This is a genomic window from Methylobacterium brachiatum, assembly GCF_900113845.1.
Lineage (GTDB): Bacteria > Pseudomonadota > Alphaproteobacteria > Rhizobiales > Beijerinckiaceae > Methylobacterium > Methylobacterium brachiatum.
Map to the genome: position 1 here is coordinate 281,716 of NZ_FOQW01000004.1, position 114,241 is coordinate 395,956.

101 protein-coding genes, 2 tRNA genes and 1 pseudogene (2 of these 104 running past the window's edge) are annotated in these 114,241 nt (G+C 70.0%); 39 read left to right on the forward strand and 65 right to left on the reverse strand.

Going from position 1 to position 114,241, the window contains the following annotated elements; genetic code table 11:
* The 7 genes from BMZ47_RS05605 to BMZ47_RS05635 form a co-directional block, all read left to right on the forward strand.
* Positions 1-296 carry the 3' portion of an aldose 1-epimerase family protein gene (locus BMZ47_RS05605; protein WP_091859543.1) on the forward strand. 580 nt of this gene lie to the left of the window's left edge, so the window shows 296 of its 876 coding nt (coding positions 581-876); its start codon lies beyond the left edge, outside the window; the stop codon is at positions 294-296.
* Between the two features lie 3 nt (positions 297-299).
* Entirely contained in the window at positions 300-1,019 is a 720-nt protein-coding gene (locus tag BMZ47_RS05610; protein ID WP_091859546.1) for a uroporphyrinogen-III synthase, read from the forward strand.
* A gap of 94 nt (positions 1,020-1,113) precedes the next feature.
* Entirely contained in the window at positions 1,114-3,186 is a 2,073-nt protein-coding gene (locus BMZ47_RS05615; RefSeq protein ID WP_244536735.1) for a translation initiation factor 2, read from the forward strand.
* A gap of 123 nt (positions 3,187-3,309) precedes the next feature.
* The gene (locus tag BMZ47_RS05620; RefSeq protein WP_091859552.1) at positions 3,310-4,812 is read left to right on the forward strand and encodes a heme biosynthesis protein HemY; all 1,503 of its coding nucleotides are present in this window, start codon (positions 3,310-3,312) and stop codon (positions 4,810-4,812) included.
* Positions 4,813-5,054: 242 nt separating this feature from the next.
* Complete coding sequence (locus BMZ47_RS05625; RefSeq protein ID WP_007560780.1) at positions 5,055-5,510, forward strand: NUDIX hydrolase; 456 nt, start codon at positions 5,055-5,057, stop codon at positions 5,508-5,510.
* A gap of 85 nt (positions 5,511-5,595) precedes the next feature.
* A tRNA-Thr gene (locus BMZ47_RS05630) sits at positions 5,596-5,670 on the forward strand.
* Between the two features lie 173 nt (positions 5,671-5,843).
* Entirely contained in the window at positions 5,844-6,125 is a 282-nt protein-coding gene (locus BMZ47_RS05635; RefSeq protein WP_007560782.1) for a hypothetical protein, read from the forward strand.
* A gap of 45 nt (positions 6,126-6,170) precedes the next feature.
* Here the strand turns inward: BMZ47_RS05635 and BMZ47_RS05640 are convergent, their stop codons facing one another.
* Positions 6,171-6,416 carry a hypothetical protein gene (locus BMZ47_RS05640; protein ID WP_007560783.1) on the reverse strand — a complete coding sequence of 82 codons (246 nt, stop codon included), beginning with the start codon at positions 6,414-6,416 and terminating at the stop codon, positions 6,171-6,173.
* A gap of 411 nt (positions 6,417-6,827) precedes the next feature.
* On the opposite strand from BMZ47_RS05640, the gene BMZ47_RS05645 reads away from it, so the two are divergent.
* Positions 6,828-7,208: an energy transducer TonB family protein gene (locus tag BMZ47_RS05645; RefSeq protein ID WP_039902476.1), complete on the forward strand. Its 381-nt coding sequence runs from the start codon at positions 6,828-6,830 to the stop codon at positions 7,206-7,208.
* 119 nt (positions 7,209-7,327) lie between these two features.
* Entirely contained in the window at positions 7,328-7,471 is a 144-nt protein-coding gene (locus BMZ47_RS28420) for a hypothetical protein (protein WP_167368999.1), read from the forward strand.
* Positions 7,472-7,477: 6 nt separating this feature from the next.
* Here the strand turns inward: BMZ47_RS28420 and BMZ47_RS05650 are convergent, their stop codons facing one another.
* The 3 genes from BMZ47_RS05650 to BMZ47_RS05660 form a co-directional block, all read right to left on the reverse strand.
* Entirely contained in the window at positions 7,478-7,711 is a 234-nt protein-coding gene (locus BMZ47_RS05650; RefSeq protein ID WP_244536736.1) for a hypothetical protein, read from the reverse strand.
* A gap of 118 nt (positions 7,712-7,829) precedes the next feature.
* On the reverse strand, positions 7,830-8,819 hold the full coding sequence (locus BMZ47_RS05655) for an inorganic phosphate transporter (RefSeq protein ID WP_007560791.1): 990 nt from the start codon (positions 8,817-8,819) through the stop codon (positions 7,830-7,832).
* Positions 8,820-8,828: 9 nt separating this feature from the next.
* Positions 8,829-9,470 carry a DUF47 domain-containing protein gene (locus tag BMZ47_RS05660; RefSeq protein ID WP_007560793.1) on the reverse strand — a complete coding sequence of 214 codons (642 nt, stop codon included), beginning with the start codon at positions 9,468-9,470 and terminating at the stop codon, positions 8,829-8,831.
* Between the two features lie 255 nt (positions 9,471-9,725).
* Here BMZ47_RS05660 and BMZ47_RS05665 point away from each other — a divergent pair, with 255 nt between their 5' ends.
* Positions 9,726-9,950: a hypothetical protein gene (locus BMZ47_RS05665; RefSeq protein ID WP_007560795.1), complete on the forward strand. Its 225-nt coding sequence runs from the start codon at positions 9,726-9,728 to the stop codon at positions 9,948-9,950.
* Positions 9,951-10,043: 93 nt separating this feature from the next.
* Here the strand turns inward: BMZ47_RS05665 and BMZ47_RS05670 are convergent, their stop codons facing one another.
* Entirely contained in the window at positions 10,044-10,739 is a 696-nt protein-coding gene (locus BMZ47_RS05670) for a Crp/Fnr family transcriptional regulator (protein ID WP_007560797.1), read from the reverse strand.
* A 261-nt stretch (positions 10,740-11,000) separates the two neighbouring features.
* Between BMZ47_RS05670 and BMZ47_RS05675 the strand changes: the two genes are divergently transcribed.
* Both BMZ47_RS05675 and BMZ47_RS28785 read left to right on the forward strand, forming a co-directional pair.
* Complete coding sequence (locus tag BMZ47_RS05675; protein WP_091859558.1) at positions 11,001-11,711, forward strand: Crp/Fnr family transcriptional regulator; 711 nt, start codon at positions 11,001-11,003, stop codon at positions 11,709-11,711.
* Positions 11,712-12,289: 578 nt separating this feature from the next.
* Entirely contained in the window at positions 12,290-14,557 is a 2,268-nt protein-coding gene (locus tag BMZ47_RS28785; protein ID WP_091859560.1) for a glycoside hydrolase family 16 protein, read from the forward strand.
* Positions 14,558-14,708: 151 nt separating this feature from the next.
* On the opposite strand, the gene BMZ47_RS05685 is transcribed toward BMZ47_RS28785, so the two are convergent.
* The 8 genes from BMZ47_RS05685 to BMZ47_RS05720 form a co-directional block, all read right to left on the reverse strand.
* Positions 14,709-16,667: a methyl-accepting chemotaxis protein gene (locus tag BMZ47_RS05685; protein WP_091859563.1), complete on the reverse strand. Its 1,959-nt coding sequence runs from the start codon at positions 16,665-16,667 to the stop codon at positions 14,709-14,711.
* Positions 16,668-16,820: 153 nt separating this feature from the next.
* Positions 16,821-18,446 carry a methyl-accepting chemotaxis protein gene (locus tag BMZ47_RS05690; protein ID WP_091859565.1) on the reverse strand — a complete coding sequence of 542 codons (1,626 nt, stop codon included), beginning with the start codon at positions 18,444-18,446 and terminating at the stop codon, positions 16,821-16,823.
* Between the two features lie 185 nt (positions 18,447-18,631).
* Positions 18,632-20,152, reverse strand: coding sequence for an aspartate ammonia-lyase (locus BMZ47_RS05695; RefSeq protein WP_091859775.1), 1,521 nt, complete (start codon positions 20,150-20,152; stop codon positions 18,632-18,634).
* 118 nt (positions 20,153-20,270) lie between these two features.
* Positions 20,271-21,041, reverse strand: a complete 771-nt coding sequence (locus BMZ47_RS05700) for an amino acid ABC transporter ATP-binding protein (protein ID WP_091859568.1) — start codon at positions 21,039-21,041, stop codon at positions 20,271-20,273.
* 11 nt (positions 21,042-21,052) lie between these two features.
* Positions 21,053-21,832, reverse strand: coding sequence for an IclR family transcriptional regulator (locus BMZ47_RS05705; RefSeq protein WP_091859571.1), 780 nt, complete (start codon positions 21,830-21,832; stop codon positions 21,053-21,055).
* A gap of 11 nt (positions 21,833-21,843) precedes the next feature.
* Positions 21,844-22,539, reverse strand: a complete 696-nt coding sequence (locus tag BMZ47_RS05710; protein WP_091859574.1) for an amino acid ABC transporter permease — start codon at positions 22,537-22,539, stop codon at positions 21,844-21,846.
* Positions 22,536-23,303: an amino acid ABC transporter permease gene (locus tag BMZ47_RS05715; protein WP_091859576.1), complete on the reverse strand. Its 768-nt coding sequence runs from the start codon at positions 23,301-23,303 to the stop codon at positions 22,536-22,538. Before BMZ47_RS05715 ends, BMZ47_RS05710 begins: the two co-directional genes overlap by 4 nt.
* A gap of 40 nt (positions 23,304-23,343) precedes the next feature.
* On the reverse strand, positions 23,344-24,240 hold the full coding sequence (locus tag BMZ47_RS05720) for an amino acid ABC transporter substrate-binding protein (protein WP_091859579.1): 897 nt from the start codon (positions 24,238-24,240) through the stop codon (positions 23,344-23,346).
* A gap of 839 nt (positions 24,241-25,079) precedes the next feature.
* On the opposite strand from BMZ47_RS05720, the gene BMZ47_RS05725 reads away from it, so the two are divergent.
* From BMZ47_RS05725 to BMZ47_RS05735, 3 genes are all read left to right on the forward strand, one after another.
* Positions 25,080-26,264 (forward strand): aminotransferase class V-fold PLP-dependent enzyme, encoded by a 1,185-nt coding sequence (locus tag BMZ47_RS05725; protein ID WP_091859581.1) that lies wholly within the window; start codon positions 25,080-25,082, stop codon positions 26,262-26,264.
* A gap of 130 nt (positions 26,265-26,394) precedes the next feature.
* Positions 26,395-27,696, forward strand: coding sequence for a dicarboxylate/amino acid:cation symporter (locus tag BMZ47_RS05730; RefSeq protein ID WP_007565509.1), 1,302 nt, complete (start codon positions 26,395-26,397; stop codon positions 27,694-27,696).
* A 299-nt stretch (positions 27,697-27,995) separates the two neighbouring features.
* Positions 27,996-29,360, forward strand: coding sequence for a D-serine ammonia-lyase (locus BMZ47_RS05735; protein ID WP_091859583.1), 1,365 nt, complete (start codon positions 27,996-27,998; stop codon positions 29,358-29,360).
* Between the two features lie 371 nt (positions 29,361-29,731).
* Here the strand turns inward: BMZ47_RS05735 and BMZ47_RS27870 are convergent, their stop codons facing one another.
* Positions 29,732-30,646, reverse strand: a complete 915-nt coding sequence (locus BMZ47_RS27870; protein WP_167369000.1) for a LysR substrate-binding domain-containing protein — start codon at positions 30,644-30,646, stop codon at positions 29,732-29,734.
* Positions 30,647-30,828: 182 nt separating this feature from the next.
* Between BMZ47_RS27870 and BMZ47_RS05750 the strand changes: the two genes are divergently transcribed.
* Positions 30,829-32,091 carry a serine hydroxymethyltransferase gene (locus BMZ47_RS05750; protein ID WP_091859586.1) on the forward strand — a complete coding sequence of 421 codons (1,263 nt, stop codon included), beginning with the start codon at positions 30,829-30,831 and terminating at the stop codon, positions 32,089-32,091.
* Positions 32,092-32,163: 72 nt separating this feature from the next.
* Here BMZ47_RS05750 and BMZ47_RS05755 read toward each other — a convergent pair whose 3' ends face one another.
* A complete protein-coding gene (locus tag BMZ47_RS05755) occupies positions 32,164-32,604 on the reverse strand; it encodes an Lrp/AsnC family transcriptional regulator (protein WP_091859589.1) in 441 nt (146 codons plus the stop codon).
* Positions 32,605-32,831: 227 nt separating this feature from the next.
* On the opposite strand from BMZ47_RS05755, the gene BMZ47_RS05760 reads away from it, so the two are divergent.
* The 9 genes and pseudogenes from BMZ47_RS05760 to BMZ47_RS29290 all read left to right on the forward strand — a co-directional run bounded on the left by BMZ47_RS05760 (position 32,832) and on the right by BMZ47_RS29290 (position 42,937).
* A complete protein-coding gene (locus tag BMZ47_RS05760) occupies positions 32,832-34,088 on the forward strand; it encodes a D-amino acid dehydrogenase (protein ID WP_091859592.1) in 1,257 nt (418 codons plus the stop codon).
* Positions 34,089-34,130: 42 nt separating this feature from the next.
* The gene (gene alr, locus BMZ47_RS05765; RefSeq protein WP_091859780.1) at positions 34,131-35,270 is read left to right on the forward strand and encodes an alanine racemase; all 1,140 of its coding nucleotides are present in this window, start codon (positions 34,131-34,133) and stop codon (positions 35,268-35,270) included.
* Between the two features lie 141 nt (positions 35,271-35,411).
* The gene (locus tag BMZ47_RS05770; protein WP_007567217.1) at positions 35,412-36,320 is read left to right on the forward strand and encodes a LysR family transcriptional regulator; all 909 of its coding nucleotides are present in this window, start codon (positions 35,412-35,414) and stop codon (positions 36,318-36,320) included.
* A gap of 93 nt (positions 36,321-36,413) precedes the next feature.
* Positions 36,414-37,298, forward strand: a complete 885-nt coding sequence (locus BMZ47_RS05775; protein WP_091859595.1) for an NAD(P)-dependent oxidoreductase — start codon at positions 36,414-36,416, stop codon at positions 37,296-37,298.
* Positions 37,298-38,836 (forward strand): aldehyde dehydrogenase family protein, encoded by a 1,539-nt coding sequence (locus tag BMZ47_RS05780; protein WP_091859598.1) that lies wholly within the window; start codon positions 37,298-37,300, stop codon positions 38,834-38,836. The genes BMZ47_RS05775 and BMZ47_RS05780 overlap by 1 nt, the downstream gene beginning before the upstream one ends.
* A 175-nt stretch (positions 38,837-39,011) precedes the next feature.
* A complete protein-coding gene (locus tag BMZ47_RS05785; RefSeq protein WP_091859601.1) occupies positions 39,012-40,373 on the forward strand; it encodes a DUF3100 domain-containing protein in 1,362 nt (453 codons plus the stop codon).
* Between the two features lie 66 nt (positions 40,374-40,439).
* Positions 40,440-41,603 (forward strand): M20 aminoacylase family protein, encoded by a 1,164-nt coding sequence (locus tag BMZ47_RS05790; protein WP_091859603.1) that lies wholly within the window; start codon positions 40,440-40,442, stop codon positions 41,601-41,603.
* 129 nt (positions 41,604-41,732) lie between these two features.
* A pseudogene (locus BMZ47_RS05795) lies at positions 41,733-42,653 on the forward strand (IS481 family transposase).
* Between the two features lie 218 nt (positions 42,654-42,871).
* Entirely contained in the window at positions 42,872-42,937 is a 66-nt protein-coding gene (locus tag BMZ47_RS29290; protein ID WP_425285054.1) for a hypothetical protein, read from the forward strand.
* Between the two features lie 31 nt (positions 42,938-42,968).
* Here the strand turns inward: BMZ47_RS29290 and BMZ47_RS05805 are convergent, their stop codons facing one another.
* The 8 genes from BMZ47_RS05805 to BMZ47_RS05840 form a co-directional block, all read right to left on the reverse strand.
* Positions 42,969-43,358, reverse strand: coding sequence for a hypothetical protein (locus tag BMZ47_RS05805; protein WP_091859605.1), 390 nt, complete (start codon positions 43,356-43,358; stop codon positions 42,969-42,971).
* A 49-nt stretch (positions 43,359-43,407) separates the two neighbouring features.
* Entirely contained in the window at positions 43,408-44,073 is a 666-nt protein-coding gene (locus BMZ47_RS05810) for an acyl-homoserine-lactone synthase (protein ID WP_091859609.1), read from the reverse strand.
* Between the two features lie 89 nt (positions 44,074-44,162).
* On the reverse strand, positions 44,163-44,900 hold the full coding sequence (locus BMZ47_RS05815) for a helix-turn-helix transcriptional regulator (protein ID WP_091859614.1): 738 nt from the start codon (positions 44,898-44,900) through the stop codon (positions 44,163-44,165).
* A gap of 615 nt (positions 44,901-45,515) precedes the next feature.
* Positions 45,516-45,734 (reverse strand): hypothetical protein, encoded by a 219-nt coding sequence (locus BMZ47_RS05820; RefSeq protein ID WP_244536737.1) that lies wholly within the window; start codon positions 45,732-45,734, stop codon positions 45,516-45,518.
* A gap of 307 nt (positions 45,735-46,041) precedes the next feature.
* Positions 46,042-46,116 (reverse strand) — tRNA-Gln (locus tag BMZ47_RS05825).
* 129 nt (positions 46,117-46,245) lie between these two features.
* Complete coding sequence (locus BMZ47_RS05830) at positions 46,246-47,823, reverse strand: aldehyde dehydrogenase (NADP(+)) (RefSeq protein WP_091859620.1); 1,578 nt, start codon at positions 47,821-47,823, stop codon at positions 46,246-46,248.
* A gap of 63 nt (positions 47,824-47,886) precedes the next feature.
* Positions 47,887-49,557, reverse strand: a complete 1,671-nt coding sequence (locus tag BMZ47_RS05835; protein ID WP_091859622.1) for a thiamine pyrophosphate-binding protein — start codon at positions 49,555-49,557, stop codon at positions 47,887-47,889.
* Between the two features lie 152 nt (positions 49,558-49,709).
* On the reverse strand, positions 49,710-50,402 hold the full coding sequence (locus BMZ47_RS05840) for a GntR family transcriptional regulator (RefSeq protein WP_091859625.1): 693 nt from the start codon (positions 50,400-50,402) through the stop codon (positions 49,710-49,712).
* Between the two features lie 186 nt (positions 50,403-50,588).
* Here BMZ47_RS05840 and BMZ47_RS05845 point away from each other — a divergent pair, with 186 nt between their 5' ends.
* The 4 genes from BMZ47_RS05845 (at position 50,589) to BMZ47_RS05860 (ending at position 55,584) form a co-directional block, all read left to right on the forward strand.
* Positions 50,589-51,308, forward strand: coding sequence for a ribonuclease activity regulator RraA (locus tag BMZ47_RS05845; protein ID WP_091859783.1), 720 nt, complete (start codon positions 50,589-50,591; stop codon positions 51,306-51,308).
* Positions 51,309-51,368: 60 nt separating this feature from the next.
* Positions 51,369-52,739: an MFS transporter gene (locus tag BMZ47_RS05850; RefSeq protein WP_091859628.1), complete on the forward strand. Its 1,371-nt coding sequence runs from the start codon at positions 51,369-51,371 to the stop codon at positions 52,737-52,739.
* On the forward strand, positions 52,739-54,469 hold the full coding sequence (gene araD / locus BMZ47_RS05855) for an L-arabinonate dehydratase (RefSeq protein ID WP_007560822.1): 1,731 nt from the start codon (positions 52,739-52,741) through the stop codon (positions 54,467-54,469). The genes BMZ47_RS05850 and araD overlap by 1 nt, the downstream gene beginning before the upstream one ends.
* Positions 54,470-54,579: 110 nt before the next feature.
* The gene (locus BMZ47_RS05860) at positions 54,580-55,584 is read left to right on the forward strand and encodes an SMP-30/gluconolactonase/LRE family protein (protein WP_244536738.1); all 1,005 of its coding nucleotides are present in this window, start codon (positions 54,580-54,582) and stop codon (positions 55,582-55,584) included.
* Positions 55,585-55,823: 239 nt separating this feature from the next.
* On the opposite strand, the gene metH is transcribed toward BMZ47_RS05860, so the two are convergent.
* From metH to BMZ47_RS05875, 3 genes are all read right to left on the reverse strand, one after another.
* A complete protein-coding gene (metH, locus tag BMZ47_RS05865) occupies positions 55,824-59,576 on the reverse strand; it encodes a methionine synthase (protein ID WP_091859631.1) in 3,753 nt (1,250 codons plus the stop codon).
* A 469-nt stretch (positions 59,577-60,045) separates the two neighbouring features.
* Positions 60,046-60,966 carry a methylenetetrahydrofolate reductase [NAD(P)H] gene (metF, locus tag BMZ47_RS05870; RefSeq protein ID WP_007560829.1) on the reverse strand — a complete coding sequence of 307 codons (921 nt, stop codon included), beginning with the start codon at positions 60,964-60,966 and terminating at the stop codon, positions 60,046-60,048.
* Positions 60,967-61,043: 77 nt separating this feature from the next.
* Positions 61,044-62,054, reverse strand: coding sequence for an ArsR/SmtB family transcription factor (locus tag BMZ47_RS05875; protein WP_091859634.1), 1,011 nt, complete (start codon positions 62,052-62,054; stop codon positions 61,044-61,046).
* Between the two features lie 124 nt (positions 62,055-62,178).
* On the opposite strand from BMZ47_RS05875, the gene BMZ47_RS05880 reads away from it, so the two are divergent.
* Positions 62,179-62,760, forward strand: a complete 582-nt coding sequence (locus tag BMZ47_RS05880; protein ID WP_091859638.1) for a histidine phosphatase family protein — start codon at positions 62,179-62,181, stop codon at positions 62,758-62,760.
* A gap of 8 nt (positions 62,761-62,768) precedes the next feature.
* Here BMZ47_RS05880 and BMZ47_RS05885 read toward each other — a convergent pair whose 3' ends face one another.
* The 7 genes from BMZ47_RS05885 to BMZ47_RS05915 all read right to left on the reverse strand — a co-directional run bounded on the left by BMZ47_RS05885 (position 62,769) and on the right by BMZ47_RS05915 (position 71,966).
* Positions 62,769-63,665 (reverse strand): bestrophin family protein, encoded by an 897-nt coding sequence (locus tag BMZ47_RS05885; RefSeq protein WP_091859641.1) that lies wholly within the window; start codon positions 63,663-63,665, stop codon positions 62,769-62,771.
* A 420-nt stretch (positions 63,666-64,085) separates the two neighbouring features.
* The gene (locus BMZ47_RS05890) at positions 64,086-65,798 is read right to left on the reverse strand and encodes an enoyl-CoA hydratase-related protein (protein ID WP_208601015.1); all 1,713 of its coding nucleotides are present in this window, start codon (positions 65,796-65,798) and stop codon (positions 64,086-64,088) included.
* 419 nt (positions 65,799-66,217) lie between these two features.
* Entirely contained in the window at positions 66,218-67,138 is a 921-nt protein-coding gene (locus BMZ47_RS05895) for an ROK family protein (protein ID WP_091859647.1), read from the reverse strand.
* On the reverse strand, positions 67,138-68,520 hold the full coding sequence (locus BMZ47_RS05900; RefSeq protein WP_091859789.1) for a dicarboxylate/amino acid:cation symporter: 1,383 nt from the start codon (positions 68,518-68,520) through the stop codon (positions 67,138-67,140). Before BMZ47_RS05900 ends, BMZ47_RS05895 begins: the two co-directional genes overlap by 1 nt.
* A gap of 387 nt (positions 68,521-68,907) precedes the next feature.
* On the reverse strand, positions 68,908-69,924 hold the full coding sequence (locus BMZ47_RS05905; RefSeq protein WP_091859650.1) for a CYTH domain-containing protein: 1,017 nt from the start codon (positions 69,922-69,924) through the stop codon (positions 68,908-68,910).
* A gap of 320 nt (positions 69,925-70,244) precedes the next feature.
* Entirely contained in the window at positions 70,245-70,655 is a 411-nt protein-coding gene (msrB, locus tag BMZ47_RS05910; protein WP_007562841.1) for a peptide-methionine (R)-S-oxide reductase MsrB, read from the reverse strand.
* A 117-nt stretch (positions 70,656-70,772) separates the two neighbouring features.
* Positions 70,773-71,966 (reverse strand): YihY/virulence factor BrkB family protein, encoded by a 1,194-nt coding sequence (locus tag BMZ47_RS05915; protein ID WP_091859652.1) that lies wholly within the window; start codon positions 71,964-71,966, stop codon positions 70,773-70,775.
* Positions 71,967-72,087: 121 nt separating this feature from the next.
* On the opposite strand from BMZ47_RS05915, the gene BMZ47_RS05920 reads away from it, so the two are divergent.
* The 3 genes from BMZ47_RS05920 to BMZ47_RS05930 all read left to right on the forward strand — a co-directional run bounded on the left by BMZ47_RS05920 (position 72,088) and on the right by BMZ47_RS05930 (position 74,144).
* Positions 72,088-73,161, forward strand: coding sequence for an apurinic/apyrimidinic endonuclease family protein (locus BMZ47_RS05920; protein WP_091859654.1), 1,074 nt, complete (start codon positions 72,088-72,090; stop codon positions 73,159-73,161).
* A gap of 109 nt (positions 73,162-73,270) precedes the next feature.
* Positions 73,271-73,822: an RBBP9/YdeN family alpha/beta hydrolase gene (locus tag BMZ47_RS05925; protein WP_091859657.1), complete on the forward strand. Its 552-nt coding sequence runs from the start codon at positions 73,271-73,273 to the stop codon at positions 73,820-73,822.
* A 94-nt stretch (positions 73,823-73,916) separates the two neighbouring features.
* The gene (locus BMZ47_RS05930; RefSeq protein WP_007562848.1) at positions 73,917-74,144 is read left to right on the forward strand and encodes a hypothetical protein; all 228 of its coding nucleotides are present in this window, start codon (positions 73,917-73,919) and stop codon (positions 74,142-74,144) included.
* Positions 74,145-74,154: 10 nt separating this feature from the next.
* Here BMZ47_RS05930 and BMZ47_RS05935 read toward each other — a convergent pair whose 3' ends face one another.
* The 10 genes from BMZ47_RS05935 to BMZ47_RS05980 all read right to left on the reverse strand — a co-directional run bounded on the left by BMZ47_RS05935 (position 74,155) and on the right by BMZ47_RS05980 (position 85,779).
* A complete protein-coding gene (locus BMZ47_RS05935) occupies positions 74,155-75,183 on the reverse strand; it encodes a YcjF family protein (protein WP_091859660.1) in 1,029 nt (342 codons plus the stop codon).
* A 367-nt stretch (positions 75,184-75,550) separates the two neighbouring features.
* A complete protein-coding gene (locus tag BMZ47_RS05940; protein ID WP_007562851.1) occupies positions 75,551-76,996 on the reverse strand; it encodes a YcjX family GTP-binding protein in 1,446 nt (481 codons plus the stop codon).
* Positions 76,997-77,185: 189 nt separating this feature from the next.
* Positions 77,186-78,310, reverse strand: a complete 1,125-nt coding sequence (locus BMZ47_RS05945; protein ID WP_091859662.1) for a hypothetical protein — start codon at positions 78,308-78,310, stop codon at positions 77,186-77,188.
* Positions 78,311-78,371: 61 nt separating this feature from the next.
* A complete protein-coding gene (gene hisN / locus BMZ47_RS05950; protein ID WP_091859665.1) occupies positions 78,372-79,160 on the reverse strand; it encodes a histidinol-phosphatase in 789 nt (262 codons plus the stop codon).
* A 95-nt stretch (positions 79,161-79,255) separates the two neighbouring features.
* Positions 79,256-81,301, reverse strand: coding sequence for an AI-2E family transporter (locus tag BMZ47_RS05955; RefSeq protein WP_091859668.1), 2,046 nt, complete (start codon positions 81,299-81,301; stop codon positions 79,256-79,258).
* A 158-nt stretch (positions 81,302-81,459) separates the two neighbouring features.
* Positions 81,460-81,957 carry a hypothetical protein gene (locus tag BMZ47_RS05960; protein ID WP_139220943.1) on the reverse strand — a complete coding sequence of 166 codons (498 nt, stop codon included), beginning with the start codon at positions 81,955-81,957 and terminating at the stop codon, positions 81,460-81,462.
* Positions 81,941-82,243, reverse strand: a complete 303-nt coding sequence (locus BMZ47_RS05965; RefSeq protein ID WP_091859673.1) for a hypothetical protein — start codon at positions 82,241-82,243, stop codon at positions 81,941-81,943. The genes BMZ47_RS05960 and BMZ47_RS05965 overlap by 17 nt, the downstream gene beginning before the upstream one ends.
* 54 nt (positions 82,244-82,297) lie before the next feature.
* Entirely contained in the window at positions 82,298-83,746 is a 1,449-nt protein-coding gene (locus BMZ47_RS05970) for an MmgE/PrpD family protein (RefSeq protein WP_091859676.1), read from the reverse strand.
* A 112-nt stretch (positions 83,747-83,858) separates the two neighbouring features.
* A complete protein-coding gene (gene pncB / locus BMZ47_RS05975) occupies positions 83,859-85,151 on the reverse strand; it encodes a nicotinate phosphoribosyltransferase (protein WP_091859680.1) in 1,293 nt (430 codons plus the stop codon).
* Between the two features lie 124 nt (positions 85,152-85,275).
* The gene (locus BMZ47_RS05980) at positions 85,276-85,779 is read right to left on the reverse strand and encodes a pyridoxamine 5'-phosphate oxidase family protein (RefSeq protein ID WP_007562869.1); all 504 of its coding nucleotides are present in this window, start codon (positions 85,777-85,779) and stop codon (positions 85,276-85,278) included.
* A gap of 127 nt (positions 85,780-85,906) precedes the next feature.
* Between BMZ47_RS05980 and BMZ47_RS05985 the strand changes: the two genes are divergently transcribed.
* The 3 genes from BMZ47_RS05985 (at position 85,907) to mobA (ending at position 88,136) form a co-directional block, all read left to right on the forward strand.
* Positions 85,907-86,206, forward strand: a complete 300-nt coding sequence (locus BMZ47_RS05985; RefSeq protein WP_244536739.1) for a hypothetical protein — start codon at positions 85,907-85,909, stop codon at positions 86,204-86,206.
* Between the two features lie 123 nt (positions 86,207-86,329).
* Positions 86,330-87,478 carry an iron-sulfur cluster carrier protein ApbC gene (apbC, locus tag BMZ47_RS05990; RefSeq protein ID WP_007562877.1) on the forward strand — a complete coding sequence of 383 codons (1,149 nt, stop codon included), beginning with the start codon at positions 86,330-86,332 and terminating at the stop codon, positions 87,476-87,478.
* A gap of 7 nt (positions 87,479-87,485) precedes the next feature.
* Positions 87,486-88,136 (forward strand): molybdenum cofactor guanylyltransferase MobA, encoded by a 651-nt coding sequence (gene mobA, locus BMZ47_RS05995; protein WP_091859683.1) that lies wholly within the window; start codon positions 87,486-87,488, stop codon positions 88,134-88,136.
* 198 nt (positions 88,137-88,334) lie between these two features.
* Here the strand turns inward: mobA and BMZ47_RS06000 are convergent, their stop codons facing one another.
* From BMZ47_RS06000 to BMZ47_RS06025, 6 genes are all read right to left on the reverse strand, one after another.
* Positions 88,335-88,796, reverse strand: a complete 462-nt coding sequence (locus BMZ47_RS06000) for a peptidylprolyl isomerase (RefSeq protein ID WP_007562886.1) — start codon at positions 88,794-88,796, stop codon at positions 88,335-88,337.
* Between the two features lie 67 nt (positions 88,797-88,863).
* Positions 88,864-89,364: a UCP034077 family protein gene (locus tag BMZ47_RS06005; protein ID WP_091859686.1), complete on the reverse strand. Its 501-nt coding sequence runs from the start codon at positions 89,362-89,364 to the stop codon at positions 88,864-88,866.
* A gap of 9 nt (positions 89,365-89,373) precedes the next feature.
* Positions 89,374-89,922: a peptidylprolyl isomerase gene (locus tag BMZ47_RS06010; protein ID WP_091859688.1), complete on the reverse strand. Its 549-nt coding sequence runs from the start codon at positions 89,920-89,922 to the stop codon at positions 89,374-89,376.
* Between the two features lie 27 nt (positions 89,923-89,949).
* A complete protein-coding gene (gene coaD / locus BMZ47_RS06015; RefSeq protein WP_007562892.1) occupies positions 89,950-90,453 on the reverse strand; it encodes a pantetheine-phosphate adenylyltransferase in 504 nt (167 codons plus the stop codon).
* 61 nt (positions 90,454-90,514) lie between these two features.
* Positions 90,515-93,265 (reverse strand): DNA gyrase subunit A, encoded by a 2,751-nt coding sequence (gyrA, locus tag BMZ47_RS06020; protein WP_091859690.1) that lies wholly within the window; start codon positions 93,263-93,265, stop codon positions 90,515-90,517.
* Positions 93,266-93,441: 176 nt separating this feature from the next.
* A complete protein-coding gene (locus BMZ47_RS06025; RefSeq protein ID WP_007562897.1) occupies positions 93,442-93,744 on the reverse strand; it encodes a hypothetical protein in 303 nt (100 codons plus the stop codon).
* 224 nt (positions 93,745-93,968) lie between these two features.
* Here BMZ47_RS06025 and BMZ47_RS06030 point away from each other — a divergent pair, with 224 nt between their 5' ends.
* Positions 93,969-94,820 (forward strand): S49 family peptidase, encoded by an 852-nt coding sequence (locus tag BMZ47_RS06030; RefSeq protein ID WP_091859693.1) that lies wholly within the window; start codon positions 93,969-93,971, stop codon positions 94,818-94,820.
* A gap of 32 nt (positions 94,821-94,852) precedes the next feature.
* Here BMZ47_RS06030 and BMZ47_RS06035 read toward each other — a convergent pair whose 3' ends face one another.
* Positions 94,853-96,571, reverse strand: coding sequence for a methyl-accepting chemotaxis protein (locus BMZ47_RS06035; RefSeq protein ID WP_091859696.1), 1,719 nt, complete (start codon positions 96,569-96,571; stop codon positions 94,853-94,855).
* Positions 96,572-96,670: 99 nt separating this feature from the next.
* Positions 96,671-97,540: an NAD(P)-dependent oxidoreductase gene (locus BMZ47_RS06040; protein WP_091859699.1), complete on the reverse strand. Its 870-nt coding sequence runs from the start codon at positions 97,538-97,540 to the stop codon at positions 96,671-96,673.
* A 100-nt stretch (positions 97,541-97,640) separates the two neighbouring features.
* Between BMZ47_RS06040 and BMZ47_RS06045 the strand changes: the two genes are divergently transcribed.
* Complete coding sequence (locus BMZ47_RS06045; protein WP_091859702.1) at positions 97,641-98,666, forward strand: P1 family peptidase; 1,026 nt, start codon at positions 97,641-97,643, stop codon at positions 98,664-98,666.
* A gap of 40 nt (positions 98,667-98,706) precedes the next feature.
* Here the strand turns inward: BMZ47_RS06045 and BMZ47_RS27875 are convergent, their stop codons facing one another.
* From BMZ47_RS27875 to BMZ47_RS28425, 11 genes are all read right to left on the reverse strand, one after another.
* On the reverse strand, positions 98,707-99,045 hold the full coding sequence (locus tag BMZ47_RS27875; protein WP_139220944.1) for a hypothetical protein: 339 nt from the start codon (positions 99,043-99,045) through the stop codon (positions 98,707-98,709).
* A 741-nt stretch (positions 99,046-99,786) separates the two neighbouring features.
* Entirely contained in the window at positions 99,787-100,068 is a 282-nt protein-coding gene (locus BMZ47_RS06050; RefSeq protein ID WP_091859705.1) for a hypothetical protein, read from the reverse strand.
* The gene (locus BMZ47_RS06055; protein WP_091859708.1) at positions 100,065-102,449 is read right to left on the reverse strand and encodes a response regulator; all 2,385 of its coding nucleotides are present in this window, start codon (positions 102,447-102,449) and stop codon (positions 100,065-100,067) included. Before BMZ47_RS06055 ends, BMZ47_RS06050 begins: the two co-directional genes overlap by 4 nt.
* Before the next feature lie 47 nt (positions 102,450-102,496).
* Positions 102,497-103,396 (reverse strand): EamA family transporter RarD, encoded by a 900-nt coding sequence (gene rarD, locus BMZ47_RS06060; protein ID WP_007562912.1) that lies wholly within the window; start codon positions 103,394-103,396, stop codon positions 102,497-102,499.
* A gap of 138 nt (positions 103,397-103,534) precedes the next feature.
* Positions 103,535-105,226: a methyl-accepting chemotaxis protein gene (locus BMZ47_RS06065; protein WP_091859711.1), complete on the reverse strand. Its 1,692-nt coding sequence runs from the start codon at positions 105,224-105,226 to the stop codon at positions 103,535-103,537.
* Between the two features lie 254 nt (positions 105,227-105,480).
* Complete coding sequence (locus BMZ47_RS06070; RefSeq protein ID WP_091859714.1) at positions 105,481-106,080, reverse strand: pyridoxamine 5'-phosphate oxidase family protein; 600 nt, start codon at positions 106,078-106,080, stop codon at positions 105,481-105,483.
* On the reverse strand, positions 106,077-106,412 hold the full coding sequence (locus BMZ47_RS06075) for a lipid-A-disaccharide synthase N-terminal domain-containing protein (protein WP_007562919.1): 336 nt from the start codon (positions 106,410-106,412) through the stop codon (positions 106,077-106,079). Before BMZ47_RS06075 ends, BMZ47_RS06070 begins: the two co-directional genes overlap by 4 nt.
* Positions 106,406-107,161, reverse strand: a complete 756-nt coding sequence (locus BMZ47_RS06080) for a glycosyltransferase (protein ID WP_091859717.1) — start codon at positions 107,159-107,161, stop codon at positions 106,406-106,408. The genes BMZ47_RS06075 and BMZ47_RS06080 overlap by 7 nt, the downstream gene beginning before the upstream one ends.
* Positions 107,158-108,879 carry an ArnT family glycosyltransferase gene (locus BMZ47_RS06085; RefSeq protein ID WP_091859720.1) on the reverse strand — a complete coding sequence of 574 codons (1,722 nt, stop codon included), beginning with the start codon at positions 108,877-108,879 and terminating at the stop codon, positions 107,158-107,160. The genes BMZ47_RS06080 and BMZ47_RS06085 overlap by 4 nt, the downstream gene beginning before the upstream one ends.
* An 83-nt stretch (positions 108,880-108,962) precedes the next feature.
* Positions 108,963-110,153, reverse strand: coding sequence for a cystathionine beta-lyase (metC, locus tag BMZ47_RS06090; RefSeq protein ID WP_091859723.1), 1,191 nt, complete (start codon positions 110,151-110,153; stop codon positions 108,963-108,965).
* Between the two features lie 264 nt (positions 110,154-110,417).
* Positions 110,418-110,591: a ribosome modulation factor gene (locus BMZ47_RS28425; protein ID WP_007562928.1), complete on the reverse strand. Its 174-nt coding sequence runs from the start codon at positions 110,589-110,591 to the stop codon at positions 110,418-110,420.
* Between the two features lie 107 nt (positions 110,592-110,698).
* Between BMZ47_RS28425 and BMZ47_RS06095 the strand changes: the two genes are divergently transcribed.
* The gene (locus BMZ47_RS06095; protein ID WP_039902856.1) at positions 110,699-110,968 is read left to right on the forward strand and encodes a hypothetical protein; all 270 of its coding nucleotides are present in this window, start codon (positions 110,699-110,701) and stop codon (positions 110,966-110,968) included.
* 120 nt (positions 110,969-111,088) lie between these two features.
* Here BMZ47_RS06095 and ntrC read toward each other — a convergent pair whose 3' ends face one another.
* The 3 genes in view from ntrC to dusB are tightly spaced (at most 49 nt apart) and all read right to left on the reverse strand, a layout consistent with a single transcriptional unit that may run on beyond the window.
* Entirely contained in the window at positions 111,089-112,549 is a 1,461-nt protein-coding gene (ntrC, locus tag BMZ47_RS06100; protein WP_050733537.1) for a nitrogen regulation protein NR(I), read from the reverse strand.
* Positions 112,550-112,598: 49 nt separating this feature from the next.
* Positions 112,599-113,756, reverse strand: coding sequence for a two-component system sensor histidine kinase NtrB (locus BMZ47_RS06105; RefSeq protein ID WP_007562935.1), 1,158 nt, complete (start codon positions 113,754-113,756; stop codon positions 112,599-112,601).
* A protein-coding gene (gene dusB / locus BMZ47_RS06110) for a tRNA dihydrouridine synthase DusB (protein WP_091859726.1) crosses the window boundary here: on the reverse strand, positions 113,753-114,241 show its 3' portion. 534 nt of this gene lie beyond the right edge of the window; the window shows 489 of its 1,023 coding nt (coding positions 535-1,023); its start codon lies off the right edge, out of view — the gene reads right to left on this strand; the stop codon is at positions 113,753-113,755. The genes BMZ47_RS06105 and dusB overlap by 4 nt, the downstream gene beginning before the upstream one ends.

Here is a 114,241-nt window from a genome sequence, read left to right on the forward strand (position 1 = left end):
GCAGCACGCTGCCGCTGGACCCGGAGATCTTCACCGAAGCCTTCGTGTTCCGGAACGCCAAGAGCCGCCGGATGCGCTTCACCGGGCCCGACAAGGCGATCCGGATGGAGATGGAGGAGTTCCCGCATCTCGCGGTCTGGACCAAGCCGACCGCGCCGTTCCTGTCGCTGGAATGCTGGACCGGCTACGCCGACTGGGCGGATTTCTCGGGCCCGCTGCAGGAGCGCGATTCGCAGCGCCTGCTCCCGCCGGGCGGGCAGGCGCGCCACGGCGTCCGCCTGACCCTGGAAGGCTAGCGGTTGCGCGTCTGGGTCGCCCGGCCCGAGCCGGGGGCCTCCCGGACCGGCGCGGCGCTGGCGGCGCGGGGGCATGCGCCCCTCGTCGCCCCCGTGCTGGCGGTGCGGCCGACCGGCGCGGCGCCGCCCGAGGGCCCCTTCGACGGCCTGCTGCTCACCAGCGCCAACGCCGTGCCGGCGCTCCGGGACGCCGCCGCCCTGCGGGGCCTGTCGGTCTTCGCGGTGGGGGCTCGCACCGCCGCCCTGGCGCGCGCGGCCGGGCTCGGGCCGGTGCGCGAGGGGCCGGGCGACGCGGCCGGGCTCGCCGCCCTGGTCGCCGAGAGCCTGCCGCCGGGCGCCCGGCTGCTCCACGCCACCGGGGCGGAGCGCAAGGCCGAGCCCGGTTCGAGCCTGGCGGCGGCCGGATTCGCGGTCGACCTCGTCGTCGCCTACGCGGCGGAGCCGCTGCCCGCCCTGCCCCAAGCCGTGAACGCCGCGCTGGCCGCCGGGGCGCTCGATGCCGCGCTGCATTATTCCCGCCGCAGCGCGGCCCTCGCCCTGGCGCTCGCAGACCAATCGGGACACGGCGGAGCTTTCCGCCGCCTGAGGCATTACTGCCTGTCGGCTGATGTCGCGTTTCCCCTGGAAGCAGCCGGCGTCGCGGTCCATTTCGTCGCGGGACGACCGCGGGAAACGGACCTGCTCGATGCCCTTGCGCCTCGCCTCGGTGACGGCGCGCGGTGACAGAGCGACAGAGCCGCCGTATCTCGCCCTCGCGCCCGGTGCCGCGGCGGTGCTACGGGGGCGCGGCGACGCCGAAGAGTTGGAGGACTTGCCCGTGACGCCACCACCCAGCGACGCCGACAAGCCCGGAACCGGCGGTCCGAAGCCGGACGAGGTCAAGTCTGGCGATGCCAAGCCCGGCGACGTGAAGCCCGGGGCGAAGTCGCCGGCGCCCGCAGTCGGCGGCGCCAAGCCCGCGCAGGCCGCCGCGAATCAGGCGCCGAGTGCCACGCCGCCCAAGCCGGCGACCGAGCCGGTCACGACCGCGAGGCCGGGCGGCCCCGGCGCGACAGAGGGCAAGCCCGAAGCCGGCAAACCAACCACGCCGGTGGGCGCCGCGGATCTCGCGAAGTCCGGCCCGGGGCCGTCCGGCCGTCCGGGTGACGGCAAGGCCCCGGCGTCGCAGCCCGGCGCCACCGGTCCCGCGACGGCGGGTGCGAAGGTCGAGCCCGGCAAAGCGGATCCCGGCAAGCCCGGTCAGCCCGGCGCGGCTGCGCAGGCGGGCGGTACGCCCCGCCCCGGCGCCACCGCGGCCGGTGCCGCGTCCGCCGCGGTGACGGCCGGCCCGATCCTCGATCTCAAGGCCAAGCGCATCCCCGATCCGCCGCCGCCCGGCAAGGAGACGCCGAAGGACGGAGAGAAGGACACGCCGAAGGATGCTGGCAAGGAGCCCCCGAAGGGACCGGTCCCGGGCGGGAAGGCCGTGACGGTCCCGAGCCCGCAGCCGGGGCGCGCCCGGGCCGGGTTCGGCTCGCTGGCGGCGGCCGGCCTGCTCGGCGGCCTGATCGGCGCGGGCGCGCTGTTCGGCGCCGAGCGCGCCGGAATCGGCGGCATGCTGCGCCCGAACGCCGTCGATCCGTCCCTGTCCGGCCAGGTCGCCTCGCTGGACAAGCGCGTGGACGGGCTCGCCCCCCGCGACGCCCTCACCGAGCTCGACAAGCGCGTCGCCGCCGCCGAGACCGCGGCCCGGCAGGCGCTGGAGAAGACCCCGGCGCCCGGCGGCACCACAAACGAGGGTCAGGCCCCCGGGGCGGCCCCGGCCGTGCCGGCCGATCTCGCGGCGCGGCTCGACAGCCTCGATCAGCGGGTCGCCGCACTCCAGGAGGAACCCGGCCGCGAGCCCGGTCGCGACCAGCAGGCCGATTCGAAGCTCGGCGCGGTCCAGGCCATCGATCCGAAGCAGGTGGCCGATCTCGATGCGCGGGTGAAGGCGCTCGAATCGGATCAGTCCGCCAAGGGTGAGGTCGCCGAGGCGTCGAAGAAGATCGCGGCCCTGCAGGGCGAGGTCGAGCAGCGGACCAAGGCCAATGCCGAGGCCGACGCAGCCCTCGGGCAGCGCCTCGACGCGCTGCAGCAGGCCCTCGATTCCCGCGTGAAGGCCGCCACCGAGGCGGTCCAGGCGGCGACGCAGGCGAGCCGCACCGCCGCCGAGGCCGGCCAGGCTCAGGCGGCCGAGGCCGCGAAGGCGGTCGATCGCCGCCTGCAGGAGCAGGCCGACAGGATCGCGGCCCTCGACAAGGGCCTGGCCCAGCGCGCCGAGGTCGCCACCGTCCAGGCGGCCCTGCGGGTCGTGGTGGCCGACCGGGTGGCGTCGGCGCTCGCCGCCGGCATGCCCTACGCGGAGCCGCTCGCGACCCTGCGCAAGCTCGATCCCGGGGCCGAATCCCAGGCGGCGGCGCTCGCGCCCTTCGCCGAATCCGGCGCGCCCACGACGGCGCAGCTCGCCAACGACTTCCGGCCCATCGCCGAGCAGATCGCGGCCAAGCGCCGGGCGCAGCGCGCCAAGAGCGCGGCCGAGGCCGGCGATTTCCGCACCAAGCTCCTGAGCATGGCCGACGGTCTCGTGCAGGTCCGCAAGGTCGATACGCCCTCCGCGACGCCGGAGGCGTCCGACGAGCCCGAGGCCAAGGTCCAGGTAGCCCTCGACCGCGGCGACCTCCCGGCGGCCTCCGCGGCCTTCGCGGCGCTGCCGGCCGAGGCGCGGGACCAGGCGGGGGATTTCGCCGCCAAGCTCAAGGCCAGGGCCGCCGCCGAGGAGGCCGTGCGGACGCTGCTCGCCGGCGCCTTCAAGGCCCTGCCGACGGATCCGGCCCCCGGTGCCGCTCCGGCGGCGTCATCCGGCCGCTAGGCGTGACGGCGCCGACCCGCGCGCTGCGCGGCTGCATCAAATCCGGGCGGGCCCCCAGCGGCCCCGCCCCTTCCGGACCCAGCGGCGGCCGCCCGGCGGCCATCGACAGGAGACACTGACCCCATGTGGCGCGCCCTCGCCTTCCTGGCCCTGCTCGCACTCGCCGCCTTCGGGGCGGTCTGGATCGCCGACCGGCCCGGCACCGTCACCATCGTCTGGAACGGCTACCAGATCGGCACCAGCCTCGCGGTCGCCCTGGTGGGCGTCATCGCGGCCGCGATCGTCCTCGGCCTGCTCTGGGCGATCGTGCGCGGCGTGATCGGCCTGCCGGAGGCGCTGGTCCGCGGCTCGGCCGAGCGCCGCCGCGCCAAGGGCCTGTCCGCCCTCTCGCGCGGGATGGTGGCGGTGGGCTCGGGCGATCCGCTCGCCGCCCGCCGCTATGCCGGGGATGCCGAGCGGCTGCTCGGGCCCGAGCCGCTGACCCTGCTGCTCAAGGCGCAGGCGGCCCAGATCTCGGGCGACCGCGACGCCGCCGAGAGCGCCTTCCAGCGCATGGTCGACGACCCCGAGACCCGGGTTCTCGGCCTGCGCGGCCTGTTCGTGGAGGCCCGCCGCCGCGAGGACGAGACCGCCGCCCGCGCCTACGCGGTGGAGGCCGCCCGCCTTGCCCCGAGCGTCACCTGGGCCAACGAGGCGATGCTCGAGGCGCAATCCGCCGACGGCGACTGGGCCTCGGCCCTGGAGACCATCGAGCGTCGCTCGTCGCTCGGACTGATCGACAAGCCGACCGCCCGACGCCAGCGCGCCGTGCTGCTGACGGCGATCGCCGGCGAGCGCGAGGCCGGCGCGCCCGAGCTCGCCGCGGAACGTGCGCTGCAGGCGGTCAAGCTCGCCCCCGACCTGGTCCCGGCGGCCTGCATCGCCGGCCGGCTCCTGTCCCGCCGGGGCGACCTGCGCAAGGCCGCCAAGGTCGTCGAGACGGCCTGGAAGGCCAATCCGCATCCCGACCTCGCCAAGGTCTATCTCGGCCTGCGCCCCGGCGATTCGGTCCGCGACCGCCTGGCCCGGGCCGAGACCTTGGCCAAGCTGTCCTCCTGGGATCCGGAATCCCGTCTCGCCGTGGCGCAGGCGGCGCTCGATGCCCGCGATTACGGCCGGGCCCGGGAGGCCTTGAAGCCGCTGCTCGCCGACCGCCCGACCGTGCGCTCCAGCCTGATGATGGCGGCGATCGAGGAGGCCGAGCACGGTGCCGCGTCCGGACAGGCCCGCGAATGGCTGGCCCGGGCGGCCCGGGCGCCGCGCGACCCGGTCTGGATCGCCGACGGGATCGCCTCCGACACCTGGGCGCCGGTCTCGCCGGTCACCGGCCGGCTCGACGCCTTCGTGTGGCGCGAGCCCCCGAACACGCTGGCCGCCGCCGCCCCCGCGATGGAGCCGGAGGAACCCGAGGAGACGCAGCCCGTTCTCGTCCCGGCACATCCGGCCCCGACGCCGGCCGCCCCGCTTCCGACCATCATGCCCGCGAGCAAGACCGCCCCTGCCCCGGCGGCGGATCCGGTCTCGGCCGGGATGGCGGCCGCCGCGGTCCCGGCCGCCGGCGAACATCCGGTCCGCCGGGCCGGATAGTGCGGCCACGGGCCTGACGTTAGTCGGATAACGAAAGAGCTGAGGTGGAATTATCAGTTTTGTGCTGAACTTCTCCTTGGCTCGCGCGGTTACGTTGACGGCTGTTGCTGATACAGCGTATTTTCTTGCTGCTTCAGGCAACCGCCGATCGAGGGCCCGACCATCCGTTCGCCGCTTCACCTTCCAGTCCCGCTGCCGACCCGGCGGGGCTCCATACGGGTTTCGTCCCGCCCGGTGCGGCCGTGACGGCCGCCGTCGAGGACGAGGCCGAGCCGCGCCGCCAGGTCGGCGTCCTGCCGTTCCAGCTGGGGAGCGACGGTGAGAACCGCATCCTGCTGGTGACCTCGCGGGAGAGCCGGCGCTGGGTGATCCCGAAGGGCTGGCCGATGAAGGGCCGCAAGCCGTTCGAGGCGGCGGCCCGCGAAGCCTACGAGGAGGCCGGCCTGCGCGGCGATGTCGGCAAGCGGCCGCTCGGCTATTATTTCTACCAGAAGCGCCTGAAGAACCTGGATGCCGTCCTGTGCCAGGTGAAGGTCTTCCCGCTCGAGGTGCGCAAGCAGCTCAAGAATTTCCCCGAGGTCCACCAGCGCGAGCTGCGCTGGTTCACCCCGGCGGAGGCGGCCGAGGCCGTGTCCGAGCCGGGCCTCGCGGCGATCATTCGCGCCGCCTGCCGCCAAGTTAAACCGACGGACGCGTAATCGACCGTTGCCAACGCCCCGTCGATCCTTTATGGCCCCTCTCAGCCGGACGGACACGCCCCCCAGCGGGGTCGCCACGGCGCTTGCTGCGGTAGCTCAGTGGTAGAGCACTTCATTGGTAATGAAGAGGTCGACAGTTCAATCCTGTCTCGCAGCACCAGATATCTCTCAGACATCCCCAGGTCAGCGTAATTGGTTCACGGTTCTCGCGAACCCTTGCGCGGCGCGTTGAACCCGCGCCGCGGATCGTACGAGAACCGACCGTGATCCGGTCACGCCTTCGTGCCGCGCAGGATTGCGGATCGATCCATCCGCGTGAGGGATGATGCGGACGTGAACACGACGGCCCTTTTCACCATGGTGGGCATCGTCCTCGGCTGGACCGTCCTGGCCGGGGCTGCGCTGTTGTCCGGCCGGTTCGCCACCTTCGCGTTCCTGGTCCTGACGGTGGTGGCGCTCTTCCTCTACGTTCCCTGGGTCAGGCTGCGCGCCAGCGGGATCGAGGGCTCCAGCCGGCCGGTCCGGTTCTGGACGAATGTCGCGATGCTCGGAGTCAGCCTCGCGGCCTGCCTGGCCCTGGTCGTGATGCTGGCCCGGCGGATCGGCTTTCTGTAGCCGGTTCCACCGGGCCTTCGCCGGGCCTGGACGCCGGAGTCGCCCTCAGTGCTTCATCAGGCTGTCGACGGTCTCGTTCTGCCCGACTGTGTCGGAGAACCGGGCGAGGCGGCTGAGGCTCGGCTCGTTGAGGCCGCCGGAGCTGGCGAAGGTCGCCAGCGCGATGCCGACCAGGAAGCTGGCTTCCTCCGCGGTGACGGCGCGGCCGCTCAGCGTGCTGGCCGCACCGCGCACCGCGAGCACGGCTTGCTGGAATGCGGGGTCGCTCTGCAGCTCCGCCAATCGGGTCATGTGGGCCTTCTCCTGGATCAAGGGTGAATGCGGAAGCCGCACCGGGGTTTCGGGCGTGTCCGGGCGGGGACTTGCCGGGCGCCGCCGCAGGTCCGCCCCGTGTCCGGGCGGATGTCCGCGGCGACCCCTTGGGTCGAAACCGGGGTTATCGCCGTTCATAAGCGCGAGGCTAGGCGGCTTTCACATCCTGGATCAAGTTTCCCCCGCGCACGTCCGATACGCCGTGCCGGCCCGGGTCGAGCCCAACGCGCAGGGAGGTACGGCCCACAAGCCGCGGCGTCGCGGCCGCGCGGCGTCCCGTATCACTGCGGGCAACGCGTCGCATCGGCTCGCCCGCAGGGTCACGACCGGTAAACCCTTCGGCGTGAGGATAGCCGGGCTACCAATCAGCCACAGGGTCGTTGTTCCAGCATGTCGTCACGTCTGCTGACTCACGGAACCGTCGTGCTCGGTCTCCTGCTGGTGCCCTGGCTGGCGGAGGCGCGGACGGGCGTCTCGCCCGCGGTGCGCCATTGGCTGTCGGCCCTCGTCACGCGGATCGACGCGGTCGATCGGGCGGACCGGCGCGGGAACACCCGCGGGGCGGCCGGCACGGTGGTGGTGCGCGTCGAGATCGCCGCCGACGGCGCGGTGCGCCAGGCCGAGATCGAGCGCAGCTCGGGCTCGCGCGGCCTCGACCAGCGGGCGCTCCGGGCGGTGCAGGGGGCGAGCCCGTTCAAGGCGCCCCCCGCCGAGCTGCTGGCCGAGACCGGGGTGGCCGACCTCAGCGTTCCGGTGCAATTCGGGCCCTGAGCCCCGAGCGACCCGAGGGCGCCCGTCCCGGCGCTCGCGGGCCGATGCGGCGGCAGCCTGAAACTTTCCCCGGATCCCTTCCGTTCGCGTCTGCAGCGCAGGTCGCGCACGGGAGGCTGATGGTGAAAGACGCATTCGCGAGACTGCGCCGCGAGTCGGGCGAGAGGCCGCCGCTACCAGTCGTCGTGACGTGGCTGACCGTGTCGATCGGGATCTGGGTGGTGATCTATCTCTATACGGGCCGGGTCGTCTGGACCTGGTGAGTGGGTTCACCGATCCCGGTGGAGGCCGGCGCCGATATAGGCCCCCACGAGGTAGCCGGATTGATGCGCGGCCAGGTAGGCGAGCAGCACCAGCAGCTTCTCGGCGTCGATCGTGGCGGTGAGCGCCCAGAGCGGCAGGCAGACGAGGGCGATGAGCATCGAGCTCGCCACCACCATCTGGGCCCGGTAGCGCCAGCCTTCCAGCACACCGACCACGAATAGGAGGGCCGCGATAAGCAACAACTGGACCCTGATTGAGGAATAGTAAAATTTACACCACAATCCTATACAATTTGCTATATCGGCGAGCTAAAATTTAGCGTTACCGGTGCAACAATCCTGCTCGCGCGCCGGCCGGTCACGGCAGCACGAAGCCCGCGACGCCGTAGACCAGGGCCGCCACCAGGGCCGCGGCCGGCATCGTGACCACCCAGGCGACCACGATGCCCTGGGCGACGTTCCAGCGCACCGCCGAGACGCGCTTGGCCGCGCCGACGCCGATGATCGCCCCGGTGATCGTGTGGGTGGTCGAGACCGGAATCCCGAACGCGGTGGCGGCGAACAGGGTCACGGCCCCGCCGGTCTCGGCGCAGAAGCCCTGCATCGGCGACAGCCGGGTGATCTTCGAGCCCATCGTGTGGACGATGCGCCAGCCGCCGAGCAGCGTGCCGAGCGCCATGGCGGTCTGGCAGGACAGCACCACCCAGAGCGGGACGTGGAACGCGCCGCCCGCCTCCCCGTGGGCGTAGAGCAGCACCGCGATGATCCCCATGGTCTTCTGCGCGTCGTTGCCGCCATGGCCGAGCGAGTAGAGCGAGGCCGAGACGAACTGCATCCCCCGGAACAGCCGGTCCACCGCGTGGGGCGTCGCGCGCACGAAGATCCACGACACCGCCAGCATCAGCAGCAGCCCGAGGCCAAAGCCCAGGGCCGGGGAGAGCACGATCGCGGCGCTGGTGGCGATCACCCCGGGCCAGACGATCGCGCTCAGGCCCGCCTTCGCGATGCCGGCCCCGAGCAACCCGCCGATCAGGGCGTGCGAGCTCGAGGACGGGATGCCGGCATACCAGGTGATCAGGTTCCAGCTGATCGCACCGCCGAGCGCGCCCAGGATCACCCGGTCGGTCACCATGGTGACGTCGACGATGCCGGATCCCACCGTGCTGGCCACATGCAGGCCGAAGATCAGGAACGCCACGAAGTTGAAGAACGCCGCCCAGATGACGGCGTAGCGGGGTGCGAGCACCCGGGTCGACACGATGGTGGCGATCGAATTGGCCGCGTCGTGCAGCCCGTTCAGGAAATCGAAGACCAGGGCGACGGCGATGAGGAGGATCAGGAGGGTCACGCGGTCGGCTCAGACATGCTCGACCACGATGCTGCTGATCTGGTTCGCGACATCCTCGAACCGATCCATCACCTTCTCCAGATGGTCGTAGAGCTCGGAGCCGACCACGAAGGCCATGGGATCCTGCCGGGAGGCCTTGAACAGCGCTTTCAGCCCGGCATTGTGCAGGTCGTCGGCCCGGCCTTCGAGCTGGATCACCCGCTCGGTCAGAGTGTTCAGGATCGTGGCGTTCTCGCCCAGGGCCCGCAGCTTCGGCAGCGCCTCGGCGGTGGCGGCGGCGGCCTCCTGGATCACCGCGCCCATCTCGCGCATCGACGGCTCGAAGGCGGTGACCTCGAACAGCTGCACCGTCTTGGCGGTCTTGAGCATCTGGTCGATGGCATCGTCCAGGGAGCCGACCAGGGCCTGGATGTCGCTCCGGTCGAACGGGGTGATGAAGGTTCGGCGCACCGCCAGCAGGGCCTCGCGGGTGATCGCGTCGGCCGCATCCTCGTGATCGGCGATCGCCTGGCAGGCCACCGGCACGTCCTGGGTGCCGTCGAGCAGGGCCCGGAGGGCGTCCGAGCCGGCGACCAGGGTGGCGGCATGACGCTCGAACAGGTCGAAGAACCGGTCTTCCCTCGGCATCAGCGCACGAAACCAGCCCAGCATGTGACGTCCCGGTTCGAGGATCAGTATCCGTGCAAGCTCGGCTGACCCGAGAGGCGTAGCATGGCGATCGGCGGACCGCACCCGTCGGTTGAAACCGGAGGTCTCGGCCGATGCCCCGCCCGCCCACGATGCCTGGCCATCATTGACGAGATCGATTTGAAGTATCGATCCGATCTGTTTGGATCATGACGCAGTGCAGCGTAGATATCGCCTCGACACCGGGCCCCTGACCCGGACAGCGAGAGGTATCCCACCATGACCCTGCGTTCCTTCATCGTCGCCGCCCTGGCCACCCTGCCGACGATCGGCTCCGCCGTCGCGGACGAGGCCATCGCCCTGACCCCGCCGCTCTACCGTGAGCAGGCCCGCGCGATCTCGGCCGCGCGTCCCGCCGCCGAGCTGGCGACCACGCCCCGTCTCGTCCCGGCCGCCCCGGTCGCGACCCGGGTCGTCACCGCGACCGCGCTGCCGACCCGTTGATGCGGGCCGGCCTGCCTCCGCGAGGCCGCATCCCGGAACCCGCCGGGATGCGGCCGACCGGCCGGCACCGACCGCGCCGCGCCCATGCGGCGGTCACTGGACCAGATAGGCCGGATCGAACTGCGCCAGATGCTTCAGGCGCGTGCGGTCGATGATCGTCAGCCGGCCGCCCTTCAGGTGGATGAGCCGTTCGGCGCGCAGGTTCATCAGCACGCGGTTGACGTGCACCGAGGTCAGGCCGAGCGCATCGGCGAGGTCGTGCTGGGTGATGCGCAATTCATAGCTGTCGTCCGTCGCCTGCCCGACCTCGGCGAGCCGCCAGCGCAATTCGCACAGCAGATGCGCCGTCCGCTCGATCCCGTCCCGGCGGCCGAGGCTGACGATCCACTCGCGGGCGATGGCTTCGTCGCGGCGCAGGCGCCGTTGCAGCGCCGCCGCCAGGACCGGATCGTGGGTCGATGCGAAGCGCGAGAGCGGGATCTCGCCGAGCGTGCAGCGGGTCAGCGTGCTCACGGCATAACTGGAGCGCCCGGCCAGGAGCGCCTCCAGGTCGCAGATGTCCCCCGGCACCAGGATGGCGGTGATCTGGCGTCGGCCATCCTGCAGCATGCGGTAGCGGCAGGTATGGCCGGCCAGCAGCAGATGGGCCACGTCCGGCGTGGCGCCGGGGACGAGAACCTCGTTCTGCTTCGGAACGAGGCGTTCCCGCACCGGAAAGTCGAAATCGGTCGTGAGGCTCTTGGGCGGGGTCGCGTAGGCCGCCATGTCGGCCGGGCGAGCAGTGAGCATCCGTGCGTTCCAGTCCATCTGTCATGCGTCAGCCGAGTATCCATTCGATAAAATTCGGCAGATTTATATATACAAATCGGCTCGATGGAATTGGACCAGATTTCGATCCTAATATATATATCGTTGGTCCGAAAGCGTACATTCGATCCCGCCCTATCTATTTGTGTGGAATAGTACTATAATATCGTCATTGTTCGCCGAAGTTTTCGGGCGCGAACGACTGAGAGACCGCGTGCTCTTGCCCTGATTGGGAGACGCACCGTGATCCAGCTTCGGCAATCCGACATTCGCAACCGCCTGCTCGGCGCCCTCGCCCCGGAGGACTTCGCGGGTCTGGCCCGGGCCCTGGAGCGCGTCCCGCTCCACCTCCAGGATACGCTGATCGGCGTCGATCAACCGCTGTCGCATGCCTATTTCGTCGAGACCGGCCTGGTCTCGCTCGTGGCGACCACCGAGGGCGGCCGGATCGAGATCGGCCTCGTCGGCGCCGAGGGTCTGGCCGGCGTGCCCCTCGTCCTGGGGACCGATCGCGGTCCCTTCCTGGGGATCGTGCAGGGTGGCGGCGAGGCGTTGCGCATCCGCGCGGCCGACTTGCGCGAGGCGTTGCAGGCGAGCCCGGGCCTGCGGGGCGTTCTGGGCCGCTACGTCCTGAGCCTGATGATCCAGACGGGCTACACGGTCTACGCAAGCGCCACGTTGAACGTCGAGGCGCGGCTCGCCCGCTGGATCCTGATGACCCATGATCGGCTCGACAGTGAAGAGATGCCGCTCACGCAGGATTTCATGGCGATGATGCTGGGCGTGCGCCGCACCGGCGTGACGGCGGCCCTCTATGTCCTGACCGGCGCCGGCATGGTCCGGGCGAGCGACGGGCGCATCACCGTGCTCGACCGCGACAGGCTCAGGGAACTGGCCGGCGACACCTACGGGCCCGCCGAGGCACAGTATGAGCGCCTGCTCGCCGAAGCTTGAGCGGATGGCGCGGCGGCGCCCTGCGGCGGCGTGCCGAGGCTTGCCGACCGCCCGTGATCGGCGGGCAGCCGGAGGGCTGCGCGCCCAAAATTGAGGCGCCAGCCGGGGGCTGCGGACGCTTTCCCCGCCCCGCGCGAGGGGGCGCCGCGCCGCGCCGAAGCCGGTCCCGACGACCCCAGCCCGTGCCGGTTGTCCGCCCGCCTAACCCACGACCGGCACACGCTTTCACAGCGAGGCCCCGGCTCCGCTGCGGCCGCTCTCAGCCTCGGACGCGACCGAGGCCGCCGAAGGTCTAGGCAAATAAACACAGGCGCGGCTGGGGCATGCCCGCCACTGTCAATCCCCAATAGGGTATCGGTTGGCGCTAATCTGCATAGATCGAAATCGTCTGCTTGAAATCTGCCGAAACACCAATCTTGACAGCCAAGCAACCACGTAAGTATTGTTTCCACAGCGTTAAAAATAGGAAAATACAGCTGGGCAGGTCGGCCGCTCGCGGCGTCCTGTAATCACGTAGGCAAGCTTTCTTGTGCTGCGATCGCAGAATCGCGCCTTGTCGAAAGTCTGGGGGAATAGTCATGGTCGATCTGACCGGTTACAAGCTGACCTTCGACGAAGAATTCAACACGCGCAGTATCTCGCAGACCGGCGCCGGCACGACCTGGGCCGATATTCGCGCGCAGGATCGCGGCGACGCCAACGCCGATGTCGGATTCGGCCATTCCTCCTTCGTGGACAAAGGCTCCGGCTACGACCCCTTCCAGGTCCAGAACGGTGCCCTGTCGATCACGGCGGTGCCGGACAGGACGACGTCGGGCGTGCCCGGCAGCTGGGAATCCGGCCTGCTGACCACGCAGGGCAATTTCTCCCAGACCTACGGGTATTTCGAGGTCCGGGCCGACTTCTCCGAGCAGGTCGGCGCCTGGGACGCGTTCTGGCTGCTGCCGAACCAGCAGAAGCCCGACCCGCACAATGCCGGGCAGCATCAGGAACTCGACGTCGTCGAGCGCTACGGCGACGGGCCCAGCACCGTCTACAGCACGATCCACACCACGGACCAGACGCCGAACATCCCCTGGCAGCAGAACCGCCAGGTCACCAGCGTGATGCCGAACCAGAACGGCTATCACACCTACGGCATGGACTGGCAGGCCGACCGGATCAGCTTCTACGTCGACGGACAGATGACCGGCTCGCAGGCCACCCCGTCGGACCTGCACAGCCCGATGTACCTGCTGGTCGATCTGGCCACGCAGGGCGGCGGCAGCAACAACGCCGACATCGCCCGCACGGCGATCACCTCGAAGATCGACTACGTCCGCGCCTACTCGAAGGATTCGTCCGCCGTCGCCGTGAGGCAGGACGCGGTGTCGAGCCCGGACGGCAAGGATCCGGGCCTGTACGGCGCCACCTCGGCGGCCGCATCGACACCCGCGACCGCCGCCAATCCGACGCCGAGCGCGACGACGAGTGCAGCCCCGTCGAGCAGCGCGGCCGGCGCGGCGAGCACGACGCCCTCCCCCGCATCGTCTTCGGGCGCGAGCAGCCCGACCACCGCCTCGGCCCCGACCGCCGGCGCGACAGCGACCAAGCCGGCGACCGGCTCGACGACCGGCACCGCGACGGCCAACACCGCCGGATCGACGACGGGATCCGGCAGCACGAAGGACGCGACCCCGAGTTCCCCCGTCTCGACCGCCCCGGCCAGCGCCGCGCCGAGCGCGACGGGCTCGAGCACCGGCAGCGCAGCGCCTCAGGCCACAGCCCCGTCGACCAGCCCGGCCAAGAGCGAGACCGTCGCGCCGGCTCCGGCCAGCGCCGCCCCGAACCCGGTCAGCGCGACAAGTTCGGCGACCGGCAGCACGCACCCGGTGACCGCCGGCGCAGCGCCGCAGACCACAACCGTGACGCCCAATGGGGCAGCGGCGCCGAGCCCGGCCGCGAGCGGCGCCGCCGCACCTGCCGCCCAGACGGGCTCGGCCAGCACGGCGAGCCCCGGCACGAATGTGGGGACGCACGCGACCCCCGCCGCCGCGACACCGGCCCCATCTGCAATCCCGGCACCGAGTTCCGCGGGCAGCACGACCCCGACCGCGAGCGCCACCACGCCGACCGCACAGGCCAGCGTCCCCGCGAATCCGGCCGCGCCCGCCAGTGCGACGTCTTCCGCCCCCGGCGCGACGACCCCGGTCGCCTCGCAGCCCGCCAATGGCATGGCCAACACCGCGCCCGCTGGATCGAACACCGCCGGGTCCGCCGGCACGACGGCCTCGGATTCCGCATCGGCGGGGATCTCCCCCGTCACGACCGCGCCCGTCACCGCAGCCCCATCCGCTGCACCTGGCCCGACGAGCCCGTCTTCGACGGCCACGACGCCCGCGAGCGGCCTCGCCACCACCCCGGCCGCGAGCCCCGCGCCGACAAGCCCGGTGCAGCCGACCACCGTCGTCCCGACCAGCCCGACGGCTAGTCCGACCAACGTCACGGCCAATACGGCGCAGCCCGCCCTCGCCAGCGCCGCGGGTGCGAGCCGCTCACCGGCACCGAGCCTGCAAGCCCCAAGCAGCGCCTCATCCGCCTCGGCGCCGACCGCCACGAGCCCGACCAACCCGATCAGCGCGACGAGCGCGCCCGCGCCGACGAGCGCAAGCGGTGCCGGCGCCCAGGTCTCCGCCGGAGCCCCTGCAGCTGCCAAGACCGCCACTTATCAGACGTTCTCCATCTCCGAGAGCCAGCGAAAAGCCGCCCTCTCCATGATGCAGAAGCTCAGCCACGCCGAGCCCCACCAAACGCCGTCGACCAACTGGTTCAGCAAGCTTTCCAATATCCTGATGCATCTCTGGTAGGTCGAGGCCGCCTTCGCTCGAACGCTTGGGCAGCGCCGGACCGAGAGGCGATCGGGCGTCGTGTGTCGCCGCTTCTCGGGCTTTCAGAAGGGCTGCTTACCAGCAGTCCAGCCCAGCAGTCTGGGCGGCCCTGCACCTCGGTGACGCGGGTTCAGGCCGCCCGCACGGTCGCGAGGAAGCGTCCGACTTCGGTCGCGAGATGCTCGGACTGGCGCGACAGCTCCGACGCCGCGCCCAGAACCTGGCTCGCGGCCGCTCCGGTTTCTTCGGCCGCTCCGGCGACGCCCGCGATGTTGCTGGTCACCTCGCCGGCCCCCGTGGCGGCCTGGCCGACATTTCTCACGATCTCCTGGGTGGCCGCACCCTGTTCCTCGGTCGCCGCCGCAATCGAGGTCGTGACGCCGCTGATCTCCCGGATCCGCCCGGTGATCTCGGCGATCGAGGTGACGGCCTGGCCTGTCGATGCCTGGATCCGCGCGATCTGCTCGGAGATCTCGCTGGTCGCCTTCCCGGTCTGCTCGGCCAGGGCCTTCACCTCGGAGGCTACCACGGCGAAGCCCCGCCCGGCCGCGCCGGCGCGCGCCGCCTCGATCGTGGCGTTGAGCGCCAGCAAATTGGTCTGGCCGGCGATGCTCGAGATCAGGCCGACGACGTCACCGATCCGGGACACGGACGCGCTCAATTCCTGCACCAGCGTACCGGTCTGGTCGGCCTCGTGCACCGCGCGTTGCGCCAGCTCGGCCGAGCCGGCGACCTGCCGACCGATCTCCTGCACCGACGATCCGAGCTCCTCGGCCGCCGCCGCCACGGTGTTCACGTTGGCGGCGGCCTCCTCGGCGGCGGCGGCAACGGTTGTCGATTGGCTCGCCGTCTCGGCAGCCGTCGCCGTCATCGTCTGAGCGGTGGCCTGCAACTCGGTTGCAGACGACGACACCATGCCGATGATGCCGCCGACCGCTGCCTCGAAGCCGTCGGCCAGGGCGACCATCGTGCGACGGCGCTCGGCCGCCGCGGCCTCGTCGGCGACCCGCCGCACCTCGGCCTCCTCCATCGCCTTCCGCGCCACCATCGCCTTGATGCCCTCGACGGCCCGGCCGACCGCGCCGATCTCGTCGTTGCGGCGGGCCTCGACGATCTCTGCGTCGATCTCGCCCTGGGCCATGCGCTGCAGGACCCCGACCAGGCGGTTCAGCGGCGTGGCCACGGTCACGGCCATCAAGCGGCTGACGACGATCGCGAGCAGGAGCAGGCTCACCAGCGTCGAGACCGCCATGATCTGCCAGAGACGCTCCACGGGCGCGAAGGCCTTGGCGCTGTCGACCGACAGGGCGATGTACCAGTCGAGCGAGGGCGGCAGGTTCGGGACGCGGGCGAAGACCGTCAGGGTGGAGCGCCCGCCCTCCGACACGTCCTGGGGCACGGCTTCCATCCGCGGCAGCTGGCCGGTGACGAGATCCGACAGCGGCTTGCCGTTCAGCGCGGCGCGGGGATGGATCAGGATCTTGCCCGCCCCGGACACGAGATACGCGTAGCCATGGCCGCCCATGTCGACCTCGTTGATCATGTGCGAGAGCGCGCCCAGCGCGAAGTCGCCGCCGACGACGCCCACCAGGGCGCCCTGCTCGTCGCGCACCGGGGAGGAGGCCGTGATCGTCAGCTGCCCCGTGCTGGCCGCCACGTAGGGCTCGGTCAGGAACGGGCCGTTTCCGGCGGCTGCCCCCTTGTACCACGGCCTCTGGGTCGGGTCGTAGCCGGGCGCCATCTCCCCCTTGGGCATCTTGGTGTAGAAGCCGTCCTTGCGCCCGAGGATATTGATCTCGAAGGTCTCGCGGGCCCGCGGCGAGCCCAGCACCGTATCGGCGGCGGGCCCGACCCCGACCCGGGCGACCTCCTGCGCGATGAACTCGCTGAGGTCGAGCTTGCCCCGGAGCCAGTTCGCGACGCCGCGGGCGGCCGTTCCGCTCAAGGTCGTCATGTTCGCGCTGATATCGGTCCTGATCGCCGCCGACTGCGACGCATAGACGAAGTACGAGCAGCCGATGAAGGACAGGCATACGATCGCCAGGATCAATACTGTCGCACGGGCCGATACGCCGAAGGATTTAGGCATCGTTGGTTCGCCTGCTCGAATCAAGGGTCATGATACGACGGACCGTGGACGTGTCCGTCGGCATCGATCGGGACGCCCCGTCGGGGACGTCGGTCGTTTCGGGCACCGCGCCGCGCCTATCGCCCGGCGAGGTCCTGCGGCTCTGTCCGGGCCTCATGCCGCGACATCTCGGAGGAAGCGTTCCACGCCGGCCCCGAGCGCGCGGGACTGGTGTTCCAGCGCGTCCCGGGATGCCAGAAGGTCCTTGGCCGAGCGGCCCGTCGCCTCCGCGGCCCGCGCCACGTCGGCGATGTTGTGGGTGACGCCCTCGGCACCCTCGGCGGCCTGCCCGACATTGCGGACGATCTCCTGGGTCGCCGCGCCCTGCTCCTCCACCGCCGCCGCGATGGAGGCGATCACGCCGTCGATGTCCCGCAGCCGGGCCGACACGTCGGCGATGGCGGTCGAGGCCGAGCCGGTCGAGGCCTGGATGCGGGCGGTCTGATCCGCGATCCTTCGGGTCGCCTCCGCGGTCTGTCCCGCAAGGTCCTTGACCTCGCCCGCGACCACGGCGAAGCCGCGACCCGCCTCGCCGGCCCGGGCGGCCTCGATGGTCGCGTTCAGCGCCAGCAAATTGGTCTGGCCGGCAATCGCCGAGATCAGCGTGACGGCGGTGCCGATGTCCTCCGAGGCCGCGGACAGCTCCGCCATCAGGGTCACGGCCCCCTCGACATTTGCCACCGCGCCCTGCGCGAGGTCGGACGAGCGCAGGGCCTGACGGCCGATCTCGCCGATGGAGGCGCCCATCTGCTCGGTTGCCGCCACCACCGCCACGACGTTGGCGGATGTCTGGCCGGCCGCCTCGGAGACCGCTCGGGAGCGCCGCCCGGCATCGGCCGCGGTGTCGGACAGCGTGCTCGCCGTCCCGTCCAGCGTCGCGAGCGCGCCGTCGACGCGGGCCAGCAAGTCGCCGACTTCCGCGCGGAACCTCTCGATCCGCGCCTGCTGCCGGCGCGATCGCTCCAGCCGCGCCTCCGCCTCGAAGGCCTGGGCCTGCCGCAGGCCGCTCCCGTCGAGCAGCGCGTGCCGGAAGGTCTCGATCGCTCTGGCGATCGCGCCGATCTCGTCGCGACGCGTGTGATGGGGAACGGCGGCCTGCAGGTCACCCGCTTCCAGGCGCCCGATGGCGGCGGTCAGCCCGGCGAGCGGGCCGCGGATCGTGCTCAGCAGCCAGAGGGAGGTGAGGAACACCACCCCGCCCGACGCCGCCAGCCCGATCCATGCGGTCCAGTCCATCGACGACGCCGCATCGGCCTTCCGCGCCTGGGCGTCGCGGATGACATCCATCACGCGGGCCGACAGCTTCTCCGAGGCGGCCGAGAGCTGGGCGTATGCCGCCTGGGTCGGCTCCTGGCGGGTCATCACCATCAGATCGACCTCGGCCGCCTTGCGCCATTCCTGCAGCGCCGCCTCCAGCTGGGCCAGGAAGGCGGGCGGGATCAGATCGCCGCTCCGTTGGCGGAGCGTCTTCAGTGCCGCGTCGACCCGCTGCGCACCCGTGCCGGTGTAGCGATCCTTGAGCTTGGCATCGGCCGAGACCGAATACGCGTCGAGGGTTGCGGCCTGATCGGTCACCGCCGAGCCGAAATCCTGGACGGCGCCGAGCAGCGTGAGCGCGCGGGTGACTTCCGCGTCGTCGCTCCGGAAGCGCGACAGGGCTGCGAGGTTGAGGGCCGTCACGGCGACCACGACGGCCAGCACCAGGAGGCCATTGATCGAAAGGCGTGCGAGAAGTTTCATGCCTGCGGCTCTGGATCGGCGATCACGCGCAGATCATGCCGATGAAAAGCTAATAAAGAACTCTATAATGCTTCCATGAATGCACGCGATAATGTTTCAAATTGCGAGACACCGTGGTTCATTGCTGGGCGGGGGCGTCGAGGCGCGCGTTATCCAGGCGGATCTGTTGTCTCGCAATTCGGACATCAGGATAGCGCGCCGCCCGACTTCCTCCGCGTCGGGTGGGTCATGGCTTCGAGTTCGAGGAGCTGGTCGAGCTGCGCCCGCGTCAGCAAGCCTTCCTCCAGCACGAGGTCGGCCACCGGGCGGTTCTCCTTGAGCGCGCGCTGCGCCACCCGCGAGCTCGCCTCGTAACCGAGCGTCGGCGCGAGCGCCGTGACGAGGCCGATGGAGCCCTGGACGAGGGTGCGGCAGCGCTCCCGGTCCGCCTCGATACCCTCGATGCAGCGCTTGGTCAGCGTGTCGATGGCGGCCGTCAGCATCCGCAGGGAGGACAGGACGCAGTAGCCGATGGTCGGCTCGAAGGCATTGAGCTGGAGCTGGCCGCCCTCGGCGCACAGCGTCACGGTCAGGTCCTGGCCGATCACCATGTAGGCGACCTGGTTGACGACCTCCGGGATCACCGGGTTGACCTTGCCGGGCATGATCGAGGAGCCCGCCTGCACCGCCGGCAGCCGGATCTCGCCGAGGCCGGTGCGGGGGCCCGACGAGAGCAGCCGAAGGTCGTTGCAGATCTTGGAGAGCTTCACCGCCACGCGCTTGAGCACCCCGGAGAACAGCACGAAGGCGCCGAGGTCCGAGGTCGCCTCGATGAGGTTCGAGGCCAGCACCATCGGCTGCCCGGAGACGCGCGACAGCTCCTCGACGGCGAGCGCCGCGTAGCGCGGATCGGCGTTGATGCCGGTCCCGATCGCGGTCGCGCCGAGATTGACCTCGCGGAACAGCGCCGCCGCCTCGCCGAGCCGGGCCACGTCCTCCTTGATGGTCGCGTGGAAGCCGTCGAATTCCTGGCCGAGCGTCATCGGCACGGCATCCATAAGCTGCGTCCGGCCCATCTTCAGCACGTCCGCGAACTCCACCGCCTTGCCCTTGAAGGCGTAGGCGAGGTCGTCGAGCGCTCGGATCAGCGGCTGTGTCGCGAGGATCACCGCCAGCCGCAGCGCCGTCGGGTAGGCGTCGTTGGTCGACTGCGCCATGTTGACGTCGTCGTTGGGGTGCAGGGCGTCGTAGGATCCGGGCTTGCGCCCCATCAGGCCCAGCGCGACGTTGGCGATGACCTCGTTGGCGTTCATGTTGGTCGAGGTGCCGGCGCCGCCCTGGATGGCGTCGACCACGAACGATTCGGCGTATTTGGAGTCGGTTGCGACGAGCGCGCAGGCGCGATCGATGGCGTCCGCCTTGGCAGGGTCGAGATAGCCGAGGCGCCGGTTGGCCCGGGCGGCGGCCTGCTTGACCAGAGCGAGGCTGCGGACGAATTCGGGGAAATGGCCGACCGGGACGCCGGTGATCGGGAAGTTCGTCACCGCCCGCTTGTTGTGGATGCCCCAGAGCGCCTCGGCCGGGACCTCGTCGTCGCCGAGAAGGTCGTGCTCCCGGCGGGTGCGCGTGCCCTCCATCGGGACGGTGCGGACTGTAGCGAGCGCGAGGTCGTCGGCCGTCGTCGAATCCTGGACGGGGGTCTCGGGCGGGAGGCTGGTCTGCGCCATATCGGTGCTCACGCTGTCCATCCGTTCGCTGGTGCCGATGGAGGCTCGCCGCCCGTGACGGCGACGCTTCGCGCCATGCGGTGGGGCGGCGGCCTTCGTCACGCTGGTCCCGCCGGGATCAGTGAATGATCTGCGCGAGGAAGTTCCGCGCGCGCTCGGTCTTCGGCGCCTGGAAGAACGCCTCGGGGGAAGCCACCTCGACGATCTGCCCCTGGTCCATGAACACAACCCGGTCGGCGACCTTTCGGGCGAAACCCATCTCGTGGGTGACGCAGATCATGGTCATGCCCTCGAGCGCCAGCGCGACCATGGTGTCGAGCACCTCGTTGACCATCTCGGGGTCGAGCGCGGAGGTGGGCTCGTCGAACAGCATCACCTTCGGCTTCATGCACAGCGCCCGCGCGATGGCGACGCGCTGCTGCTGGCCGCCCGAGAGCATCCCGGGGTACTTCTTCGCCTGATCGGCGATGCGCACCTTCTGCAGGAAGTGCATCGCCAGATCCCGCGCCTCCTTGGCTGCCATGCCGAGCGACTTGACCGGGGCGAGCGTGCAATTGTCGAGCACGCTGAGATGCGGGAACAGGTTGAAGCTCTGAAACACCATGCCGACGTCGCGCCGGACGTGGTCGATGTTGCGGGTCTCGGCGGTCAGCTCGGTGCCGTTGACGATGATCCGGCCGCCGTCATGCGTCTCGATGCGGTTGATGCACCGGATGAGGGTCGACTTGCCCGAGCCGGACGGTCCGCAGACGACGATCTTCTCCCCGGGGGCGACGTTGAGCCGGATGTCGGTGAGCGCCTGATACGAGCCGTACCACTTGGTCACGTCGATCATCGTCACCGCCTCGGCGCCCGCGGGGGGCCCCGCCATCGATTGGGTCGCGGCCATGGTCGGTCTCCTCACAGGGATCGGGCGATGCGCGCCGCCGCGCTCTTCAGCGCGGGAATGAAGGTCTTCAGCTTATCGAGCGGCATGCGGCTCTTCGGGGCCGAGACGGTCAGGGCCGCGAGGACCCGGTCCTCGGTGTTGCGGACGGGGACCGCGGCCCCGACCACGCCGACGATGAACTCGGAATCGTTGAGGGCGTAGCCCTGTTCACGGATGACCTTCAGCTCCTCGCGCAGCTTGCGCGGATCGGTGAGGGTCTGGGGCGTGACCGGCTGCCAAGGGCCGGAAGCCAGGAAGGTCTCCAGCCGTTCGTCGGACAGGTTGGCCAGGAAGATCCGGCCGCTCGACGTGCAGTGGATCGGCGTCTTCTGCCCGGCCTGGAACTGCAGCGTCAGCGGCGAGCCGCCGAACGCGCTGGCGATGTACTCGACGTCGCCACCCGACAGCATCGCCAGGCTGCACGTCTCGCCGATGCGCGCGGCGAGTTCCGTGAGCGTGGTGTTGAGCGCCGAATAGACCACCGTCGAGGCCATGATGTCGGAGGCGAGCGAGACCAGCTTCGGGGCCGGACCGTAGCCCGTGCGCCCGGGCAGCTTCTGCAGGTAGCCGACGGCTTCCAGCATCGCGACCATCCGGTGGGCCGTCGGTCGCGGGATGCCGAGCGTCTCCACGACCTGCGCCACCGAGATCGTCCCGGTCACGGCGACCAGCTCGACGATCGCGAGCATCCGTCCGATGGGGGCGGGCACGTCGGGAGAGACGGTTACGCCGGGGCGTCGCGCCGGGGGCATGGACGGTCTCCCTATCGTGTCCGCACGGTGCGCATCTGGCGCTCGCGCAGCATGGCCACGGCCTGCGAGGCGGTGGAGCAGATCGCGAGGTAGACGAGGGCGACGACGAGATACATCTCGACGAGCTTCCCGTTCAGCTGGGCGATCTTGACCGCGGCGCCGGTGAGATCGACCACCGACAGGACGTAGACCAGGGAGGTGTCCTGGAAGAGGATGATGGTCTGCGTCAGCAGGATCGGGCTCACCACGCGGATCACCTGCGGGATGATGACGTAGCGGTAGGTCTTGAAGGTCGAGAGCGAGAGGGCCGCCGCCGCCTCGAACTGGCCCTTGTTGAGCGAGCGCAGGCCCGTGCGGATGATCTCGGCATAGTAGGCCGCCTCGAACAGGCTGAAGGTGACGAAGGCCGTGGGGCCGGCGCCGACCGGGATCGGCCGCCCGTCCACCGAGAACGGGGTCAGCAGGATCGGCACCAGGAAGAAGAACCAGAACAGGACGAGGATCAGCGGGATCGAGCGGATCAGCGTGATGTAGCCGACCACGAGCTGCGCCAGCACCGGCACCTTCAGGTGCCGCACGAGCGCCAGCACGATGCCGAGCCCCAGGCCGGTGAGGAAGGCGAAGACCGTGAGCTGGAGGGAGAAGGCGAGCCCGTGCAGCAGATAGGGCAGCGCCTGCCAGACGATGGAGAAGTCGAGACTGTTCACGGCTTCGGCTCCTGGGCGAGAGCGAGCTTGCGCGGCAGCTTCCGGCCCGTCACCGGTTCCTGGCCGGGGATGCGGACCGCGTATTCGACCGCGGTCATGATCAGGAACGTGACCAGGGCGAGGGCGAGGTAGATCAGGGTCGCGCTGGCGAAGGCCCCGAAGGTCTGGAACGTCGCCTCGCTGATCTGCCGCGCCTGCGCCGTGAGTTCGAGCAGGCCGATGGTCAGGGCGACCGAGGTGTTCTTGTAGATGCCCATGACCTCCGAGGTCAGGCTCGGCACGATCAGCCGGAGCGCCTGCGGGATCAGGACGTGGCGGTAGGTCTTCCAGGTCGAGAGCGACAGGGCGTTGGCGGCTTCGCGCTGTCCCTTGGGCAGCGCCTCGATCCCGGCCCGGACCTGCTCCGAGACGCGGGCCGAGGTGTAGAGGCTCAGGCAGACGAGGGCCGGCCAGAAGGCCCCCCAGGGCGGCGGCATCTGCTTGATCGCGTCGCCGAGCCCGAAGGGCAGGAACTCCGGCACCACGAAGTACCAGAGGAACATCTGGATCAGCACCGGGATGTTGCGGAAGAACTCCGTGTAGAGCCGGCACGGGATCGCGATGGCCCGGCTCGGCGAGGTGCGGCCCGCCCCGACCGCGACCCCGATCACGAAGGCGATGCACCAACCGAAGAAGGCGAGCGTCACGGTCCATTGGAGGCCCGAGATCAGCCAGTCGATGTAACGCTGGCCGTCAGGGGCCTCCTCGAAGAGCACGGAGAACATCGGCGTCGCCTTCGTGACGGTGCGCGGCGGGCGGGAGCGATCAGAAGTCGAGGGCGTCGCTCGGATGCGCGACCCGCTCCTTCAGGGCGTCGCTCATCGGGAAGTTGAGATTCTCGCCGTTCGGCGGGATCGGGCTCTCGAACCACTTCGCGTAGAGCTTGGTGAAGGCGCCCGAGGCCATCAGGCCCTTGAGCACGCCGTCCGCGAGGGCCTTGAACTCCGGATCGTCCTTCGGGAGCATCAGGCCGTACGGCACCTTCTCGTAGGTCTCGGGCAGGAACGCGAAGGCCGCCGGGTCCGGGGCACGCGCCCGGAGGCTGGCGAGCAGGATGTCGTCCTCCATGAAAGCGGCCGCCCGCCCGCTCTGGAGCATCAGCATCGATTCGGCGTGGTCCTTGGCCTGGACGATCGCGAAGGTCGCGCCCTTGGCCTTGATTCCCTGCGCGAAGCCGACGGCGTTCGAGCCCTGCGTGACCACGATGGTCTTGCCGTCGAGCCCCTTCACGTCCTGGATCCCGGACGATGCCTTCGTCATCCACCGGGCCGAGCTGACGAAGGTCGCGACCGTGAACGCGACCTGCTTCAGCCGAGCCGCGTTGCTGGAGGTGCCGCCGCATTCGATGTCGACGGTCCCGTTCTGCATGAGCGGGATGCGGTTGGACGAATTCACCGATTGCAGGGTGACGGCAAGCTTATCGAGCTTGATGTCCTCTTTGATCTTGTCGACGACTTGCGCGCACAGGTCGAGCGAGAACCCGACCGGCTTCTGATCCGCCCCCAGATACGAGAACGGGATCGAAGATTCGCGATAGCCCAGCGTGACGGTCCCGGTGCGCTTGATCTTGGCCAGCGTCGGACTTTCCGCCTGCGCGGCAGTCGTCAACAGACCAAAAGCTATCGCGCACGACAGCTTAACGAATTGGTTACGGGCGTACATGCGCATCTCCGAATTTCAACAGCAATCCAAGAGATTCGGACCCACCCTCGGATCGCTGACGGGCTTTCGATCTCTGGACGAGAATAATTCCAAGCGTTCGCGACCGGAACGAGTCGTGAATTACTGCGGCGGGACCAAGTAGCACCTCGACGCAGTTATGGCGAAAGAGCTATTGTGCCGTCAATATGGTCTCGGAAAATGATATTTTTTGTCTCATGCACTGCGGACCGGCAGCGCGAGTTTTAGAGCCGTCACGTCCTCAAGCCTCTGATCGAGCGAGATAAAATCTGTCCGTATTTTGAGACTGTCTCGCGGTGAGGCTCGGCGCGCGACCGAGCCCTTTGCCCAGCCGGCAACCATTCGGCGGTGAATTAATTCGCAGGTGCACAGGCGAGAACCATTTGAATGCTACGATGCGAAACCTTGAAATCTGCGCCATCGACGGAGCGGCTTCAATGCGCCCTGTCTCGAAATCCGATTGGAATCTCATAAATTGATACAGCGCTGAAGATAGTCGAAAGAAAGACTTTGCAGGTCGGCGGCGGTGATATTAGGGCTTGCCGGCATGGAGGCTGGTCCCGCTGAAGGATCAGCCCAGTTATCAGCCCACGTCATTCTTCGATCGCAGACGTCGTCATCGACCGCTCGGCATTTGGCGACCCATGCGCGTCCACCGATTCCCCCCCCCCGGGAGCGGAGCGAGAACGATCAGGAATTCGCGCGCCTCGACCGTCCCGGCTCGCGGCTGCGATCCCGCGCCCAGGGACAGCGCCGGGGCATGCCCGACCGGCTCGCGTGCCGTCAGCCGACCTTCATCGACTTCATGCAGGAGTGTAGACATGACGCAGCATTACGACGTGGCCGCCGTCCGGAAGGAGTTTCCCGCCGCCGACTCGATCGTCTACCTCGACTCGGGCTTCCAGACGCCGCTCGCGCGCCCCGTGAAGGAGGCCTACGAGCGCTTCCTGCGCGAGGGCTATGAGACCGCCGGCCCCAAGCAGGTCTGGCTCAACCGCCTGGAGGAGACCCGCGCCAAGCTCGCCCGCTTCATCGGGGCGCGGCCCGAGGAGGTCGCCTTCACCAAGAACACCTCCGAGAGCATGAACATCGCCGCCAACGCGCTGCCGCTGCGCCCGGGCGACAAGGTCCTGCTGATCGACGGCGACCATCCCAACAACGCCTACGCCTTCCTCAACCTGAAGAAGAAGAAGGGCGTCACGGTCGCGTTCATCCCGATGACCGAGGTCATCGATGCCGAGAGCTTCCGCCCGCATATCGACGCAAACACCCGCGTCATCTCCATGTCGCAGGTGACCTTCCATGCCGGGCATCGCTTCGACGTCGAGAGCGTCGGCCGGCTGTGCAAGGAGAAGGGCCTCTACTTCGTGGTCGACGTCATGCAGGGCATCGGCGTCGTCCCGCTCGACGTGAAGGCGCTCAACGCCACCTTCGTCGGCTCGGGCACGCATAAGGGGCTGCTCACGCCCCAGGGGCTCGGCCTGCTCTGGTGGGACGCGAGCCGGACCGAGCTGGAGCCGGCCTACATGGCGGCGATCAGCCTGGCCGAGCCGCCGGCGGACTTCATCGCCCGGCCGGACAACATGGCGCTGGCCGCCTCCGCCGGGCGGTTCGAGCTCGGCAACTTCAACCTGCCGGCGATCCAGGGTCTCGGGGCGGCCCTCGACCTGATCGGCTCCGTCGGCGTCGAGAAGATCCAGGCGCATTGCTTCGCACTGGGCGACTACCTGATCGAGCAACTCGACCGGGAGGGTATCCGGCTGGTCGGCCCGCGGGAGCGGCAGCACCGGGCGCCGCACATCTACGTCATCGCCCTGCCGGCCGATCACTGGCTGGACTACCTCACCCAGAGCGGCATCCGCGTCTCGCCCGAGCGCGACGGCATCCGCGTGTCCCTCGGCATGTTCAACACGCCCGCGGACATCGACCGGCTGATCGAGGCGATCCGCCACCGGGAGAACCCCGCCGCCTCGGAAGCGCGAACGAGCGCCCTGGCCAAGCTCTGAGCGGATCGCTCCCGCGCGCTCCGGGCGGGAGCCATCCCCAGGAGATTCGGCGGCCCCGGCTCGGTCACCCGTGCCGGGATGTAGAAGCATCGCGATGAAGACGATGCACACAGAACCGAGGAACAGGCCCATGCAGGTCGATGCCCGCCCGGATCGGGATCCGAACCGGCTCACCCTGTACATCATGGTCGGCTTGGTCCTCGGGATCATCTGCGGCTATGCCTGCCATGCCCTGGCTCCCGATGCCGCCGCGGCAAAGACGATCGCGGGTTACTTCTCGGTCCTGTCCGACGTCTTCCTCCGGCTCATCAAGATGGTGATCGCGCCGCTCGTCTTCGCGACCATCGTGTCCGGCATCACCAGCCTCGGCGCCTCCGGGGGAGCCGTCGGGCGGATCGCCGCGAAGGCGCTGGGCTGGTTCATCTCCGCCTCGCTCGTCTCCCTGTTCGTCGGCCTCGTCATCGCGCATGTCGTGCAGCCGGGCCACGGTCTCGGCCTCGCGGTACCGGAGGTGGGCACCAACCCGAACATCCAGGCCACCGGCCTGACGCTCAAGGGCTTCGCCTCGCATCTCGTGCCGAGCAGCATCGTCGAGGCGATGGCCACGAACGAGGTGCTGCAGATCCTGGTCTTCTCGACGTTCTTCGGCTTCTCCCTCGCCGGCCTGAAGGGGACGGTGGCCGGCACCATCGCGACCGCGATCGACGAGCTGGTCCCGGTGATGCTGCGATTCACCGATTACGTGATGCGGTTCGCCCCGATCGGCGTCTTCGCCGCGATGGCCTCCGTCATCACCACGCAGGGTCTCGGCGTCCTGATCACCTACGGCAAGTTCATCGGGGCGTTCTACCTGGGGCTCGCGTTGCTCTGGGCGGTCATCATCGCGGCCGGGAGCGTCGTGCTGGGCAAGTCGATCGGCCGGCTCCTGCGCCTGTTGCGCCAGCCGATGATGATCGCCTTCTCGACCTCCAGCAGCGAGGCCGCATTCCCGAAGATGATCGAGCAGCTGATGCGGTTCGGCGTGTCCGAGCGCATCACCGGCTTCGTCCTGCCGCTGGGCTACTCGTTCAACCTCGACGGCTCGATGATGTACCAGACCTTCGCGGCCCTGTTCGTCGCCCAGGCCTACGGCATCGACATGCCGCTCTCGACCCAGATCACCATGCTGCTGGTGCTGATGGTGTCGAGCAAGGGGGTGGCCGGCGTGCCGCGGGCATCCCTGGTCGTCGCCGCCGCAACCCTGCCGATGTTCGATCTGCCGACCGCCGGCCTCGCGCTCCTGATCGGCATCGACCAGTTCCTCGACATGGGGCGGACCATGACGAACGTCATCGGCAACGGCGTGGCCACGGCGGCGGTGGCGAAATGGGAGGGCGAGCTCTCCGAGGGACCGGTCATGCCGGAGGCGCGCGAGCCCGCCGTCGCTGCCTGAAGCCGGTCGCATCCCCCAACAGCAGTCGGAGGCTTTCACCGAGCGACGCCGGGCGTGCGGGTCACCCTCGAGGCGGGACTCTGTGCTGCCCGGGACAGGACGAACACCATCGGGTCGGCGGCGCTCGGGCCGTCTGACTTCGGAGCCGCGAGCATCAGGCCGGTGTGCAGGCCGCACCGATCAACGGGAAGGTGTGCGCTCGCGGCGTCCCGGTTTATGACACGGCCTGACCCGCCGGCTGCGGCTCGGCGGCCGCGGAGGTCGCCGGGCCGGAGCGCCGACCAGCCAGGACCCTCACGATGACCCGGCAAGCCCCCGCGATCCAAGGACGGCCCCTCGACGCGTGGCTCGCCACCCATCCCCTGATCGGCGACCTGATCGCCGGCCGGGAGACCGCGTGGTTCAACCCCGGCATCGCGCCCGCCGCGACCGGGCTCGCCGATGCCAGGCTCACGATGTCCGATGTCGAGGATGCGAGCGCGCGATTGGCGCGCTTCGCGCCGCTGCTCGTTCGGTTCTTCCCGGACCTCGCCGCGACCGCGGGGATCATCGAATCGGACCTCGTCGAGGTGCCGGCCTTCGCGGAGGCCCTCCGTCGGCGCTACGGCTATGCGGGCGGGGGCCGGCTTCTGCTGAAGAAGGACAGCCACCTGCCGGTCTCGGGCTCGATCAAGGCGCGCGGCGGCATTTACGAGGTGCTCAAGCGGGCCGAGACCCTGGCCCTCGGGGCCGGGCTGATCGCGGTCGGCGACGATTACGCGGCGCTCGGCGAGGACAGCGTGCGCGCCTTCTTCGGGGATTACAGCGTCGCGGTCGGCTCGACGGGCAATCTCGGCCTGTCGATCGGCATCATGAGCGCCAAGATCGGCTTCCGGACCACGGTCCACATGTCGGCGGATGCCCGGCATTGGAAGAAGGATCGCCTGCGCGCCTCCGGGGTCACGGTGGTCGAGCATATCGGCGATTACGGAGCGGCCGTCGCCCAGGGGCGTGCCGAGGCCGAGGCCGATCCGAACTGCCATTTCGTCGATGACGAGCACTCCAAGGACCTGTTCCTGGGCTACGCGGTCGCGGGCTTGCGGCTGAAGCCGCAGCTCGCAGCCCTCGGCGTGCCGGTCGATGCGCAGCATCCGCTCTTCGTTCACCTGCCCTGCGGGGTCGGCGGCGGTCCGGGCGGGGTCGCCTTCGGGCTCAAGCTGGTGTTCGGCGATGCGGTTCGCTGCCTCTTCGCAGAGCCCACGCCCTCGCCCTGCATGCTGCTCGGCGTCTATACGGGCTTGCACGACGAGATCTCGGTCCAGGATTTCGGGATCTCCAACGCGACCGTCGCGGACGGGCTGGCGGTGGGGCGGCCGTCGGGCTTCGTCGGTCGGGCCATGCAGCGCCTCGTGGATGGCTATCTGACGGTCACCGACCAGGAATTGCTCGACCTCCTGGCCCTGCTCAAGGCCAGCGAGGACCTGATGCTGGAGCCCTCCGCCGTAGCGGGCGCACCCGGCCCCTCCCGGATCGTGGCCGACGCCGCCTATCGCGCCCGCATGAACCTCGACCGCGACCGCTTGGACGCCGCCACGCACATCATCTGGGCGACGGGCGGCAGCATGGTTCCCCCGGAAGAGGCGCGCAAATACCTGCGGGGCGCCGGCGAGGCGGCAGCACGCTAGGGGTGTCCCGGTTCATCGTGGGTGATCGGCGAGCAGGCGGCACGCCGTTCGGAGCGGAGAACGCCGCCATCGACCGGTCGAGGTGGGTTCTGACGGTCCGCCGGCGGGCGCACGCAGACGACGGATGGCGGGGATGATCCGGTCGGCAGGGGCGATAGCTCCGCACGTATCCCCGGATGAGCGCTCGTATCCCTCCGCTAACCGTCGGTGACGTGCCGAGCCGGCTGGGGCGCGTGGTTCCGGGATCCGCGCCAGGATCGTGCCGCCCGGATCGCACCCGGCCGTGCTCGGAGCGTCGCGGCGGCGGTCCGAGGAATGCGCGATCGCTGAGGCCGGACCTGGTCCGGCCGGCGATCGGATTCCGCCGACGCTCATCGCCCCGCGGGCGCCGGGGCCGTCTCACGCAGCCATGCGACCACGGCTTCCGTCCCGGCATCGCGCCTGCGCCCCTCGGGCAGGATCAGCGAGAGCGGCGGACCGCGCAGGGCAGCCCCATCGATCGGTGCCAGCAGACGCCCGTCCCCGAGGGGCGCCTGCAGGAGGCTGCTATGGCCGATCAGGATTCCAGCCTCCTCGATCGCCGCCTCCACGGCCATGCTGTAGAGCGAGAAGGTCGATCCGCGGCGGGCGTCGACCTGCCTGCCGCCGGCATGCCTCAGCCATCGTGCCCAGTCGTTGCGCCATCGCGCATCGTGCAGCAGCGTCATGTCGGCCAGGCCCGCCAGATCCAGGCTGCCCTCGCGGTCGGCCAGGAGTTGGGGCGCGCAGACCGGAAACAGCTCGTCCTCCACCAGCGTCTGGGTGCTGCAGTGGGGAACATCCGCGTCCGCGAAGAACAGGCCGAAGTCGAAAGGGTCCCGCGCGAAATCGGGGGGATCCTCCAGCGCGACCACCGAGAATGCGAGGTTCGGGAACGCCTTGCGCATCGCCCCGAGACGGGGCGAGAGCCACAGCTGCGCCACGCACGGGAGGGCCGCGATCTGGACCTCCTGGCGATCGGCATGCCGACGGAGCCCGTGCGCCGCGCCGGCCAGGGCATCGAACGCCGCGACCAGGCGCGGCAGCATCGCCCGGGCCTCGCTCGTGAGCTGCAGGCCCCGCGCCTTCCTGTGAAACAGCGGCTTGCCGACCCAGTCCTCCAGCGCGCGGACCTGCTGCGCGATCGCGGCCGCGGTGACGCAGAGTTCGTCCGCCGCGCCGACGAAGCCCTCGTGGCGGGCGGCCGCCTCGAAAGCGCGCAGCGCGTTGAGCGACGGGAGGGACGGCCGCGGCGGCGAGAGGGACATTGAAGGCCTAGCTGAGCTTGGTCTCGCCCGCAGGATATTTCGTTTGCGGGCCCTCGGCAAAACCCCCATCCCGGGGGCGATCACGGATCGCGGAACGGCGGTCGCCGGCACGCCCTCGGGGCGCCGCGACGGATCGCCGACCCGCATCCTCCCCTGTTCCCGCGCAGCATGGGCCTGGCGACATGACATACCTCCACAAGGGCTACTTCACGGAAGGGCTCGACGCCGATCCCGAGCTCGCCGCCTCCATCCGCGGGGAGCTGCGCCGCCAGCAGGAGGGGATCGAGCTGATCGCGTCCGAGAACATCGTGTCCCGCCTCGTGCTCGAGGCGCAGGGCTCGGTCCTCACCAACAAGACCGTCGAGGGCTTCGCCTTCGCCCGCTATTACGGCGGCGCGGAATTCGCCGACGCGGTGGAAGACCTTGCCCTCCGGCGTGCCAAGAAACTCTTCGGCGCGCGCTTCGCGAACGTGCAGTCGCATTCCGGATCGAACGCCAACGGCGGCGTCTTCCTCGGGCTGCTGAAGCTCGGCGACACCATCCTGTCGATGAACACCGCCGCCGGCGGCCATATCAGCCACGGCCACCCCGCGACCTTGACCGGGCGGGACTACAACATCGTCCGGTACGGCGTGAACCGCGAGACCGAGCTCGTCGACCTCGATGAGCTGCGCAGCCTCGCCCGTGAGCACAAGCCCCGGATGATCATCGCGGGCGGGTCCGCCTACGCCCGGGTCCTGGACTTCGCCGGATTGCGCGCGATCGCCGACGAGGTCGGCGCCTACCTGGTCGTCGACATGGCCCATTTCGCCGGGCTGGTGGCCTCCGGGATCTATCCCGATCCGCTGCCGCACGCGCACGTCGTGACCTCGACCACCTACAAGTCCCTGCGCGGTGCGCGCGGCGGCCTGGTGCTGTGGAACGACGCGGCGCTGAGCGACAAGATCAATTACGGCATCTTCCCGGGCGTCCAGGGCTCGGTGATGCTGCACATCGTGGCCGCCAAAGCGGCCTGCTTCGGCGAAGCCCTCCGGCCGGAATTCAAGGGCTACAACCAGGCGGTGCTCGACAACGCCCGTATGCTCGCCGCCACCCTGTCGGAAGCCGGCATCCGCCTGGTCGCCGGCGGCACGGATTGCGGGCTGATGCTCGTCGATCTCGTCAACCAGGGCATCACCGGCGACATCGCCGCGAAGGCGCTGGAGCATGCGGGGCTGGCGGTGAACAAGAACCAGATCCCGTTCGACGAGCGCCCCCCGGAGGCACCCTCGGGCCTGCGCCTGTCCAGCAACGCCGGCACCGCACGCGGCTTCGGGACCGAGGAGTTTCGTGCGATCGGCACCTGGATCGCCCAGATCGTCAAGGCTCCGTCCGACGAAGCCCTCATCCGCTCGATCCACGGGCAGGTCTCGGATCTCTGCGCCCGCTTCCCGATCTACGCGTGATCGACCCGGCGCCCCGCGGCTCGCGCAGCCGGGGGCGCCGATCAGGGCCAGCGGTTGCTTCACGATGCAAGGTCAGCGCCCGACGACGCTCCGGATCGTGAAGCTGGATTGGATCCGGGACACGCCCGGCAGCTTCGACAGCACGGATCGGTGGAGCCGCTCGTATTCCCCGGCATCGGCCACCCGGATCTTCAGCAGGTAATCCGAACTGCCGGTCATGAGGTAGCAATCCTGGATGTCCGGGCAGCGGCGGACGGCGGCCTCGAACCGGTTCAGGTAATCCTCCGTCTGCCGCTCCAGCTCGATCTGGGTCATCACGACGAGGCCCGAGGCGGCCGATGCGTCGAGCAGGACGGTGTAACCCCGGATCGTCCCGTCCCGCTCCAGCGTCCGCAGCCTGCGCAGGCAGGCGGAGGCGGATAGGCCGACGCGCTTGGCCAGGGCCGCGTTGGGCATCCGGGCATCCTCGCGCAGGGCGTGGATGATGGCGGTATCGATCGCATCCTGTGGCATGGCGCAACGATCTGTCGCCCGGTCGCAAATCCTGTTGTTGCATGGCATCGCTTTCGCAGACCATGCAACATGTTCGCAGCATCGTGCGCGGGTTTCGATGTTCGATACACCTCGGCCCGGGACCGCGCGACGCGGGTCCCGCGGACCCCGCCGAGCATTCCGCGATCGCGGCGCTCGGGCGGCGGGTGAGCGCCGAATGCGGATGTTCGGCGCCGTGGAGAGCGGACATGCGGGTCTTGGTCCTGGGAAGCGGCGTGGTCGGCGTGTCCTCCGCCTATTATCTGGCCAAGGCCGGCCATGAGGTCACGGTGATCGACCGGCAGCCCGCCTCGGGCCTGGAGACCAGCTTCGCCAATGCCGGGCAGGTCTCGCCCGGCTATTCCGCCCCCTGGGCCGCGCCGGGCATTCCGGTCAAGGCGATGAAGTGGCTGATGATGCGCCACCGCCCCCTGGTCCTGTGGCCCTCCGTCGAGCCCCGCCTCTACGGCTGGCTCGCCCGCATGCTGGCGAACTGCACGGAGGAGGCCTACACCCGCAACAAGGGGCGGATGGTGAGGCTCGCGGAATACAGCCGCGACGTCCTGCGCGACCTGCGCGTCGAGACCGGCATCGCCTACGACCACCGCGAACGCGGCACGCTGCAGCTGTTCCGCACCCGCAAGCAGCTCGATCACGTCGGCGACGACACCAAGGTCCTGGACGCCTACGGCGTCGCCTATCAGGTCCTGGACCCGGCGGGCTGCGTCGCCGCCGAGCCGGCGCTCGGCCGGGTGAAGGACAAGATCGTGGGCGGGCTGCGTCTCACCGGGGACGAGACCGGGGATGCCCACCTGTTCACGCAGAGGCTCGCCGCCATCTGCGAGGAGCTCGGCGTCACGTTCCGCTACACCGTGACGGTGACGGGGCTCCAGGCTTCGGGCGGCCGCGTGACCGGCGTCGCCTGCGGGTCCGAGGTGCTGCACGCCGACGCCTATGTGGCCGCGATGGGCAGCTTCACCCCGGCGCTCCTGCGACCGCTTGGGCTGAACCTGCCGATCTACCCGGTCAAGGGCTATTCCCTGACGCTCCCCGTGACGGATCCGGAGGCGGCTCCCGTGTCCACGGTGATGGACGAGACCTTCAAGGTCGGCCTGACCCGGCTCGGCGACCGCATACGGGTCGGCGGCACCGCCGAGCTCGCCGGCTTCAGCCAGGCCCTGCGCCCGCCCCGTCGCGCGACCCTGGAGCGCTGCGTCCACGACCTGTTTCCGGCCGGGGGCGACCTCAGCCGGGCGACCTTCTGGACCGGCCTGCGCCCGATGACGCCGGACGGGACCCCCATCGTCGGCGCGACCCGGTACGACAACCTGTATACCAATACCGGCCACGGCACCCTCGGCTGGACCATGGCCTGCGGGTCGGGCCGGCTCCTCGCGGACCTGATGTCCGGCCGGGCGCCCGACATCGCCCACGACGACCTCGCCGTCAGCCGTTACGCGGCCTGAGGCCCGGTGGACGCGCGCGTGCGGGATCGGGAGACGACGGGGGTGCAGGCGTTCGACAAGGGCGGGAATCCGCATGCGGGGGCGATTCTGACGGTCGACCTCGACGCCATCGCGGCCAATTACCGGCTCCTGTCCCGGCGCCTCGGGACGGCGGAATGCGCGGCGGTGCTGAAGGCGGACGCGTATGGCCTGGGCGCCGCGCGCGTCGCCCCCGTCCTGTCCGCGGCCGGCTGCCGAACCTTCTTCGTGGCCCATCTCGACGAAGGGATCGCGCTGCGGCGGCACGTGCCCCGGGAGGCCGCCGTGTGGGTCCTGCACGGTGCCCCGCGCGACGCTGAGGCCGAATGCCTGGCGCACGGGCTGGTCCCGGTCATCAACACGCCGGGCCAGCTCGCGCGCTGGGCCGCGTTGGCCCGGGCGCGCGCCTGCAAGCTACCGGGGCTGTTGCAGGTCGATTCCGGCATGAGCCGCTTCGGCCTGTCTCCCGCCGAAATCGCGGCCGTCGCGGATCGGGCGGGCGAGCCCGATGCCGTGGACTGGCGTCTGGTCATGAGCCACTTGGCCTGCGCGGACGCCCCCGACAGCGACGCGAACCCGGCGCAACGGACCCGGTTCGAGGATGCGCGGCGGCGGCTCCCGCCCATGCGCGCCAGCCTCGCCGCCTCCTCCGGGATCTTCCTGGGGGCGGATTACCATTACGATGTGGCGCGGCCGGGCGCGGCCCTGTTCGGGGTGGCGCCCGTTGCGGGGCGTCCCAACCCGCTGAAGCCCGTGGTCAAGCTGGAGGCCCGCGTCCTGCAGGTGCGCGACGTGCCGGCCGGCACGGCGGTCGGATACGGCTACACCGCACGGACCGCGACCGCGTCGCGCCTCGCGACCGTGGCAATCGGCTATGCGGACGGGTTCCTGAGGAGCGCCAGCGGGCGGGGCGCGGCCTGGGCGGGCGGGGTCGCGCTGCCCATTCTCGGCCGGGTGTCGATGGACAGCATCGTGGTGGACGCCTCGGCGCTCCCGGCCGGGGCGCTGGCCGAGGACGACGCGGTCGAGATCATCGGCCCGCACCGCTCCCTGGACGCGGTCGCGGCCGATGCCGGCACCATCGGCTACGAGGTGCTGACCGGCCTGGGCGATCGGTTCGACCGCCGATACCTCCACGGGGCGGACGCCGCCGCCCCGACGTGAGGGACGGGCGGCGGGCCTCGACCATAGGCCACCGGCCGCGCCGGACAGGCGAAGGTCGTTGGGCAGAAGCCGTGGTTCGGGCCTGCCGATGCCTGCGCATGCCTTGATATGCGGGGGACCAAAGCGCACGCTTGCCCGGCGATGAACGATCGAGCGCTGCGATACTTCCTGGCCGTCGTCCGGACCGGCTCCGTCCGAGGCGCCGCGGAAGCGCTCAACGTCGCGGCCTCCGCGGTCAGCCGCCACATCAGCGAGATGGAGGCCGAGTGCGGCGAGAATCTCCTAGAGCGGCTGCCGCGCGGCGTCGTGCCGACGGAGGCCGGGCGCATCGTCGCCCAGCACGCCCAGCGCCAGGCCGACGAGGCCGCCCTCCTTGAGGACAACCTCAAACGGCTGCGCGGCGTCCAGCAGGGAACGATCCGGCTGACCTGCGGCGCAGGCTTCCTGGTCGACCTGCTCGATAACGGCCTGGCCAACTTCGTCACCGCCTATCCCGGAATCTCGTTCCAGGTCTCCCTCGGGACCACGGACAGCGTGCTGTCAGCGGTCGCCCAGGGCGATACGGATATCGGTCTCGCCTACAACCCGCCGGCCCATCCGGACGTGCGCGGCGTCGTGTCGGCGCGGCAGCCGCTGCTGGCCGTCCTCCCGAAGGACCATCCCCTCGCCGGCTCCTCGACCCCCGTGGGCCTGCGCACCTTCGCCTCCGAGCCGGTCGTCCTGCTTCCCTCCGACCACGGCGTGCGCCAGCTCCTGGGACGCGTCGAGGCCGATGGCGGCTTCCGGCTCGTCGCGCGCCTGGAGACCGCGTCGTTCGAGATGCACAGGCGCTTCGTGACGGCGGGATTGGGCGTCGCGTTCCTGCCGCGTTTCGCCGTCGCGGCCGAATTGCAGACCGACGCCGTCACCGTCCTCCCGTTGCTCGACCCGGTCCTCTCCGAGGCGAGCGCGCACCTCGTCGTGCGCTCGGGACGGCGGCTGCCGGAAGCGATGGGCCGGCTGCTGGGCTGGCTCACCGAACACCTCGTCGCCTTCCAGCCGCAGCGCTGAGTGTTGCTTTAACAAGAACGATTTGTTCGAAAAGCAATTCTTGTAGCGACCGCATCGGCGATCGATACCATTTCCTAAACGGGAGGTATCGCGATGAATATTGAGACGGTCGGCGTCGTCGGGCTCGGCAATATGGGCCTCGGCATGGCGGCGACCTTGGCCCGGAAGGGCTTCAAGGTCATCGGCTACGACATCAGCGACGCCCGGCGTGCCGCCATCGAGGCGGCCGGCGTCTCATTCGTCCCGGACCTGACCGACGTCCTGCGTCGCGCGGATGCCCTGGTCTTCTCGCTGCCCCTGGCCCGCGATGTCGAGGCCGTGGTGACGGCGGAGGGCGGGTTGCTGTCCCGGACCGACCGGAAGGTCGTCGTCGTCGATACCTCCACCTCGGATCCCGGCACCACCCGGCGGCTGGCCGCCCGCCTCGAACAGGCCGGTCATGCCCTGCTCGACGCGCCGGTCAGCGGAGGCCCCTCGGGGGCCGCCGAAGGCACGTTGACGATGATGGTCGGCGGCTCGGAGGCCGACTACGCCCTGGCCGAGCCGGTCCTGTCGGCGATGTCGGCCCGCGCCCCGCATGTCGGGCCGTCCGGCGCCGGCAACATCGTCAAGCTCGTGAACAACCTCCTCGTCGCCGCCCACCTCGTGACCACGGGCGAGGCGATGCGCCTGTCGGAGGCGGCCGGCCTGTCGGCCGAGGAGGCGATCAAGGTCGTCAACACCGCCACGGGGCGCAGCGCGATCAGCGAGGTGATGTTTCCCCGCTGGATCCTGTCGAACAGCTTCGACAGCGGCTTTGCCGCGGGACTGATGCGCAAGGACGTGCGCCTCGCCATGGAGCTGGCCGCCGAGAGCGGCGCCGACCTGCCGCTGTCCGCCCATGTCGCGCAGATCTGGGCGACCACCCGCGAGGCCATCCCGGACGCCGCGGACTTCACCCGCATGGCCGATTACCGCACCACGAACGGAGCGAAGTGATGTCGACCACCGTGCCAGGCGATGCGGCGCAGCGCATCTCGGAACTCCTGTCCGCCCTGTCCCTCGGCGGCCCCATCGGCAGCGTCGTGTCCGGCGAGGTCCATGCGGGAACGGGTGAAACCCTCGATCTCGTGAACCCGGCGGACGGCCGGGTGGTGGCGCGCTTCGCGGATGCCGGCGCGTCAGTCGTGGATGCCGCCATGGCGGCGGCCCGGCCCGCCCAGCGGACCTGGTGGGGCATGACGGCGGCGGCCCGCTGCCGGGCGATGTGGGCGGTGGCCGCCCTGATCCGGCAGAACGCCGAGGCGCTGGCCGAGCTGGAGACCCTGTCGGCCGGCAAGCCGATCCGCGACACGCGCGGCGAGGTCGGCAAGGTCGCGGAGATGTTCGAATACTATGCCGGCTGGTGCGACAAGCTGCACGGCGAGGTCATCCCGGTCCCGACCTCGCACCTGAACTACACCCGCGCCGAACCGTTCGGCACCGTGGTGCAGATCACGCCGTGGAACGCCCCGATCTTCACCGCCGGCTGGCAGATCGCCCCGGCCATCTGCGCCGGCAACGCGGTCGTCCTGAAGCCCTCCGAGCTGACGCCGCTGACCTCCCTGGCCCTCGGGATGCTGTGCGACCGGGCCGAGGGGATCCCGCGCGGCCTCGTCTCGGTGCTGGCGGGCGCGGGCCCGACCACCGGGGCGGCGGCCGTGGCCCATCCCGACACGCGCCTCGTGGTGTTCGTCGGCTCGGCGGAGGCCGGGGCGCAGATCGCGGCGGCCGCCGCCCGCAACATCGTGCCGAGCGTGCTCGAGCTCGGCGGCAAGTCGGCCAACATCGTGTTCGCGGATGCCGATCTCGACCGGGCCCTGGTGGGCGCGCAGGCGGCGATCTTCGGCGGTGCCGGGCAGAGCTGCGTCGCCGGCTCGCGCCTCCTCGTCCACCGGTCGGTGCACGCGGATTTCGTCGAGCGGCTGTCCTACGCCGCGGGCCGCATCCCGGTGGGCGCGCCCACCGACCCGACGACCCAGATCGGGCCGATCAACAACCGCCGGCAATGGGACAAGATCGCCGCGATGGTGGGCCAGGCCGCGGATGCCGGCGCCCGCATCGCCGCGGGCGGCGCCTGCCCGGCCGACCTGCGGGACACCGGCGGCTTCTACTTCGGTCCGACCGTGGTCGACGGCGTGGCGCCCGATGCGGCGATCGCCCGGGACGAGGTGTTCGGCCCGGTGCTGACCGTCCTGCCGTTCGAGACCGAGGAGGAGGCGGTCGCGATCGCCAACGCCACGCCGTTCGGCCTCGCCGGCGCGGTCTGGACGAACGATGTCGGCCGCGCCCACCGGGTCGCCGCCGCCGTCCGGGCCGGGACGTTCTGGGTCAACGGCTACAAGACGATCAACGTCGCCTCGCCCTTCGGCGGCTTCGGCCGCTCCGGCTTCGGCCGGTCCTCCGGGCGCGAGGCGCTGATGGCCTACACCCAGACCAAGAGCGTGTGGGTCGAGACCGCGGCCCAGCCCGGCGTGGCCTTCGGCTACGTCGGCTGACGCCGAAAGGGGCCGCCAAGACGCTGCCGCCGCATCGACGCTTCCGTCCCCCCGCGGGCCCCTCACGAGGTCCGCGGGAGCCGACGGCGGCGCAAGAACAACGAACAAGAACAACAATCAAGAACAACAATCAAAACCAGACGCGCCGCGACCCGTCGCAGGGAGGACAACAGCCATGGCACAGGAAGCAATCCATCGCGGGCCGATCCCATTCGAGGCCGCCCCGACCGAGAGACCGAGCCGCGCCCGGCTGTTCCTCATTGCGCTGGTCATCGTCGTCATCGCCGAGGCCATCGGCAACATCAACATCCCCGTCGGGACCGGAAAGATCGTCCTGCTGCCCCTGCTCTGGGCCCTCCTGCTCGGCGGAGCCCTCGGCCTGGCGAGCCCCCGGCTTCCGGCCCTCCTGCGCCTCAGGTCCTCGACGCAATCGGCCGCGGCCGCTTTCCTGCAGCCGGCCCTCCTCATCTTCATCGCGAAGCTCGGCCTGCTGGTCGGCGGCTCGCTGCCGAAGATCTTCGCGTCGGGATGGTCGCTCGTGTTCCAGGAGTTCGGCCACTTCTTCGGCACCATGGTGTTCGGCCTTCCGGTCGCGCTCCTGCTCGGCATCAAGCGGGAGGCCATCGGCGCGACCTTCTCGGTCGGCCGGGAGCCGAGCCTGGCCATCATCGGCGAGCGCTACGGGATGGATTCTCCCGAAGGGCGCGGCGTGCTCGCGGAATACCTCACCGGTACGGTGTTCGGGGCGGTCTTCATCGCCGTCCTCGCCGGTCTCGTCGCCAGCCTGAACATCTTCAATCCGCTCGCCCTCGCCATGGGGGCGGGCGTCGGGTCCGGCAGCATGATGGCCGCCGCGTCGGGGGCCATCGCGGCGCAGCAGACGCCCGAGGTGGCCAAGGACGTCGCCACCTTCGCGGCGGCGAGCAACCTGATCACCACGACGATCGGAACCTACTTCACGCTGTTCCTGTCACTGCCCTTCACGATCTGGGCCTACGGCAAGCTCGAACCGATCCTCGGGCGCAACCGGCGCGACACCGTCCGGGAACCATCGGCCGCCGCATTGGCCCCGGCGCATGAGGAAACAGCGATCGGGTTCGCCGAGATGCTGGTGGCGTGGGTGCTGATCGGCGCCTACGGGCTCATCGGCAACTATCTGACCTACGGCGTGATCCCCGACGCCGCGGTCGTGGGCGGGATGGCGATCATCATCGGGGTCGTGATCCTCGGCTGGGGCCTCTACGTGCTCTCGGCGCGGAAGCTTCCCGCGGTGATCTGGGTCTCCCTGATCGGCATGGCGCTGACCTATCCGGCGATGCCCTACGCGGCCGAGATCGCCGCCATGACCGGCAAGATCAACTTCCTCGCCCTGGCCACCCCGATCCTGACATTCGCCGGCCTGTCCATAGCCAAGGACATCCCCGCCTTCCGGCAATTGGGCTGGCGCATCGTCGTGGTCTCGTTCATGGCGAATGCCGGTACATTCCTGGGCGCGACCCTGATCGCGCAGTTCTGGATGCACGTCCCGGTGACGTGAGACGCGGATCGACCGACGCGCAGGGATGGCCGGGATCGGACCTGTGACGGCCAGGGAGCGGACGGCATGAGCATAGACGCGGACATCCTCGGCCGCATGGTCGCCTGGCGGCAGGACCTGCACGCCCATCCGGAGCTGGCCTTCGCGGAGGTGCGCACCGGGGATCTGGTCGCGCGCGAGCTCGCCGCCTGCGGCTTCGAGGTCCATCGGGGCCTGGGCCGGACGGGCGTCGTCGGGACGCTGCGCCGGGGCGAGGGCCCGGCCGTCGGCCTGCGCGCCGACATGGACGCGCTGCCCATCCAAGAGGCGACCGGCCTGCCCCACGCCTCCAGGACCCCGGGCGTGATGCATGCCTGCGGACACGACGGGCATGTCGCGATGCTGCTCGGCGCCGCCAGCCAGCTCGCGCGCGCCGAGACCCTGCGCGGCACGATCCACGTCATCTTTCAGCCGGCCGAGGAATGCGAGGGCGGCGGCCGGGCGATGGTGGAGGACGGCCTGTTCCGGCTGTTCCCCTGCGACACGGTCTGGGGCCTGCATAACTGGCCGGGCTTGCCGCTCGGGGCCTTCGCGACCTGCCCGGGCCCGATCATGGCCTCGCTCGACACGTTCGAGATCCGCGTGCGCGGCTCGGGCACGCATGCCGCCATGCCGGAGCGGGGCATCGACACGCTGGTGATCGCCTCCGAGACGGTCCTGGCCCTGCAGACCATCGTCAGCCGCCGGCTCGCCCCGCTCGATCCCGCGGTGGTGAGCATCACCCAGATCCACGGCGGCGACGCCTGGAACGTGATCCCGGACCTCGCCACGATCCGGGGGACCGTCCGCTGCCTGTCCGAGAGCGTCCGCGGCACGGTCGCGGCTCTGATCACGGAGATCGCCACGGGCATCGCCCGTACGCATGGCGGCGACGCCGAAATCGACTACCACACCGGATACCCCGCCACGGTCAACGACCCGGACGCCGTCCCGCTCGCCCTCGCCGCCGCGGCGCGCGTGCCGACCATCCCGGCCCGGCACGGAACCGTCGCGCCGTCGATGGCCTCGGAGGACTTCGCCTACATGCTGCAAGCCTGCCGCGGGGCGTATGTCTGGCTGGGCACTGACGGTGCTCAGCCCGGCCGCCCGCTTCACAATCCCGGCTACGACTTCAACGACGACGCCCTGCCCATCGGCGCCGCGTACTGGGTCGCCTTGGCGACCAGCATTCTCGAAGCGAAGCGGGCGTAGGGCTGCCGAGCCCTCAGCTCTAAACGCCCGCTCCGGCGAGGTTGCCATGCGGGTTCGGATGCCTGGGTTGGGCGGATGTTTGGTCGCGCTGTGTGGTGGTACGAATGATGCCGCCTGGAGGGACGCGCTATGGGACAGGTTCTCCAAGGCAGCGCAACGACTGTGCAGAAGTGGCGCGCAGTCCAACCAGCACGGATGTGCGGATGGGACCGAAGGAGCCCCGCTCCCGCGTGCTCAGCCTGGAGGACGAGGCGGTGATCGTCGCCGGACCGGTGGCATACCCTGTTGCCGCTCGACGACTGCCTCTACGCCCTGCAGCCGAGCCTGCCGCATCGGACCCGTTCGTCGCTGCATCGCTGCCTGCAGCGTCACGGCATCAGCCGCCTGCCGGATGTTGACGGCGACAAGCCCAAGCGCTCGCGCTTCAAGGCCCACCCAATCGGCTACTTCCACATCGACATCGTGCAGGTCAGCACCCAACAGGGCAAGCTGCACCTGTTCGTAGCCATCGACCGCACGAGCAAGTTTGCCTTCGTTCAACGGCATGAGACGGCAACACAGCGGATCGCGGCAGCCTTTCTCCACGATCTGGTCGCTGCCGTGCCGTACACGATCCACACGGTGCTGACGGATAATGGCATCCCGTTCGCCGACAATCATCCGGTGGACGAGGAGGCCGAGGCCAAGGCGGTTGCCTACTGGGCGCCCCAGGATCGGCCGCGCATCTACCGCTGGCACTCGTTCGATTGGGCCTGCGAGCAGACCAAGATCGAGCATCGCCTGACCAAGCCGCGCTGCCCGTGGACGAATGGTCAAGTCGAGCGGATGAACCGAACCATCAAGGACGCCACGGTCAAGCGCTACCATTACGCCAGCCATGACGAGCTCCGGCAGCACCTGCAGCTGTTCGTGGATGCCTACAACTGCGGCCGCCGGCTCAAGACCCTGCGCGGCCTCACGCCCTACGAGCATATCCTGCAGGTCTGAACGAAAGGGCCCGAACGCTTCAGGCTCGATCCGCCACATCAGACCGTGGGATCAAACACCTAGAGATAACGTCGCTGCCTGCTTACCTTGATGTAGGTCTCATCCATACGTAGGAATCCACCATACGGCTTGGCGGCTTACGAGACCTACGCAGCCGCTGATCGGGCAGATGGACCGCACGCGATCAGGACCACTGATGGCGGCCCTGGACGCTTGCAATGCTCGTGGTGCCGGCTCGGGCCAGGCTCGTCGCTCGGCGCGAGTGGGGTGCGAAATTCGAGATGCGTATCCCCCGCTACACGACGCAGGTCAGCGAGTTGCCGACGGCCTACGCTCGGCCAGGATGAGCCACGGCGATGGCCGTCGTAGCCTAGTTGGCTAACGCGCGCGCCGTGCTGCCTCCCCCGCAATCGGCAGATCGTGGGTCATAAGGAGGGCGATCCTGATTGCCTGCTGGACGGTCTCATTCGTCAGCGCGGGGATCGCTTGCCCTCTGACCGGCGACCGGATCAGGCGTTCCTCTTTCGCCAGTCTGATCAATATAGCCTCGATCTGTGCCTCGATGGTCGAATCAGCCTCGACCTCTAGGTCGAGGATGCCCCGTCGCTTCAACGTGGTATTCACCTGCTCGGCCAGCCTGATGAACGCCTGCCCGATATCCTCCAGCGTGGTCGCCAGTTGGAAGGGCAGATGCGGAGAACCGCAGAGTTCCGTGATGAGTGCCTCGTAGAGCGGAAAGGCGACCTCTTTATAGGCTCGGAAGAACAAGACGCTCCGCGCAGCTGATGATGGCATCGGATGAGCCCCTTCTACAGAATCAATTCTGTTGAGCGGCATAAGCGGGCCTGTCGGATACCGAGCGGAGGCGGAGATCGCTCGGCACATCGAGGTGCGCGCCGGGTAAAGCTGCCAAAGCTGCTTGCGCCGCTTTCAGGGTTTGTGATGTCAGGCGCGCGTAGACGGAGACAAGTAGCGCTCCCGCATAGATTGTCGGCAATGCGAGGGGCTCTACTTCCCAGCCCGTCTCGATCAGGCGCGCGACTAGGGCTGGATGCGTCTGGACGAGCAACCCCTCTAGATCCAGCGCCTCTGCTGCCTGGGCGACGGCGCCCATGAACGCGTTCGAGAATGTGTTGCCGTCCGCAAACTCCCGCCGCTTGGGGACAACGGACTGGCGCGTCCATTCGTAGATCCGTGGGCCGGCTGGTGCCTTCACGCCCTGCATGATCTCGGGGTAGAGATCCGAGAGCAGATGGGCGCGGCTGGTCGGCAGGAGGCGGGCATACGCCACGATCTCCCCGTGCTCCTCTCCGAGCACATGGAATGTATCCGAGGCATCGAACTGATCGCGCTCGCGATGATCAGGCTTTCGGCACGCTTCCCATCCGAGCCGTTCGACAAAGTATGAATGCCGAAATTTGTATATCCGATCAGATAGCTGCAGATCGGTGAGGTCGATGTGTCCAGGAACAAGTCTAAACATTGCACATACCTATCAAGGGAGTGCAATAGATCTCCTGCTGGCTGTGGTCTGGGTATGGGTAAAATTACCCTAACGAAATTACGGGCGAATTATGTTATGATGCCGCGTCGTATAGCTTCAGCAACGCATTGAACGCGACTGACCGCTTGCAATTTATTACTGGCGCTTTCCAAGTGATGCTCGACAGTCCTGCGGGAGATTGAGAGAATTACTGATATGTCCCATGCTGTCTTGCCAGCAGCCGACCATTTCAGGCATTCGATTTCCCGAGCTGTCAGTGGGCCTTTCGGTTCTTCATTCGCAATGTGGCCTGCATGGCAATGGACGATCTTGCGCGCCGCCGACAGGGCGTAGATGGCCACGAGGTGCAGTGCCGCGCGCTCATCCGGCGAGAGTTCCAGTCGTTCTCCGCCGAAGCTGATACAGGCCTCGCCGCCGTCATAATGATGAAGCGGAACACAGAAACCTTTGCTCAGACGGAAGGCGCGCGCTTCGTCGAACACGATTTGGCCGCTGGCCATCTCGGGCGCTTCCGCAACTTCCTGCCAGAGGAATGGATCAATCACATCTCTCATGTGACGGAGGACGGGATCGATGTGGATATAGCCCTTTGCCTGGTAACGACGCTCCCACTCGGTGGGCCACCCTGAGACCATCACGCAATCTTGCAAGGTCTGGTGCTGTGATCTCGGGAGATAGCCAGCAACAAAGGCGTCGTAGCCGAAAACTCCTCCGCTCCTTTTTAGTATATTTGAGATATCGGCAACGCACTTGGAGTTTCTGAAGCCTGCTATAATATCAAAACATATTTCTCGAGCGGACAACATCTGCTGATGGCTTCTATGATAAGGAAAGACGTGCGTTAATGTCGTGTGACCGCAGAATTCCTATGATACTCTGAGCTTAATGACAAATTAATTAATATTCCATTGATCATGGTTTGAATATCGGAGATTTTTGATGCGTCAGGATCGCAAAACATGGGAATTGCTGCAGGAAATCGCAGAAATCACCGGAACTGATGCAAATACATTCTTTGCCAGAAGGGATCGTCCCGCGCCGGATGATAGGTCAAGATTTTCACAGGTGGTTCGAAGGGCTGTAATGCTACCCCGACTCTTAAGAGCATTCCTGGCTTTGCCTTGCACCGAGAATTGCCTTTCGACCCTTCGGATGATGGAGGCGATGGGGGCACGTGCGAGTGTTATAAATGGCAAAAACGCTCTTCAGGCCAAGTCTTTACGTTGATTCGTGTGGGGGCTGACTCTTCCTCCAAGCCTGTGAGGTGCCAGCAGATCGGGGTGTGACACCGGGGCGGGCCGAGGCGCTGGCGGGCGTAGGTTGCAACTATGGCCAGCGGTCGAGCCGCCCCTGGCTTGGCGAGGCAGACGTTGAATTGAGTGGCCGGTAAGCCGGCGAGACCACAATCGAATTCGGTCGAGCTACTGCAAGCGAACGGGCCCCTCCATCAGGCCCAGACGCAGGGCCAGCGTCATTAGATCGCCGCTGGTGATCCACTTACCGTCGACTTGCCATCGCTCGAACTTGACATCGGGCTCGATGATACAGTCACTGGACCGCAACGCCTCGACGGCTTCGACGACCGGATCGTGGCTTTCAGGCATTTTTGCACCGGCCGTGTCAGCGGATTCGCGGTGCATATCATACCGCGTCTTCGGGTCGACATGATGCCTTTGGCGTTCTGGCGTCCGTTCAAATCCTCTGGGCGAAATGAAGCAGCCTGCTACGCGTTCTTGCGGCGAGGCCTCGTTCGTGAAGGCGGCAGGTGTTGCGTCAGCAGCGGCGTCGATCCCAGCGTCCGAATTTTGGCAGCTGTACGAGGTTCGGAACTGGCCTGTTGGCCGTCCCTCAGAAACTGTGCCGACTCTTGTGCGCCGGAAAAACACGTTCTGTTCCGGGGTGTCCGTTATGTCCCGGACCTGAGGGCTTTGATATCCTTCAGGAATTTGGCTGGGGCGCCAGGATTCGAACCTGGGAATGGCGGTACCAAAAACCGCTGCCTTACCACTTGGCGACGCCCCACCGTGGGCTGGGGCTGTCTAGACGGGGAGTCTCGGCGTTGCAAGCGCTCGATCGGGCGCAAACTGCGCCGTTCGAGATTGGGGCGCGCGGGGATGGACGGGCCGGCCCGTCCCCGTGCGCCCGGTCGCGTCAGCGGCGCTCGAGAACGCCGTCGATCCGGCGCGGCAGGCCGAGGGGGTTGGCTTGTTTCAGGGCCGCGGGGAGCAGCGCGTCGGGGAGGTCCTGGTAGCTCACCGGCCGCAGGAACCGGTCGATCGCGAGGCTGCCCACCGAGGTCGTGCGCCCGTCGGAGGTCGCCGGATACGGGCCGCCATGGACCATGGCGTGGGCCACCTCCACCCCGGTGCCGAAGCCGTCGACCAGGATGCGGCCGACCCGGCGCTCCAGCAGCGGCAGCAGGTCCCGCACGGCCGCATGGTCCTCGGGCGTGATGTGCAGGGAGGCGGTGAGCTGGCCTTCGAGATGCTCCAGGACCTTCCGCATCGCGGCGAGGTCGGGGCAGCGCACCACCAGGGCCGCGGCGCCGAACATCTCCTCCTGCAGCTCGGGCTCCGCCAGGAAGGCGCTCGAATCGGTGGCGAACAGGGCCGCCCGGCCCTGGGTCGCGGTGCCTTCCGGTCCTTCGGCGAGGCGCGTGACCGCGGCGTGGCCGGCGAGCCGCGCGACGCCCTCGCAATAGGCCTTGTGGATGCCCGGGGTCAGCATGGTCGCGGCGGGCGTCTCCCGCAGGGCGGCCGTGGCCGAGGCCAGGAAGGCGTCGAGGCCCGGGCCCGGCACCGCCAGGATCAGGCCCGGATTGGTGCAGAACTGGCCGGCGCCGAGCGTCAGGGAGGCTGCGAAGGCCCGGCCGATCGCCTCGCCCCGGGCCGCCAGGGCGCCCGGGAACAGCAGGACCGGGTTGATGCTGCTCATCTCGGCATAGACCGGGATCGGGCGCGGGCGCTTGGCCGCGATCTCCATCAGGGCGGTGCCGCCCCGGCGCGATCCGGTGAAGCCCACCGCGGCGATGCGGGGATCGGCCACCAGCCCCTGCCCGATCGACTGGCCGGCATCGAACAGCAGCGCGAACACCCCTTCGGGCAAGCCGCTCGCGGCCACCGCCTTCTGGATCGCCCGGCCGACCAGCTCCGAGGTGCCGGGATGGGCCGGATGGGCCTTGACGATCACCGGGCAGCCGGCCGCCAGCGCCGAGGCCGTGTCGCCCCCGGCCACCGAGAAGGCGAGCGGGAAGTTGCTGGCGCCGAACACCGCCACCGGTCCGAGCGCGACCTTGCGCAGGCGCAGGTCCGGCCGCGGCAGCGGCTTGCGGTCCGGCAGGGCCGGGTCGATGCGGATCTCGAAGGCGCTGCCCTCGCGCAGGACGCCGGCGAACAGGCGCAGCTGGCCGACGGTGCGGCCGCGCTCGCCCTCGATCCGCGGCCGGGGCAGCCCGGTCTCCTGCATGCAGCGGGTGACGAGGTCGTCACCGATATCGAGGATGTTGGCGGCGATCGTCTCGAGGAAGGCCGCCCGGGTTTCCGGATCGGTCTCGCGGTAGGTGTCGAAGGCGGCCTCCGCCAGGGCGCAGGCCCGGTCGAGATCCTGGAGGCTCGCGCCGGGGAACTCGGGCTCCAGGGCCTGGCCGGTGGCCGCCTCTACGGCCCGGAATGCCGCCTGCGTGCCTCGCTGGGCCTGGGCGCCGATCAGGTTTTCGCCACGCACGGTCATCGTCGACTCCTGTTCGTAGGGGTACGGAGGATCCGCACCGGGTCGGTGTTCAGGGAAGGCCTCTCAGCCCTCGCGTGCCGCCAGGGCCTTCGCGCGGATCGCCGCGAGGGTCATGGTCGGTGTCAGCGCCTCCGGATCGACGAGGCAGTGGATCATCGCCGGCAGGCCGGCGGCGAGGCTGCGCTCGAAGGCCGGGGCGAACTCTTCGGTCCGCTCGACGCGCTCGCCGTGGCCGCCGCAGGAGCGGGCCAGGGCGGCGAAATCGGGATTGCGCAGCTCGGTCGCCGAGACGCGCCCGGGATACTCGCGCTCCTGGTGCATCCGGATCGTGCCGTACATGCCGTTGTCGAGGACCACGACGATGATGGCGACGCCGTACTGCACGGCGGTGGCGAATTCCTGCACGGTCATCATCACGTCGCCGTCGCCGGCGAGCGTCACGACGATCCGCTCGGGGAGGCTGCGCTTGGCCATCACGGCGGCGGGCAGGCCGTAGCCCATCGAGCCCGAGGTCGGGGCGAGCTGCGTGCCGAAGGCGCGGAACCGGTAGTAGCGGTGCACCCAGGTGGCGAAGTTGCCGGCGCCGTTGCAGATCACCGCGTCCGGCGGCAGCCGCTCGCGCAGCCAGGCGATCGCCGCGCCGTACTGGAATGAGCCGGGCTTCGGCTCCGGGGTTTCCGACCAGGCGCGGTAGGAGGCGTGAGCCTCGGCGGCGCGACCGGTCCGGGGGGCATCATAGGCCGGCAGGGCCGCGCAGAACGCCTCCGGGGTGGCCTGGATCGCCAGCGCCGGCTGGTAGACCCTTCCGAGTTCCGCCGGGTCCGGGTGGACATGGACCAGCGGCAGGCCGGGATTGGGGATGCCGAGGAGGCCGTAGGATTGGGCCGGCATCTCGGACAGCCGCCCGCCGACCATGAGCAGCAGGTCGGATTCCTTGATCCGGGCCAGGAGGGCCGGGTTCGGCCCGATCCCGAGCTCGCCGGCGAAATTCGGGTGGTCGGCGGCGAACAGGTTGGCGCGCCGGAACGACACCGCCACCGGCACGTCGTGGCGCTCCGCCCATGCGGCCAGGGCCGTGCGGGCCGATTCGGTCCAGCGCGAGCCGCCGAGCAGCACCATCGGCTGCCGCGCCGCGGCGAGCAGCGCGCCCAGCCGCTCCACATCGCCCGGCGCCGGCGCCGGCTCGGCCGGGACGACCCGCGGGGCGTCGGCCACCGCCGCGACATCGTCGAGCATGTCCTCCGGCAGGGCGATCACCACCGGGCCCGGCCGGCCCTGGAGCGCGACCCGGAAGGCCCGGGCGAGGATCTCCGGGATGCGGGCCGCGTCGTCGATCTCCACCGCCCATTTGGCCAGGCCGCCGAACATCTGCCGGTAATCGACCTCCTGGAATGCTTCCCGGTCCCGCATCGCCCGGGCGATCTGGCCGACGAACAGGATCATCGGGGTCGAATCCTGGCGCGCGATATGGACGCCCGCCGAGGCGTTGGTGGCCCCGGGCCCGCGGGTGACGAAGCAGATGCCGGGGCGGCCCGTGAGCTTGCCGGCGGCCTCGGCCATGATCGCGGCGCCGCCTTCCTGGCGGCAGACGAGCACGTCGATGCCGCTGTCGCGCAGCGCATCGAGCACGGCCAGGTAGCTCTCGCCGGGGACGCAGGTGACCCGCTCCACGCCCTGGGCGATCAGCTGATCGACGAGCACCTGCGCGCCGGTGCGTTGGGGCAATCCGCTCAAGTCGTTTCTCCCTGGCGTTGACGGCGCCCCGGAGCATGTCCCCAGGAGCAGCCGGCCGGCCTGTCGCGGCCTTGGCCTGACCGATGCCGTTTCCTGGGATGCGACTGATATCTCAGTCCCAAGATAGGGCTGCGGGCGGCGTGGTCAACCTGTCAGACCAGGGGCTGGCGGTCGAGGGCCCGGCGCGTCATCCGGTCGAGGAGGTCGAACAGCCTGCCGATTTCGGCAAGCGCCCGCTCGATGTTGCGAGCGGCGATCCCGGCCACGATCGCCGCGTGGATGCCGGCGCAGTCGAGGAAGCTGGCGGTGGGTTCGTGGGCGTACCAGAAGCGCCGCGACTGGGCGTGGAGCGGGCCCATCGTGCCGGTCAGGGTCGTGTTGTACGCCGCCGCGACCATCGCCTCGTGCAGGGCGCGCTTCAGCCGGAAATAGACCTCGCGGTCCCGGGCCGCGGCGGCCGCGAGCAGGCCCTCGGTGCGCGCCTGCAAGGTCGCCATGTCGTCGTCCGAGGCGCGGGCGATCACGCAGCGGGCGACCAATTCGTCGAGCGGGCGCCGGACTTCCAGCAGCTCGAGGTGCTTGATGATGTCCACCTGCGTGACCAGCACGCCGCGGCGCGGATGGACTTCGACGAAGCCGATCGCCTTGAGGCGCGCCAGGGCCTCGCGGACCGGGGTGCGCCCGAGGGCCAGTTCCGCACCGAGCTCCCCCTCCGACACCATCGCGCCCGGCGCGAGGCGCCGGCTGATGATCATCTGCTCGATCGCGTCGTAGGCGGTCTCGGACAGGGAACGCGGCCGCCTGGCATCGACCTGTATTCCGAACGCGTCGGCGCCCGCCGACAAAATCCGCTCCCCGGCCAAGCTGTCCCCCGTCTGTCCCGAAGCCCCCGCCTGCTCCGGTTGACAATGGCTCCGGTGGGCGTCCTACTCAAGCCCTGAGATATCACTGGTCGCCCAGGGCGCATCCGCGCCGGCCGGATCCTCGATGATCCGGGTTCGACGGCGACCGCTTTTAGGGGGATGATGCGGATGCCCGGGCTATCCACCGCGACGCGTGACAAGCTCAAGACCGTCAGCACGGCGACGCTGATGACCGCCTTGTTCAAGCGCGGCCTGCGCAACCAGATGATCCAGGGCGTGCGCCCGCTCAAAGCCGGCGGCGCTACGATGGTCGGCGAGGCCTTCACCCTGCGCTACATCCCGGCCCGCGAGGACCTGAACCCGATCACGGTGTTCCGGGACCGGGCGCATCCGCAGCGCAAGGCGGTGGAGGAATGCCCGCCCGGCGCGGTGTTCGTGATCGACAGCCGCAAGGATGCGCGCGCGGCCTCGGCCGGCTCGATCCTGGCGACCCGGCTGATGGTGCGCGGCTGCGCCGGTCTCGTCACCGACGGCGGCTTTCGCGACGCCGACGAGATCGCCCGACTCGACATGCCGAGCTACCATGTGCGTCCCTCGGCGCCGACCAACCTCACCCATCATCAGGCGATCGACATCAACGTGCCGATCGGCTGCGGCGACGCCCCGGTCTTCCCGGGCGACGTGATCGTGGGTGACGGCGACGGCGTGGCGGTGATTCCCGCCCACCTCGCCGACGAGATCGCCGACGAGGCCGTCGAGATGACCGCCTACGAGGATTTCGTCACCGAGGAGGTCCGCAAGGGCCGCTCCATCCTGGGCCTCTATCCCGCCACCGACGAGCAGAGTCTCGCCGACTTCGCCGCGTGGCGGAAGCAGAACGGGCGCTGACGGCGCCCGATACCGATCGGCGGGAAGCCGGCATCGAAAACGCAAGATTGGGAGGGGGCTATGTCGGGGGGCATGCCTGCGGTCTCGGCGCTGCCGGAGATCGAGCGGCGCACGGTCGCGAAGGTTTCGTGGCGGCTGCTGCCGCTCATCGTGTTGATCTACTTCATCGCCTACATGGACCGCACGAATGTGGGCTTCGCCTCGTTCGGGCTGAACCGGGAGTTCGGCTTCTCGGCGACCATTTACGGCTGGGGCGCGGGGATCTTCTTCCTCGGCTACGTCATCTTCGAGATACCGAGCAACCTCCTCCTGGAGCGCAACGGCGCCCGGCTCTGGATCGCCCGGATCATGGTCACCTGGGGCCTGGTCGCGGGCGCCATGGCCTTCATCACCGGGCCGGTGAGCTTCCTGACGATGCGCTTCCTGCTCGGGGTGGCCGAGGCCGGCTTCTTCCCGGGCATGATCCTGTACTTCACCTACTGGTTTCCCCGGCGCTACCGGGCCCGGGTGGTGGCGGCCCTGTTCCTGGCGGTGCCGGGCTCGAACGCCCTCACGGCGGTGATCTCCGGCGCGCTGCTCCAGCTCGACGGCGTGCTCGGCCTGTACGGCTGGCAGTGGCTGTTCATCCTGGAGGCGGTGCCCTCGATCCTGCTGGCCTTCGTCGTGCTCGCCTTGATGACCGACCGCCCCGCCAAGGCTGCCTGGCTCGCGCCGGAGGAGCGAGCCTGGCTTGAGGACACGTTGGAGGCCGAGCGCCGGAACACGGTCCAGGCGCACGGGCATTTCACGCTCAAGCAGGCGCTGACCGACCGCCGGGTGCTGGCGCTCGCGGCGATCTACTTCTTCATCGGCACGGCGACCTACGGCATCACCTTCTTCCTGCCGCCGATCCTCAAGAGCCTGAAGCTCACGGACTGGGAGACCGGCCTGGCCACCGCGGTGCCCTACGTCGTCGGCACGGTGGGTATGGTCGCCTGGAGCTGGTCGTCGGACCGGAACGACGAGCGGCGCTGGCACTTCGTGGTCGCCGGGGTGATCGCCATGCTCGGGCTGATCGCCGCGGGGCCGATGCTGGGCAGCCTCTGGTCGCTCACGGCGATGTCCGTGGCCGCGGTCGGGCTCTACGGCACCAAGCCCGCCTTCTGGGCGATGCCCGGCGAGTTCCTGTCAGGACCGGCCGCGGCCGGGGGCATTGCGCTGATCAATGCGATCGGCAATCTCGGCGGCTTCGTCGGCCCCTACGTCCTGGGCTGGCTGAAGGACGCCACCGGCACCTATGAGGCCGGCCTGTATTTCCTCGCCGCCTGCGCGCTCGCCTCCGCGACGATTACCTTCCTGGCGGTCCGGCCGGGCGCGACGGGGGCGGGCCGGGGCGGCACGGCGGGCCGACCGGCCGCCGCGACCGAGCGCGTGAGACCGGAGACCGTCTGATGAACGCACACAAGAAGACCCTTGGCGATCTGCGCAGCCAGCGCTGGTTCGGCGCCACCGACCTGCGCAGCTTCGGTCACCGCTCGCGCATGCTCCAGATGGGCTACGAGCGCGCCGACTTCACCGGCAAGCCGATCGTCGGGATCATCAACACCTGGAGCGACATCAACCCCTGCCACCTCCACTTCCGCGAGCGGGTGGAGCAGGTGAAGCGCGGGGTCTGGCAGGCGGGCGGCTTCCCGATCGAGCTGCCGGCGCTCTCGCTCTCGGAGAACTTCGTCAAGCCGACCACGATGCTCTACCGCAACCTCCTGGCCATGGAGGTGGAGGAGTTGCTGCGCCAGCACCCGGTGGACGGGGCGGTGCTGATGGGCGGTTGCGACAAGACCACGCCGGGCACGGTGATGGGCGGCATCTCCATGAACCTGCCGATGATCTTCCTGCCGGCCGGGCCGATGATGCGCGGGCATTCCGGCGGCAAGATCCTCGGCTCGGGCTCCGACGTGTGGAAATACTGGGCCGAGAAGGAAGCCGGCACCATCACCACGCAGCAGTGGAACGACATGGAGGCGGGCATCGCCCGCACCTTCGGCACCTGCATGACCATGGGCACCGCCTCGACCATGACCTCGATCGCCGAGGCGCTCGGCCTGTCGCTGCCGGGCGCGGCCTCGATCCCGGCGGCCGATGCCGACCATCCCCGCATGGCCAGCGCCTGCGGCCGGCGCATCGTCGAGATGATCTGGGAGGACCTGAAACCGTCCGACATCCTCGACCGGCGCTCGGTGGAGAACGCCCTCGTGGTCCACAACGCCCTGGCCGGCTCGACCAACGCGATGATCCATCTGGTGGCGATGGCGGGCCGGGCCGGGATCCCGATCAAGCTGTCCGAGTTCGACGATTTCGCCCAGAAGGTGCCGGTGATCGCCAACCTGCGGCCCTCGGGCGCTTGGCTGATGGAGGATTTCCATATCGCCGGCGGCATCCGGGCGCTGATGGTGCGGCTGTCCCCCCTCCTCCACCTCGACGCCCGCTCGGTCACCGGCGGCACGATCGGCGACGGGCTCGCCGGCATGAGCGTCTACAACGACGACGTCATCCGCCCCCTGGACAAGCCGATCGTCGAATCCGGCGGCACCGCGATCCTGTACGGCAACCTCGCGCCGCATGGCTGCGTGATCAAGCCGCCGGCCGCCGATCCGCGCTTCCTCAAGCATACCGGGCCGGCCCTGGTGTTCGACGACTACGACGCCATGAGCGCGGCGGTGAACGACCTCGACCTCGACGTCACCCCGGACCACATCATGGTCCTGCGCAATGCCGGACCGATCGGCGGCCCGGGCATGCCGGAATGGGGCATGCTGCCGATCCCGAAGGTCCTGCTCCGGCAGGGCGTGCGCGACATGCTGCGGATCTCGGACGCGCGCATGAGCGGCACCAGCTACGGCGCCTGCATCCTGCACGTCTCGCCGGAATCGGCGGCCGGCGGGCCGCTGGCGGCCGTACGCAACGGTGACCTGATCACCGTCGACGTGTCCGAGCGGCGCATCCACCTGCATCTGGACGAGGCCGAGATCGCCGCGCGCGTCGCTTCGTTCGTGCCGCCGGACCGGGCCTATCCCCGGGGCTACAACCGCCTGTTCGCCCAGCACGTGCGGCAGGCGCATGAGGGTTGCGACTTCGACTTCCTCGAGGGCGCCGGAGGCATTCCCGAGCCGGAAATTCACTGACCCGCGCGCTCCCCGCGGACCGACGTCTCAGCCCGGGGCAAGGCAGCACGGCCAAACAATGATCCACGAATCGTGGACGAAGCCGGCGGCTGACCGGACAGGGAGGATACATGGCGACGATCGCACGCAGAGGCCTGCTCGCGGGCGCGGCCCTGCTCGGGGCGGCTCGGGCGGCCGGAGCCGGGTGGGAGCCGTCGCAGCGCGTGCCCGATCCCGCCGTCGAGGTGCTCGACCCGGCTTTCGCCAAGTACCGCATCCCCTCCGCCACCGTGGAACGTGTCGCCACCGGCCTGCGCTGGGCCGAGGGGCCGGTCTGGTTCGGCGATATGGGCGCGCTGCTATTCAGCGACGTGGTCAACGACCGGATCATGCGCTGGGACGAGGCCTCCGGCGCACTCACGGTGTTCCGCAAGCCGTCCGCCTACGCCAACGGCAACACCCGGGACCGGCAGGGGCGCCTCGTCACCTGCCAGCACAAGTCCCGCAGCGTCAGCCGGACCGAGCATGACGGCTCGATCACCACGCTGCTCGACCGGTTCGACGGCAAGCCGCTCAATTCACCCAACGACGTCGTGTGCCATTCCGACGGCGCAATCTGGTTCACCGATCCGGCCTTCGGACCCAACCCGCACGAGTCGATGGCGGCGCCGGAGCTCCCGGGCAATGTCTACCGGATCGACCCGGCGACCGGGCAGGCGAGCGTGGTGGTGGCCGGTCTCGCGGGACCGAACGGGCTGGCCTTCTCGCCGGACGAGTCGAAGCTCTACGTCATCGAGGCGCGCGCCAAGCCGAACCGCCTGATCCGCGTCTACGACGTGGTCGAGACCGGCACCAGGACCGCCAACGGACGGGTGTTCTACGACGCCGGCACCGGCACGCCGGACGGCTTCCGGATCGATGTCGACGGCAACCTCTGGTGCGGCTGGGGCATGAGCGAGGCCGAGGACGGCGTGCTCATCCTCTCGCCCCAGGCCAAGCCGATCGGCCGGATCCGTTTGCCCGAGCGCTGCGCCAACCTCTGCTTCGGCGGCCTCAACCGCAACCTGCTGCTGATGACCGCCTCGCACTCGGTCTACGCGCTCTACGTCAATACGCGCGGCGCCGGGACCTGCTGACGCGGGTCGCTCGGAGTTCCTTCGAAAGAGCCGAAACGCGTCGTCATTCCGGGGCCGCACAGCGGAGCCCGGAATCCAGAGCCGCCGAGCTTGCCGGCTTTGAGCAACCCGCGTCGCATCGTTCGGGCTCGCCTGTGGTTCTGGATTCCGGGCTCTCGCCTGCGGCGAGCCCCGGAATGACGACGCAGGTGTTCAGGCGCCGCAAGGCGTCCCTCACAACCGATGCTTGCCGAGTCCCCCTACTCCGCCGCTTCGGCCAAGTACCGCGTCGGGTCGTAGTTCAGGATCGGCCCGAGCCAGCGCTCGACCTCGCGGATATCCATGCCCTTGCGCAGGGCGTAGTCTTCGACCTGGTCCCGCTCGACCTTGGCGACGCCGAAATAGTGCGCCTGCGGATGCGCCAGGTAGAGCCCCGAGACCGAGGAGCCCGGCCACATGGCGTAGGACTCGGTGAGCTTCACCCCGATCCGCCGCTCGGCCTTCAGCAGGTCGAACAGCTGCGTCTTCTCGGTGTGGTCGGGCTGGGACGGGTAGCCCGGCGCCGGACGGATCCCGTCATAGGGCTCGCTCGCCAGCTCGGCGGGCGAATAATGCTCGTCCGGCGCGTAGCCCCAGAATTCCCGGCGGACGCGCTCGTGCATGCGCTCGGCGAAGGCCTCGGCGATCCGGTCGGCGAGCGCCTTCACAAGGATCGCCCGGTAATCGTCGTTGGCCCGCTCGAATCGCTCGGCGATCCGCACCTCCTCCAGGCCGGCCGTGACCACGAAGCCGCCGACGTAATCGGCGATGCCGGTCTCCGCGGGGGCCACGAAATCCGACAGGCAGGTGTTGGGCCGCCCGTCGCGCTTCGAGAGCTGCTGGCGCAGGCCGTGGAAGGTCGCGAGCCGGTCGCTGCGGCTCTCGCCTTTGTAGAGCACGATGTCGTCGCCGACGCTGTTGGCCGGCCAGAAGCCGATCACGCCCTTCGGGTTGAACCAGCGCTCGGCCACGATCTGCTTGAGCATCTCCTGCGCGTCCTCGTAGAGGGCGCGGGCGGCCGGACCCTGGTCCGGATCGTCGAGGATCGCCGGGAAGCGGCCCTTGAACTCGTAGGTCTGCAGGAACGGCGTCCAGTCGATATACGGCACGAGGTCGGCGACCTCGTAGGAGCCGAATACCCGGGCATCCGTGAAGGCCGGCTTCTTCGGGGCATAGCCCGACCAGTCGATCTTGAAGGCGTTGGCCCGGGCCTTGGCCAGGGGCAGCCGCTGCTTGTCGAGCTCCGAGCGGGCATGGGCGGCCGAGACCTTGGCGTATTCGGCGCGCACGGTCTCGATCGTCGAGTCGCGGGTCTCCTTGGACAGCAGGCTCGACACGACGCCGACGGCGCGGCTCGCATCGGTGACGTAGACCGCCTGACCCTTGGCATAGGCCGGGTGGATCTTCACCGCCGTGTGCACCCGGCTGGTGGTGGCGCCGCCGATCAGCAGCGGCACGGAGAAGCCCTCGCGCTCCATCTCGCCCGCGACATGGACCATCTCGTCGAGCGACGGGGTGATCAGGCCGGACAGGCCGACGATGTCGACATTCTCCTTGCGCGCCACGTCGAGGATCTTGGCGGCCGGGACCATCACGCCGAGATCGATGATCTCGTAGTTGTTGCAGGCCAGCACGACGCCGACGATGTTCTTGCCGATATCGTGGACGTCGCCCTTCACGGTGGCCATCAGCACCTTGCCGGCGGCCTGGCGCTTGCCGTCGCCGCCATTGGCGCGCTTCTCCTCCTCCATGAACGGCTCGAGATAGGCCACCGCCTGCTTCATCACCCGGGCGGACTTCACCACCTGGGGCAGGAACATCTTGCCGGCGCCGAACAGGTCGCCGACGACGTTCATGCCGGCCATCAACGGGCCCTCGATGACGTGGAGCGGACGCTCGACGCCGGCCCGCGCCTCCTCGGTGTCGGCGATGATGTACTCGGTGATGCCGTTGACCAGCGCGTGCTCGATGCGCTTGGCCACCGGGGCCTCGCGCCAGGTCAGGTCGGCGGTCTTGGCCTGGGCCGAGGCGCCGGTCTTGAAGCGCTCGGCCGATTCCAGCAGCCGCTCGGTGGAATCGTCGCGGCGGTTGAGGACCACATCCTCGCACAGCTCGCGCAGCTCCGCCGGGATCTCGTCGTAGACGGCGAGCTGGCCGGCATTGACGATGCCCATATCCATCCCGGCCTGGATGCAGTGGTACAGGAACACCGCGTGCATCGCCTCGCGCACCGGCTCGTTGCCGCGGAACGCGAAGCTCAGGTTCGAGACGCCGCCCGAGATATGGGCGTGCGGCAGGGTCTCGCGGATCGTCCGGGTCGCCTCGATGAAGGCGACGCCGTAGCCGTTATGCTCCTCGATGCCGGTGGCGACCGCGAAGATGTTCGGATCGAAGATGATGTCTTCCGGCGGGTAGCCGACCTGCTCGGTCAGGATCCGGTAGGCCTTGGTGCAGATCTCGACCTTGCGCTCGTAGGTATCCGCCTGGCCCTGCTCGTCGAAGGCCATCACCACCACGGCGGCCCCGTAGGAGCGGCAGACCCGGGCCGCCTCGATGAACTTCTCCTCGCCCTCCTTCATGGAGATCGAGTTCACGATCGCCTTGCCCTGGATGCATTTCAGGCCAGCCTCGATCACCTCGAACTTCGAGGAATCGACCATCACCGGCACCCGGGCGATGTCGGGCTCGGCGGCGACGAGGTTGAGGAACTCGACCATCGCCTTCTGCGAGTCGAGCAGGCCCTCGTCCATGTTGACGTCGATCACCTGGGCGCCGGCGGCGACCTGATCCCGGGCGACGTCCAGGGCGGCGGCGTAGTCACCGTTGGTGATGAGCTTCCTGAACTTGGCCGACCCGGTGACGTTGGTGCGCTCACCGACGTTCACGAACGGGATTTCCTTGGTCAGGACGAAGGGCTCCAGCCCCGAGAGCCGCATCAGGCGCGGGATCTCGGGGATCTGCCGGGGCGTCTTGCCGGCGACCGATTCGCTGATCGCCCGGATATGGTCCGGCGTCGTGCCGCAGCAGCCGCCGACCATGTTGACGAGGCCGGCTTCGGCGAACTCGCCGACCAGCTTGCCCATGGCCTCGGGGCTCTCGTCGTAGAGGCCGAACTCGTTGGGCAGGCCGGCATTCGGGTAGGCGCAGACCAGGGTGTCGCAGATCCGCGACAGCTCGGCGATGTGGCCGCGCATCTCGCGGGCGCCCAGCGCGCAGTTGAGGCCGAAGGTCAGCGGATCGGAGTGGCGCAGGGCGTTCCAGAACGCCGCCGGGGTCTGGCCCGAGAGGGTCCGGCCCGACAGGTCGGTGATCGTGCCGGAGATCTGGATCGGCAGGCGGATCCCGGTCTCCTCGAACACCGCCCAGGCCGCGGCCACCGCCGCCTTGGCGTTGAGCGTGTCGAAGATCGTCTCGATGAGGATCAGCTCGGCCCCGCCGGCGATGAGGCCGCGGACCTGCTCCATATAGGCGGTCTTGACCTGGTCGAAGGTCACGGCGCGGTAGCCGGGATTGTTCACGTCCGGCGAGATCGACAGGGTGCGGTTCGTAGGGCCGATGGCGCCGGCGACGAAGCGGCGGCGGCCGTCCTGCTTCTCGGCGAGCTGCGCGGCCTCGCGGGCGAGGCGCGCGCCCTCCCGGTTCAAGTCGTGGATGATCGATTCAAGGCCATAATCGGCTTGCGCGATCGTGGTGCCCGAGAAGGTGTTGGTCTCGCAGACGTCGGCGCCGGCGAGGAAGTAATCCAGGTGGATCTGCCGGATCGCGTCCGGCTGGGTCAGGATCAGGAGGTCGTTGTTGCCCTTCTGATCGTTCGGGTGATCCTTGAAGCGGTCGCCGCGGAAATCCGCCTCGGTCAGCCCGAGGCGCTGGATCACCGTGCCCATCGCCCCGTCGAGGACGAGGATCTTCTCCGACGCGCGGGTCCGCAGCGCGGATGCGATCTCGGTGCCGTCGACGGGGGGAAAGTCAGTCATGATCGGTCCCAACAGACCACCTCAGCCGAGGTGCCGTAGCGAAGCGGGGGCCTCGGAGGAGGCCCCCAGATGTCGTGTCGATCCCTGGAGCCCTCCTTCGAGGCCCGCTGGCGCGGGCACCTCAGGATGAGCCGGAGGGTGAGAGTTTTTGTTTCGAACCAGCCCGGGAATGGTCCGCGTCAGTCCGTCTTTTCCAGGATGACGAGCCGCCTCTCGATCCCGTCGAGACGCTTCCCGACCCCCGCGGCCGCGCAGCGACCGAGCATCGAGTCGCCCGTCATGGCTTTACGGAGATCGTCGCACTGGCGCTCCAACCTGCCGAGCGCGCATCGACCGCAACGAATTGCCGGCAAACATCGGAGAAGCCCGTCTGCAACTCGGTCCGCATCTCCCGAAGAAGCGGAAGAATCATATCCTGCGGTTCGGCCATCGTCCTGCCCCCTGCTGCGCCGTGTGGGTGCAGCTGAATCTAGGCCGCCGCCTTTTCCGCTGCCAGCTTCGGCGCCTGCGCGCGCAGGCCCAGCAGGTGGCAGATCGCGTAGACGAGGTCGGAGCGGTTCATCGAGTAGAAGTGGAAGTCCTGCACGCCTTCGTCCACCAGGTCGAGCACCTGCTCGGCCGCCACGGCGGCGGCGACGAGCCGGCGGGTCTCCACGTCGTTGTCCAGACCCTCGAACCGGGCCGCCAGCCAGTAGGGCACGGAGGCGCCGGTGCGGCGGGCGAAGTTCGCCGCCTGCTTGAAGTTCTGCACGGTGAGGATGCCCGGGATGATCGGGATCGTGATCCCGGCGGCCCGCACCTTCTCGAGGTAGCGCAGGTAGACCTCGTTCTCGAAGAAGAACTGGGTGATCGCCTGGTCGGCGCCGGCATCGACCTTGGCCTTCAGCGCATCGATGTCCGCCTCCAGGGTGGCGGCCTCCGGGTGCTTCTCGGGATAGGCCGAGACCGAGACCTTGAAGTCGCCGATGCGCTTGATCCCCTCGACGAGCTCCGCGGTCGTGGCGTAGCCCTCGGGATGCGGCTTGTAGGCGTGGCCGACGCCGTCGGCCGGGTCGCCGCGCAGGGCCACGATGTGGCGCACGCCGACATCCCAGTAGGCCTGCACCACCGCGTCGATCTCCTCACGGCTGGCATCCACGCAAGTGAGGTGCGCGGCCGGCTTGAGGGTGGTCTCGCGGATCATCCGGGCGACGGTGTTGTGGGTGCGCTCCCGGGTCGAGCCGCCGGCCCCGTAGGTCACGGAGACGAATTTCGGCTGGAGCGGGGCCAGCCGCTCGATCGAGGACCACAGGATCTTCTCCATCTCGTCGGTCTTCGGCGGGAAGAACTCGATCGAGACGCGGATCGGGTGGTAGCCGTCGCGGCTGGCGCGGTGGGTGGAACGGCGCATCGGGTCTCGTCCTCTATGTCGATCGGTTCAGACGATATGGGTGAACAGGGTTGCGTGGAGGTCGTCCGGCCCGGAGGTCAGGCGACCGCGCGCTGAAGCGGTTCCGCCTCGCGGCCGACGCCCATGTCCTGGGCGAGCCAGAGCGTGACGGTGAGCTGCCCGGCCTCCCGGGGCACCAGATCGCGGGTCGCGACCGTGGCGAGCCCGGCTTCGGCCAGCCAGTGGGAAACCTGGTCCGCGGAGAAGCCGAGGCGGCGGTGGGCCTGGCTGCTGCGCAGGAATTCGAGATCGTGCGGCGCGAAATCAACCACCAGGAGCCGGCCCCCGGGTGCGACGAGGCGCGCGGCACCCCGCAAGGCGCGCGCCGGATCGTCCAGATAGTGGAGCACCTGATGCACCACCACTAGGTCGAAGCTCGCCCGGGCGAAGGGCGGCGCGTGGATGTCGCCCTGGCGCAGGTCGACCCGCGACAGGCCCTGACGCTCCAGGTTGGCTCGGGCGACCGACAGCATGGCGTGGCTCGAATCGAGCCCGGTCGCGCGGCCGGCCCGCGGCGCGAGCAGGCCGAGCATCCTGCCCGTGCCGGTGCCCAGATCGATCAGGCTGCCGAGCGGGCGCTCGCCGAGCGCGTCGAGCACCGCCGCCTCGACGGTGGCCTCGGGGACGTGCAGAGAGCGCAGCTCGTCCCATTTCGGCGCCAGCCGGGCGAAGAAGGTCTGGGCCGCCTCGGCCCTCTGGGTACGCACCGCATCGAGCCGGGCGCGATCCTCCGAGAGCGGCGGCGTGGTCCGGTCGAGCCCGGACAGGAGCGGGTCGGCTAGGCCGGCCCGCGCCTCGGACAGCCGGAAGAACGCCCAGGCGCCCTCGCGATGGCGCTCGACGAGGCCCGCCTCGACCAGCAGCTTGAGGTGGCGCGAGATGCGCGGCTGCGACTGGCCGAGAATGTCGGTGAGGTCGGAGACCGACAGCTCACCTTCCGTCAGCAGCGCCAGGATGCGCAGGCGCGTCTCCTCGGCCGCCGCGCGCAGAACGCCCAGGGCTTCCGGAAAGGGGATCGATCCCGCCGCGCGACTCTCAGCGTTAGACATAAAGATATGTTTATGTCCGTTTATCCAGCCGCGCAAGGGCGATGTTGGGGCTGCGGTGCGGCGATTGGGCCGCGTGGTGCCGGATCGGCCCGGATGCGTTGAACATGGGCAGCCGGAGGCGTGCATGTCCGAGACCCAGCTCCCGCAGATCACCCTGGTCCGCCACGGCGAGACCGCCTGGAGCCGGTCCGGCCAGCATACCGGGCGCAGCGACATCCCGTTGACGCCGGCCGGCGAGGACGCGGCCCGCACCCTGGCGCCACGCTTGGCGGAACGGACCTATGCGGCGGTCTGGTCGAGCCCGTCGAGTCGGGCGGTCACCACCTGTGCCCTTGCCGGTTTCGGAGCGGGTCGCGTGATCGAGCCGGACCTGGCCGAATGGGATTACGGCGCCTACGAAGGACGGACCACCAAGGACATTCTCACCGAGCGCCCAGGCTGGCGCCTGTTCCGGGACGGCTGCCCCGGCGGCGAGGATGCTGCCGATGTCGGCGCCCGGGCGGACCGGGTCATCGCCCGGCTCCGCGCCCTGGACGCGGACCTGATCCTGTTCTCCAGCGCGCATGTCCTGCGCGTGCTCGCCGCCCGCTGGATCGGCCTGCCACCGGAGGGCGGCGCGCTGCTGGTGCTCGGCACCGCGAGCGTCAGCGTGCTGGGCTACGAGCATGACCGGAGCGAGCCGGTCCTGCGCGGCTGGAACGGCTGACCCCTGCCCTACCGCAGCCAGTACCCGTCCGGCGCCAGCGGTGCCGGCATCGGCTCGCCGAGGGCGTGTTGGACGATGCGGTCGACGGCACGGACCATCGCGTCGAGGGGCAGGTCGTTCGGCTCGGTGCCGAACGGCTCCTCCAGCTCGTCACCCAGGGCATCGAGGCCGAAGAAGGTGTAGCCGACCAGTGCCACGACCACGGGCGTCGCCCAGCCGAGCGAGCCGGTGAGCCCCACCGGCAGGAGCAGGCAGTAGAGCCAGGCGGTGCGGTAGACGAGCAGCGTGTAGGCGAAGGGCAGCGGCGTGTTGGCGATCCGCTCGCAGGCGGTGTGAACGCCGGACAGCGCCTCGATCCGCGCCTCGATAAGGCCGAACTGGATATCGGTGAGGCGCCCGCTGCGCATCAGCCCGGCGAGATCGCGGGTCAGGGCGGCCAGGACCGAATCGGTGGGATTGGGACCACAGAGATCCGCCCCGGGGGCCTTCCCGTCCACCGCCAGGGCCTCGTCGAGGCCGCGCAGGCGCGCGTGCAGGCCGTGCGCGAAGGCCGACAGCCTGCGCAGCTGCGGCGCCGCCTCGGCGGGCGGCAGCAGGGCCGGCAGGAGGCGGGCCAGGTTGCGCACCTCGCCGATCAGGCTGCCCCAAACCTTCCGGGCCTCCCACCAGCGCTCGTAGCAGGCATTGTTGCGGAAGCTCAGGAAGATCGACAGGGCGAGGCCGACCAGCGTGAACGGCGCGACCCCCGCGGTCACCGGGAAGACGGCCGGCCAGCGCGCCTCCGCCCAGACCACCAGGCAGGCGACCGCGACGATGCCGACGAGCTTCCAGGCCACGCGCGGCAGGATCGAGCCCTGCATGGTGAACAGCAGGGTGAACAGGTTGGGCCGGGTGCGGACGATCATCGGGCCATCGGATCTGGGACGGGCCCTCCCTGCCCTGCCCCTCGCGCCTCGACAAGGGTGGACCCGGACACGTGACCGTGCGGGTGCCGCGTCATGTGCCGGAGCCTGTGCGACGGCAGCCCGTTCGCCAGCGACGACAGCTTATCGGTGTCGGATTGTAGTTCTTGTGACCGCGTATCGAGTTCGCGATGCGATAGCGGCCGGAGAAGCCACGGCGTGACTCCGATGAACCGCAGGCGCGGTCGAATCCGGAGGGGGCAACGCAGAGCCGCCGAGAGTGCAGGACCCTGATCCCGCTGCGGTTGCGGATTCCGGGCTCCGCTGCTCCGGAATCACGGGGCGCAGGCGGTTGTCCTGTAAGAGGCGAGAAGAACCCCGCCCCCATCCGTCTTCCAATGCGCTCTGCCGGGCGGCAGCCTCCTAAGCCGCAGCGTTCCGGATGACCTCCGGCGTGGCGCTCGTCTCGAGCCGCTTCAGCTCCGTCAGCATGCGGACCGAGAGCGGCGACCAGCAGGCCGGACGCTTGTGCACGAAGGCGCTGCGGGCGCGGTGATAGGGCGCGTCCGGCTGGTGGAAGTTCCGGTACATCTGCGTCAGCTCGTGCCGGCGATAGGCATCGAGCGGCCGGCGGTCCTCGTCCTCCTGGCGCTGCAGGCGCTTGCGGTCGGTGAGCGCGGCATGCCGCTCCGCCTGCGCGGCGGCGAAGGCCTGGACGGCCCGGGCGAACTGATCGGCATCGCCCGAGATGGCCTCGTCGGCCAGCCCGATCTCGGCGGCCCGCCGGCCGCTGATCGGCAGGCACGCCTCGGTCAACTGGACGGCGCGCTCCCAGCCGACCCGGCGGGGCAGCAGGTAGGTCCAGTATTCCGAGCCGTAGAGCCAGCCCATGTTGCGGTAATGCGGGTTGAGCACCACGCTCTGCCGGACCAGCACGAAGTCGGCGGCCAGCGGCAGGATCGCGCCGCCGGCGCCGGCATTGCGCGCGAGCGCGGCGACGACGACCGTGCCGGTCGCGGTGATGATCTCGCGCACCAGATCGTCCATGGCGACGATGTTGGCCCAGGATTCCGCCGCCGGGTCGGCGCTGGCCTCGATCTCGTTGAGATGGATGCCGTTCGAGAACAGGTCGTCACCGCCCTCCAGCACGATGACCTTGGCGGAGCTCTCCGCGGCCTGGCGGAACGCCGCCTGGAGCCGACGGCACTGCACCGTGCTCATCGCGCCGTTGTGGAAGTCGAAGTGGAGGTGGACGATGTCGCCCCTGCGCTCCAGCCTCACCTCCTCGACCGGATTGGGATGCGCGAGGCCCGCCGGGACGGCGACGGGCAGGTCGGCCGGGATCCGGTCGCCCAGCGTGTCCAGGGCGCTGCGCTTGATACCGCCGCCGCCCTCCAGCTTCGGCTTCAGGCGGCCGATCCAGACCGCGCCGTCGACCGTCGCGCGGCAGATCGCGCCGCTCTCCGACCGGGCGATCACCGCGCCCGGGGCGCCGCGCAGTTCGGGCTCCGCGCAGGCGGCATGGAGATAGACCGGCAGGCCGTAGACCTCGTCGAGCACGCCGGGCACGCCGTCGGCCGCGTGGATCCGGGCGAGGATGTCGGCCGTCTCGCACCGGCTCCAGTCGATCCGGCGATCCGCCTGCTTCATCGACGGCCGCAGGCGCCCGAGGGCGGTCGGGGCCGCGTAGTCGAGCGGCCGGGGCCGGAAGCCCGGCGTCTGAAAATTGGCGAGGGCCTCCCACAGGCAGGAGATTGCGGCGTCGATCGCCTCACGCCGATAGACGCTGCTCTTGGGCGCCTGGCGCAGCGGGAAGTTGCGCGTCGCCCAGATCGGGCCGGCATCCATCTCGGCTTCCGCCTGCAGCAGGGTCACGCCCCACTGGGCCCATTTCTCCTGGATCGCCCAATCGAGGGCGGAGGCGCCGCGATCGCCCTCGATGCCCGGATGCACGATCAGCGTCAGATGCTCGCGCCAGATCCGCTCGGGGATCGCGCGGGTCAGGAACGGGGCGATCGTCAGGTCCGGGCGGAACGCGGCGAACGCATCTTCGAGGCGCTGCTCGTCGCCGCCGTAGATCTCGACCGCGACCTCGTATCCGGCATCGGACAATTCGACGAAAAATCGCTGCGTCATGCTGTTGAACGCAGACGAAACCAGGAGGACGCGCATTACGGGTATCCAAGACGTCGAAGGCTGATTCGAGTCCCGTCTCGGATTTCTTCCCTGTATACGTCCAATTTTAAGACGAATATCTTATCTGTTTTCTGTTATTTATAGTCTCAATCCGCAGATAAGTGACCAAATATTACTATCTGTTCCAAGTAAAATTGAGTCGTTTATCTTCGGCGCGGCAATCTTATGCTTGGGATGGATTGGAGGCAAGCCGCAAATCCGGCGCTGCTGCCAGTGGACCCGCATCCCTGCGCATCCGGCATGGGACCGGAGTGCCGACGCCTGCTTACGGTCGTTGGGGCTTGTGCCCGCGCGGCGCGAAACTCTTCGGCTCGTGCGCGATCGGGGCCGCGTCGTCGGTCGATGCGCCGATCGGACGCTCAGTCCGCGTCCCAGAGCCAGGCTGCCCCGCGCACGCCCGAGGCATCGCCGTGCAGGCTCGCGCTAACCGGCGTGTCGAAGGCGTCGGAGAAGACATGGGGGGCGATCGCTGCGGGCAGGCCGGCGATCAGCTCGGGGATCCGCGACAGGCCGCCGCCGATCACGATCACGTCCGGATCGAGCAGGTTGACGACCTGGGCGGCTGCGCGGCCGAGGCGGTCGAGATGGGTCGCGAGCGTATCGCGCGCCTGCGCGTCGCCGTCACGCGCGGCCGCCACGATGGCCTCGGCGGTGAGGGCGCCGCCGTGCCGCCTGGCGTGGTCGGCCGCCAGGCCCGGGCCGGACAGCCAGGTCTCGACGCAGCCCCGGCGGCCGCAATAGCATGCGGGCCCGGGCTGCTCGTCGGCCCGGGGCGCGGCCAGGGGGCCGTGGCCCCATTCCCCCGCGATCGCATTGCGGCCGGTCAGCACGCGGCCGTCGATGGCGATGCCGGATCCGACGCCGGTGCCCAGGATCACCGCCCAGACGACGCGCGCGCCGGCGCCGGCGCCGTCGACCGCTTCCGAGACCGCCAGGCAATTGGCGTCGTTCTCGATCCGCACCGGCCGGTCGAGCCGCTGCGCGAGGTCGATCCCGAAGGGGTGGCCGTTGAGCCAGTGAGAATTGGCGTTGCGCACGAGGCCCGTGGCGGGCGACAGGCTGCCCGGCATGCCGATGCCGACGCTGCACGGCGCGCCGGCCTCGGATTCCAGGCGGGCCACCAGGGTGGCCAGGGCCTCGATGGTGTCGCGATAGGCGCCGCGCGGCGCCGGGATCCGGGCCTCGGCCAGGGTCGCGCCCCGTGAATCCAGCACGATCCCGGCGATCTTGGTGCCGCCGAGATCGATGCCCAGGCGTGCCCGCCCGGTGGGCGCAGGCATCACTCCGCCGCGGCGACCTTGGTGACCTTGCCGTCGGTCCCCATCGGCTGCGGCGCGTGGTCGGCGATGTCGGTGCCGATAGAGACCGGATGGGCCATGACCTCGTTGAGCTTGACCATGTCGAGCTCGCCCTCCCAGCGGCTGACCACCACGCAGGCGACGCCGTTGCCGACGAGGTTGGTGAGCGCGCGGCACTCGGACATGAACTTGTCGATGCCGAGCACCAGGGTCATGGCCGCGACCGGGACCGGGCTGTTCGGGATCGCCGAGAGCGTGGCCGCCAGGGTGATGAAGCCGGCGCCGGTGACGCCCGAGGCGCCCTTCGAGGTCAGCATCGCCACCAGGATGATCGTCGCGTATTGCGCGAAGGTCAGGTCCGCCCCCACGGCCTGGGCCAGGAACAGCGTGGCCAGGGTCATGTAGATGTTGGTACCGTCGAGGTTGAACGAGTAGCCGGTCGGGACCACGAGGCCGACCACCGAATCCGAGGCGCCGAGCCGGCGCATCTTGGTCATCAGCTGCGGCAGCACCGTCTCGGAGGACGACGTGCCGACCACGATCAGCAGCTCGTCCTTGATGTAGGCGAGGAAGCGCAGGATCGAGAAGCCCGCGACCTTGGCGATGCTCCCGAGCACCACCAGCACGAACAGGATCGCGGTGACGTAGAAGGTGCCGACCAGCCAGGCGAGGTCGTAGACCTTCTGGATGCCGTACTCGCCGATCGTGAACGCCATCGCCCCGAAAGCGCCGACGGGGGCGAGCTTCACCACGATGCCGATGATCTTGAAGAAGATCTGCCCGGCGGTGTCGATCGCGCTGTTCACCGCGGCGGCGCGCTCGCCCAGGCTCGTCACGACGACGCCGGTGAGGATCGAGATCAGCAGCACCTGCAGCAGGTCGCCGGTGGCGAAGGGATCGAAGAAGCTCTTCGGGATGATCGCCAGGATGTGGGCGACGGTGGAATCGGCCGCCGCCTTGTTGGCGTAGGTCGCGACCTTGCTGGCGTCGAGCTTCGACGGGTCGGCGTTGAAGCCGGCGCCGGGCTTGATCACCTCGCCGACCAGCACGCCGATCAGCAGCGCCAGCGTGGAGACCACCTCGAAATAGACCAGCGCCTTCACGCCGACGCGCCCGACCTTCTTGAGGTCGCCGACCGACGCGATGCCGTGCACGATGGTGCAGAAGATGATCGGCGCGATCATCATCTTGATCAGGCCGATGAAGGCATCGCCGAGCCACTTCATCGCCTTGCCGGTGGCCGGGTCGTACCAGCCGAGCAGCACACCGAGCACGATGGCGATCAGGACCTGGATATAGAGGACCTTGTACCAGGGCTCGCGGGGGGCGCCGGGCGCGGTCGTCGCGTGGGTTGCTTGTGCCATATCCATCCCGTGCACGGTTGCCGTGCATCCTCCCAATGTGCCGGCACGCTAGCGATAATCGCCTTCCGCCTCAACGGCGGCCCGGTCATCACCGGCGAACCAAGTGTGACAAAAGCCTGTCGATCCCCGGCTGAAAGTCTTCTCGCCGTGGTTATTTGTCGGCGTTGCGTTCGGTGCGCCTTGGGCAGCTAAAAGCCGGAATTTGGGTCCGCTCTCATCGGACATGGGCCATCAGGGCCCCACCCACCTATGGCCCCCTGAATGACACGGCGGTTTGTATCGCCGCTGTCGAACCGCATCCCAGAACGGATGACGCGAATGGGGAGCGCGCAGCAAAAAGGCCGCGGTGGCGCCCTGCCCCCGCGGCCTTCCCGGACATTCGGCGGATCAGGTCTGCTGCTGCGTCCGGCGGGGACGGACGGTCCAGCGCTCGAACACGCCCGCGGCCTCGTCCGACTTCGCGTCCTTGGCCTCGGTGGTGGCGTGTTCCGGCTGCTGGTGGATCGCGGCGCCGAGCGCCTGGGACAGGCTCTCGATCACGTCGTCGATGCGGGCATCGCTGTGGATGGTCTCTTGCGGCGCGGCCTGGGTCGGGGCGGCGCTGGGCTCCTGGGCGACCGGCGCAGCGTGATGCACGGGCTCCGGGGCGGGGGCCGGCTCGGGCTCCGGATGATGCTCGGTCTCCGGATGAGCCTCGGCGACGGGGGCCGCCGGGGGCGGCTCGACGGCTTCGGGGGCCGGAGCCGGGGCCGGCGGGGCGGGCGGTGCCGCGACGGGGGCTGCCGCGGCGGCCGGGGTCACGATCCGGCGCATGGCGTTCATCGCGCCGTCTTCCGACGGCTCGCTGGCGCGCGCGGTGCTGCCGTACCGGCCGAAGCCGAAGCGCGGCTCGATCAGGTCGAGGACCGCGTCGAGGGCCGCGTTGCTCAGGGGCACCTCTTCGGCCGCCGGCACGCCCTGGATGGCGAGCGCCTGGCGCTCGAAGGCCGGCTCGCTGCTGACCTCGCGGCCGAACCAGGTCGGCGCCTGGAAGGCGGAGGCATCGCCGTCGTTGTCGAAGGCGACGCTGATCAGGTCGAGATTGCCCGGCGTGACGTAGCGGTCGACCGTGACCTCGCGCCCGCCGATGGTCAGGACCGTGCGGTCGTAGGCCGCCTTGCCGGGGCAGACGTCGAGCAGCGCGTCGCCGTGGGCGCGCGGCACGTCGGTCCGCTCCTCGACCGGGATGCCGTCCGGCCCCTTGTTCACCAGCACCAGCTGGCAGTTCTGTCCGTCGACGCGCACGTAGGAGCTGCGGCCCCCCTGCGCGGCGAAGTGGCCCTCGGTGATCCGGGCGCCGCCGCGCTCCTTGCGGATCAGGCGGACCAGGGATGGCGCGACCAGGAATCGGCGAATGGTGCTCATGAACTCAAAACCCCTCCCGCTTCGTCGGCGGTGCGCCGATCCGGCGGACTGCCCTCAGGGCCGCCGGCCCGGATGGATCTGGTAAGTCGAACCAGCACTGACGGCGTATAAGCTTAGCCGCAACGCCGTATTGGCTCGGACAGGACCGCATCCACCGCCAATACCGGACGGCGACAACATGAGACGGTTAACCGCTAAGCAAAAACACGACGAAATCAAGACCGGAACCCGGTTGTGATTCGCCCGGATCCCCGCCTGTCCCCGATATCCCGTCTTTCAGCGCCGTTTTCCCAATCCAGATTAAACCGGCGCCGGGCGGCTCAGGCCGCCGGCTCGAAGTTCATCGCGGCGCCGTTCATGCAGTAGCGCAGGCCCGTGGGGGCGGGGCCGTCGTCGAAGACGTGGCCGAGATGGCCCTTGCAGCGGGCGCAATGGACCTCGGTCCGGACCATCCAGTGGCTGCGGTCCACCGTGGTCTCGACGGCGCCTTCCAGCGGCTCGAAGAAGCTCGGCCAGCCGGTGCCGGACTCGAACTTGGTTCCCTGCTCGAACAGCGGCTGGCCGCAGCCGACGCAGGTGAAGGTGCCCGGGCGCTTCTCGGCGAGCAGGCAGCTCGTGCCGGCGCGCTCGGTGCCGTGCTCGCGCAGCACCCGGTACTGCTCGGGCGTGAGCGTCGCGCGCCACTCGGCGTCGCTGCGGGTATCCGGGTTGGTGGTCGCGCTATCGGCCATGAACATCTCCCTTTTCGACGGGAGATATAGGCATCGCGCGCGAGGCCCGGCAGTCCCGCACCCCTGAAAACGGCTGCACCGGCGGCATCCTGTCGCCGGGCGCCGGCAGACGTGCCGCTACGCCGCCGCCCCGACCGTGTCGGCCATCCGGGCCCGGCGGTGGCCCATCGGCAGCGGCGCGCCCGTGGTGGTGTCGCGCCCGGTCTGGTGCTCCAGCTCGGCATTGATCTCGCCGCCGAGCAGCACGATGGTCGACGAGATCCAGATCCAGGTCATGAAGCCGATCACGGCGCCGAGCGAGCCGTAGGTCTCGTTGTAGGTGCCGAAGCTCGCCACGTACCAGGAGAACAGCAGCGACGCGATCAGCCAGAGCAGCCCCGCCACGATGCTGCCGACGCCAACCCAGCGCCAGCGGGCATGCTCGCGGCTCGGCCCGAACCGGTAGAGCACCGAGAGCCCGGCGAGCAGCACCAGCAGCACCGCCGGCCAGCGCAGGGCCGCGAGCAGCCACGCGCCCGAGCCGAGGCCGAGGAAGTTCAGCACCACCGGCACCACCACGATCGCGTTGAGCGCGATGATGATGAACAGCAGCGCGCCCACCGTGAAGGTGAGCGAGCGGATGTTGAGCCAGAAGAAGTTGCGCTTCTCCTCCTCCTCGTAGACCACGTTCAGGGCGTCGAACATCGCCTTCATGGCGGCGTTGGCGCTCCACAGCGACAGCAGCAGGCTGGTGAAGAAGGTAAGGCTCAAGGAGCTGCTGCCCTTGGCGGCGATGCGCTTGATCTGGTCGCCGATCAGCTCGACCGCGCCCGAGGGCAGCACCGCGTGCAGCTGCGCCAGGTGCTCGTTGATCGCGTTGACGTCCGCGAACAGGCCGTAGCAGGTGACGAGCGCCGCGATGGCCGGGAACAGCGACAGCAGGGTGTAGAAGGTCACCCCGGCGGCCACCGCCAGCACCCGGTCCTTGTTGAATTCCAGGTAGACCCGGACCGCGATGTCCTTCCAGCCGGCCGGGGTCATCTCGGCGGGGCTGTTGGCCGCGCGCCCGCGCTCGGGCTGCGTCGCCGCGGTGAGCTGCGCGGCGCGGCCGGTGATCGAGCGCGCGCCGCCGTTGGCCGCCTTGTCGCGGGCCGTTTGGTCCGCATCCGACGGGGGGCGGTCGGCCGGGGCCTCGGGCCGTTCGGGCAGGTCCGGCATGCGCCGCCGGGCGGGCGCGGCGGCGAGCGCCACCAGAGCCGAGCCCAGCATCAGGATCCAGAGGAGCGAGCCGGTTTCCGGCGCGGAACTCGGGCGGGGGGGCGACGCGGGCATGGAGGTACGAGACGGCCGTCCGCGCGGAACTGCCGCGCTCGAAGGCTCAAACGTCGGCGAAGCGCGGCCGTTCCGCGCGCGATGTCGGGCACGCGTGGCGTCCTCGCGCGTTGTGCACCCTATGCGCGATCAGCCCCGCCTCGGTTTCTGCTGCAAGTTCGTTCTGGACGAGCCGCTCGACACGCACGCCACCCTCAAGGCGGAGCGCGAGGCGACGCTCCACATGAACCTGACCAGCGTGACCATGGCGCATCTCGCCAAGCTGGACCCCGTCGCCCGGCATGCGAAGCTCGCCGGTCTCGTCGCGCACAACCTCGATGCGCTGGCCCGCCAGATCGCCTGGGTGGGGGCCCGGCCGCCGATCGAGCGCCTGCTGCGCATGGCGAGCAACGTCCTGCCCGGCTACACCCACGCCATCGCGCGCCCGATCTACGCCGAGCCCGAGATGGAGGCCCTGGTCGCGCGCGGGCTGGCCGAGGCCGGGGCGCTGGCGCGCCGGCTCGGCGTGCGGCTGAGCTTCCATCCGGGGCCGTTCTGCCTGCTGGCGAGCCGCAACCCGGCGGCCATCGCCAACGGCCTGTCCGAGCTCGACTACCACGCCGAGATCTTCGACCGCATGGGCTATGGCGGCGGCTGGCACCCGCACGGCGGCCACATCAACATCCATGTCGGCGCCGGCGATCCGGGCGTGGCGGGGTTCCGCGAGACCCTGCCCCGGGCGAGCCAGGTGGCCCGTGACCTCATCACCGTCGAGAACGACGAGAACGTCTTCGGCGTCGAGGCGGTGCTCCAGCTCGCCGACATCGTGCCGGTGGTGCTCGACCTGCACCATCACTGGGTCCAGAGCGGCGGCGAATATCTCGAGCCCGACGATCCCCGCGTCGCCCGGGTGCGGGAGTCCTGGCGCGGGGTGCGGCCGGTGGCGCATATCAGCGTCTCGCGCGAGGCGGTCTCGGCCGATTGCGACCCGGATGCCCTGCCCGATTTCCCGGCCCTGCGCGCCGCCGGCCACGCGGTCCGGGACCTCGCCGCCCATTCCGACATGATGTGGAACCGGGCGGTGAACAATCTCGTGGCCCGCCACATGGTCTGGGCCGATTTCGAGATCGAGGCCAAGGCCAAGAACTACGCCTCGACCCAGATCGCCCGCCACATCACCGACGCGGCCCGGGCCGCCCCGATCGCCGCCGAGTAAGCGACGGTCCCGACACCCGTCCCGGAGGGCGGCGCTAGCGCCTTGTTCCCGCATGATGATTTCGGGAAACCGGATTCCACTTTTCCGCGTCATGCGCTAGGCAGCCGGCATGAAGACCGCCGATTGCGACATCCTCATCGTCCCGGGGCTCGGAGGCTCGGAGGAGGACCACTGGCAGGCCCGCTGGGCCGGCCGCCTCGCCACCGCGCAGGTGGTGACCCAGGACGATTGGCACGCGCCGACCCCCGAGGCCTGGTGCGGGCGGATCGCCGAGGCGGTGGCGGCCGCGACCCGGCCGGTGATCCTGATCGCGCACAGCCTCGGTGTCGTCGCCAGCGTCGAGGCGGCGCCCCGCTTCGACGCCGGCGTGGTGCGCGGCGCCCTGTTCGTGGCCTTCCCGGATGTCGAGGAGGCGCCCGGCCTGCCCGACACTGTGCGCGCCTTCGCGCCGGTGCCGCGGGAGCCCCTGCCCTTCCCGTCCCTCCTGGTCGCCAGCCGGACCGACCCGTATTGCCGCTACGACCGGGCCGACGATTTCGCCCATGCCTGGGGCGCCCTGACGGTGGATGCCGGCGAATCGGGCCACATCAACGTCGCCAGCGGGCATGGACCGTGGCCCGAGGGCCTGATGCGCCTCGCGGGATTCCTGAAGGGGCTGTAGGACAGCGCGCTCGCGTTAACGCGTCGTTTACCCTCGCGGCTTCCAGTATGGGCTTGGGCGGTCCTTCGCCCCGAAGGCGCCCGTGGAGAGCACCGTGACGCGTAAAGAGCTTCTGGAACGACTCGACCTGGTGCAGGCCGCCCTCGGGCCCCGGGCCCACATCAACTTCAACAGCTCCCTGTTCAACGACGCCGCGCTCCTGAAGCGCATCGAGGCGTTCGAGGCCAAGGTCGGCGAGCCCGAGAAGCCGAAGGTCGCCGACTACACCGGCAACATGTTCTCCCGCATCGCGAATCGCCGCGCCGCCACCGCCGCCAAATAACCGGGCCGGCCTATTTCGATTCGGGCTCTGCCGCGCGCAGCAGCTCGCCCGCCACATCGGCGAGGCGCGGCGGCGCCTCGCGCACGAACGGCAGCGGCCGGCAGACATTGAGGGCGGCCAGCCCGAATCGGGCGGTCATCAGCCCGTTGAGCACACCCTCCCCCAGCTTCGCCGAGACCCGGGCGGCGATCCCGAGCCCCAGCACCTGCTGCATCACGCTCTCGCCGACCGCCATGCCGCCGGTGACGGTGAGATGCGCCACCGCGGCGCGCGCCAGCCGCAGGAAGCCCAGGAAGCCCGGCCGGCCCCCGTAGATGGCCGCGATCCGGCGCAGCAGGCGGACGGCGGCGAAGACCACGAACGCGACATCGACGATCGCCCGCGGCGACAGTGCCGTCACCGCCGAGACCTGCTTGGCGGTGGACGCGATGGCGTTGCGCGCCTGCCGGTCGAGACCCGCCAGCAGCTCGTGCTCGGCCAGCCCGATCCGGTCGTCCACGTCGAGGATCGCGTCGGCGGCCGCATCGATCCGGGCGCGCCCCGGCGCCAGGGATTCCCGGTCGGCGTAGAAGGTCGAGAGCGCCTGCACCACCGCCTGTGCGCCGGTATGGTCGCGGGTGGCGAGCGCATCGATCGCGGATTGCCGCAGCCGCTCGATCTTCCGCTCGCGCCGCAGCCCGGCGAGCTCCCGCCCGACGATCGCCAGGAGCGCCAGCCCGGCGAGGCCCAGCAGCGCGAGCGCTACCCAGCCGAGCCAGGGCGCGGCCTGGAACAGGTCGGCGATCATCCGCTCGATCGACAGCCCGATCCCCAGCGAGACCAGCCCGCCGGCCGCGGTCAGGAACAGCGCCCCCCAGGGCGAGCGCCGCCGCGGCGCCACCGGCACCGCGACGCCGTCGGCCGCGTCGACGATCTCGAACGGCTCCTCCACGATCCGGGCCTGCTCCGGCCGCGCCGCGAGCGGCGTCGTGGTCACCCCCGCACCCGGAAGCGGCTCGGGATTGATCCGGAAGGCGCGGGGCTTCTGGCCTGACGACATGCTTACGGCCTCCAGAGGGGGTTTTTCGGGTCTGCCCTCACGGCGGTGGGCTGTTGGAGCGTCAGGCGACGAATGGGGCCCGCGGTCGCTCCCATGCGCCTCTTCCTCCCCCCTCTGCGGGGGAGGGTGGCCCGCGAAGCGGGTCGGGAGAGGGGAGCGACGATTCCGGGGACATCGCGACAGGCGTGAGATTCTGAACCGTCGCGCTGCCCCTCTCCCGACCCGGCCTGACGGCCGGCCCACCCTCCCCCGCAGAGGGGGGAGGGATGGCGCACGCCATGGCTGGACCGGGCATCTTGTCGAGCCTCGCATAGACCGGAACGCGGTCCGCGAGCCTCATGGCCGACCAAGACAGCCACCCTCCCCATCACCCGAGCCTGTCGCCGATCAGAAACTGCATCGCCCGGTCGAGGCGGATCTGCGGCAAGTGGCCGGGGCGGCCGAGGCCGTCGGGGCGGATCAGCGGCGGGCGGAAGCGCGGGAAGCGCAGCGAGCCCGGGGCGACGGCACCCTCCAGCACGGCCTCCGCGCGGGCCGGCAGCTCGCCCGGGAAGACCGCGGCCTCGCTGTTGCCGTCGAACACCTCGTCGCCCACCGTCTCGCCGGCCTCGGGCGTTCCGGCGACCGCACGCAGGATCTCGGGCCCGTCATGGACCGTGGTCTCGCGGGTCGCGCGCACGGAGGCGAGCGCCACGGTGCCGACCCGGGCGCCCGCGGCCTCCGTCCGGCGCATGGCCCGGGAGACCAGCAGGCGCAGCAGCGCGTCGAGCCGGTCGTGGCTGGTCTGGTGGAGGTGGTCGGCCTTGGTGGCGGCGAACAGCACCCGGTCGGCCCGCGGCGCGAACAGCTTCGACAGCACCGTGTTGCGGCCGATATTGAGGCTGAGCAGCACCGCGTCGAGGGCCTCCTCCAGCTCGGCCAGGGCGGTGGCCCCGGCATCGACCGCGGCGAGCACGTCCACCAGCACGATCTGCCGGTCGACCCGCTGGAAATGGTCGCGGAAGAACGGCGTGACGATCTTGGCCTTGTAGGCCTCGAAGCGCCGCTCCATCAGCCCGGCGAGGCTGTCCGGGGCGATGCTGCCGGTGAGGTTGTCCAGCGGCGCGAAGGTCAGGGCCGGTGAGCCCGCGAGATCGCCGGGCATCAGGAAGCGCCCCGGGGGCGTCGTGGCGACCGATTCCGGGCCGGCGCGCAGGGCCGCCAGATAGGTCTTGAACGCGTCGCTGGCGCGCTCGGCCGCGACCTCGTCGAGGGGGCCGTTGGGATCGAAGCCCTTGAGCGCCTCGAGCCAGGGCGCCGCTACGGCATTCCGGCCCGGCCGGCGCGTGCCGTTGATCGTGGCGCGCGACCAGGCGGTGTAGCTCGTCTCGATCAGCGCGAGGTCGAGCAGCCATTCGCCGGGATAGTCGACCACGTCGAGCATCAGGGTCGCCGGGCCGCTGCGCCAGCCGGCGGCGCGCTCGTAGGCGATCTCCAGGCGGAACTGGCTGATCCGGTCGGTGGAGCGCGGCCAGCGCCTCGCCTCGGTGAGCGTCGCGAAATGCTCCTCGAAGGGGAAGCGCGGCACGTCGTCGTCGGGTTGCGGCACCAGCCGGGCGCGGCGCAGGCGGCCTTCCTGCGCGGGCGCGAAGGCCGGCAGGGCATGCGCCTCCACGAGGTGGTGGATCAGGGCTGTGGTGAACACGGTCTTGCCCGAGCGCGCGAGCCCGGTGACCCCGAGCCGCAAGGTCGGCTGGATCAGCAGGTCGTGCGAGGCTTCGGCGAAGGCTTTGACGGCCGAGCCGGCGCGTGCGGCAAGGTCGGTCAGGGGCACGGGCGGGCTCGTCGTCTCGGGAAACAGGCCGGGCACAGGTGGCGCGGTTCGGGCCGAACCGCAAGGCTTGGCCGGCTCGGGCTTTCCAAAGGGCTTTGCCCTTTGCCGGGGTTCGGGGGCGGAGCCCACGAGAGGCCAGGGCTCCGCCCTGGACCCGCAAAAGGTCTCGGGCCTTTTGAAACCAGGACGTTAGGGTGTCGGTGTCATGGGCTTCAGGCGGGCGATGGCCCCCGCGACGAGATCCGGGCCGGCCCGGAGCGTTCCGAGTTCCACCGCCGACATGGCCAGCATGACCGGCGCCAGGTTGGGCCGCGGCGTACCGTCCGGCCCGAACAGGTCGAGGTCGTCGCCGGGCTTCAGCCCGACGCTGCCGCTGATCCGCGCCGCATAGGCCTGGATCCGGACCTCGTCGCCGGTGCAGAGCGGCGCCGGCAGCCGCAGGTCGAGCAGGGGCAGCCCGGCCGCGATGGCCGGCAGCTGGGCGGATTCCGCGACCATCCGGTCCGGGCTCGGCAGCTTGCGGTCGAGGAGCGCTGCGGGATCCGCGGCGCCCCGGGGCGCGGCCGCCAGCCGGGACTCGGCCGAGGCGGCGATCCCGGCAGCGATGTCGGGCACCGGCTGGAGCGTCGCCACGTGCGGCACGCGGGCGGCGGCCGGACGCGCCCCGGGCCGGCCGGCCATCCGGGCGAGCGGCGACCAGGGCTGCACCCGCAGGGCCTTGGCCCGCGCCCGGGGCACGCCGCCCGGCCGGTGGGCGGCGAGGAAGCGAGCGCGCAGGGTCCGGCCGAGCCCCCGAGGCGCCAGGGTCGCCGAGACCGCCGGCGTCGCGACCCCGATCGCGATCCCCCTGCCCGCGCGGGCCGGCGTCGCGACGCGGCACTCGGACGGCGCCCAGCGGCGCACGATGGCGAGCGCGTTGCGCCGGCCGTAATCGCGGAAGTAGCGGCGCAGCAGGCTCGCCGCCGCATCGGCCCCGTCGGCCAGGGTCGCGAAGGCGGTGTGGCCCTCGGCATCGGCACCGATCTCCCCCGGCCAGCGGGCGGACTTGATGCACCAGCCGTTGTTGAGCCGGACGCAGCGGGCGACGTAGGGCGGATCCTCGGCCAGCCGGGCCGTCAGGGCCAGGGCGCGCGGCAGAAGGCTCTCACCCGCCTGCACGTGCCAGTTGGAGACGGAGCGTGTCGCCGGATCGAAACGCGGCGGCGCAGCCTCAGTGGGGGCGACAGCCGCCGACGGCGCGGCCATGAGCGTGGCCGCCCGATCTTCCACGGCGGGCATCAGGCCCGTCAACAGGACGAGCGCGTTCAGCAGCACGCGGACAGGCTCCCGCGCGCATGCGAATCTCGGAGCCGATGGACCGTGAGACGGTGCGCCCTCAAGGGTTCAGGACCTTCAGCGCCGCCTCGTGCAGGCGCGGGTCGCCGGCCGCCACGATCCGCCCGCCCTTGGCGGCCGAGCCGCCGTCCCAGGCCGTGACCCGGCCGCCGGCGCCCTCGACGATCGGGATCAGCGCGACGATGTCGTAGGGCTTCAGGCCGGCCTCGACCACGAGGTCGATCTGGCCGGCCGCCAGCATGCAATAGGCGTAGCAATCGGCGCCGTAGCGGGACAGCCGCACCTGGCCCTCCAGGGTGCGGAACCGCTCGGCCTCGTCGCCGGAGGCGAACAGGCGCGGGTCGGTGGTGGCCAGGATCGCCTGGCCCAGCTCGGCGCAGCGGCGGGTCCGCAGGGTGCGCTCGCCCGCCGGGCCACGCAGGCGGGCGTGGCGGCCGTCGCCGGTGAAGCGCTCGCCGAGATAGGGCTGGTGCATCAGCCCGCGCACCGGCACGCCGTTGCGGGTCAGGCCGATCAACGTGCCCCAGGTCGGCAGGCCGGCGATGAAGGCGCGGGTCCCGTCGATCGGGTCGAGCACCCAAACGCATTCGGCGTCCAGCCGCTCGGCGCCGAACTCCTCGCCCAGGATGCCGTGGCCGGGAAACGTCTGGCCGATCATCGCCCGGAGCACGACCTCGGCGGCCCGGTCGGCCTCCGTGACCGGATCGAACGGCGCGCCGCCGCGGGCCTTGTCGTCGAGGCCGAACTGGGCGCGGAAGAACGGCAGGATCGCCTTGCCGGACGCGTCCGCGAGATCGTCCATGAACCGCCCGAGTTCGACGACGCTCATCGGCCCTGTCCCCTGATCTGTCCGCGACCCGTCCGGCAGCCCGGCCGGTGCGCGACGAAACCGGGGCGGCACCCCGGCCGTCAAGTCCCCTCCGCTCATGCGTCCGCCGGTTCCGGCTCGCGCGCCGCCGCCCCGGTCTCCGGAACGGCCGCGATGTCCGCCTGGACGGCGGCCAGAACCGCTTCGATCGCCTCGCGCAGGGACGCGACCTGATCGGTCGCCGCGGTCGCGCCGTCCTTGGCGCGCGCGACCTTGTCCGACTGGCCGTTCTGGGCGAGCCACAGGCCGAGCAGGACCGGCACGCCGGGCATCCGATCCTGCAGGCGCCGGACCAGTCGGCGCAGGTGGGTCGGCTCGCCGTTCAGCGCCAGCGAGACGACGCAGGCCATCCGGGCGGGGCCCGGCTCGAACCGTCCGATCCGCGCCGTCGAGGCGTCCGAGAACGGCACCGTGCGGACGCCGATGCCGCGCTTCTCCAGGATCTGGGCCAGGATCATAGCTGCGGCCTCGTCGAGGAAGCCGCGCCCCGAGATGCATAGAACCGCGCCCTGGCGGGTCCAGGCCTGGGGCAGCGCGTCGGGCGCCGGGCCGATCGGCATCGGGCTGCAGGCGTTCTCGCCGTTCTCGCCCGCCGCCTCGGTGCTGGCGTCGCTGCGGTCGGACAGGTCGGCGATCAGCTCGCCCAGCGCGGTGCGCATCGCCCCCTTCTGCTGGGCGGTGAGCACCCCGCGCGCCGCGTCGCGGGCGGCGAGTTCGAGGGCCTTGAGGACGACCTCGTCGTAGTAGGACGAGAGCGAGCATTGCTGCAGGATCAGCTCGGCATGGCCCAGGACCTCCTCGGAATCGCCCGCGAGGATCCGCTGATAGAAGTTCTGCACCGGGGTGAGCGCCGGCCTGTCGCCGAACAGCACGTCGAGGAATTCGAGGTGCTCGACGTGGCGCCCCAGCACCACCAGGCAGACGGTGAGCGGCGTCGACAGGAGCAGGCCGACGGGCCCCCACAGCCAGGTCCAGAACAGGGCCGAGACCAGCACCGCGAAGGGCGAGAGCCCGGTGGACTGGCCGTAGAAGATCGGCTCGAACACCTGGCCGGTGAGCGGCTCCAGGATCAGGAACAGGATCGCCACCGCGATCATCATGTTCCAGCCGGGATCGACCGCGGCGGCGAGCGTGATCGGCAGGAGCGCCGACAGGAACGCCCCGAGATAGGGCACGAACCGCATCAGCGCCGCGAAGATCGCCCACAGCACCGGGTTCGGCACGCCGATAACGTAGAGGCCGATCCCGATCACGACCCCGAAGGCGGTGTTGAGGGCGAGCTGCACCACGAAGTAGCGGCTCAGGCGCCCGGCCGCGTCGTCGATCGCCCCGGTGGTGCGGTGCAGGTCGCTGGAGCCCGCGAGCCGGATCATCCGGTCGCGCAGATCCTCGCGCTGCATCAGGACGAACAGCAGCACCACGAAGACGATGCCGACGGTCGCCAGCGGCTGCAGCACCGGCGACAGCAGGGTGCCGAGCGTCTCGAGCGGCCCCGGCTGGGTCGACGACACCTCGACCAGGACGGGTTTTTGCCCCGGCCGCGCCGGGTCCAGCCCGGGCGCCGCCTCGGGTGCCTGCGGCGCGGCCTGCTGTGGCTCTTTCGCAGGCTCCTTGGCCGGCTCTTTGGCCTGGTCCTGGCCCGGCTCCTTGCCGCCGTTGTGGAGCGCCCGGCCGATATTGGCGATGTAATCGGTGACGTGTCCTACCGGCGAGGCGCGCAGGCCCTCGATCTTGCGCTCGATGGTGGCGCGGTAGCGCGGGATGTCGCCGGCGAGATCGGCCGCCTGGATGCCGATCAGGGTCGCCATCGCGCCCACGATCCCGAGGGTCAGCAGGACGCTCACGCCCACCGCCATCAGCCGCGGCAGGCGCAGGCGCCGCAGGCGGTTCACCAGCGGCGTCAGCACGAAGGACAGGAGCAGCGCGATCGCGATCGGGATGAAGATCTCGCGGCCGAAATACAGCACCGCCACGATGGTGGCCCCGACCAGGATCGGCGACGCCAAGGTGGTCCGCGGGGTCTCGGCCGCGGTCACGCGGGCCGGCCGCGGCGGAACCAGCGCGTGTCCAGGCTGCGCCCCGACCGGGGTTCTGGTGCCCATGCTGCGAGTCCACACCCCGAACGCCACAAGCGGGCGCCCGCCGGGGTCACGGGGCCTCGCGGCAGGGGAACGGCACGGGGCCGGAAAACGATCCCGCAGGCTCCGCCGATCCGGGGCCGGAATGCCGTGCGGGCTATGGCGCGGGGACTGAGAGGGCCTTACACCCGCGCCTCGACCAAGAGCAGGGCGAGGATATCGGTGAGCTCCACCGGATCGATGGCGGCCAAAGCCTGGGCGGCGCTCTCGGCCTGATCGCAGGCATCGACGGCGTCCGATCGCCGGAAGGCGACTTGCGGATCGTAATCGGCCCTGTGCCGAAGGGCCTGCAGGCTCACGAAGGCGTTGGCGAATGTCCGTGCCTCGGGGGAGACGCGGGTTCGCTGCAACAGCGTCTGATGCCGCTGTCCCAGGATCGGCCGGTCGATCGCCCGGCAAACGTCCTTCATTCGATTGTGGACGAAGCCGCGATAGATCAGAGCGTAGGCCGACGTGGTCCGGTGCGGCGCGCCCACGAAGCGCTCGGTCGCCATCTTCAGGGTCGCGTGAAACAGCGCGTAGTAGGCGGACGAGATCGCACGACGGAGTTCGGCATCGACCGGCGATGGTCCGGCCGCCAGGGCGCGCGCGACCTGAAGCAACTCACGGGGATCGAGCACGGGTGCGGGCGTCCCAGTCGTCTTGCGACAGGAAACGGACGAACGGATAGCGCTCGTCGCCGGCCTCGATCAGGGCATCCCGAATCCTCTGGCGGATCTGGAGCCTGTCCGCCGAAGACAGGATGGATTGCTGGCCGCGATCGAGTTGCAGCGTGATGTGATAGACGGGCTCGTCGGACGAATCGAGGCCGATCCCGACTTCAGCTTCACCGGCTTGAGAGCCTGCGATGCTTCGAACGGCCTCAAGACTGATCTCTCGAATGTCTTTCATCGGCAGGTCGGGCATCCCGGGATCTTGGTGCCGGAACGGCGGACCGTCAACGTCGGCCGGCCGTCGTCTTTACGCGCCCTGCACCCCGGCCCGCCCCACCTCGCCCACATCCGCCAGCTCGGGCAGCGACCAGCACATCTGCATCACCCGCCTGGCCTGGGCCTCCGGCAAGACCCCGGCGGCGAGGTCGGTGAACTTCGCTTCGAGCTGCGCATCCGACATCGGCGTCTCGACGCTGCCGATCGCGTGCTCGATCCGGCGGTGGAAGCTCCGCCCGTCGGTCAAGGTCACGGTCATGTCCACCTGCGCGGCGTCGATGCCCGGGGTGATCACCGGCACCACCTTCTGGCGCAGGGCGACCACGCGCGGGTCGTTCACCGCCCGGTCGCTGAACTGCTTCTCGCCGCCCGCACCTTCAACGAGCGCGATCGCGGCCGCGTGGTAGATGCTGAACTTGCCCTCCAGGCCGGTCTTCGGCGCCGTCTTGCCGGTGAGCTCCAGCACCAGCGGATGGACCTTGAGGTCGACCCGGGCGATGTCCTCCGGCCGGACATGGTCCTGGTCGCGGATCTGCACCCCGGCATCGATCGTCGGATGCATGACGATCCCGCAGGCGAACGGCTTGTAGGTGTTGAGCAGCGCCTCGTAGCGGGTGCCCAGCCCGTCCGTGATCTCGGACCAGTCCTGCTTGGTCGAGATGGTGTTGGCCCAGCCGCGCTTGGCCTCGATCATGCCGTCCGAGGAGGTGAAGCCCTTGGCCGCCAGGATCGCCGCGAACAGGCCGTTCGAGGCCGCCCGGCCCGGGTTGAAGCTCTTGTTCATCGAGCCGAACGATTCGCGCAGGCCGACCGGCTGCGAGGCGGCGAGCCCCAGCGCGTAGACCATCTGCGGCTCGGTGAGCCCCATCAGCTTGCCGACCGCCGCCGCCGCGCCGAACGGCCCGCAGGTGCCGGTGATGTGCCAGCCGGCATCGTAATGGTTCGGGTAGACCGCGTTGCCGATCCGGCACTCGGTCTCGATCCCGACCACCAGGGCGTCGAGGAAGGCTTTCCCCGAGACCGGCTTCATCTGGGCATAGGCCAGGATCGCCGAGGCGACCGGGCCGGCCGGGTGGATGATCGTCTTCAGGTGGGTGTCGTCGAAATCGAAGATGTGGCTCGCCACGCCGCTCAGGAAGGCGGCGTTCATGATGTCGAACCGCTCCGACCGGCCGAACAGGCCGGCCTGCGGCGGCCCGGAGAACGGCTGCAGCGCCGAGACCGCGACGTCCACGGTCTCATGGTGCGAGCCGCCGATCGCCACGCCGACCCAGTTGAGGAAGCTGCGCACGCCCTCGCGCCGGACATTCTCCGGCAGGGTGTCGTAGGACGAAGCCAGGATCCACTGCGCCAGGATCTTGGTGACGGGCGGCACCTTGGCGGCCGGCCTCGCGGCGTCGGCGGCCTGCGCGCCGTCGAGGGCCGGCGCTGCCAGGGCGAGGCCCGCGGCGCCGATGAGCGAGCGGCGGTTCAGGGTCATGGCGTTCTCCCATCGGGCCGGCCGGGCGGCGGGCCCTGTTGGTCGACACCATACCTGCTGTCCGCGCCGGCCGTCAGGGGGCGGGCTTCACGGATGCGAGGCCGGAACCGCCTCACACCAGGACCGGCAAAGCCTCCTGCTCGCCGACCCCGAACACCCGGCGGTAGCGCGCGATCTCGTCGGCCGGCCCCTGGGCCTTGGTCGGGTTGTCCGAGAGCTTCACCGTCGGGCGGCCGTTCGCCTCCGTGACCTTGCAGACCACCGAGACCGGATCGAGCTTGCCGTCCGGCAGGAGGCCGCGGAAATCGTTGGTCAGCAGGGTGCCCCAGCCGTAGCCGATGCGCATGCGCCCGTGGAAATGGGCGTGGATGTGCTCGATCTGGTCGATGTCGAGCCCGTCGGAGAAGATCGCCAGCTTGTCCCGGGGATCGTAGCCGCGCTCCCGCCAGAAGCGGATCGCCTCCTCGCCGCCCTCGATCGGGTCCTTCGAGTCGATGCGGATCCCGGTCCAGTCGCTGACCCAGTCCGGGGCGTTGGCCAGGAATCCGGTGGTGCCGTAGGTGTCGGGCAGGATGACCCGGAGGTTGCCCTGGTAATCCTCCTGCCAGTCGGCCAGCACCCGGTAGGGCGCGGCGGCGAGCGACGCGTCGTCCTCGGCCAGCGCCGCGTAGACCATCGGCAATTCGTGGGCGTTGGTGCCCACCGGCTCGACCTCCTGCCGGGCCGCGATCAGGCAGTTCGAGGTGCCGAGGAACGCGCCGCCCAGACCCTCGGCCATCGCCTGGACGCACCAATCCTGCCAGAGGAAGCCGTGGCGCCGGCGCGTGCCGAAATCCGCCACCGACAGGTCGGGCAGCTTCTGCAAGCGCTGGATCTTCTCCCAGACCCGGGTCATCGCGCGGGCGTAGAGCACCTGCAGGTCGAGCTTGCCGAGGCCGCGCAGCACGGCGCGCGCGCGCAGCTCGTTGAGGATCGCCAGCGCCGGAACCTCCCACATCGTGGTCTCGATCCAGGGACCGTGGAAGGTCAGCTCGTACTGGCCGTCATGGACCGCGAGCTCGTAGTCGGGCAGCTGGAAACCCTCGAACCACGCCACGAATTCGGGGCCGAGGATCCGCCCCTGGCCGCGAAACACGTTGCCGCGCAGCCAGGTCACCTCGCCCTTGCTGAGTCGGAGGCTGCGAGCATGGTCGAGCTGCTCGCGCAGCAGCCCGGCATCGACCTCGTCGGCGATGCGGATGCGCTTCGTCCGGTTGGTGATCCCGAAGGTCGTGCTGATCTGGGGATGCCGACGCAGGATCGTCTGCGCCATCAGCAGCTTGTAGAAATCCGTGTCGAGCAGCGACCGCACGATCGGGTCGATGCGGAAGCTGTGATCGTAGACCCGCTTCGCCAGATCAATCATGCTCTTCGGACTCTTCCGCCGCGTCACCGGCGCAGAGCGCATGCCGGGCGCGGTCGCGTCAAGAAGAAGGGCGGCCCGCCCTCCGGCGCGCCGCCCCCGATATCCTCGCCGCGCTGTCGCGCGATCAGGCGAGATCGACCTTCTTGGTCTCGGTCTTGGGGCTCTCGCCGGTGAGCGACGCCTTCACGTAGCCGTAGAGGTGCAGCATCGTGCTGTTGGGGCTGTCCCAGTACTCGCCCTTCTCCGGATGGACGCGGATCAGCGCGACCTCGGGGTCGTTCTTGCCGTTGGGGAACCAGGTCTTCAGGCTCTCATTCCACTTCTCGTCGATCTTGGCCTGGTCGCGCACGATCTCGGCCTTGCCGGCCACCGAGACATAGGTCTGGCTCGACGGGTCCGAATAGGCGAGGTTCACCTGGTTGTCCTTGCTGATCTCGGAGGTCTTGGGCGAGTGCAGCTTGGTGAAGAACCACAGGTCGCCGTTCTCGTCGGCGTCGTTGTTCCACATCGGGCGGCTGTTGAGCGTCCCCTCGGCATCGACGGTGGTCATCATCGCGATCTTCACGTCTTTGATCAGCTCGAACAGCTTCTTCGCGCCCTCGTGGTCGCGGTGGTTGCCCTGATGCATGAAACCGGTCTCCTTGGCTGTCGCCGACGTGGCGCTCGAGTCGCGCGGGGGGACCCCTCTGGTGAGGCCCCGCCCGCAAGTCGCCTCGACAACGGGCGAAGGCCCGCTTGGTTCAGGAGGTTTCGGGATGGGGGCGAACGGGCGGTGGACGGCCCGCTGGGGGCTGGCCGTGCTCATCGGATCGGTCTGGCTGGCGGCCGCGCCGGCCCGCGCCGAGGTCCGGTTCGGGCCGGGCGTCCGGATCGGCGGCCACGATTTCTCCGGGCGCCGCGCCGGCAGCGTCCATATCGAACGGGTGAAGCGCCTGCGCGGGCCGCTCGGCTGCCGCCACGTTCGCTACGGCTTCTACCGGCGCGGCGACGGCACCGTGGTGCGCGGCCCGATGGAGGAATGCAATCTGATCGCCGTTCCACCGGGACGGCGGTGACTCCGTGCAAAGCCCTTTAAGACAGGGCCGCGTCACGGAGGTACGAGGACGGGTCTGGCGTTCTCGCGGCGCTCGGTTACATGCAGCGGGTATTAGACCTGCTTGCTCCCGGTGGAGGACGATTTGGCGATTACCCGCGACGACGTGCTGCGCGCGCTCCAATCCGTCACCGTCGACGCCGCCGGCACCACCCTGCCCGGCTCCGGGCGACTGTCCCAGGTCGTGGTCGATCCGAGCAACCGGGTGATGTTCTCGATCCTGGTCGATCCGAGCGAGGCCGAGCGGTTTGAGCCGGTGCGGCGGCAGGCGGAGGGGCGCGTCCTGCAGATGCCGGGCGTCTCGGGGGTGTTCGCCAGCCTGACCTCGGAGCGCGGCCCGGGCATGCCGGCCCAGAGCGACGCCGCGCCGCGTCCGGTGACCCCGCCGCCGGTCGCGCCGCCGCGGCCCGGCGCACCGCCGAACCAGGGGCCGCAGATCGCCGGCGTGCGCCACATCGTGGCGGTCGCCTCTGGCAAGGGCGGCGTCGGCAAGTCCACCACCGCCTGCAACCTCGCGCTGGCCCTCCAGGCCCAGGGGCTGAAGGTCGGCCTGCTCGATGCCGACATCTACGGGCCCTCCGTGCCGAAGCTGTTCGGCCTGTCCGGCAAGCCGACCGTGGTCGACAACAAGGCCATGGAGCCGATGGTCGGCTATGGCCTGAAGGTCATGTCCATCGGCTTCCTGATCGAGCCCGAGACGGCGATGATCTGGCGCGGCCCGATGGTGCAATCGGCCATCACCCAGATGCTGCGGGACGTGCTCTGGGGCGAGCTCGACGTGCTGATCGTCGACATGCCGCCCGGCACCGGCGACGCCCAGCTCACTATGGCTCAGGCGACGCCGCTCTCGGGCGCCGTCATCGTCTCGACGCCGCAGGATCTCGCGCTGATCGACGCCCGCCGGGGCGTGACCATGTTCAAGAAGGTCGCGGTCCCGATCCTCGGCGTGATCGAGAACATGGCGACCTTCATCTGCCCGAATTGCGGCCACGCCTCGAACATCTTCGGGCATGGCGGCGCCCGCATCGAGGCGCAGCGCCTCGGCGTGCCGTTCCTCGGCGAGGTGCCCCTCGACATGACCATCCGGGAGACCTCGGATTCCGGCCGTCCCGTGGTGGCGACCGATCCGGACGGGCCGCACGCCAAGGTCTACCGCGACATCGCCGCGTCCCTGTGGGCAAACCTCACCGGCGCCCCGGCCGGCCGCACCGCGCCGCGGATCGTCATCGAGTGACGTTTTCGTGGTCGACCGCCCGCACATCCTAGGCCTGATCCTCGCCGGAGGCCTCGGCCGGCGCATGGGCGGCGTCGACAAGCCGCTGCTGCGGCTGGGCGGGCGGACGCTGCTGGACCGCGTAGTCGAGCGGGTCGGCCCGCAATGCGGGGCGGGGCTGGCGCTCAGCGCCAACGGCGATCCGGCGCGGTTCGGCGTGTTTCCGGGGCCTGTCCTGCCCGACACGGTGCCGGGCCTGCCGGGTCCGCTCGCCGGCCTTCTGGCAGGGCTCGATTTCGCAGCCGCGCAGCGGCCTGAGGTCAGCCATGTGCTGACCGTGCCCGGGGATGCCCCGTTCCTCCCGGCGGATCTCGCGATGCGGCTGGGATCGGCTCCGGGGAATGTCCCGATCACGCTGGCCGCCTCGGGTGGGCGCGAGCACTACACCGTGGCGCTCTGGCCGGTCGGGCTGCGGGGGGATCTGCGCCGCTCCCTGGTGGAGCGGGACGAGCGGCGGGTCGGCGCGTTCATCGCGCGCCATGGTGCCACTGTCTTGGAATGGCTGGTGGAGCGGGTCGATCCGTTCCTGAACGTCAACACGCCGGAGGATCTGGCCGCGGCCGCGGAACGCGAGCCAGACGGAGCGGGCCGTACGGCCGAACGTCTGCCGAGCGCTTAGCGCTACGACGGCGTCAGGGCGGATTGCTCATCCCGCATCGTCATTGCGAGCGCAGCGAAGCAACCCAGGAATACGCCACGTTCGGGAATCGGGCGTTGCGCTCGGTTGCCTCGCTCCGCCCGCAATAACGAAGGCGGTGATGACACTCTGGCCGCCCGTGCCCGCACCTGTCGCGAGCACGGGCGGCCGAGTCTCAACTTACGCGGCTTCGCTCACGCTGGCCTTGACGATCTTGTCCGGCGAGCGCGGCGGCTCGCCCTTGTTGAGCGTGTCGACCACATCCATGCCTTCCACGACCTTGCCCCAGACGGTGTATTGCTTGTCGAGGAAGCGGGCGTCGTCGAAGCAGATGAAGAACTGCGAGTTCGCCGAGTGCGGGAAGTTGGTGCGAGCCATCGAGCAGGTGCCGCGCACGTGGGGCTCGGCGTTGAACTCGGCCTTCAGGTCCGGCAGCTCGGAGCCGCCCGAGCCGGTGCCGGTCGGGTCACCGGTCTGGGCCATGAAGTTCTCGATCACCCGGTGGAACGGCACGCCGTCGTAGAAGCCCTGGGCTGCCAGCGTCTTGATCCGCTCGACATGGCCCGGGGCGAGGTCGGGGCGCAGCGCGATCACGACGCGGCCCTTGGTGGTCTCGAGGGTGAGAGTGTCGGTGTCGGCCATGGTGTGGTCCTTCCTGTTGGTGGGAATGTAGCGGCGCTCCCCGGATCCGGCGAGCGCGGCGAAACGGTCAGGCCGGCGGGCGGTAGATCAGGCGCAGGGCCACCGGCCGCCCGGCGATCGCCCGGCCGAGGCCCGGGGTGATCCGCGCCGGGGTGCAGCCGGCGAGCGCCTCGAGGGTCGCCCGCACGAGGGCGCGGCGCTGGTCCCGCGCGAACCCCGCCGCGTAGGTGATGCGCGGGGTGCCGATCAGGCTGCCGTCGCGCCGGAGCGACAGCCGCGCGGTGATCTCGACATCCTCGGACCCGGCCGCGGGCCGGCCGAGACCGGCGGGCGGCTGCCAGCAGGCCGCCAGCACCGGGTAGAGCTCGGCCAGGGTGTCGGCAGCCCCGGCCGGGGGCTGCGCCAGCGGCACCGCGACGGTGCCCCGCAAGGTCTGCGGCAGGCTCAGGCGATAGCCGCCGCCGGCCTGGTCGGCGTAGCCGCCATAGGCATAGCCGCCATCATAGGCACGCGCCGCCGCCGCCGGAGCGAGGGCGAGCGCGCCGAGGACGGCGAGCCGGCGCCACATCGGCGCGCGCTACTTCGCCTTCTCGGCGAGCGTCATGCGGACGATCTTGTCCGGGTCCTGCACGGCCCCGCCCGGTGCGCCGGGGGCGGCCTTCTTGATCTTGTCGAGCACGTCGAGCCCGTCGGTGACGTTGCCGACGACGGTGTACTGCTTGTTCAGGAACGGCGCGTCGCCGAGGCAGATGAAGAACTGCGAGTTGGCCGAGTTCGGATCCGATGAGCGGGCCATGCCGACGGTGCCGCGGCGGAACTCGGCGGTCTGGGAGAACTCCGCCGGGATGTTCGGCAGGCTCGAGCCGCCGGTGCCGTTGCCCTTCGGGTCGCCGGTCTGGGCCATGAAGCCGTCGATCACCCGGTGGAACTTCAGGCCGTCGTAGAAGCCCTGGGAGATCAGGGTCTTGATCTGCTTGACGTGCTTCGGGGCGAGGTCGGGCCGCAGCGCGATGGTGATGCGCCCGTCCTTGGTCTCGAGATAGACCGTGTTGGCGTCGGCGGCCCGGGCGGCCGGGACGGAGCCGAACGTGAGGGCGAGCGCGAGGAGGGCGTGGCGGCGATTCATCGGGTTCCTTCCAGAGAGGTCAGAGGATCAGGCGGTGGCGGCGAAGCGCTGCCGGAGGCGGGCCGCGACGGCGGCGGGCACGAAGGGCGAGACGTCCCCGCCCATGCCGGCGATCTGGCGCACCAGCGTCGCGGTAATCGGGCGCGCCTGCGTCGAGGCGGGCAGGAACACGGTCTGCACCTCGGGCGCCATGGCGCCGTTCATGCCGGCGAGCTGCATCTCGTAATCGAGATCCGTGCCGTCGCGCAGGCCGCGGATGAAGATCGAGGCGCCGCAGCGCCGGGCCGCCGAGACCGCGAGGTCCGCGAACGTCGCGATCTCCAGCGTCGCGCCCTCGGCCGCGGCCACCGGCCCGCAGGTCTCGGTGAGCAGGGCGGCGCGCTCCTCGGCGGAGAAGAGCGGCGCCTTGCCGGGATGGACGCCGATGGCGATCACGAGGCGGTCCACCAGCCGGCAGGCCTGGCGGACCACGTCGAGATGGCCGTTCGTGACCGGATCGAACGAGCCGGCGTAGAGGGCGGTGCGGGTCATCGAGGCCCGACCTAGAGCATTTTTGCGCCGGACGGAACCTCGCGGTGCGCGGGCCGGAGCCTCATGCTTCCTCGGCGCCGCCCTCCGGACCGGCCTCGGCGACGCCCTCGCCGTTCTCCTCGTCCTCGCCCTCGATGTGCTCCACCGACACGACCTTCTCGTCCTTGGCGGTGTTGAACACGGTCACGCCCTGCGAGGCGCGGCCGACGATGCGGATGTCGTCCACCGGCACCCGGATCAGCTGGCCGCGGTCGGTGACCAGCATGATCTGGTCCGTGGCCTCGACCGGGAAGGAGCCCACGAGGTTGCCGTTGCGGTCGTTGACCCGCATGGCCGTGATGCCCTTACCGCCGCGGCCCGAGGTCCGGTACTCGAAGGACGAGGAGCGCTTGCCGTAGCCCCGCTCGGACAGGGTGAGCACGTATTGCTCGGCCGCGCCCATCTCGGCGTAGCGCTCCGGCGAGATCGCGGCGGCCTCGGCGCCATCCTCGGCCTCCACCTCGGCGCCCTCCTCCGCCTCACCGGTGACGGCGCGGCGCATCTTCAGGTAGCCCGTCCGCTCCTCGGCGCTGGCGTCGAAGGCGTTCAGGATGGTCATCGAGATCACCCGGTCGTCCGGGGCGAGCAGGATGCCGCGCACGCCGGTGGAATCCCGGCCCTTGAAGACGCGCACATCCTCCACCGGGAAGCGGATGCACTGGCCCTTGGCCGTGGTGAGCAGCACGTTCTGGTCCGGCCGGCAGATCTCGACATGGACGATGTGATCGCCCGGATCGAGCTTCATGGCGATCTTGCCGTTGCGGTTCACCTGGACGAAGTCCGACAGCTTGTTGCGCCGGACGTTGCCGCTGGCGGTGGCGAACATCACGTCGAGCGTCTCCCAGGACGCCTCGTCCTCGGGCAGCGGCATGATCGTGGTGATGCGCTCGGAGGTGTCCTGCAACTGCAGGATGTTCACCAGCGCCTTGCCGCGGGCGTTCGGGGCGGCCATCGGCAGCCGCCAGACCTTCTCCTTGTAGGCCTGGCCCTGGCTGGAGAAGAACAGCACCGGCGTGTGGGTGTTGGCCACGAACAGGCGGGTGACGAAATCCTCGTCGCGGGTGGCCATGCCCGAACGGCCCTTCCCGCCCCGGCGCTGGGCCCGGTAGGTCGAGAGCGGCACGCGCTTGACGTAGCCGGCATGGGACACGGTCACGACCATGTCCTCGCGGGCGATCAGGTCCTCGTCGTCGACGCTCGAATCGTAATCGACGATCTCGGTCCGGCGCGGGGTGGCGAATTGCTGCCGCACCTCGATCAGCTCGTCCTTGACGATCGCCTGGATGCGGGCGCGCGAGCGCAGGATGTCGAGATAGTCGGCGATCTCGTCGGCCAGCGTCTTCAGCTCGTCCCCGACCTCGTCGCGGCCGAGGGCGGTGAGGCGCTGCAGGCGCAGGTCGAGGATGGCGCGGGCCTGGGTCTCGGACAGGCGGTAGGTGCCGTCCTCGGCGACCCGGTGGCGCGGGTCGTCCACCAGCGCGATCAGCGGCGCGATGTCGTGGGCCGGCCAGTCGCGGTTCATCAGGGCCTCGCGGGCCGAGTTCGGGTCCGGCGAGGTCCGGATCAGCCGGATCACCTCGTCGATATTGGCGACCGCGATGGCCAGGCCGCACAAGACGTGGGCGCGCTCGCGGGCCTTGCCGAGCAGGAACTTGGTGCGCCGGGAGACGACCTCCTCGCGGAAGTCCACGAAGGCCTGGAGCAGGTCCTTCAGGTTCATCAGCTCCGGCCGGCCGCCGTTGAGGGCGACCATGTTGCAGCCGAAGGAGGATTGCAGCGGCGTGAACCGGTAGAGCTGGTTCAGCACCACCTCGGCCATGGCGTCGCGCCGGATCTCGACCACGATGCGCATGCCGCTGCGGTCGGATTCGTCGCGCAGGTCGGAGATGCCCTCGACCCGCTTCTCCTTCACGAGCTCGGCGATCTTCTCGACCAGCGTCGCCTTGTTCACCTGATACGGGATCTCGGTGAAGATCAGCGCCTCGCGCTCCTTGCGCAGCTCCTCGACATGCGACTTGGCGCGCATGATCACCGAGCCGCGGCCGGTGGCGTAGGCCTGCCGGGTGCCGGCCCGGCCGAGGATCATGCCGCCGGTGGGGAAGTCCGGCCCGGGGACGATCTCGGTGAGCTGCTCGATGGTCAGGCCCGGATCGTCGATCAGCGCCACGCAGGCGTCGATCAGCTCGCCGAGATTGTGCGGCGGGATGTTGGTCGCCATGCCGACCGCGATGCCGCCGGCGCCGTTGACCAGGAGGTTCGGGAACCGGGCCGGGAGGACGGTGGGCTCCTCCCGCGATTCGTCGTAGTTCGGCTGGAAGTCGACGGTGTTCTTGTCGATGTCCGAGAGCAGCGCCGTGGCGGGCTTGGCCAGGCGCGATTCGGTGTAGCGCATGGCCGCCGGCGGATCGCCGTCGACCGAGCCGAAATTGCCCTGCCCGTCGATGAGCATCAGGCGCATGGAGAAGTCCTGCGCCATCCGCACCAAGGCGTCGTAGATCGATTGGTCGCCGTGCGGGTGGTAGAGACCGATCACGTCGCCGACGATGCGCGCCGACTTGACGTATTTCCGCTCCGGCAGGTGCCCGGATTCGAAGGCGGAATACAGGATGCGGCGGTGGACCGGCTTCAGGCCGTCGCGCGCGTCGGGAAGCGCGCGGCTCACGATCACGCTCATGGCGTAATCGAGGTAGGAGCGGCGCATCTCGTCGGTGATGGAGACGGGGCGAATGTCGCTGGCGGGCGGGGCGGTGCCCGTCGGATCGGTCTCGGCCAAGGAATTACCCGTAATCAGGCCCGGAGGGGCGGTGCTGGCGACCGTCCCGGTGGCGCGCGGAGCGCCCGGACGGCCTTGCGGAACAGCAGTGATATCAGGTGGTTAAATAAGCTTTTCCGCGCCCGCACACAAGGCTGCGCCCCGGACCGGTCCGGCCGGGGCGCAGGCTGCATCCGTCAGTAGAAAGTCGGGTGCCGGGGGGCGAAATGCCGGCGGTAAACGACGGGCCGGCGGTGCCAATGATGACGGTGCCAATGGTGCCGCCGATGCCAGTGATGGCGCCGGTGATGCCAGTGCCGCCGCCAGTGATGGCGCCGGTGCCAGTGGCGCCGATGATGCCAGCGCGCGAGCTGCACCGTGGGGCCGGGCGCAGCCGCCTCGGCGGCGGCCGGGACCGGCAGGGGCGCCGCTCCCGCGGGGGCGTTGGCGAAGCCCCCGATCAGCGCCGCGAGCAGGACCAGGATAGGCCAGGGTCGCATCGTCTCTCTCCCGTGTGAGCACCCGGAGGCCGTCCGCCGATCCGGGCCGGCGCGATCCGCGCCATCGGCAGGAACCGCCAAGGTCGGCAAACGGTTCGATCCGCTGCGACTGCGCAGACCGCCATGAGCGCCGGGACCTCGTGTCCCGGTTCCCTTGCGCGCGGCGCCGGAACGCCCAATTCGGGCGGCAGCACTCACGCTTCCCGCGCCGTCCAAGAGACTCCATGCCGTTCGCGCTTCCCGACGCCCTCCGGGCCTTCCTGCCGCGCCGCTTCCGCGACCGCCGCCCGCGGGTCGCCGTGGTCCGGCTCTCCGGCACGATCGGGGCGGTCTCGCCGATCCGCCCGGGGCTCTCGATCGGCGGGGTCGCGGGCAGCCTGGAACGGGCCTTCACGATGCCCGGGATCAAGGCGGTGGCGATCGTGATCAACTCGCCGGGCGGCTCGCCGGCGCAGTCGCACCTGATCCACCGGCGCATCCGGGCCTTGGCCGAGGAGAAGGCACTGCCGGTCGTGGCCTTCGTGGAGGATGTCGCGGCGTCGGGCGGCTACATGATCGCCTGCGCGGCCGACGAGATCGTCGCCGACCCGACCTCGATCGTCGGCTCGATCGGGGTGGTCTCGGCCGGGTTCGGCTTCCACGGCCTGCTGGAGAAGATCGGCGTCGAGCGCCGGGTCCACACTCAGGGCGAGGCGAAGTCGATGCTCGACCCGTTCCGCCCGGAGGATCCGGCCGACGTGGAGCGCCTGAAGCGCCTCCAGGCCGACATCCAGGACCTGTTCACCGGGCTCGTGACGGCGCGGCGCCCGACATTGTCGACCTCCGAGAACCTGTTCACCGGCGCGGTCTGGACCGGCCGCCAGGCGCTCGCCCTCGGGCTGGTCGACGCGCTCGGCGACGTCCGCGCCACGATGCGCGTCCGCTTCGGCGACACGGTCGACCTGCGTCTGGTCGCCGAGGCCCGGGGCGGGATCCTCTCCCGCCTGCTGCGCCGGGGCGGGGCGCCGGGCGGGATCGCCGAGGACGCCCTAGCGGCGCTGGAGGAGCGCGCCGCCTTCGCACGGTTCGGGCTCTAAAACGGGGAGCCCGAACCGGAGCCGGGCCCGGCCTAGGCGGCGACCTGCGCGAGGAAGCGCTCGATCTCGCTCTCCAGCTCGGCCGCCACCGAATCCACGGTCTGGGCCGCGCCGGTGACGGTGGCCGCCATCCGGGCGGAGCGCCTTGCGGCGCCGGCCACCGTGGTCAGGCCGCCGGCGATCGCCTCCGTGGCCCCCGCCGTGTCGGCGACGTTGCGCGAGATCTCGGCCGTGGCCGCGCTCTGGGCCGAGACCGCGGAGGCGATGCCGCCCGTGGTCTCGGTGACCGCCCGCATCCGCTCGCCCATCCGGCCGATCGCCGCCACGGTCGCCTCGGTGGAGGATTGGACCCCGGCGATCTGGTTGCCGATCTCCTCCGTCGCCTTGGCCGTCTGCGAGGCCAGGGCCTTCACTTCGGACGCCACCACCGCGAAGCCCTTGCCGGCCTCGCCGGCGCGGGCCGCCTCAATCGTGGCGTTGAGCGCGAGCAGGTTGGTCTGGCCGGCGATCTGGCGGATCAGCCCGACCACGTCGCCGATCCGGCTCGCGGCATCCGCGAGGTCCGTGATCTCGGTGTTCATCGTCTCGGCCTCCACGGCCGCGGTGGTGACCAGCCGCTCGGCCTGGTCGAGCTGCATGCCGATCTCGCCGATCGACGCGGAGAGTTCCTCGGCCGCGCTCGCCACCGTCTGGACGCTCGCCGAGGTCTCGTGCGAGCCCCGCTCGGTCTCGGCCACGGCGATTTCCGCCTCCGCGGAGGTGGCCACCATCTCGTCGGCGCGCGCCCGCATCTCGCCGGTGCTCGCGGTGAGCGAGCCCTTCAGCACCACGACCTGCCTGCGGAACGCCTCGATGACGCGGTCGAGATTCGCCCGGCGCCGGGCCTCGTCCGCCGCGCCCGCGCTCTGGAGACCTTCGAGTTCCCGGGTCCGCAGGCCGGCGCTGCGCAGCACCTCGAGGGACCGGGCCACCGCGCCGATCTCGTCGCCGCGCCCGGTATGGGGGATCGGGGTCTCCAGATCGTCCGCCGCCAGCGCCTCGATCCGCGACGAGATGGCGGCGAAGGGCCGGAACAGGCGCGCCGCCACCAGGCCGACCAGGGCGCAGGCGAGCACCGCGATGACCAGCGCGGCCACGCTGAGGCTCGTCATCGTCTGCGCGTAGGCGTCGAAATACATCTCGATCGGGAGCCCGATGAACAGGATGCCGTTGACGGTGCCGGCCGCGTCCAGGGTCGGCTGATAGACGGTGTAGTAGCGGCGCCCGAACAGCACCGCCGGGCCCTCGTAGGTCCGGCCCGCGCGCACCGCGGCCTGGGCCGGGCTGTCCGCGGCGAGCAGGGTGCCGACGGCGCGGGCGCCGTCCTGGCCGCGCACGGTCGTCTGCCGCCGCACGAAGGTACCGGTGGCCGGCTCGTAGCTGAACACCGTGGCGACACCGCCGGAATAGGCCACCGCGTCGTCGACCACGGACGCGTCCGCGAAGCCCGCGAGGCTCGGCGCCACCACCTTGGCGATCCGCGCCTCCGTCACGTCGGCCGTCGTTCCGGGAAGCCGCGCGGCCAGGACGAGCGCCAGCGTGCGCAGGTTGCGCTCGCCGTTGCTGCGCTGCTCCGCCTCCATCTGCGACCAGGTCTGCCGCGAGACGGTGATCCAGATCGCCCCCGCCGTGAGCGTCACCACAACCATGGCGAGCAGGATCACCTTCGTGGACAGGGTCATCGCCTGTAGCGAAAGAGGACGTCGGGTCATGGACTGGCATCCGCGCTTGAACTACGCGCGGACACTGTGACTTAGGGTTGAATCAATCGTTAAGGTCGCTATTAGAAGCAAAAGACCTAGCCGCTAGGTTCAACTCTGGCCTGCGCGCCGTGCAGAGACCCGCGCCAGGGCGGCCAGATCCTTCTCGCCGTCCCCGTGGCTGATCGCCTCGATCAGCCCGTCGCGCAGGACGCTGGCGAAGGGCATCGGCACGCCCGCGCCTTCCGCCGCCTGGAGGGCGAGGCGCACGTCCTTGGCGCCGAGCTTGAGGCCGAAGCCCGGCGGCTCGTAGCGGTTCTGGGCGATCGAGGCGCCGTAGCCCTTGTAGACCGGCGAGGCGAACAGCGTGTTGGTCATCAGGTCGAGGAAGTCGGCGCCCGCGACCCCGTGGCCTTCGGTCAGCGCGCAGGCCTCGCCCATGGCCTCGATCGCCGAGATCAGCATGAAGTTGCCGGCGAGCTTGACCGCGTTGGCCCGCGACGGCTCCTCGCCGAACGGCCAGGTCTTGGCCCCCATCGCGTCAAGCAGCGGCGCGGCGCGCGCGATCAGGGCCGCATCGCCGGCGGCCACGATGTTGAGCTTGCCGGCCTCGGCCACGTCCGGCCGGCCGAAGACCGGCGCGGAGATGTAGGGAACGCCGGCCCGCTCATGGATCGCCGTGAGCTGCCTGGCGAGCGCCACCGAGATCGTGCTCATGCCGATATGCAGGCCGGGGCGCTGGGGCTGGTCGAGCAGCCCGCCCGACACGATCACCGCCTCGAGCGCCGCGTCGTCGGCCAGCATGGTAATGACCGCCTCGCCCGCGAACGCCTCGGCGGCGCTCGCCACCGGGGTCACCCCGTCGAGGCCCTGCGCGCCCTCGGGCGAGCGGTTCCAGGCCCGGACCCGATGGCCTGCCCGCGCGAGGCTCGCGGCCATGCCGCGGCCCATCCGCCCCAATCCGATGAATCCGACGTCCATGCCGTGCTCCTCGTCGCGCCCTGCCGTCCGACCAACCCGGATCGGGCGGGGATGGCGCACCGGGATTTGCCCCGATCGCCGGCCGTGGCAAGCTCGATCCATGACGCGCAACCGCATCACGGATATTCCCGGCCTGCGGGTCGGTCACGCCAGCGACCTCACGGTCGCCAGCGGGGTCACCGCGATCCTGTTCGACGCGCCCGTGGTGGCGTCGGTCGACGTGCGCGGCGGCGGCCCGGGCACCCGCGAGACCGACCTGCTCGATCCCGAGCGCACGGTGGAGCGGATCGACGCGCTGGTGCTCTCGGGCGGTTCGGTCTTCGGGCTCGACGCGGGCGCGGGGGTGACCGCCTGGCTCGCCGAGGCCGGACGCGGCTTTCCGGTGGGCCCGATGCGGGTGCCGATCGTGCCGGGCGCGATCCTGTTCGACCTGCTCAACGGCGGCGACAAGGCGTGGGGCCGCTACCCGCCCTATCGCGAGCTGGGCTTCCTGGCGGCGGCAGCCGCGTCGAACGACTTCGCCCTCGGCTCCGTGGGGGCCGGCACGGGGGCGCGGACCGGGCGTCTGAAGGGCGGGATCGGCTCGGCCTCGGCGACGGTGCCGGGCACCAGTTTCTCGGTTGGCGGGCTGGCTGCGGTCAACGCCTTCGGCAGCGCCACGATCGGCGACGGGCCGCATTTCTGGGCCGCGCCGTTCGAGGTAGACGACGAGTTCGGCGGGCTGGGCTCCCCGGCCCGGGTGCCGGCGGACGCCCTCGCCTTCCCGGCCCGGACGCTGCCCGGCGCGGCCACGACGCTCGCGGTGGTCGCCACCGACGCGGCGCTGACCAAGGCCCAGTGCCGGCGCCTGGCGGTGGCGGCGCAGGACGGCCTCGCCCGCGCCCTGGTGCCGGCCCATACGCCCCTCGACGGCGACCTCGTCTTCGCGGTGGCGACCGGCACCGTGCCGCTCACTGACCTGGTGGCCGACCTCGCCCGCCTGGGCGACGCCGCCGCGCGGGTGCTGGCGCGGAGCGTGGCGCGGGGCGTCTATTGCGCGACGACCCTGCCGGGCCACGCTGTCGCGGCGCCTCTGTCGGTCATGGGCTTGCCGCCGGCTTGGTGCGACGTGTTCCGAGAGTCTTAGATTTCGAGACCGACCACGAAGCGCGTGATCGCGGGTATCTTCAATTTGGCGCCAGGAAAAAGCCTTCTTCCCGTTCAAATTTTATAATTTTCCTGTCAAATTTACTATAAAGATCGGGTGTAATGAAAAAAACAACCTCGTGGCCAGAAATCATCTGAATGCCATCACGGATTTTATATCTTTCTGATGTCCGATAGAATCCTATGACGACGTGACTCCAGGACTTGCCATCGTTTAATACAGTATTACCCCAGGATATCATTAAAACAGAGGCTTTGTCATCGCGATTTTTGTCATAGAATTCTCTGATGGCTTCAATTTCTGCCCAAGCTTCCAGAGAAATCGTGAAGTTGATTGGGAGATAAGAATTCGTCGTCATGGCTCACCTCCTGAAGTTGTCGTTCAGCAACATTCCATGGCTGACAGCTGCTGATGGAAGTTCCTGAATGCAACGAAGATTTGTTGGGCCTTCAACCATGACTAATCCGAAGTCGAATTCGTAGACACAATTGCGCCCTACTTTTTTGGTATCTCGGCGACAAGTATTCCGAAGCTGTACGATTGCGCGACAGGTTGAACGCCGTTGTCGGTTCGACGTTTTCCAGACCCAGATGAGGTACTAGACCATTGACCTCCTTCGCGCTGTCCCGCCGGGACACGCGGCTGATTGGGATCAAAATATTTAAGCGCAAACCTAAGCCGATTGAATTTTACGACTACGCTGGCTGCCGCAAGATCATAACGAAGTTTAGATAGATGCAATGATTCGCCGCGGTCACGCATCGCGAGTTCTCCTCTGCACGCATACGTATAGGAATTTTAGCAGAAAATCGAGATTCCGGACCATGACGTGATCAGCATTTTGCATCAATTTTATAGCAATATTCGACTAGATTTATCAACTTTGACTTGATATCGATTAATAATTTAAACATTAATTATTTTTGCGACTTGTTTGAGTGAAAATAAAAGGTATGTTCAATTTAAGAACATATTCTTGCGCACTTGTCGATCTGCATCATGCCGCTTGTGCATCGACCGCTATCAAACGGCCCCCTGCGACGCTTCTGCTCGCGATCGTTCATGCGTGGAGAGGTAGTGCCGTCCCACCGAGACTGTCTCACACCTCCCCGCGCGCATCCTCGATCAGCTGCGCCAGCCCGGCATCGACCTCCTCGGCGAGCATCTTGCGCTCGGCATCCGTGAGGTCCTTGGCCCAGGTGGTGCCGCCAAAGCCTTCCGCGCAGCGCGCCCGCTCGGAGGCGATGTAGGCTTCGGTCTCGGCGGGCCGCGTCTTCATCGCGTGGACGAGGCCGAACCAGGCCGCCCGCTCCACCACCGCCAGCCGCGCCCGCAGGCGGATCGCCGCCGCCTTGTTCGGATCGATCCCGTCGTCGCTCATGGCTTATCTCCCACATCGTTCTCGGCGAGCCGCTGGATCAGGCCCTGGAGCCGGCCCGGCACCGGCTCGGCGGCGGAGCGCGCGTAGAGCACCCGCAGCTGCCGGCCGATCTCGGCGAGGCTCATGGAGCCCTTGGCGATCACCCGGTCGGCCTGGGCGCCGAGGCTCGCTTTCTCGGCGCTGGTGATCTCTTTGGCGGTGAGCACCACCACCGGCACGTCGCCGTCCGGACGGGCGCGCAGCGCCCGCAGGAAGCTGAACCCGTCCATCTCGGGCATCATCAGGTCGAGCAGGATCAGGCTCGGGCGCGTCTGGCTGACCCGCTCCAGGGCAATCCGGCCATTCTCGGCCTCGTCCACGGTCCAACCCTCGCGGCCGAGCGACCGGCGCAACCGCTCCCGGGCATCCGGGTCGTCGTCGACCACGAGGACGCGCGCCTCCCCCGGTCCTTCCGGGCGGTAGCGCTCCATCATGCCCTTCAGCCGGTCCCAATCGATCGGCTTGACGAAGTAGTCGGTGGCGCCGAGCGCCTGGCCGAGCCCCTGCTCGGCCACCACCGAGGTCATGATTACCGGCGTGCCCGCGAGATCCGGATCGCTGCGCACGGCGTGCAGCACCGCCCAGCCGTCCATGCGCGGCATCTCGACATCGAGCAGGATCGCCCGCGGCCGCAGCGCCCGGGCGAGGGTCAGCCCGGCGCGGCCGTCATTGGCGGTGCGGACGTGAAAGCCCTCGCGCTCGAGGAAGCGCTGGAGCAGCTCCCGGGCGGCCGGGTCGTCGTCCACCAGCAGGACCGTCTCGTGCTGCTCGTGCGGCTCGACCGCCGCGGCCGCGATCTCGGCCACCTCCGGCGGCTCGTCCTCGGGCTTGAGCGTCGCGGGCAGGCGGATCGTGAAGGTCGCGCCCTGCCCTTCCGTGCTGGTGACGGCGATGTCGCCGCCCATGGTCTGGCAGAAGGCCCGGGTGATGGCGAGGCCGAGGCCGGTGCCGCCGAACTGGCGGGTGGTCGAGTCGTCGGCCTGGACGAAGCGCTCGAACAGGCGCCCGATCTGCTCCTCGCTCAGCCCGATGCCGGTGTCGCTCACCGCGAAGGACAGCCAGTCCGCCCCGTCCTCCTGATGGCGGCGCACCGCCAGGGTGATGGTGCCGTTCTCGGTGAACTTGGCGGCGTTGCCGATCAGGTTGACCAGGCACTGGCGGATCTTGGTCTGGTCCTGGTGGATGGAGCCCAGCGCGTCGGCATCCGCGTCGACCACGAAGCGGTTGCCCTTCTTCTCCACCAGCGACCCGGTGGAATCGCCGACATCCTGGATCAGGTCCGCGACGGGGAAGGTCTCGGCCGAGGCGGTCATGCGTCCGGCCTCGATCTTGGAGATGTCGAGCACGTCGTTGATCAGCGACAGCAGGTGCCGGGCCGCCGCCTCGATCTTGCGCAGGTCCGGCAGGAGGGCGGCCTGGCCGATATCCTCCAGCTCCTCGCCGAGCATCTCGGAATAGCCGATCACCGCCGAGAGCGGGGTGCGCAGCTCGTGGCTCATATTGGCGATGAACTGGCTTTTAGCCCGGTTGGCGGCCTCCGCGGCCTGGCGGGCCCGCTCGACCGCCTCCTCGGCCTCCTTGCGCTCGGTGACGTCGACGCAGGTGCCGACCCATTCGCGCAAGGTGCCGTCCTCGGCGAGCACCGGCACGCCGCGCACCTCCATGGCGCGCCAGACGCCGTCATGGCGGCGCAGGCGGTACTCGACCTCGTAGGGCTTGCGCTCCTCGACGCAGGCGGCCCAGGCATCGGCCGCGTGAGCCCGGTCGTCGGGATGGACCGCGTCGACCCAGCCCCAGCCCTGATAGGCCTCCTCGTTCTGGCCGGTATAGGTGCTCCAGCGGACCTGCGGCGGCATCAGCTCGCCGACCGCGTTGGTGTTCCAGATCACCGCCGCGGAGGCGTCCACCAGCGCCCGGAAGCGCTGCTCGGAATCGCGCAGGCGGTCCTCGACGGCGCGGCGGCGGGAGATGTCGGTGTTGGTGCCGTACCAGCGCAGGATGTTGCCCGCCGCGTCCCGGTGGGGCAGCGCCTTGGACAGGAACCAGCGGTAGATCCCGTCCCGGCCCCGCAACGGGAACGTGTCCTCCCAGGATCGGCCGAGCATGATCGCCGCCCGAAAGCGCTCGGTCACGGCCTCGACATGGTCGGGATGGTGGACGGCGCGCCAGCCCCAGCCGCGCATCTCCTCCAGGGTGCTGCCCGTGTAGTCGTACCAGCGCTGGTTGTACCAGACGATGGTCCCGTCGGCCTCGGCGATCCAGGCGAGCTGCGGCAGCGTCTCGGCGAGATTCCTGTAATCGGCATCGGTGACGACGCCTCGGCCGCCCTCGGATTCGCTCATCGGCCCGCCGGTATCCCGTCATCGCCCCGCGGGGCGCATGGAATGCCTTATACACGCATCGGATCGGGATCCGACCGGATCTCGGGCACGGGGTCGGCGGGGCGCCGGCCGCGGAGGGCGTCGACGCTGTAGAGGGCGAGCGCCACCCAGATCAGGGCGAACATCGCCGCCCGGGGCGGCTCCACATGCTCGCCGTAGGCCAGGACGCTGAGGCACAGCAGGCAGGTCGGGGCGACGTATTGCAGCAGGCCGAGGGTCGTCAGCCGCAGGCGCACCGCCGCGGCGGCGAACCAGATCAGCGGCAGCGCCGTGGTGAGCCCGGTGAGCATCAGCAGCGCGAGGTTCTTCGGCTCGGCCGGCAGGAACGGCTCGGGCGAGAGGATCAGCCACGCGACCGCCGCCGGCAGGAGCAGCAGCGTCTCGGTCAGGAACCCGACCAGGGCATCGACCCCGACGATCTTCCGGACCAGCCCGTAGAGGGCGAAGCTCACCGCCAGGGAGAGCGACAGGATCGGCAATTCGCCGGCCCAGACCACCGCCACGGCGACACCCGCGGCCGCGATCCCCACCGCCACCGCCTGCAGGGGCCGCAGCCGCTCGCCGAGCACGATGCGCCCGAAGGCAACGCTGACCAGCGGGTTGATGTAATAGCCGAGGCTCGCGTCGAGCAGGTGCCCGCGGTCGATCGCGTAGAGGTACAGCAGCCAGTTGATCCCGATCATCACGGCCGAGACCGCCAGCAGGGCGTGGCGCGGGCGCAGGGGCAACGGCAGATGGAGCCGCTTGCGCGCGGCGAGCGCCAGGGCCAGCGCCCCCGCGAACAGGCTCGACCAGACGATCCGCTCGGCCAGGATGTGGTTCGGGCTGAAGGCCCCGAGCATCCGGAAATGCACCGGGACCAGGAGGCCCCAGCTCAGATAGGCGGCGAGCGCGTAGACGAGGCCCACGTCAGTCTTCCCGGTCGACCCGCCATGCGACCCGAGCGGGCGGACGGCCCGGGGGCTTTACGCCCGACCGGCCGCGCGCGACAGGGGGGACGGCGCAAGTCTGCCCTCCCCGGCCGCTGCGCGCAGCCCGCGTCTGGCTCAGGCGGCCCGGATCGTCGACAGGAACCGGTCGACCTCGCCGCTGAGGTGCTCGGACTGGCGCGACAGCTCCGAGGCGGCGCCCAGAACCTGGTCCGCCGCCCGGCCGGTTTCCGCCGCCGCCGAGGCCACGCCGGCGATGTTGCTGGTCACCTCGTCGGTGCCCTGTGCCGCCTGCCCGACATTGCGCACGATCTCCTGGGTCGCCGCCCCCTGCTCCTCGACCGCGGCCGCGATCGAGGTCGCCACCGACTCGATCTCCTTGATGCGCGCGGTGATGCCCGCGATCACCGCCACGGCCGCGCCGGTGGATTTCTGGATCTGGCCGATCTGGCCGGCCACATCCTCGGTCGCCCGGGCGGTCTGGTTGGCGAGTTCCTTGACCTCGGACGCGACCACGGCGAAGCCGCGACCGGCCTCGCCGGCCCGGGCAGCCTCGATCGTGGCGTTCAGCGCCAGCAGGTTGGTCTGGGCGGCGATGTCGGTGATCAGCCGGACCACGTCGCCGACCTTGGCGGCGGCACCGCTGAGTTCCTGGACCAGGGTCGCGGTCTGGTCGGCCTCGGCCACGGCGCCCTGGGCGAGCTTGGCCGAGCCGTCGACCTGCCGGCCGATCTCCTGGACCGACGAGCCGAGTTCCTCGGCCGCGCTCGCCACCGTGTTCACGTTGGAGGCGGCCTCCTCGGCCGCGGCCGCCACGGTGGTGGATTGGCTGGCGGTCTGGGTCGCGGTGGCGGTCATCGACTGGGCGGTCGCCTGCAGCTCGGTGGCCGCGGACGAGACCAGGCCGATAATCCGGCCGACCGTGCCCTGGAAGCCGTCGGCCAGTTCCAGCATGGCCTTGCGGCGCGCCTCCGCGGCGGCCTCGTCGGCGACGCGGCGGATCTCGGCCTGCTCGGCGGCCTTCTGGGCGACCAGCGCCTTGATGCCTTCCACGGCGCGGCCGATCAGGCCGATCTCGTCGCCGCGCCGGGCCTCGGGGATCTCGGCATCGATCTCCCCGTTCGCCATGCGGCGCAGCACGGCGGTCAGCCGGGTGATCGGGCGCGTGACGCCGTAGACCACGACCAGCATGCCGCCGATCATGCCCAGGGCGATGCCGAGGAGCGAGATGGTCAACAGCACGGTGCGCGTCCCGGCGGTGTCGGCGGTCAGCTCGTCGGACCGCTTCTGCTGCGCAACATCCATGTCGTCCACGAGCGTGCGGGCGGACTCGGTCGTCTCCGACTGGACGCCGTCCGCGATCCGGCGCGCCAGCGACAGGGCCTCGTCGGCCTTGCCCTTGTCGGCCAGGTCGCGCAGATCGCGGAGGGCCCGGTTATAAGCGTCGAAATGCCCGGCGATCTGCTCGATGCGGTCCCGGAACGCGGGCGCTTCCCGGCGAGCGCCGTCGATCAACTTCGCGGCCTCGGCGGCCAGGGTGTCGAGGCCGCGGCCGACGCGGCTTCCGTCTGCGGTGCCGGCTTCGGTTGCGGTGCGCAGGGCGGCGTAGCCGAGCTGCGCCACGACGCGGTTCAGGCGCGCGACCTTGACGACCGCCTTCGATTCCTTGTCAAGCAAAAGTGAGTATGACGCGTCGATCGCGACAATCTTCTGCGACGTGTACCAGGCACATCCGAAGAAAATTGCGCTCATGAGAGCAATAACTGCGAAAAGCTTCGACGGAATACTTAACTTCGACATCAGTTGCATGACGGCCCCACTCGGCACGATACCCTTCGAGCCAAAGTGACCTATGTTGATTTCTGCTTCCGGCGGCAAGTAATATTATCGAGCCATCGAGGCGGCGGCAGGATTGCCGAGCGATCGATTTCGATCTTTATCAATAAAAATTCATCTCGAGCATTTATTTCGCCGCCTCACATGGCGCGCAATTGAAACAGAAAAATTATTTTAATGCTGATTGTAGGAGTCGTAATCTGGTGGGGTCCGCTCACCGTCTCCGATCAGGGCGCGATCCAGCCGCCGGTCCAGTCGCCCTGCCCCCGCGTCCAGGCCGCCCGGCGATGGCCGCGGCGGTCGAGATAGAGGAAGTCGAGGCGCGCGGCCCGCACCCTGACGGCCGCGAAATGCGGGCGGCCGAGGGACGCCGCCGCATTCTCGTCCGGCAGCGTGTAGGCACCGCCCGCGGGCAGAGCCGTCCCGGGCGCGGGGTCGGCGCCGTAGCAGACCCGGCTCATCGCCCGGGAGCCGGCCCAGGCGGCCTCGGCGACGGCGTCGTCCGTGTGGAGCGTGGCGCGGCCCTCGATCCGGATCTGGATCTTGCTGGCCTCATCGTAGGCGGCGAGCGCGCAGGCCGGGTTCGCCAGGATCTCGGCGGCCTTGTCGGAGCGGCGGTCGCAATGGAACCGGAGGGTGCCGGATTCGGCGTCGGCTTCGCGCAGCACCACCGTGCGCAGCCGCGGGCCGTCGGGCCCGAGGGTCGCCAGCGCCGGCAGGTGGAAGCCGCTGCGGCCCTGCGCGGCGCCCTCCGCGAGAAGCCGCCACAGTTCCGCGAAGGTCGCGTCGAGATCGTCGTAGAAATCCGGCAGGGGGGCGCGGGTCATGCGGGATCCCGCTGGCGTCGCCGGCGCTCGCGGAAGATCAGCGCGAGGTTGCGGAGGTAGATGCCGGTGGACAGGCCCTGGCCGATGATGATCACCGGCTCCCGGCGGACGAACCCGTAGACCAGAGTCATCAGCCCGCCCAGGATCGACAGGAACCAGAACGAGAGCGGCATCACGCTCCGGCCGGCGCGCTCGCTGGCGATCCATTGCAGGATGAAGCGCGAGCCGAACACCATCTGGGCGACGATGCCGAACACCACCCAGAAATCGAGCCGGGTGACGAACACGTCGTAGAAATAGTCCGGCAGGTCGTGGGCCAGCTGGATCAGCATCGGGCGTCCTGGTCTGCCGGCGCGGGGAGTTCGTGCGGCTGCGGGTCGGCCCGCTTGCGCCGGATCAGCCACCAGACCCCGGCGAGGTCGAGGAGCCCGACCCAGAGCCGGTCGAACAGGCCGTAATTCGAGACGCCGGTGAGCCGGGGCCGGTCGATCACGTCGTGGTGGACCACGCTAAAGCCTTCGCGCACGACCAGGGCCGGCATGAACCGGTGCAGGGCGTCGAAATAGGGCAGCCGGAGATAGACGGCGCGGCGGAACACCTTCAGGCCGCAGCCGGTGTCCCGGGTGGCGTCCTTCAGGATGCGCCCGCGCACGCCGTTGGCGATGCGCGATTGCAGCATCTTGAAGCGCCCGTCCTTGCGGCCGCGCCGCTGCCCCTGGGCGAGGCCGGCCCGTTCGCCCCCCGCCTCCAGGGCGGCGAGCAGGGCCGGGATGAAGGCCGGGTCGTTCTGGCCGTCGCCGTCCAGCGTCGCGACGACCGGCGCCCGGGCCGCCAGGACGCCGCTGCGCACCGCCGCCGACTGGCCGCCGCTGCGCGCGTGCCGCACCACCCGCATCCAGGGCCGGCCGGCGCGCGCCGCCGCCAGGCTGTCCGGCGTGCCGTCGGTGGAGCCGTCATCGACGTAGATCAGCTCGAAGCCGAGGGCCATGCAGGCCGCCTCGATCTCGGCCACCAGGGGGGCGATATTGCAGGCCTCGTTCTTCACGGGCACGACGACGCTGAGGTTCGGGGCGCCGGTCACGGGGCCACCGCGTAGGCGGTCACAAAGACCCGCCGGCCGGTGTTGAGGTTGAAGCCCTCGACCTCGGCGAGCGGCGCCGGCGCACCCCGCGCCACCGGCCAGGCGGCGTTGAAGTCGTCCCGGTCCCGGGCCTCGACGAACAGCAGCCGGCAGCCGCCCGCCTCCAGGAACTGCTTGGCCGCGGCCCCGTCCGGCGGCAGGGCGAGATCGGTGCCGGTGAGGAAGACCAGGCTCGGCTCCCGGTAGCCGAGGCTCGCGACCTGCGGGTTCGGGCAGGCCATCCGGTCGCGCAGGGCGGCGAGACGCGGCGAGACCTTCAGGGCCGGCAGGGACCGCTGCGCCACGCCCAGCACCGCCGGCCCGAGCAGGCAGGACGCGAAGATGCCGAGCACGAGGGCGCGCTCGGGCCTGCCGCCCGCGAAGGCCATCCAGGCCAGGACCGCCACCGCGCAGGCGGCGGCGAGCAGCGGCAGCGCCGCCCAGGGAAGCGTGTGGCTGTCGAGGCGCCAGCCCGCGAGGCACAGGCCGAGCGTCAGCCCGATGGGGATCGCCGGCAGCAGCAGGGCGGTCGCCCGCGCCCCGCGCAGCCGCGGATCGAGCGCACCGCGGGACAGCGCCAGGCCGGTGAGGATGGCGAGCCACGGCATCAGCGGCAGGACGTAATGCGGCAGCTTGGTCGGCACCGCCTCGAAGATCAGCCAGGCCGGCAGCACGGCGGCGATCAGGAAGGCGACGGCGGGCTCGCGCCGGGCGCGCCAGGCGAGCGGGAGGCTCATCGCCGCGAAGGCCGCCCCCGGCCAGAAGGTCGCGAAGAAGGCGAGCGCGTAGGCCCCGGGGGGAGCCCAGTGCCGCTCGGCGCCGCCGCCGACCTTGGCCAGCATGTCGTGACCCACCGCCTCCGCGTAGAAGGCGCCGCCGCTCTTCCAGGCGATCGCCGCGAACCACGGCGCCACCAGCAGCAGCGTGAGGGCGAGGCCGGCCGCGGGCCTCAGGGCGAGCAGCCAGCGGCCCGAGCGCGCCGCCGCCGACAGGATCAGGGCCGGCAGGACGACGAACAGCGGCACCATCGGCCCCTTGATGAGGATGCCGAGCGCCATCCCGAGCCAGAAGGCCGGAAACACGGCACGGCCCACGGTTCCCCCGGCCCGGGACGCCAGCCACACCCGGGCGAGCGCCCCGAGGCTGGCGGTGGCGCAGGCGGCGAGCAGCGCGTCGGTCTTGGCGAGATGCGCCTCGGCGGTGAGCATCAGGCCGGCGCCGTACAGGGCGGCGGTCAGCAGGGCGAGCCGGCGCGGCAGGAACGCCAGGGCGGCCCAGTAGGCGAGCAGCACCGAGGCGGTGGCGCCGATCAGCGACGGGATCCGGTACAGGGCGATCTGCCGGCGCGCGTCGGGGACGCCCAGCGCCTCCCCGGCCGCCACCGCGGCGGCCTGCGCCCAGTAGATCCCGACCGGCTTCTTGTGCCGGGCCTCCCCCTGGAAGCGGATATCGACGAGGTCTCCGCTCTCCAGCATCTGCTTGGAGGCCTGGGCGAAGCGCGGCTCGTCCCGGTCCATCGGCTGGAGGGAGATCTGGCCGGGCAGGAACAGCAGCAGGCAGAGCGCCAGCAGGGCGGCCGCGGCCCGGGCATGGGTGAGGCTCAGCGCGTCAAGGCCGCGGCCGATCCGATCGACAGAAGCGAGGCGCGGGACGCCGTCGGCGGAGAGGCTCGTGCTCATGCCCGGCCGGTCAATCAGGATCGGACGGGAAGGTCAAATGCTCCGTCACCCCGCCGTCATCGCGCGCGACGACGCGGGCGCCGTCAGGATGCCGCCCGCAGCCGCGCGAAGCCGGCGTCGAGATCGGCCTGGAGGTCGGCGATGTCCTCCAGCCCGATATGGAAGCGCAGGGCCGGGCCGCCCGGGGCCCATTGGGTCGCGGTCCGGTAGCCGGCGCAGTCGAACGGGATCACCAGGCTCTCGAAGCCGCCCCAGGAGAAGCCCATCCCGAACAGCTCGAGCCCGTCCAGCATCGCGGCGACCGCCGCCTCGGGCACCGGCTTGAGGATCACCCCGAACAGCCCGGAGGCGCCGGCGAAGTCGCGCTTCCAGATCGCGTGGCCGGGATCCTCCGGCAGGCCGGGATGCAGCACCCGCAGCACCTCCGGCCGCGCCTGGAACCACCGGGCCATCTCCAGCCCGGCGCGGCCGTGCTCGCGCAGGCGCAACGCCATCGTGCGCATGCCCCGGAGCGCCAGGAAGATGTCCTCGGCCCCGGCGCAGGGCGCGAAATGGTCGAAGGTGCGCCGCACCGCCGGGAAATAGGCCGCGTTGGCGGAGGTGAGGCCGATCAGCAGGTCCGAGCCGCCGCTCAGATACTTGGTGCCGGCCTCGACCGCGATATCGACCCCGCGTTCGTGGGGCGGGAACAGCAGGGGCGTCGCCCAGGTGTTGTCCATGATCACGCAGGCGCCCCTTGCATGGGCGACCTCGGCGATCGCCGGCACGTCCTGCATCTCGAAGCTCTGCGAGCCGGGCGCCTCGACCAGCACCGCCTTGGTGTTGGGGCGCATCAGCTCGGCGATGCCGGCCCCCACGGTCGGGTCGTAATAGGTGACCGCGACCCCGAACCGGGCCAGGACGCCGTCGCAGAACTGCCGGGTCGGGCGATAGGCCGAATCCGTCACCAGCAGATGGTCGCCGGCCGAGACCGCGGCCATCAGCGCGATGGTCAGCGCCGAGAGCCCCGAGGGGGTCACCACGGTGCCGGCGGCACCGGCGAGTTCCGTCCAGGCGTCGGTGAGCGAGTCCATCGTCGGCGTCGCCGAGGTGCCGTAATTGTAGCGCCCGCGCCGGTTCTTGATCGCGTCGTAGGTCGGGTAGAGCACGGTCGAGCCGCGATAGATCGGCGTGTTGACGAAGCCGTGCTGCGCGCCCGGATCCCGGCCGGCATGGACGAGGCGCGTCGCCGCCCCGAATGTCTGCTTCGATTCGGGCTTGGGCGTCAGGGACATTGGGGCTCGACGATCGCGTTGCGCTGCGACGCACGAAGCCCGCGGGCCCGGGCGAGGTCAAGCCTGAGGCGCGATGGAGGGGTTTTCTTGATGGCGACGGTGGGCTGTCATACCCGCTCGGTCATTCCGGGGCGCCGCAGGCGAGCCCGGAATCCAGAAACGCCGACGGCGCAAGGTTTTAGGCTGTTAGCGTCTCTGGATCCCGGGCTCCGCTACGCGGCCCCGGGATGACGCGGGGGATGCACGGTGTCGATGCGCTTCCGCTCACGGCGTCTCGGGCGGATCGGAGACCACGGCCTCCTCGTAAGCTTGCATCCAGGCGGCGTGCTCTTCGGAGCCCTCCGCATAGGGGCATTCGCTCACGGGCTTACCGTAGAGGCGGGCGTTGCGGCCCTGGATGAACGGGCTGTCGCTCGCGGTCGCCTGGACGTTCGTCAATATCGCCTCCCGAAGACTGGCACCCGGCCCGCAAATTTGGGGTGGGCTTCGTTAACGGGCCGGCGGGTAATCTGTTGCCGTCTCAAGTCGCGTTCCGGGTCGTCTGCGTGCGTATCCTGCGTTCTCTCTTCGGCGGCATCCTCGTCCTGGTCTCGACGGCGATCGTCGCCCTCGTCAGTGCCGACCGGCTCGCCCATCTGGCGCCGCCCGCGACGGTGCGGGCTGCCCAGGCCGAACCCTCGGCGACCGGGTCGCTTCCCGCCCCGGTGAAGGCTGCGCCGGCCCCGAAGCCGGTCGTGCCCAGCATCCCCAACGGCTTCGACACCGAGCGGCTCAACGCCCTGATGCGCGGCGACCCGATCCTGCCCCGGCGCTGACCGGAGCGCTTGCCGCCGCCGTGGATGCCGGGTCGGCGTAAGCGAGCGCGTAGAACCGGCTCCAGGCGTCTCGGGGCTCCGCCCCGAACCCCGCCAAAGGGCTCGCCCTTTGGCAACCCGTTACCGGGCGGTGCGGAACACCTGCAGGTCGAGATCCCGGACCTTCTTGCGCAGGGTGTTGCGGTTGACGCCGAGCAGCTCGGCGGCGCGGATCTGGTTGCCCCGCGTGGCGGCGAGCGCCGCGCCGATCAGCGGGCCTTCGATCTCGCGCAGGATCCGGTGATAGAGCCCGGGCGGCGGCAGCGTGTCCCGGTAGCCCGAGAAGTAATCCGACAGGTGCCGCTCCACGGCGCTCGACAGGGTCTCGGATTCGCCGGTGGCCTTGCGGGCGCTGCCATTGGCCGAGGCCGGGGCGGCGAGCGGCAGGGTGTCGAGCTCGGCCTCGATCACCGGGCCGGTGATCGTCTCCTGCGGATAGAGCGCGGCGAGCCGCCGGACCAGGTTCTCCAGCTCGCGGACGTTGCCCGGCCAGCGGTAGCGCTTGAGCCGCTCCATGGCGTCGCCGTCCAGCGTCTTGCGGGTCAGGCCCTCGCGCTCGACCAGAACGAAGAAGTGGCGGATCAGGTCCGGCACGTCCTCGGACCGCTCGCGCAGCGCCGGCAGCCGCAGCGGCACCACGTTCAGCCGGAAGAACAGATCCTCGCGGAAGATGCCCTGCTGGATCGAGATCCGCAGGTCCTTGTTGGTCGCCGCGATGATCCGCACGTTGGTCTTGATCGGCACACGGCCGCCCACCGTGGTGTACTCGCCCTGCTGGAGCACGCGCAGCAGCCGGGTCTGGGCCTCCATCGGCATGTCGCCGATCTCGTCGAGGAACAGCGTGCCGCCCTCGGCCTGCTCGAACCGGCCGGCCGAGCGCTGGAGGGCGCCGGTGAAGGCGCCCTTCTCGTGGCCGAACAGCTCGGACTCGATCAGGTCGCGCGGGATCGCGGCCATGTTGACCGGCACGAACGGGCCGGTGCGGCGGCGGCCGTAATCGTGCAGCGCCCGGGCGACCAGCTCCTTGCCGGTGCCGGACTCGCCGGTGATCATCACGGTGAGGTCGGTGGGCATCAGCCGGGCGAGCGCCCGGTAGATCTCCTGCATGGCCGGCGAGCGCCCGACCAGCGGGATGTCCTCGTTCTCCGGCGGCGCGCCGGCCGGCGCGGTGCCACGCGGGCGGGACAGCGCGCGGCCGACGATGGCGATCAGCTCCTTCAGGTCGAAGGGCTTGGGCAGGTACTCGTAGGCGCCCCGCTCGGAGGCGCGGATCGCGGTCATGAAGGTGTTCTGCGCGCTCATGACGATGATCGGCAGCTCCGGCCGCACGCGCTTGATGCGCGGCAGCAGGTCGAACACGTTCTCGTCGGGCATCACCACGTCGGTGATGACCAAGTCGCCCTCGCCCTGCGCGACCCAGCGCCAGAGGGTGGCGCAATTGCCCGTCGAGCGGACTTCGTAGCCCGCCCGGGACAGTGCCTGGTTCAGCACCGTGCGGATGGCGGCGTCGTCGTCGGCGACGATGATGTGGCCGTTCGGCATGATTCTCTTACTCAGACCTCCGGCCGGGCGGCCGAAACACAAGGCGACATCACGGATCGACCGCCGATTCGCGCCCGTCGCGGGCGCTGGACATCGGCAGGAGGATGCGGAACGTCGTACGGCGGGGGGCGGGATCGCACTCGACGATGCCTCCGTGGTCGCCGACGATCTTGGCGACCAATGCAAGTCCGAGGCCGGATCCCTGCGCCTTGGTGGTCACGAACGGGTCGAACAGGTCGGGCAGCAGGTCGGCGGAGATGCCCGGCCCGTTGTCGCGGATCGCGACCTCGATCGGAAGGCTGACCCGCTCGCGCGAGCCCGGTACCTGCAGGCGCAGGCCGGTGCGGAAGGCGGTGGACAGGGTGATCTCGCCCTCGACCGCATCCGGGCCGATCGCCTCGGCGGCGTTCTTCACGAGGTTCAGGATCACCTGGATCAACTGGTCGCGGCTGCCGAGCACCGGCGGCAGGGACGGATCGTAGGTCTCGACGAACCGGATATGGCGCGCGAACCCCGATTGGGCCGAGCGCTTCACCTGGTCGAGCACCCCGTGGACGTTGACGGCGCCGCGATCGGCCGGGCGCTCGTCGCCGAACAGCTCCATCCGCTCGACGATCCGCACGATCCGGTCGGATTCGTCGCAGATCAGCCGGGTGAGCATCCGGTCCTCCTCGGCACCGGTGCTCTCGAGGAGCTGCGCGGCGCCGCGGATGCCGGCGAGCGGATTCTTGATCTCGTGGGCCAGCATCGCGCCGAGCGCCACCATCGAGCGCGCGGCGCCGCGATGGGTGAGCTGGCGGTTCATCTTGTCCGCGATGGTGCGCTCCTGGAGCATCATCACCACGGCATCGTCGTCGTCGGCCAGAGGCGTGGCGAAGACGTCGACGCTGCGCTCCAGCCCGAGGCGGGGCTGGGTCAGCTCGACCCGGTACTCGCTGACGCTGGCCCGCCGCCGCCGGACCTCGGCCACGAGCGCGATGATCGGCGAGGCGAACGGGATGATGTCGCGCAGGCGGCGGCGCTGCATCAGGCGCGCGGAATAGTCGAAGAACGCCTCCGCGGCGTGGTTGCAGTGGAGGATCCGCTCGTCGCCGCCGATGGTCAGGACCGGAAGCGGCAGGGCGTTGAGCACGGCCTCTCCGGCCGGGTCGCGCCGGCCGCCCGACGCCTCGGGACGGGGATCCTGCGGAAAGCCGTCGTCGCTCACGCGGCCTCCCGGACCAGATCGGCCTGCCCGAAGGCGCGGGCCAGAAGCGCCAGCGCCACATCCGGATCGGTGGTGGTGAGGAGCGCGGTGCGCTCGGCCGGCTCCAGCGCGCCGCCGGTCTCGGCATAGGCGGCCAGATGCTTGCGGGCGTGGCGCACGCCCATGTGGCGGCCGTAGAGCGCGAGCAGCCCGGTATAGTGCGCGGCCGCCATGTCGGCCTGCTCGGCCCGCGACGGCGGCTCCGCGGGACGGCCGGCGAGCGCCGCGGCCACCTGCCCGACCAGCCAGGGCCGGCCGGTGGCGGCGCGCCCGATCATCACCCCGGCGGCGCCGGAGGCGGCCAGGCACGCCCGGGCGCTGGCGAGGTCGACCACGTCGCCGTTGGCGATCACCGGGATCGACACCGCCTCGACCACGGGGCGGATCGCGGCCCAATCGGCGACGCCCTTGTAGAATTGCTGCCGGGTCCGCCCGTGGACGGTGAC

Excerpts from the sequence above, each read along its gene's own strand:
- BMZ47_RS05720 (WP_091859579.1), bottom strand. The coding sequence starts at position 24,240 with ATGTACGCCCGTAACCAATTCGTTAAGCTGTCGTGCGCGATAGCTTTT.
- BMZ47_RS06070 (WP_091859714.1), bottom strand. The coding sequence starts at position 106,080 with ATGACCCGCGCCCCCCTGCCGGATTTCTACGACGATCTCGACGCGACC.
- BMZ47_RS05965 (WP_091859673.1), bottom strand. The coding sequence starts at position 82,243 with ATGCCCGACCTGCCGATGAAAGACATTCGAGAGATCAGTCTTGAGGCC.
- BMZ47_RS05780 (WP_091859598.1), top strand. The coding sequence starts at position 37,298 with ATGTCGACCACCGTGCCAGGCGATGCGGCGCAGCGCATCTCGGAACTC.
- BMZ47_RS05935 (WP_091859660.1), bottom strand. The coding sequence starts at position 75,183 with ATGTCGTCAGGCCAGAAGCCCCGCGCCTTCCGGATCAATCCCGAGCCG.
- BMZ47_RS05885 (WP_091859641.1), bottom strand. The coding sequence starts at position 63,665 with ATGATCGTCCGCACCCGGCCCAACCTGTTCACCCTGCTGTTCACCATG.
- BMZ47_RS05955 (WP_091859668.1), bottom strand. The coding sequence starts at position 81,301 with ATGGGCACCAGAACCCCGGTCGGGGCGCAGCCTGGACACGCGCTGGTT.
- BMZ47_RS05920 (WP_091859654.1), top strand. The coding sequence starts at position 72,088 with ATGCGCGATCAGCCCCGCCTCGGTTTCTGCTGCAAGTTCGTTCTGGAC.
- hisN (WP_091859665.1), bottom strand. The coding sequence starts at position 79,160 with ATGAGCGTCGTCGAACTCGGGCGGTTCATGGACGATCTCGCGGACGCG.
- BMZ47_RS05715 (WP_091859576.1), bottom strand. The coding sequence starts at position 23,303 with ATGTTCTCCGTGCTCTTCGAGGAGGCCCCTGACGGCCAGCGTTACATC.
- metF (WP_007560829.1), bottom strand. The coding sequence starts at position 60,966 with ATGCGCCGTTCCACCCACCGCGCCAGCCGCGACGGCTACCACCCGATC.
- BMZ47_RS28785 (WP_091859560.1), top strand. The coding sequence starts at position 12,290 with ATGGTCGATCTGACCGGTTACAAGCTGACCTTCGACGAAGAATTCAAC.
- BMZ47_RS05660 (WP_007560793.1), bottom strand. The coding sequence starts at position 9,470 with ATGCTGGGCTGGTTTCGTGCGCTGATGCCGAGGGAAGACCGGTTCTTC.
- BMZ47_RS05830 (WP_091859620.1), bottom strand. The coding sequence starts at position 47,823 with ATGACCGTGCGTGGCGAAAACCTGATCGGCGCCCAGGCCCAGCGAGGC.
- BMZ47_RS05985 (WP_244536739.1), top strand. The coding sequence starts at position 85,907 with ATGGGGGCGAACGGGCGGTGGACGGCCCGCTGGGGGCTGGCCGTGCTC.
- BMZ47_RS05755 (WP_091859589.1), bottom strand. The coding sequence starts at position 32,604 with ATGCCACAGGATGCGATCGATACCGCCATCATCCACGCCCTGCGCGAG.
- BMZ47_RS05790 (WP_091859603.1), top strand. The coding sequence starts at position 40,440 with ATGAGCATAGACGCGGACATCCTCGGCCGCATGGTCGCCTGGCGGCAG.
- BMZ47_RS28420 (WP_167368999.1), top strand. The coding sequence starts at position 7,328 with ATGGTGAAAGACGCATTCGCGAGACTGCGCCGCGAGTCGGGCGAGAGG.
- BMZ47_RS05915 (WP_091859652.1), bottom strand. The coding sequence starts at position 71,966 with ATGCCCGCGTCGCCCCCCCGCCCGAGTTCCGCGCCGGAAACCGGCTCG.
- BMZ47_RS05725 (WP_091859581.1), top strand. The coding sequence starts at position 25,080 with ATGACGCAGCATTACGACGTGGCCGCCGTCCGGAAGGAGTTTCCCGCC.
- pncB (WP_091859680.1), bottom strand. The coding sequence starts at position 85,151 with ATGATTGATCTGGCGAAGCGGGTCTACGATCACAGCTTCCGCATCGAC.
- BMZ47_RS05620 (WP_091859552.1), top strand. The coding sequence starts at position 3,310 with ATGTGGCGCGCCCTCGCCTTCCTGGCCCTGCTCGCACTCGCCGCCTTC.
- BMZ47_RS06085 (WP_091859720.1), bottom strand. The coding sequence starts at position 108,879 with ATGAGCACGAGCCTCTCCGCCGACGGCGTCCCGCGCCTCGCTTCTGTC.
- BMZ47_RS05760 (WP_091859592.1), top strand. The coding sequence starts at position 32,832 with ATGCGGGTCTTGGTCCTGGGAAGCGGCGTGGTCGGCGTGTCCTCCGCC.
- BMZ47_RS05900 (WP_091859789.1), bottom strand. The coding sequence starts at position 68,520 with ATGGCACAAGCAACCCACGCGACGACCGCGCCCGGCGCCCCCCGCGAG.
- BMZ47_RS05970 (WP_091859676.1), bottom strand. The coding sequence starts at position 83,746 with ATGACCCTGAACCGCCGCTCGCTCATCGGCGCCGCGGGCCTCGCCCTG.
- BMZ47_RS06000 (WP_007562886.1), bottom strand. The coding sequence starts at position 88,796 with ATGGCCGACACCGACACTCTCACCCTCGAGACCACCAAGGGCCGCGTC.
- BMZ47_RS06005 (WP_091859686.1), bottom strand. The coding sequence starts at position 89,364 with ATGTGGCGCCGGCTCGCCGTCCTCGGCGCGCTCGCCCTCGCTCCGGCG.
- BMZ47_RS06025 (WP_007562897.1), bottom strand. The coding sequence starts at position 93,744 with ATGCGACCCTGGCCTATCCTGGTCCTGCTCGCGGCGCTGATCGGGGGC.
- BMZ47_RS27870 (WP_167369000.1), bottom strand. The coding sequence starts at position 30,646 with ATGTCCCTCTCGCCGCCGCGGCCGTCCCTCCCGTCGCTCAACGCGCTG.
- BMZ47_RS05645 (WP_039902476.1), top strand. The coding sequence starts at position 6,828 with ATGTCGTCACGTCTGCTGACTCACGGAACCGTCGTGCTCGGTCTCCTG.
- BMZ47_RS05700 (WP_091859568.1), bottom strand. The coding sequence starts at position 21,041 with ATGGCCGCGACCCAATCGATGGCGGGGCCCCCCGCGGGCGCCGAGGCG.
- BMZ47_RS06055 (WP_091859708.1), bottom strand. The coding sequence starts at position 102,449 with ATGAGCGAATCCGAGGGCGGCCGAGGCGTCGTCACCGATGCCGATTAC.
- BMZ47_RS05850 (WP_091859628.1), top strand. The coding sequence starts at position 51,369 with ATGTCGGGGGGCATGCCTGCGGTCTCGGCGCTGCCGGAGATCGAGCGG.
- BMZ47_RS05785 (WP_091859601.1), top strand. The coding sequence starts at position 39,012 with ATGGCACAGGAAGCAATCCATCGCGGGCCGATCCCATTCGAGGCCGCC.
- BMZ47_RS05860 (WP_244536738.1), top strand. The coding sequence starts at position 54,580 with ATGGCGACGATCGCACGCAGAGGCCTGCTCGCGGGCGCGGCCCTGCTC.
- BMZ47_RS05815 (WP_091859614.1), bottom strand. The coding sequence starts at position 44,900 with ATGTTGTCCGCTCGAGAAATATGTTTTGATATTATAGCAGGCTTCAGA.
- coaD (WP_007562892.1), bottom strand. The coding sequence starts at position 90,453 with ATGACCCGCACCGCCCTCTACGCCGGCTCGTTCGATCCGGTCACGAAC.
- BMZ47_RS05820 (WP_244536737.1), bottom strand. The coding sequence starts at position 45,734 with ATGCACCGCGAATCCGCTGACACGGCCGGTGCAAAAATGCCTGAAAGC.
- araD (WP_007560822.1), top strand. The coding sequence starts at position 52,739 with ATGAACGCACACAAGAAGACCCTTGGCGATCTGCGCAGCCAGCGCTGG.
- BMZ47_RS06030 (WP_091859693.1), top strand. The coding sequence starts at position 93,969 with ATGCCGTTCGCGCTTCCCGACGCCCTCCGGGCCTTCCTGCCGCGCCGC.
- BMZ47_RS05980 (WP_007562869.1), bottom strand. The coding sequence starts at position 85,779 with ATGCATCAGGGCAACCACCGCGACCACGAGGGCGCGAAGAAGCTGTTC.
- BMZ47_RS06010 (WP_091859688.1), bottom strand. The coding sequence starts at position 89,922 with ATGAATCGCCGCCACGCCCTCCTCGCGCTCGCCCTCACGTTCGGCTCC.
- BMZ47_RS05665 (WP_007560795.1), top strand. The coding sequence starts at position 9,726 with ATGACCCTGCGTTCCTTCATCGTCGCCGCCCTGGCCACCCTGCCGACG.
- BMZ47_RS05925 (WP_091859657.1), top strand. The coding sequence starts at position 73,271 with ATGAAGACCGCCGATTGCGACATCCTCATCGTCCCGGGGCTCGGAGGC.
- BMZ47_RS05880 (WP_091859638.1), top strand. The coding sequence starts at position 62,179 with ATGTCCGAGACCCAGCTCCCGCAGATCACCCTGGTCCGCCACGGCGAG.
- BMZ47_RS06075 (WP_007562919.1), bottom strand. The coding sequence starts at position 106,412 with ATGCTGATCCAGCTGGCCCACGACCTGCCGGACTATTTCTACGACGTG.
- BMZ47_RS05690 (WP_091859565.1), bottom strand. The coding sequence starts at position 18,446 with ATGAAACTTCTCGCACGCCTTTCGATCAATGGCCTCCTGGTGCTGGCC.
- BMZ47_RS06045 (WP_091859702.1), top strand. The coding sequence starts at position 97,641 with ATGACGCGCAACCGCATCACGGATATTCCCGGCCTGCGGGTCGGTCAC.
- BMZ47_RS05640 (WP_007560783.1), bottom strand. The coding sequence starts at position 6,416 with ATGACCCGATTGGCGGAGCTGCAGAGCGACCCCGCATTCCAGCAAGCC.
- BMZ47_RS05890 (WP_208601015.1), bottom strand. The coding sequence starts at position 65,798 with ATGACGCAGCGATTTTTCGTCGAATTGTCCGATGCCGGATACGAGGTC.
- BMZ47_RS05695 (WP_091859775.1), bottom strand. The coding sequence starts at position 20,152 with ATGGCGCAGACCAGCCTCCCGCCCGAGACCCCCGTCCAGGATTCGACG.
- metH (WP_091859631.1), bottom strand. The coding sequence starts at position 59,576 with ATGACTGACTTTCCCCCCGTCGACGGCACCGAGATCGCATCCGCGCTG.
- BMZ47_RS06040 (WP_091859699.1), bottom strand. The coding sequence starts at position 97,540 with ATGGACGTCGGATTCATCGGATTGGGGCGGATGGGCCGCGGCATGGCC.
- BMZ47_RS05895 (WP_091859647.1), bottom strand. The coding sequence starts at position 67,138 with ATGCCTGCGCCCACCGGGCGGGCACGCCTGGGCATCGATCTCGGCGGC.
- metC (WP_091859723.1), bottom strand. The coding sequence starts at position 110,153 with ATGTCCCTGACGCCCAAGCCCGAATCGAAGCAGACATTCGGGGCGGCG.
- BMZ47_RS05685 (WP_091859563.1), bottom strand. The coding sequence starts at position 16,667 with ATGCCTAAATCCTTCGGCGTATCGGCCCGTGCGACAGTATTGATCCTG.
- BMZ47_RS06050 (WP_091859705.1), bottom strand. The coding sequence starts at position 100,068 with ATGAGCGACGACGGGATCGATCCGAACAAGGCGGCGGCGATCCGCCTG.
- BMZ47_RS05705 (WP_091859571.1), bottom strand. The coding sequence starts at position 21,832 with ATGCCCCCGGCGCGACGCCCCGGCGTAACCGTCTCTCCCGACGTGCCC.
- BMZ47_RS05730 (WP_007565509.1), top strand. The coding sequence starts at position 26,395 with ATGCAGGTCGATGCCCGCCCGGATCGGGATCCGAACCGGCTCACCCTG.
- BMZ47_RS05770 (WP_007567217.1), top strand. The coding sequence starts at position 35,412 with ATGAACGATCGAGCGCTGCGATACTTCCTGGCCGTCGTCCGGACCGGC.
- BMZ47_RS05750 (WP_091859586.1), top strand. The coding sequence starts at position 30,829 with ATGACATACCTCCACAAGGGCTACTTCACGGAAGGGCTCGACGCCGAT.
- BMZ47_RS05670 (WP_007560797.1), bottom strand. The coding sequence starts at position 10,739 with ATGCTCACTGCTCGCCCGGCCGACATGGCGGCCTACGCGACCCCGCCC.
- BMZ47_RS05810 (WP_091859609.1), bottom strand. The coding sequence starts at position 44,073 with ATGTTTAGACTTGTTCCTGGACACATCGACCTCACCGATCTGCAGCTA.
- BMZ47_RS05845 (WP_091859783.1), top strand. The coding sequence starts at position 50,589 with ATGCCCGGGCTATCCACCGCGACGCGTGACAAGCTCAAGACCGTCAGC.
- BMZ47_RS05905 (WP_091859650.1), bottom strand. The coding sequence starts at position 69,924 with ATGAGCACCATTCGCCGATTCCTGGTCGCGCCATCCCTGGTCCGCCTG.
- ntrC (WP_050733537.1), bottom strand. The coding sequence starts at position 112,549 with ATGCCGAACGGCCACATCATCGTCGCCGACGACGACGCCGCCATCCGC.
- BMZ47_RS05735 (WP_091859583.1), top strand. The coding sequence starts at position 27,996 with ATGACCCGGCAAGCCCCCGCGATCCAAGGACGGCCCCTCGACGCGTGG.
- BMZ47_RS06035 (WP_091859696.1), bottom strand. The coding sequence starts at position 96,571 with ATGACCCGACGTCCTCTTTCGCTACAGGCGATGACCCTGTCCACGAAG.
- BMZ47_RS27875 (WP_139220944.1), bottom strand. The coding sequence starts at position 99,045 with ATGACGACGAATTCTTATCTCCCAATCAACTTCACGATTTCTCTGGAA.
- BMZ47_RS05875 (WP_091859634.1), bottom strand. The coding sequence starts at position 62,054 with ATGTCTAACGCTGAGAGTCGCGCGGCGGGATCGATCCCCTTTCCGGAA.
- BMZ47_RS06065 (WP_091859711.1), bottom strand. The coding sequence starts at position 105,226 with ATGCAACTGATGTCGAAGTTAAGTATTCCGTCGAAGCTTTTCGCAGTT.
- msrB (WP_007562841.1), bottom strand. The coding sequence starts at position 70,655 with ATGGCCGATAGCGCGACCACCAACCCGGATACCCGCAGCGACGCCGAG.
- BMZ47_RS05775 (WP_091859595.1), top strand. The coding sequence starts at position 36,414 with ATGAATATTGAGACGGTCGGCGTCGTCGGGCTCGGCAATATGGGCCTC.